General features: G+C 70.7%; 89 protein-coding genes, 1 tRNA gene and 2 pseudogenes (1 of these 92 running past the window's edge). 34 read left to right on the top strand and 58 right to left on the bottom strand.

Going from position 1 to position 115,343, the window contains the following annotated elements; all coding sequences use genetic code 11:
• Together ABH941_RS20760 and ABH941_RS20755 are read right to left on the bottom strand one after the other, a co-directional pair.
• Positions 1 to 9,039 carry the 5' portion of a LamG-like jellyroll fold domain-containing protein gene (locus ABH941_RS20760; RefSeq protein WP_370130910.1) on the bottom strand. It extends 1,872 nt beyond the left edge of the window, so 9,039 of the gene's 10,911 nt are visible here — the first part of the coding sequence; its start codon is at positions 9,037 to 9,039; its stop codon lies off the left edge, out of view.
• 256 nt (positions 9,040 to 9,295) lie between these two features.
• Entirely contained in the window at positions 9,296 to 9,823 is a 528-nt protein-coding gene (locus ABH941_RS20755) for a hypothetical protein (protein ID WP_370130909.1), read from the bottom strand.
• Between the two features lie 216 nt (positions 9,824 to 10,039).
• Here ABH941_RS20755 and ABH941_RS20750 point away from each other — a divergent pair, with 216 nt between their 5' ends.
• Both ABH941_RS20750 and ABH941_RS20745 read left to right on the top strand, forming a co-directional pair.
• On the top strand, positions 10,040 to 11,125 hold the full coding sequence (locus tag ABH941_RS20750) for a DUF1906 domain-containing protein (RefSeq protein ID WP_370130908.1): 1,086 nt from the start codon (positions 10,040 to 10,042) through the stop codon (positions 11,123 to 11,125).
• An 89-nt stretch (positions 11,126 to 11,214) separates the two neighbouring features.
• The gene (locus ABH941_RS20745) at positions 11,215 to 12,459 is read left to right on the top strand and encodes an MFS transporter (protein WP_370130907.1); all 1,245 of its coding nucleotides are present in this window, start codon (positions 11,215 to 11,217) and stop codon (positions 12,457 to 12,459) included.
• Positions 12,460 to 12,482: 23 nt separating this feature from the next.
• Here the strand turns inward: ABH941_RS20745 and ABH941_RS20740 are convergent, their stop codons facing one another.
• From ABH941_RS20740 to ABH941_RS20725, 4 genes are read right to left on the bottom strand one after another with little or no spacing between them, the layout of a single operon-like run.
• A complete protein-coding gene (locus tag ABH941_RS20740) occupies positions 12,483 to 13,271 on the bottom strand; it encodes an ABC transporter ATP-binding protein (RefSeq protein ID WP_370130906.1) in 789 nt (262 codons plus the stop codon).
• A complete protein-coding gene (locus ABH941_RS20735; RefSeq protein WP_370130905.1) occupies positions 13,264 to 14,067 on the bottom strand; it encodes an ABC transporter permease in 804 nt (267 codons plus the stop codon). The genes ABH941_RS20740 and ABH941_RS20735 overlap by 8 nt, the downstream gene beginning before the upstream one ends.
• 11 nt (positions 14,068 to 14,078) lie before the next feature.
• Positions 14,079 to 14,846 (bottom strand): ABC transporter permease, encoded by a 768-nt coding sequence (locus ABH941_RS20730; protein ID WP_370131029.1) that lies wholly within the window; start codon positions 14,844 to 14,846, stop codon positions 14,079 to 14,081.
• 20 nt (positions 14,847 to 14,866) lie between these two features.
• Entirely contained in the window at positions 14,867 to 15,865 is a 999-nt protein-coding gene (locus ABH941_RS20725; protein WP_370130904.1) for an ABC transporter substrate-binding protein, read from the bottom strand.
• A gap of 293 nt (positions 15,866 to 16,158) precedes the next feature.
• On the opposite strand from ABH941_RS20725, the gene ABH941_RS20720 reads away from it, so the two are divergent.
• Together ABH941_RS20720 and ABH941_RS20715 are read left to right on the top strand one after the other, a co-directional pair.
• Positions 16,159 to 18,252, top strand: coding sequence for a phosphocholine-specific phospholipase C (locus tag ABH941_RS20720; RefSeq protein WP_370131028.1), 2,094 nt, complete (start codon positions 16,159 to 16,161; stop codon positions 18,250 to 18,252).
• 104 nt (positions 18,253 to 18,356) lie between these two features.
• Complete coding sequence (locus ABH941_RS20715; protein WP_370130903.1) at positions 18,357 to 18,677, top strand: MazG-like family protein; 321 nt, start codon at positions 18,357 to 18,359, stop codon at positions 18,675 to 18,677.
• A 14-nt stretch (positions 18,678 to 18,691) separates the two neighbouring features.
• Here ABH941_RS20715 and ABH941_RS20710 read toward each other — a convergent pair whose 3' ends face one another.
• The 5 genes from ABH941_RS20710 to ABH941_RS20690 all read right to left on the bottom strand — a co-directional run bounded on the left by ABH941_RS20710 (position 18,692) and on the right by ABH941_RS20690 (position 23,620).
• Complete coding sequence (locus tag ABH941_RS20710; RefSeq protein ID WP_370130902.1) at positions 18,692 to 19,270, bottom strand: GNAT family N-acetyltransferase; 579 nt, start codon at positions 19,268 to 19,270, stop codon at positions 18,692 to 18,694.
• A gap of 56 nt (positions 19,271 to 19,326) precedes the next feature.
• Positions 19,327 to 19,935, bottom strand: a complete 609-nt coding sequence (locus ABH941_RS20705; RefSeq protein WP_370130901.1) for an ATP-binding protein — start codon at positions 19,933 to 19,935, stop codon at positions 19,327 to 19,329.
• A 104-nt stretch (positions 19,936 to 20,039) separates the two neighbouring features.
• A complete protein-coding gene (locus ABH941_RS20700; protein ID WP_370130900.1) occupies positions 20,040 to 20,813 on the bottom strand; it encodes an enoyl-CoA hydratase/isomerase family protein in 774 nt (257 codons plus the stop codon).
• Between the two features lie 50 nt (positions 20,814 to 20,863).
• Positions 20,864 to 22,180: an Ig-like domain-containing protein gene (locus ABH941_RS20695; protein ID WP_370130899.1), complete on the bottom strand. Its 1,317-nt coding sequence runs from the start codon at positions 22,178 to 22,180 to the stop codon at positions 20,864 to 20,866.
• Positions 22,181 to 22,390: 210 nt separating this feature from the next.
• A complete protein-coding gene (locus tag ABH941_RS20690) occupies positions 22,391 to 23,620 on the bottom strand; it encodes an Ig-like domain-containing protein (RefSeq protein ID WP_370130898.1) in 1,230 nt (409 codons plus the stop codon).
• Between the two features lie 168 nt (positions 23,621 to 23,788).
• On the opposite strand from ABH941_RS20690, the gene glgX reads away from it, so the two are divergent.
• The 5 genes from glgX to ABH941_RS20665 all read left to right on the top strand — a co-directional run bounded on the left by glgX (position 23,789) and on the right by ABH941_RS20665 (position 31,418).
• The gene (gene glgX / locus ABH941_RS20685) at positions 23,789 to 26,137 is read left to right on the top strand and encodes a glycogen debranching protein GlgX (protein WP_370130897.1); all 2,349 of its coding nucleotides are present in this window, start codon (positions 23,789 to 23,791) and stop codon (positions 26,135 to 26,137) included.
• A gap of 48 nt (positions 26,138 to 26,185) precedes the next feature.
• Positions 26,186 to 26,719, top strand: a complete 534-nt coding sequence (locus ABH941_RS20680; protein WP_370130896.1) for a sigma-70 family RNA polymerase sigma factor — start codon at positions 26,186 to 26,188, stop codon at positions 26,717 to 26,719.
• Positions 26,716 to 27,411: an anti-sigma factor gene (locus ABH941_RS20675; protein WP_370130895.1), complete on the top strand. Its 696-nt coding sequence runs from the start codon at positions 26,716 to 26,718 to the stop codon at positions 27,409 to 27,411. The genes ABH941_RS20680 and ABH941_RS20675 overlap by 4 nt, the downstream gene beginning before the upstream one ends.
• Before the next feature lie 246 nt (positions 27,412 to 27,657).
• Positions 27,658 to 29,466, top strand: a complete 1,809-nt coding sequence (locus tag ABH941_RS20670) for an ABC transporter ATP-binding protein (RefSeq protein WP_370130894.1) — start codon at positions 27,658 to 27,660, stop codon at positions 29,464 to 29,466.
• Complete coding sequence (locus ABH941_RS20665; protein ID WP_370130893.1) at positions 29,463 to 31,418, top strand: ABC transporter ATP-binding protein; 1,956 nt, start codon at positions 29,463 to 29,465, stop codon at positions 31,416 to 31,418. The genes ABH941_RS20670 and ABH941_RS20665 overlap by 4 nt, the downstream gene beginning before the upstream one ends.
• 83 nt (positions 31,419 to 31,501) lie before the next feature.
• On the opposite strand, the gene glgP is transcribed toward ABH941_RS20665, so the two are convergent.
• Complete coding sequence (gene glgP / locus ABH941_RS20660; RefSeq protein ID WP_370130892.1) at positions 31,502 to 34,204, bottom strand: alpha-glucan family phosphorylase; 2,703 nt, start codon at positions 34,202 to 34,204, stop codon at positions 31,502 to 31,504.
• 949 nt (positions 34,205 to 35,153) lie between these two features.
• Between glgP and ABH941_RS20655 the strand changes: the two genes are divergently transcribed.
• From ABH941_RS20655 to aroA, 5 genes are all read left to right on the top strand, one after another.
• A complete protein-coding gene (locus ABH941_RS20655; protein ID WP_370130891.1) occupies positions 35,154 to 37,133 on the top strand; it encodes an alpha-1,4-glucan--maltose-1-phosphate maltosyltransferase in 1,980 nt (659 codons plus the stop codon).
• The gene (treS, locus tag ABH941_RS20650; RefSeq protein ID WP_370130890.1) at positions 37,130 to 38,842 is read left to right on the top strand and encodes a maltose alpha-D-glucosyltransferase; all 1,713 of its coding nucleotides are present in this window, start codon (positions 37,130 to 37,132) and stop codon (positions 38,840 to 38,842) included. The genes ABH941_RS20655 and treS overlap by 4 nt, the downstream gene beginning before the upstream one ends.
• Before the next feature lie 269 nt (positions 38,843 to 39,111).
• Positions 39,112 to 40,767 carry a maltokinase gene (locus ABH941_RS20645; protein ID WP_370130889.1) on the top strand — a complete coding sequence of 552 codons (1,656 nt, stop codon included), beginning with the start codon at positions 39,112 to 39,114 and terminating at the stop codon, positions 40,765 to 40,767.
• Positions 40,768 to 40,852: 85 nt separating this feature from the next.
• The gene (gene glgB, locus ABH941_RS20640) at positions 40,853 to 43,171 is read left to right on the top strand and encodes a 1,4-alpha-glucan branching protein GlgB (protein ID WP_370130888.1); all 2,319 of its coding nucleotides are present in this window, start codon (positions 40,853 to 40,855) and stop codon (positions 43,169 to 43,171) included.
• Between the two features lie 81 nt (positions 43,172 to 43,252).
• A complete protein-coding gene (gene aroA / locus ABH941_RS20635; RefSeq protein WP_370130887.1) occupies positions 43,253 to 44,506 on the top strand; it encodes a 3-phosphoshikimate 1-carboxyvinyltransferase in 1,254 nt (417 codons plus the stop codon).
• On the opposite strand, the gene ABH941_RS20630 is transcribed toward aroA, so the two are convergent.
• Complete coding sequence (locus ABH941_RS20630) at positions 44,507 to 45,175, bottom strand: pyridoxamine 5'-phosphate oxidase family protein (protein ID WP_370130886.1); 669 nt, start codon at positions 45,173 to 45,175, stop codon at positions 44,507 to 44,509.
• A 366-nt stretch (positions 45,176 to 45,541) separates the two neighbouring features.
• Here ABH941_RS20630 and ABH941_RS20625 point away from each other — a divergent pair, with 366 nt between their 5' ends.
• The 5 genes from ABH941_RS20625 (at position 45,542) to pyk (ending at position 53,177) form a co-directional block, all read left to right on the top strand.
• Complete coding sequence (locus tag ABH941_RS20625) at positions 45,542 to 47,035, top strand: APC family permease (RefSeq protein WP_370131027.1); 1,494 nt, start codon at positions 45,542 to 45,544, stop codon at positions 47,033 to 47,035.
• Between the two features lie 181 nt (positions 47,036 to 47,216).
• Positions 47,217 to 48,191, top strand: coding sequence for a hypothetical protein (locus tag ABH941_RS20620; protein ID WP_370130885.1), 975 nt, complete (start codon positions 47,217 to 47,219; stop codon positions 48,189 to 48,191).
• 127 nt (positions 48,192 to 48,318) lie between these two features.
• Positions 48,319 to 50,511 carry a phosphate acetyltransferase gene (gene pta / locus ABH941_RS20615; protein WP_370130884.1) on the top strand — a complete coding sequence of 731 codons (2,193 nt, stop codon included), beginning with the start codon at positions 48,319 to 48,321 and terminating at the stop codon, positions 50,509 to 50,511.
• Complete coding sequence (locus ABH941_RS20610; RefSeq protein WP_370130883.1) at positions 50,504 to 51,673, top strand: acetate kinase; 1,170 nt, start codon at positions 50,504 to 50,506, stop codon at positions 51,671 to 51,673. Before pta ends, ABH941_RS20610 begins: the two co-directional genes overlap by 8 nt.
• A gap of 64 nt (positions 51,674 to 51,737) precedes the next feature.
• Positions 51,738 to 53,177 (top strand): pyruvate kinase, encoded by a 1,440-nt coding sequence (gene pyk / locus ABH941_RS20605; RefSeq protein ID WP_134000722.1) that lies wholly within the window; start codon positions 51,738 to 51,740, stop codon positions 53,175 to 53,177.
• Positions 53,178 to 53,280: 103 nt separating this feature from the next.
• On the opposite strand, the gene ABH941_RS20600 is transcribed toward pyk, so the two are convergent.
• The 4 genes from ABH941_RS20600 to ABH941_RS20585 all read right to left on the bottom strand — a co-directional run bounded on the left by ABH941_RS20600 (position 53,281) and on the right by ABH941_RS20585 (position 57,610).
• Positions 53,281 to 54,654, bottom strand: a complete 1,374-nt coding sequence (locus ABH941_RS20600) for a hypothetical protein (RefSeq protein ID WP_370130882.1) — start codon at positions 54,652 to 54,654, stop codon at positions 53,281 to 53,283.
• Positions 54,647 to 55,207, bottom strand: coding sequence for a DUF6114 domain-containing protein (locus tag ABH941_RS20595; RefSeq protein ID WP_370130881.1), 561 nt, complete (start codon positions 55,205 to 55,207; stop codon positions 54,647 to 54,649). Before ABH941_RS20595 ends, ABH941_RS20600 begins: the two co-directional genes overlap by 8 nt.
• Before the next feature lie 158 nt (positions 55,208 to 55,365).
• On the bottom strand, positions 55,366 to 56,022 hold the full coding sequence (locus ABH941_RS20590) for a DUF6230 family protein (protein ID WP_370130880.1): 657 nt from the start codon (positions 56,020 to 56,022) through the stop codon (positions 55,366 to 55,368).
• A 613-nt stretch (positions 56,023 to 56,635) separates the two neighbouring features.
• A complete protein-coding gene (locus tag ABH941_RS20585) occupies positions 56,636 to 57,610 on the bottom strand; it encodes a tetratricopeptide repeat protein (RefSeq protein ID WP_370130879.1) in 975 nt (324 codons plus the stop codon).
• A gap of 248 nt (positions 57,611 to 57,858) precedes the next feature.
• Between ABH941_RS20585 and ABH941_RS20580 the strand changes: the two genes are divergently transcribed.
• Positions 57,859 to 58,521: a TetR/AcrR family transcriptional regulator gene (locus ABH941_RS20580; RefSeq protein WP_370130878.1), complete on the top strand. Its 663-nt coding sequence runs from the start codon at positions 57,859 to 57,861 to the stop codon at positions 58,519 to 58,521.
• Here the strand turns inward: ABH941_RS20580 and ABH941_RS20575 are convergent.
• From ABH941_RS20575 to ABH941_RS20560, 4 genes are all read right to left on the bottom strand, one after another.
• A complete protein-coding gene (locus tag ABH941_RS20575) occupies positions 58,497 to 60,155 on the bottom strand; it encodes a methylmalonyl-CoA mutase (protein ID WP_370130877.1) in 1,659 nt (552 codons plus the stop codon). The genes ABH941_RS20580 and ABH941_RS20575 overlap by 25 nt on opposite strands.
• Positions 60,156 to 60,246: 91 nt before the next feature.
• Positions 60,247 to 60,588: a DUF3817 domain-containing protein gene (locus ABH941_RS20570; RefSeq protein ID WP_134000733.1), complete on the bottom strand. Its 342-nt coding sequence runs from the start codon at positions 60,586 to 60,588 to the stop codon at positions 60,247 to 60,249.
• Positions 60,589 to 60,621: 33 nt separating this feature from the next.
• Entirely contained in the window at positions 60,622 to 61,152 is a 531-nt protein-coding gene (locus tag ABH941_RS20565) for a MarR family transcriptional regulator (protein WP_134000735.1), read from the bottom strand.
• Positions 61,153 to 61,173: 21 nt separating this feature from the next.
• On the bottom strand, positions 61,174 to 61,491 hold the full coding sequence (locus tag ABH941_RS20560) for a DUF3817 domain-containing protein (RefSeq protein ID WP_370130876.1): 318 nt from the start codon (positions 61,489 to 61,491) through the stop codon (positions 61,174 to 61,176).
• Positions 61,492 to 61,672: 181 nt separating this feature from the next.
• Between ABH941_RS20560 and ABH941_RS20555 the strand changes: the two genes are divergently transcribed.
• Genes ABH941_RS20555 through ABH941_RS20535 form a run of 5 tightly spaced genes read left to right on the top strand, consistent with a single transcriptional unit; the run spans position 61,673 to position 65,097 of the window.
• A complete protein-coding gene (locus tag ABH941_RS20555; RefSeq protein WP_370130875.1) occupies positions 61,673 to 62,443 on the top strand; it encodes a DUF2127 domain-containing protein in 771 nt (256 codons plus the stop codon).
• Between the two features lie 32 nt (positions 62,444 to 62,475).
• A complete protein-coding gene (locus ABH941_RS20550; protein ID WP_370130874.1) occupies positions 62,476 to 63,114 on the top strand; it encodes an AIM24 family protein in 639 nt (212 codons plus the stop codon).
• Positions 63,115 to 63,762, top strand: a complete 648-nt coding sequence (locus ABH941_RS20545; protein WP_370130873.1) for an AIM24 family protein — start codon at positions 63,115 to 63,117, stop codon at positions 63,760 to 63,762.
• The gene (locus ABH941_RS20540) at positions 63,759 to 64,526 is read left to right on the top strand and encodes an AIM24 family protein (RefSeq protein WP_370130872.1); all 768 of its coding nucleotides are present in this window, start codon (positions 63,759 to 63,761) and stop codon (positions 64,524 to 64,526) included. The genes ABH941_RS20545 and ABH941_RS20540 overlap by 4 nt, the downstream gene beginning before the upstream one ends.
• 52 nt (positions 64,527 to 64,578) lie before the next feature.
• A complete protein-coding gene (locus ABH941_RS20535; RefSeq protein WP_370130871.1) occupies positions 64,579 to 65,097 on the top strand; it encodes a MarR family winged helix-turn-helix transcriptional regulator in 519 nt (172 codons plus the stop codon).
• Positions 65,098 to 65,112: 15 nt separating this feature from the next.
• Here the strand turns inward: ABH941_RS20535 and meaB are convergent, their stop codons facing one another.
• Both meaB and ABH941_RS20525 read right to left on the bottom strand, forming a co-directional pair.
• Complete coding sequence (gene meaB, locus ABH941_RS20530) at positions 65,113 to 66,057, bottom strand: methylmalonyl Co-A mutase-associated GTPase MeaB (protein ID WP_370130870.1); 945 nt, start codon at positions 66,055 to 66,057, stop codon at positions 65,113 to 65,115.
• Positions 66,058 to 66,105: 48 nt separating this feature from the next.
• Positions 66,106 to 67,284, bottom strand: coding sequence for an acetyl-CoA C-acetyltransferase (locus tag ABH941_RS20525; protein WP_370130869.1), 1,179 nt, complete (start codon positions 67,282 to 67,284; stop codon positions 66,106 to 66,108).
• A gap of 195 nt (positions 67,285 to 67,479) precedes the next feature.
• Here ABH941_RS20525 and mce point away from each other — a divergent pair, with 195 nt between their 5' ends.
• The 3 genes from mce to ABH941_RS20510 all read left to right on the top strand — a co-directional run bounded on the left by mce (position 67,480) and on the right by ABH941_RS20510 (position 73,396).
• The gene (gene mce / locus ABH941_RS20520; protein WP_370130868.1) at positions 67,480 to 67,911 is read left to right on the top strand and encodes a methylmalonyl-CoA epimerase; all 432 of its coding nucleotides are present in this window, start codon (positions 67,480 to 67,482) and stop codon (positions 67,909 to 67,911) included.
• 265 nt (positions 67,912 to 68,176) lie between these two features.
• Positions 68,177 to 72,349, top strand: coding sequence for a hypothetical protein (locus ABH941_RS20515; RefSeq protein ID WP_370130867.1), 4,173 nt, complete (start codon positions 68,177 to 68,179; stop codon positions 72,347 to 72,349).
• A gap of 111 nt (positions 72,350 to 72,460) precedes the next feature.
• The gene (locus ABH941_RS20510; RefSeq protein ID WP_030257186.1) at positions 72,461 to 73,396 is read left to right on the top strand and encodes a cellulose-binding protein; all 936 of its coding nucleotides are present in this window, start codon (positions 72,461 to 72,463) and stop codon (positions 73,394 to 73,396) included.
• Between the two features lie 199 nt (positions 73,397 to 73,595).
• Here ABH941_RS20510 and ABH941_RS20505 read toward each other — a convergent pair whose 3' ends face one another.
• The gene (locus ABH941_RS20505) at positions 73,596 to 74,399 is read right to left on the bottom strand and encodes an alpha/beta fold hydrolase (RefSeq protein WP_370130866.1); all 804 of its coding nucleotides are present in this window, start codon (positions 74,397 to 74,399) and stop codon (positions 73,596 to 73,598) included.
• Positions 74,400 to 74,528: 129 nt separating this feature from the next.
• Here ABH941_RS20505 and ABH941_RS20500 point away from each other — a divergent pair, with 129 nt between their 5' ends.
• Positions 74,529 to 75,482: an ABC transporter ATP-binding protein gene (locus ABH941_RS20500; protein WP_370130865.1), complete on the top strand. Its 954-nt coding sequence runs from the start codon at positions 74,529 to 74,531 to the stop codon at positions 75,480 to 75,482.
• A gap of 1 nt (position 75,483) precedes the next feature.
• The gene (locus ABH941_RS20495) at positions 75,484 to 76,251 is read left to right on the top strand and encodes an ABC transporter permease (RefSeq protein WP_370130864.1); all 768 of its coding nucleotides are present in this window, start codon (positions 75,484 to 75,486) and stop codon (positions 76,249 to 76,251) included.
• A 16-nt stretch (positions 76,252 to 76,267) separates the two neighbouring features.
• Here ABH941_RS20495 and ABH941_RS20490 read toward each other — a convergent pair whose 3' ends face one another.
• On the bottom strand, positions 76,268 to 76,606 hold the full coding sequence (locus ABH941_RS20490; RefSeq protein WP_370130863.1) for an ATP/GTP-binding protein: 339 nt from the start codon (positions 76,604 to 76,606) through the stop codon (positions 76,268 to 76,270).
• A 368-nt stretch (positions 76,607 to 76,974) separates the two neighbouring features.
• Between ABH941_RS20490 and ABH941_RS20485 the strand changes: the two genes are divergently transcribed.
• Positions 76,975 to 78,069 carry an LLM class flavin-dependent oxidoreductase gene (locus ABH941_RS20485; protein ID WP_370131026.1) on the top strand — a complete coding sequence of 365 codons (1,095 nt, stop codon included), beginning with the start codon at positions 76,975 to 76,977 and terminating at the stop codon, positions 78,067 to 78,069.
• A 59-nt stretch (positions 78,070 to 78,128) separates the two neighbouring features.
• Here the strand turns inward: ABH941_RS20485 and ABH941_RS20480 are convergent, their stop codons facing one another.
• Entirely contained in the window at positions 78,129 to 78,521 is a 393-nt protein-coding gene (locus tag ABH941_RS20480) for an SCO5389 family protein (RefSeq protein WP_134000761.1), read from the bottom strand.
• A 503-nt stretch (positions 78,522 to 79,024) separates the two neighbouring features.
• Here ABH941_RS20480 and nucS point away from each other — a divergent pair.
• A complete protein-coding gene (gene nucS, locus ABH941_RS20475; protein WP_370130862.1) occupies positions 79,025 to 79,684 on the top strand; it encodes an endonuclease NucS in 660 nt (219 codons plus the stop codon).
• On the opposite strand, the gene ABH941_RS20470 is transcribed toward nucS, so the two are convergent.
• The 3 genes from ABH941_RS20470 to ABH941_RS20460 all read right to left on the bottom strand — a co-directional run bounded on the left by ABH941_RS20470 (position 79,681) and on the right by ABH941_RS20460 (position 83,854).
• Complete coding sequence (locus tag ABH941_RS20470; protein ID WP_370130861.1) at positions 79,681 to 82,227, bottom strand: hypothetical protein; 2,547 nt, start codon at positions 82,225 to 82,227, stop codon at positions 79,681 to 79,683. The two genes, nucS and ABH941_RS20470, sit on opposite strands and share 4 nt — an antisense overlap.
• Before the next feature lie 209 nt (positions 82,228 to 82,436).
• A complete protein-coding gene (locus ABH941_RS20465) occupies positions 82,437 to 82,778 on the bottom strand; it encodes an STAS domain-containing protein (RefSeq protein WP_370130860.1) in 342 nt (113 codons plus the stop codon).
• 221 nt (positions 82,779 to 82,999) lie between these two features.
• Positions 83,000 to 83,854 (bottom strand): 3-hydroxyacyl-CoA dehydrogenase family protein, encoded by an 855-nt coding sequence (locus tag ABH941_RS20460; RefSeq protein ID WP_370130859.1) that lies wholly within the window; start codon positions 83,852 to 83,854, stop codon positions 83,000 to 83,002.
• A gap of 185 nt (positions 83,855 to 84,039) precedes the next feature.
• On the opposite strand from ABH941_RS20460, the gene ABH941_RS20455 reads away from it, so the two are divergent.
• A complete protein-coding gene (locus ABH941_RS20455; RefSeq protein WP_370130858.1) occupies positions 84,040 to 84,393 on the top strand; it encodes a hypothetical protein in 354 nt (117 codons plus the stop codon).
• Positions 84,394 to 84,547: 154 nt separating this feature from the next.
• On the opposite strand, the gene murA is transcribed toward ABH941_RS20455, so the two are convergent.
• The 27 genes from murA to ABH941_RS20320 all read right to left on the bottom strand — a co-directional run bounded on the left by murA (position 84,548) and on the right by ABH941_RS20320 (position 113,458).
• Positions 84,548 to 85,840, bottom strand: a complete 1,293-nt coding sequence (murA, locus tag ABH941_RS20450) for a UDP-N-acetylglucosamine 1-carboxyvinyltransferase (protein ID WP_370130857.1) — start codon at positions 85,838 to 85,840, stop codon at positions 84,548 to 84,550.
• A gap of 26 nt (positions 85,841 to 85,866) precedes the next feature.
• On the bottom strand, positions 85,867 to 86,457 hold the full coding sequence (locus ABH941_RS20445; protein ID WP_370130856.1) for a cob(I)yrinic acid a,c-diamide adenosyltransferase: 591 nt from the start codon (positions 86,455 to 86,457) through the stop codon (positions 85,867 to 85,869).
• 114 nt (positions 86,458 to 86,571) lie between these two features.
• Positions 86,572 to 87,108, bottom strand: a complete 537-nt coding sequence (locus ABH941_RS20440) for a DUF2550 domain-containing protein (protein ID WP_370130855.1) — start codon at positions 87,106 to 87,108, stop codon at positions 86,572 to 86,574.
• 164 nt (positions 87,109 to 87,272) lie between these two features.
• Complete coding sequence (locus ABH941_RS20435) at positions 87,273 to 87,644, bottom strand: F0F1 ATP synthase subunit epsilon (RefSeq protein ID WP_030257222.1); 372 nt, start codon at positions 87,642 to 87,644, stop codon at positions 87,273 to 87,275.
• A gap of 177 nt (positions 87,645 to 87,821) precedes the next feature.
• On the bottom strand, positions 87,822 to 89,267 hold the full coding sequence (gene atpD / locus ABH941_RS20430) for a F0F1 ATP synthase subunit beta (protein ID WP_370130854.1): 1,446 nt from the start codon (positions 89,265 to 89,267) through the stop codon (positions 87,822 to 87,824).
• 2 nt (positions 89,268 to 89,269) lie between these two features.
• Entirely contained in the window at positions 89,270 to 90,181 is a 912-nt protein-coding gene (locus ABH941_RS20425) for a F0F1 ATP synthase subunit gamma (RefSeq protein WP_370130853.1), read from the bottom strand.
• Positions 90,182 to 90,209: 28 nt separating this feature from the next.
• Complete coding sequence (gene atpA / locus ABH941_RS20420) at positions 90,210 to 91,784, bottom strand: F0F1 ATP synthase subunit alpha (RefSeq protein ID WP_134000791.1); 1,575 nt, start codon at positions 91,782 to 91,784, stop codon at positions 90,210 to 90,212.
• A gap of 155 nt (positions 91,785 to 91,939) precedes the next feature.
• The gene (locus tag ABH941_RS20415; RefSeq protein WP_370130852.1) at positions 91,940 to 92,755 is read right to left on the bottom strand and encodes a F0F1 ATP synthase subunit delta; all 816 of its coding nucleotides are present in this window, start codon (positions 92,753 to 92,755) and stop codon (positions 91,940 to 91,942) included.
• Complete coding sequence (locus ABH941_RS20410; protein WP_134000795.1) at positions 92,752 to 93,300, bottom strand: F0F1 ATP synthase subunit B; 549 nt, start codon at positions 93,298 to 93,300, stop codon at positions 92,752 to 92,754. Before ABH941_RS20410 ends, ABH941_RS20415 begins: the two co-directional genes overlap by 4 nt.
• 40 nt (positions 93,301 to 93,340) lie before the next feature.
• Positions 93,341 to 93,580: an ATP synthase F0 subunit C gene (atpE, locus tag ABH941_RS20405; protein ID WP_370130851.1), complete on the bottom strand. Its 240-nt coding sequence runs from the start codon at positions 93,578 to 93,580 to the stop codon at positions 93,341 to 93,343.
• 72 nt (positions 93,581 to 93,652) lie between these two features.
• Positions 93,653 to 94,462 carry a F0F1 ATP synthase subunit A gene (gene atpB / locus ABH941_RS20400; protein WP_370130850.1) on the bottom strand — a complete coding sequence of 270 codons (810 nt, stop codon included), beginning with the start codon at positions 94,460 to 94,462 and terminating at the stop codon, positions 93,653 to 93,655.
• Positions 94,463 to 94,682: 220 nt separating this feature from the next.
• Positions 94,683 to 95,117 carry a hypothetical protein gene (locus ABH941_RS20395; RefSeq protein WP_370130849.1) on the bottom strand — a complete coding sequence of 145 codons (435 nt, stop codon included), beginning with the start codon at positions 95,115 to 95,117 and terminating at the stop codon, positions 94,683 to 94,685.
• A 217-nt stretch (positions 95,118 to 95,334) separates the two neighbouring features.
• Positions 95,335 to 96,678 (bottom strand): MraY family glycosyltransferase, encoded by a 1,344-nt coding sequence (locus ABH941_RS20390; protein WP_370130848.1) that lies wholly within the window; start codon positions 96,676 to 96,678, stop codon positions 95,335 to 95,337.
• A gap of 152 nt (positions 96,679 to 96,830) precedes the next feature.
• A complete protein-coding gene (gene glyA / locus ABH941_RS20385; RefSeq protein ID WP_370130847.1) occupies positions 96,831 to 98,072 on the bottom strand; it encodes a serine hydroxymethyltransferase in 1,242 nt (413 codons plus the stop codon).
• An 86-nt stretch (positions 98,073 to 98,158) separates the two neighbouring features.
• Positions 98,159 to 98,917, bottom strand: a complete 759-nt coding sequence (locus tag ABH941_RS20380) for a protein-tyrosine-phosphatase (protein ID WP_370130846.1) — start codon at positions 98,915 to 98,917, stop codon at positions 98,159 to 98,161.
• Entirely contained in the window at positions 98,914 to 99,561 is a 648-nt protein-coding gene (locus ABH941_RS20375) for an L-threonylcarbamoyladenylate synthase (protein WP_134000805.1), read from the bottom strand. Before ABH941_RS20375 ends, ABH941_RS20380 begins: the two co-directional genes overlap by 4 nt.
• 76 nt (positions 99,562 to 99,637) lie before the next feature.
• Positions 99,638 to 100,504: a peptide chain release factor N(5)-glutamine methyltransferase gene (gene prmC, locus ABH941_RS20370; protein ID WP_370130845.1), complete on the bottom strand. Its 867-nt coding sequence runs from the start codon at positions 100,502 to 100,504 to the stop codon at positions 99,638 to 99,640.
• 41 nt (positions 100,505 to 100,545) lie between these two features.
• The gene (prfA, locus tag ABH941_RS20365; RefSeq protein WP_370130844.1) at positions 100,546 to 101,625 is read right to left on the bottom strand and encodes a peptide chain release factor 1; all 1,080 of its coding nucleotides are present in this window, start codon (positions 101,623 to 101,625) and stop codon (positions 100,546 to 100,548) included.
• Positions 101,626 to 101,754: 129 nt separating this feature from the next.
• A complete protein-coding gene (gene rpmE, locus ABH941_RS20360; protein WP_030257258.1) occupies positions 101,755 to 101,979 on the bottom strand; it encodes a 50S ribosomal protein L31 in 225 nt (74 codons plus the stop codon).
• Between the two features lie 269 nt (positions 101,980 to 102,248).
• Complete coding sequence (locus ABH941_RS20355) at positions 102,249 to 103,322, bottom strand: LCP family protein (protein ID WP_370130843.1); 1,074 nt, start codon at positions 103,320 to 103,322, stop codon at positions 102,249 to 102,251.
• Positions 103,323 to 103,423: 101 nt separating this feature from the next.
• Positions 103,424 to 105,586 carry a transcription termination factor Rho gene (gene rho, locus ABH941_RS20350; RefSeq protein ID WP_370130842.1) on the bottom strand — a complete coding sequence of 721 codons (2,163 nt, stop codon included), beginning with the start codon at positions 105,584 to 105,586 and terminating at the stop codon, positions 103,424 to 103,426.
• Positions 105,587 to 106,132: 546 nt separating this feature from the next.
• Positions 106,133 to 107,053 (bottom strand): homoserine kinase, encoded by a 921-nt coding sequence (thrB, locus tag ABH941_RS20345; RefSeq protein WP_370130841.1) that lies wholly within the window; start codon positions 107,051 to 107,053, stop codon positions 106,133 to 106,135.
• A gap of 274 nt (positions 107,054 to 107,327) precedes the next feature.
• The gene (thrC, locus tag ABH941_RS20340; protein ID WP_370130840.1) at positions 107,328 to 108,413 is read right to left on the bottom strand and encodes a threonine synthase; all 1,086 of its coding nucleotides are present in this window, start codon (positions 108,411 to 108,413) and stop codon (positions 107,328 to 107,330) included.
• A gap of 6 nt (positions 108,414 to 108,419) precedes the next feature.
• Positions 108,420 to 109,712, bottom strand: a complete 1,293-nt coding sequence (locus ABH941_RS20335) for a homoserine dehydrogenase (RefSeq protein ID WP_370130839.1) — start codon at positions 109,710 to 109,712, stop codon at positions 108,420 to 108,422.
• Between the two features lie 132 nt (positions 109,713 to 109,844).
• The gene (gene lysA / locus ABH941_RS20330; protein ID WP_370130838.1) at positions 109,845 to 111,236 is read right to left on the bottom strand and encodes a diaminopimelate decarboxylase; all 1,392 of its coding nucleotides are present in this window, start codon (positions 111,234 to 111,236) and stop codon (positions 109,845 to 109,847) included.
• Positions 111,237 to 111,325: 89 nt separating this feature from the next.
• Positions 111,326 to 112,987, bottom strand: coding sequence for an arginine--tRNA ligase (gene argS / locus ABH941_RS20325; protein ID WP_370130837.1), 1,662 nt, complete (start codon positions 112,985 to 112,987; stop codon positions 111,326 to 111,328).
• Positions 112,988 to 113,053: 66 nt separating this feature from the next.
• Positions 113,054 to 113,458 (bottom strand): response regulator, encoded by a 405-nt coding sequence (locus tag ABH941_RS20320; protein WP_370131025.1) that lies wholly within the window; start codon positions 113,456 to 113,458, stop codon positions 113,054 to 113,056.
• A 160-nt stretch (positions 113,459 to 113,618) separates the two neighbouring features.
• Between ABH941_RS20320 and ABH941_RS20315 the strand changes: the two genes are divergently transcribed.
• A tRNA-Arg gene (locus ABH941_RS20315) sits at positions 113,619 to 113,690 on the top strand.
• Between the two features lie 537 nt (positions 113,691 to 114,227).
• Here ABH941_RS20315 and ABH941_RS20310 read toward each other — a convergent pair.
• Both ABH941_RS20310 and ABH941_RS20305 read right to left on the bottom strand, forming a co-directional pair.
• Positions 114,228 to 115,013, bottom strand: a pseudogene (locus ABH941_RS20310) (hypothetical protein); the annotation flags it as partial.
• A gap of 40 nt (positions 115,014 to 115,053) precedes the next feature.
• Positions 115,054 to 115,239 (bottom strand): annotated as a pseudogene (locus ABH941_RS20305) (transposase); the annotation flags it as partial.
• Positions 115,240 to 115,343: the final 104 nt, after the last annotated feature.

The raw sequence follows: 115,343 nt of genomic DNA, 5'->3' as shown, positions 1-115,343 counted from the left end.
GTACCAGGAACACTGGCCGGACTGGTCGGTGCCGGCCAGGGGGTTGTCGTTGACGTAGGCGAAGGGGTTGGCCGAGACCGAGTTGGGGACGGGGTTGAGGCTGGCGGAGTCCTTGTTGAGGAAGGTGCCGGTCGCCGGGTTGTACCAGCGTGACGCGGTGCCGACCTTGCCGGTGGCCTGCTCGGTCCAGCCGGACTGGAAGCCGAGGTGTCCGGGCAGGGCGCTGCCGCCGGTGACATTGCCGAGCGGGTCGTAGGTGGCCGAGCCGGACAGTGCGGTCCCGCCCGCGGCGAAGGTGCCGACGACGTCCGCGTGCTGGTCGGTGACGGCCAGGACTCCGGTACTCGTGGACGTGGCTCCGGCGGTGTTCATGCCGATGAGCGCGTCACCCGGGCCGTAGGTGTAGGTGTAGTCGCCGTCGCCGGCGATGGTGTTGCCCGCACCGGAGTACTGGAAGGTGCGTGAGGTGCTGTTCGCGCTGTCGGTGTCGGAGATGTTCCGGCCACCGGCGTCGAGTGTGTAGGACTGCGTGCCGGCGGTGATCTGCTGGCCGTAGGCGTCGGCCGCGTACGCGGTGCTGCCGGACGAGGTGATGTCCAGGGTCAGCGTGCCGCGCGCGGAGTAACGGTAGGTGTTGACGCCGTCGCTGGTGAGCTGGTCGCGGGCGTCGTAGGTGTAGACGTTGGAGCCGACCTGGGTGCGGTTGCCGGAGGCGTCGTAGGCGTAGGCGGTGTTGGTGCTGCCGTTGTTCCAGGAGGTGAGGCGGTTGGCCCAGTCGTAGGTGTAGGTGTTGTTGGAGGCTCCGCCGACTCCCGTGGTGTTCTTGGTCAGCAGGTTGCCGTTGTTGTCGTAGCCGTAGTTGATCGAGGCGAGCGTCGTCGCGCCCTTGGCCAGGGTGTCGGTCTTGAGGCGGTGCAGTGTGTCGTAGCCGTAGGTACGGACGTTGCCGCTGCTGCCGTAGGTGACGGTCTGCGGCTGGTTGAGGGTGTTGTATCCGTAGCTGAGCTGGGTTCCGGTCGCGGCGTCGTTGAGGGTGGAGAGGCGTCCGGCGGTGTCGTAGCCGTAGCTGGTGGTGCCGGCGGCGTCGGCGCGCGTGATGAGGTTGCCGTCGTTGTTGTAGCCGAAGCTCGACGAGCCGCCCGAACCACTGGCGGTCAGCAGCTGCCCGCGGTCGTTGTAGCTGAAGCTGTTGCTGGTTGCGGCCTGGTGGTCCGGATTGCCGCTGGTTCCGGCGGTGCTGGTGGCGGCGGTGAGGACCTTGCCGGCGTTGTCGTAGGTGAAGTTGCGGGTCGCCGTGGCGGCGTCGGCCCCGGTCCCGGTCTCGGTGGTGACGTTGCCGACGCTGTCGTAGGCGTAGCTGCTGGTCACGCCGCCGGGTTGGACCATGGTCTGGAGCTGGCCGTCGGGGGTGTAGGCGTAGGTCGTCGTGGAGTCCGCCGCGGTGGTGTAGCTGTAGCCGCTGGTGGTGACCGGGGGCGCGGTGACCGAGGCCTGCTGGCCCCAAGGGGTGAAGCCGTAGGTCCAGTTGTTGTTCCGGCCGTCGGTGAAGCGCACCCGGTTCCCGGCGGCGTCGTAACCGAAGCTGGTGGTGATGGAGGTGTTGGCGTCGACCGGCTGGGTCTCCTGGGTGACCAGGTTGCTGGCGTCGTAGACGAAGTGGCTGGTGTGCTGGTTGGCGTCGGTGACGGCGGTGGCGTTGCCGTTCCCGTCGTACGTGGTGCTGGCGTGCGTCAGCTGGTTGCCGGACGTGTCGTACTGCCACTGGTCGGTGGGCAGGCCGAGGGGGTTGTAAGCGGTCTGGGTGGAGGAGTTGTCGGCCAGGGTGGTCTTGGCCAGGCGGCCGGCGAAGTCGTAGCTGTAGTTGGTGGCGTTGCCGGCGGCGTCGGTGACCCGGGTGGTCTCGCCGAGGCGGTCGTAGCCGTAGCTGGTGGTCTCGTTGCCCGGCGTGGTCGTGGAGGCCAGGAAGGCGCCATAGGGGTTGCCGGTGCTGACGCCGTAGGAGTACTGGCTGGTCAGGGTCTGCGCGGTCGGGTAGCGCTCGAGGACGGTCGAGGTGATCCGGCGGCCCATCCAGTCGTACGTGGCCTGGGTGGTCGCGCCGTTGCCGTCGCTGGAGGAGAGCTCCTCACCGTTGGTGTCGTAGGTGGAGTGCAGCGTGGTGCTGTCCGGCTCGATGGTCTTCGCGACGTCGCCGAGCTGGTCGTACACGTGCTGGGTGGTCTCCCCGCCGGGGGTCTGCGTGGCGACGACGTTGCCGTCGCTGTCGTAGGTCCAGGTGGTGGTGCCGTTCACCGGCGAGGACGCGCCGGTCGGGGTGTAGCTGGGCAGGGTCTGCGAGATCTTCTGCCCGTTGGCGTCGTAGCCGGTCCTGGTGACGTTACCGTCGGCGTCGCTCTGCTCGACCGGCTCGCCGAACGTGTCGTACCCGATCCCGGTGAAGGGCCTCTCCGTGCCGACACCTTCGACGGCCACGGCGGGAGCGGTGGTGAGGGCGAGGTTGCCGCCCTCGTCGTAGCTGAAGGCGGTGGTGTTCTGGTTCGGGTCGGTCTTCGCGGTGGGCAGTCCGCGCTTGTCGTAACTCCAGCTGGTGGTCAGCGAGTTGTTGGAGCCGACGGTGCCGCCGGTGCGGCCGTTGCCGTAGAGGGTGGCGACCTCGGCGGCGGACAGCGCGCGGGGGTAGGCCTGCACGTCGGAGACCTGGCCGTTGACGACATTGGAGATCGTGCCGCCCGTGGTCTTGACTCCTCCCACGGTCAGCGGACCGGAGGCGTTCCAGGTGGTGGCAGCGGTGGCGCTGGCAGCCAGGGCACCGTTGACGTACAGGCTCATCGCCCCGGTGCTGGAGTTGTACACCCCCACCAGGTGGGTCCAGGTGTTGGCGGTCGCACTGGTGGTGTGCGCGCTGGTCTGGGTGCCGGTCGTGGAGTCCGCGCTGGTGGTGACGAAGGTCCAGCCGCCGGCGGCCTTGTTGTACTGCAGGTAGAACGCGCCCGCGTTGGCGCCGGCCTGCCCTACGAAGGTGCGATAGGTGGACAGGTCGGCGGGGTCGACCCAGGCGGAGACGGTGTAGGAGGAGTTGGTGGTCAGCACCGGGGCATTGGCGGAGATCAGGCCGCCGGTGCCGGTGGTGCTACCGGCGAAGGCGGCGGCTCCCCCGCTCCAGGTCACGCCGGAGTCGGCGGTGGCGGTGTAACCGTTGCCGGAGGCATCGGTGACGGCGGTTCCGCTGGTCTGGTTCAGCGGGTACCAGGCGGAAGGGTGGCCGGACGCGTCCCCGTAGACGGTCTGGGACAGGACGTTGCCCATGGGGTCGTAGCTGGCGGACGTGGTGCGGTCGTAGCCGGTGGCGTCGGTCTGGGTGGTGGTCGCCGCCTGGTCGTCCGGGGTGTAGGAGCGCTGGGTGACCCGGTCGGCGCCGGTGGGGTCGAGCGTGGTGGTCGTGACCCGGGAGGCCGCGTCGACCTTGAACTGGCTGACGGTGGCACCGTTGTCGGTGACGCGCTGGGTCAGGTTCCCGGCGTCGTCGAAGGTGTTCGACTGCACCTGGTAGCTGTGGCTGCTCTTGTCGGTGCGGGTGATGGTCGAGACAAAGCCGTTGTCGGTGTAGGTGTAGGTGGTCGTGTTGCCCATCGAGTCCGTAATGGACGCGAGGCGGCCGGCCGGGTCGTAGGCACGCGAGGACTCGACCAGGTTGGTGGCGGTACTGGGGTTGACCGGGTCATCGGTGTAGTTGTCCAGGGTCACGGTGAGCAGGTGACCGTCCGCGTCATAGGCGGACTCGGTGGTGACGCCGCTCTGGGTGGTCTCCTTGACCTGCTCACCCATCGCGTCGTAGCTGTAGCTGGTCGTGGCGCCGTTGGTGGCGCCGGCGTTGCCGTTGCCGTCGGTGCGCGAGGCGACCTGGTCGTAGCTGTTGTACGCGGTGGTCTCCTTGCGGGTGGCGTCACCGCCGGTGGTGTCCGCCACGGTCTGCGCGGTGATGCCGCCGTCGACGTCGAAGACGGTGGAGGTCTGCGCGGTGTGAATCGCGCCGCTGACGCGGTCCGTGACCGCGGGGTCGGTCTCCTGGGTGACCTGACCGTCGGCGTCGTAGCTGTAACTGGTGGTCAGGCCGTTCGGGTAGGTGTCGGAAACCTGGGTCTTGGACTTGACCCGGCCGGTGTTGTCGTAACTGAACGTGGTGACCAGGCCGTCGGCGTCGGTGGTGGAGGTGACGTCGCCCAGGTGGTTGTAGGCGACCTTGTTCACGGCGCCGCCCGGGGTGGTGGTGGACACCGGTAGGCCCTTGGGCACGTTGCCGCTGTCGCTGGCCGGGTAGGTGCTGGTGCCGTCGGAATAGACGGTGGTCGTGGTACGGCCGTTCGGGAAGCCGGGCACGGCCGGGGTGGTGACGGTGGTGCGGTTGCCCGAGCTGTCGTAGCCGAAGCTGGTCAGGTAAGTGGTGTCGGTCGCCGACGCGGAGCGGCCGTCGCGCGAGGTCAGCATGGTGTCGTTGCGCGGGTCGGCGGTGGTCAGCTGCGCGGTGGTGTCGTCCGGGTAGTACGTGAAGTACTGGGTGGAGCAGGCGTTCGCTGCCTCGTTCTGGCAGGTGGTGGTCGACACCACATTGCCGCGCACGTCATGACCGGTCAGCGTGGCGACCCCGTTGGGGTTGACGACGGCGTACTGGAAGCCGCTGGTGTCGTAGCCGAAGCTGGTGGTGTTGCCCAGCCCGTCGGTCTCCGAGAGCTGCCGGTAGCCGTTGGCCACATCGAAGCGGTTGGTCTCCGTGGCACCGGTCGGGTCGGTGACGGTGACGTTCTCGACCGGCAGCAGACCGGTGGAGTTCTTGCCCGCCGCGTAGTGCACCGCGTCGTCCTGGGCGGACAGCTGCGCGCGGTTGAGCGACACCTCGGCGATGGAGCCGGGGAAGTAGCCCAGGGTGTTGGTGGGCGCGGACGGCCAGCCACTGACCTCGCCGGCACCGACGTAGACGTACTGCGAGTTGGACGCGGTGGCCGTGCCGGTCGCGGTCGCGGCCTGCGTGCCGTCCAGGTAGAGGGTCTCGGCGGTGGTGGAGGTCGACAGCATGACGTGGTGCCACTTGCCGTCGTTGACCTTGGCGGTGGTGGTCGCGTAACCGAAGCCCCAGAACCGGCCGCGCAGCAAGCCGTCCGTGCCCACGTACAGCGCGGGTACGTAGGAGTTCGAGGCCGGGCTTCCCCCGGTCAGGGAGGCCCCGGCGTAGTCGAAGAGCACGCCGCCCGCGGTGCTGCCGGAGTTCATGGTGAACCACATCTCGACCGAGTTGGCGCCCCCCGAAACGGTCGCCGAGCTCGGGAGCTGCAGGTACGACGAGGTCCCGTTGAACTTGCCGGCCGTGATGTCGGAGAACGGCCCGCCCTGGCCGAGGGTGACGGCGTTGTAGGTGGCAACGCCTCCTCGGACCTCGTTGACCGCCGAGGTGGAGCCTGCCGCGTCGCCCAGCCGCCAGTAGTCGACCGGCGCGCCGCCGAGGACCGCGCCCCGGTAGGTCTGCGAGGAGCCGGTGATGGTGGGCGCGTTGAGCTTCCACACGCCGCCGTTCTCGTCGGTCACCTGGGTGACCGTGGTGGTCGCCGGGTCGTACTGGACCTGGGAGTAGACCTTGCCCGAGGGACGGGTGACCTGGCTGAGCAGGCTGCCGGCGTGGTGGGCGTACTGGTAGAGCGCGTCGACGTCGGCGGCGACCAGCGGCCGGTCGTACCAGGCGACGTTCGCGATCGAGCCGTTGAAGTACGAGGCGGTTCCGGTGTTGCTGCTGGTGCTGTAGTTGGGCTCGTCCGGCCAGGTGCCGCCGAGGAAGCCGGCGCCGACGACGTTGTAGGGCTGGTTCTGGCCGAACGCCGACGCGCTCTTGATGGTGACGGTGCCGGAGAGGGAGCCGACCTTGGCGTCGTCCAGGAAGAGGGTCTGCGAGTTGCCGGCGGCGGAGAGCACGATGTGGTGCCAGTTGCCGTCGGCCACGGAGGCGCTGGAGACCAGCGGAGCCACGCCGCCGCTGTACCAGAACTCGGCGTTCAGCTTGCCGTCCGTGCTGCCGACGTAGATCGACGGGGTGTAGTAGCCCGTCGTGCTGCCGGCGCTGACCGGCGTGGACGCGTAGGAGTAGAGGACCCCACCCTTGGTGGAGGTCTTGAACCACATCGACAGCGCGCCGGAGTTGGCATTGTTGCCGGTGTTGTCCGGCAGCTGCACCTGGGAGCTGGTGCCGTTGAACGAGGCGACGGTGGCCGAGCTGCCCGTCAGCGGGTTGCCGCTCTGGCCGAGGGTGACGCCGCTGTAGGTCGCGTTCTTGTCGCCCTGGTTGGCCAGGACCTTGTCGGTGGCGGTCGTGCCGGAGGCGTCCGAGAGGGGCCAGTAACTGCTCGCACCCAGGTCCAGCACCGCGTTCTGGTACTGCGACCCTGCGGTGTAGGCGTACTTGGCGCACGCGCCGCTGCTCCCGGCAGCGGTCTGCAGCGGTGTGCACATGCTGGTGAGCTGGTCGCCGGTGTAGATGTAGGTCCAGGTCAGGGCACTGCTGGAGTTGCTGCTGTCGACCGGGTCGGTGGCCACGGTGGCCACGTGGGAGGCGACTGCTCCGGTGGGCGTGGACCAGGTCAGGTGCAGGGCACGGCCGGAGACCCCGGAGGTCATGGTGTCGATCTGGCTGCCGGTCCAGTGGTAAGTGATCGGGTTGCCGGTGGCGTCGGTGATCGAGGAGATGCCGTAGCCGCCGGAGCCCAGCGAGGTGGTGAAGGTGTAGACGGTGTCGTTCTTGTCGGTGAGCGTGTAGCCGCCGGTCACGGACTTGAAGGTGGCCCAGCGCCCGGACGGTGGGGAGAAGGTGCCGTCGCCGTTCCTGCCGAAGCCCACCTGGGAGCCGTCGGGGTAGGTGACCAGGACAGAGGTCACCGCACCGGAGGCGTCGTACTGCTCGGTCGCACGGGAGTCGAAGACGCTCGACCAGCCGGCGCCGAAGGCGCCCTTGTACCGCGGGTCGCGCGAGTTGTAGTCACGCACCACGTCGAGGCTCGGGCCCGCGGTGGAGACCGTGGCGTCGGTGTCGGAGGTGGTGTAGTTGCCGATCGAGGAGTCGAAGCCGTGCTCGCTGCTGTTCTGGGACAGGCCCGAGGTGATCAGCGGCTGAGGGACCTGCACCGACAGGGCGCGCAGACCGGTGGAGGCGGACCAGATCGAGGAGTCGTAGGACAGGACCTGCCAGTAGTAGGTGTGCCCCCAGGTCAGCTTGCCCGCAGGCACGGTCCAGTCACCGGCGGCGATCTGCCCCGAGTCGGCGACCTTGGTGTTGGTGTTGTCGTAGACGCTGAAGTCGTACTTGAGGGTGCTGCTGCTGCCCGTCGAGTTCGCCCCGGAGGACCAGGCCGTCAGCTCGGGGGTGGTGGTGTAGGCGACGGCATTGTTGTTGGGGTACTGCTCGTAGATCTGCGGGCCGGTGTTGCCGGTGTAGGTCACCGACATGTAGGGGCCGAGGTTCGGGTCCATGAAGGACGCGAACTTCTTCCAGTGCAGCGCATCGGTGGTGGCGCCGTAGACCGCCAGACCGTAGTCGGGCGTCGCGCCGCTCATCCAGCCCTGGAACGCGGAGGTGGAGAGCGCGACGCTGACCCAGTTGCCGGTGCTGGGGCTGTTGCCGGTGTTCGCGCACGCGGCGGAGACCGTGGGCGTGGCGTTGCCGATGGAGGCGCCGTAGGTCGGGCCGGGGTAGGCGCTCACTCCGGACGGGGTCCACGCCTGGGTCACCAGGGCGACGTCGAAGCGCTCGGCGGTGCAGGTGGAGGCCCAGGTGTCGAACAGGTTCAGGGTCGCGGCGGTGACCGTGACGCCGGAGCCGTCCCAGCTGGTGTCCCAGTGGTTGATGTAGGCGTTGGCCTTGGTCGTGCCCGAGTCGTAGGAGCCGATCTTGACGAACTGCTCGTAGGAGTGGTCCCCGGTGTTGCCGGTCTCCGAGTAGGCGGTGGTCCAGCCGTCGGTGACGGTCGGGTCGACGGTCACCGGGAACTGCCGCGCGGAGTCGTGCAGCCACCTCGCGTCCAGGGTGACCTTGAGCGCCCACTGGCCACCGGTGTGCACCAGTTGGTAGGAGACCGCACTGGTGGTGGCCGAGTCGCCGGAACGCGGGTCGACCTTGGAGTCGTAGGCGTAGGCGTGCGGTATCTGCTCCACGGTCCTGCCCGCGGCATCCACCAGGTCGATCGATCCGTCAGACAGTTGCCGCGGCGTCAGACCCTTCAGGCCGAGCGGGAACGTCCAGGAATTGCCCGCCTGCGCGGAGCGCAGCACGATCGCTTCCTTCGCTCCGGTCGCGGTCGGGGTCAGCAACAGATCGGTACCCGGCGCGATCGCCGGGTAGTCGATCGTGGAGCCGGCGACCCGCCCCATGGCCGACGACGCGCCTGAGAGTCCGAACGAGACGGAGTGAGCGGCGTCGACACCGACAGTCGCGACCTGCGGGTCGGTGCCGTTCGCGGCGAAGTCGACGGCGACGGAGTTCCCGGATTCGTGCCAGCGGCCGCCCCCGGCCGTCAGCCGGGTGTCGATCGGCTGCCAGTTCCCGTTGGCGTCCTTGTAGTTGATGGGCGCCTGGGCGATGTGGCGGGTGATCGACCCGTCGGCGTTCTGGAAGTAGTTCGACGTCCGGGTGGACTTGACGGCGTTGCGTCGGCTGGTCCGTGCGTCGTAGCCGTGCTGCGAGGCGCTCACGCCGGACGCGGGCTGCGACTGGTACGGGGCGTAGACCGGGAGCTGCCCCTTCCCACTGCCTGGCTTGTGTCCAGCGCCTCGGCCCGACCGGGTCGCTGCCGCCGACGCCCGGTGGCTGTGCCCGGCCGCCGTCCCGGTCTGCTGCTGCGGCAGCCTTCCCCAGTGCGGGTCCGACAGCCAGCCCAACATCTGCGACAGCGAGGGTATGTGCAGCGACGGGAAGCCGGTTTCCGCGGCACCGGCCGTCGTTATGCCCGAGCCCCAGGCCACGACAGCCACCATCACCACGGCGACCAGGCGGATCAGCGCGCGCATGCGCCGACTGCTCAGGGCCCAACCGGACTTCCGGAACGACCGCACACGCGCCACGAATACCCCACCTAGATCACAAGACCCGCGACATCAAGAGAACAGCGAGAAGTTGATCACAGAGGAACGGGGCCATGACAAGATCGGATGAGGAGCTACCACCAGGCTCTTACATTGACGGCAGCCAGAGCATGCAGAGTCAGCTCACAGAAAATCCCTGAAGCAAAAGGGACATAGGGAAACTAACGAGTCGACAAATAGATCAAGATGCGACCAAGTGCCCTACTGCCGCAGCGGTGGCCGAGCGCGCAGCGTCGGCATGAGGGTAAGAGATTCCCAAGAGGTTGTCGCGGGCGACGGACTGTCCCAAGAGCAGGAACTTCGTACCGGGGAACCGTGCGGCCTCAGCCTCGGCGGCCTGGATCTCCGCGTCTCCGGACACCACCACCGCCTGGCAGCCCTGACTCACCAGCGAGGCCAGGAACGGCCCGTCCGCCCCTGGCGAGTCCACGCCCACCACCGCCAGGTAACGAACCTGGACGTGCGACTTCGCGGACACGTCCTCAAGTCCGGCCCATGCCTGGGCGGCAGCCGCGTCGGCCAGCCCGGCCGGCGGGGTCAGCAGGCAGACACTCTGCGCCGTGTACTGCCGGGCGCGAGGCGGTGACACCGCGACCGATGGGCTGCGAGCCCACCACGCCGCAAACCCGAGCACCAGGGCCAGGGCCAGGGCCAACCCTGCCGCGCCTGCCCACCGGTTCCGGCGGTTCTGACTCCATCGCGACACCATGCTGCACTCCTCGCACTCGCTCGTGGGGCATCGTCGACGACGCACCGCTACGACGGGCACGCAGCATAGATGACCGGCCCCCTCGCGTTCCCGTGGCTCAAGCGCCCAGGCGCGGCTACGGGTTGAGATCCGTGTAGGGTCTGCAGTCGCATACCGCGTGACGATCATCCGTCTGATCGTCGAACCTGTGCTCTCCTCTGACCTGCCGAGGCTCCCGTGTCGAACCGCCGCCGCTCCAAGCGCCACCCCTCTCTTCTCCCGCTGGCCGCCGCAGCTGCGGTGCTGGTCATCGGCGGCGGGGCCTTCGCCTTGTCCGGGCACGGCGGCGGAACACAGCCGACCGGCTCGGCGAACGCGGCGGCAGGTGATGCTGCGGCGACGACGAGCGTGACGACGGGCGCGGCGACGGGCGGGCCCGCGCCCAGCGGGACGCACTCCGGTTCGGCGGCCGCCTCCGCCTCCGCTTCGGCGGCCGCCGGCGCGAGCGCGAAGGCCTCGGCGAGCGCCTCCTCGTCCACGTCGTCCGCCGCCGGTGCGACGCACGGCACGACCACCACCGCCTCAGGTGGATCCGCCGGACTGCCCGCCACCCGTGTCTTCACCGGCCTTGCCTTCGACACCTGCACCGCGCCCGGCCTGTCCACGATGAACGCCTGGCACTCCGCCTCCCCCTACGGCGCGGCCGCCGTCTACATCGGCGGCGCGAACCGCGGCTGCGCCCAACCCCAGCTCACCGCCGCCTGGGTGGCCTCGGTGCACGCCTCCGGCTGGCAACTGATCCCGCTGTACGTCGGCGCACAGCCGCCCTGCCAAACCTCCAGTAACCCCGAGCGAATCTCGGCCACCAACGCCGGCTCACTCGGCGCGAGCGACGGGTCGGACGCGGCCCGCCGCGCCGCCGCGCTCGGCATGCACCGCGGCAGCGCGCTCTACCTGGACATGGAGGCCTACGACACCACCAACAGCTCCTGCGTCCAGGCGGTGCAGACCTACGTCCAGGCATGGGACCGCGCCGCGCACGCGGCCGGCTACTGGGCCGGGTTCTACGGCTTCAGCAAGTCCAGCGCCAACGCGATCGCCTCCGCCGCGGCGGCCGGTACGGCGGACCTCCCCGACGCCCTCTGGTACGCCCGCTACGACGGCAACGCCGACACCACGACCGGCTTCCCCTGGTCCGCCTCGCTGTGGAGCGGCCACCGCCGCGGCCATCAGTACGCCGTCAACCTCCACGAGACCTACCGAGGCTCGGCCCTGACCGTCGACCGCGACGCCTGGAACGGCCCCGTCGCCGTCATCGGCTGACCCGCAGGCTGGAGGCACAACCGATGGTTGTGCCTGGCCGGCCGATCGGTTGTTTGATCCGGGCGTCCGCTAGCCGCTTTGCTGTGGGTATGACGGGCAGGCGGGCGCTGGGGCGGCGGTTCGGGTGGTTGTGGGCGGCGTTCGCGGTCAGTTCGTACGGCACCGGGCTCGGGTTCGGCGCGTTCCCCTTCATCGCGATCCTGGTGCTGCACTCCGGGCCGACCCGGGTGGCGGTGCTGGCCGCCTCGGGGCGGGCGGTGGGAGCGCTGGTCGCGGTGGTGCTCGGGCCGTGGGTGGAGTTCCACCGCAAGCGGCCGGTCATGGTGGCGATGGACCTGGTCCGGTTCGCGGCCCTGATGAGCGTCCCCGCCGTGTTCACGCTCGGCCGGCTCGGCTTCGCCCAACTCCTCGTTGTCTCCGTCGTCGTGGCCGCGGCCGACATCGCCTTCAAGGCGGCCGGCGGTGCGTATCTGAAGGCGCTGGTGCCGCCGGAGGACCTGCTCGTCGCGAACGGCCGGTTCGAGTCCACGACCTGGACCGCGACGGTGGTCGGACCACCGCTCGGCGGGGCCGCGATCGGGCTGTTCGGCCCGGTGACGACCGTGGTCGCCGACGCGGTCAGCTACCTGCTCTCGGCGCTGGGCATCCGCGCCATCGGCGGGACGGAACCGCAAACCGAGCGGACCGGCGCACCGCGACTGCGAGCGGGCGATCTGCTCGCAGGATGGCGCCACATCCTCACCCACTCGACCTTGCGCCCGCTGTTCCTCAACACGATCGTGGTCAACGGCCTGATCATGGCCACCGAACCGCTGCTCGCCGTACTCCTGCTGGGCCGCCTCGGGTTCCCGCCCTGGCAGTACGGTCTCGTGTTCGCGTCCCCCTGCGTCGGCGGCCTCGTCGGATCGCGCCTCGCGCGCCGGCTCGTGGCGCGGTTCGGGCAGCACCGGGTGATGCTCACCGCCGGGACGCTGCGCGCCTGCTGGTCTCTCGGGCTGGCGTTCGTCGGGCCCGGTGTCCCCGGGATCGTCCTCATCATCGTCGTCCAGTTCGGCCTGGTGACCTGCATCGGCCTGTTCAACCCGGTGCTGGCCACCTACCGGCTCGACCACACCGCCTCCGACCGCGTCGCCCGCACCCTGACCGCGTGGTCGATCAGCAGCAGCGCCGCGATCGCGGCCCTGACCGCCCTGTGGGGCCTGCTCGCCGCCGCCACCAGCCCCCGCACCGCGATCGCGGCCGCCGGAGTCCTGCTCCTGGCCACTCCGCTGCTGCTCCCCCGCCGCGAGACAGTGCCCCAGGACACCAGGGAAGCTGCCGTGAGCCTCACCTGACACCGAGCGCCCGGCCCACCGCGTCACTGGTCCTGGGCCACCCCCTTGGGCGCGGTGCCGCGGATGCGTTCCAGCACCCTGGTGCGCAGCCGGGTGAACTCCGGGTCCGCACGGGTCGTCAGCTGGTCGCGCGCCGCCGGGAGGTCGACCTCGATCTCCTCCAGGATCACCGTCGGCGACTTGCTCAGGACCAGCACCCGCTCGCCCAGGTAGACCGCCTCGTCGATGTCATGGGTGACGAACAGGACCGTCATCCCCCGCTCCGACCAGAGCCGGCGCACCAGGTCCTCCAGGTCGGCCCGGGTCTGGGCGTCGACCGCCGCGAACGGCTCGTCCATCAGCAGCACCTCGGGGTGGTAGGCCAACGCCCTGGCGATGGCCACCCGTTGCTGCATGCCGCCGGAGAGCTCCCAGGGGTAGGCGCGGCCGGCCTCGGCCAGGCCGACCGCGGCCAGCGCCTCCCCCGCCCGGGTGCGGCGCTCGGCCCGGGACAGGCCCTTCTGATAGCGCAGCGGCAGTTCGACGTTGTCGCCGACCCGCATCCAGGGGTAGAGGCTGCGGCCGTACTCCTGGAAGACCACCGCGAGGCCCGGCCTGGGGCCGGTCACCGGGGAGCCGTCGAGCAGGACCGTCCCGCCGCTCGGCCGGAGCAGCCCGGCGACGCACTTGAGCAGCGTGGTCTTGCCGCAGCCGGACGGACCGACCAGGCAGACCAGTTCGCCATCGGCGAGGGTGAAGTCGATGTCGCGGATCGCCTCGACCGAGCGTCCGGTGCTCTCGTAGACCTTCCGCAGGTGCCTGATCTCAAGCATGCCCGCCTCCGCCCTCCCGCTGCGCACCGCGCAGCCCGTGGTACCAGCCGAGCACGCGCTGCTCGACCAGCCGGAACAGCAACGACAGGACCACGCCCAGCAGACCGAGGACCAGGATTCCGGTCCACATCTCCGGGATGGCGAAGCTGCGTTGGAACTCGACGACGGTGAAGCCGATCCCGCTGCTGGCGGCGAACATCTCGCTGATGACCATCAGGATGATCCCGATGGAGAGCGCCTGCCGCAGTCCGGCCATGATCTGCGGACCGGCCGCCGGCAGGACCAGGTGGACCAGCCGCCCGCCGCCCCTGACGCCGTAGCAACGGGCGGTGTCGTCGGCCACCTGGTCCACGGCCCGCACCCCCTCGACGGTGTTGAGCAGGACCGGCCAGAAGCAGCCGAAGGCGATGACCACGACCTTCATGGTGTCGCCGATACCGGCGAAGAGCATGATCACCGGAACCAGCACCGGCGGCGGGACGGCCCGGAACAGTTCGAGCACCGGCTCGGCCACCGCCCGCGCGGTACGGAAGGAGCCGAGCAGCACGCCGCAGCCGACGCCCGCCAACCCCGCCAGCGCATAGCCGCCGAGCAGTCGCAGCACGCTCGGCAGCACGTCGGTGCGGAGCCGGTCGGGCGTCCACACCTGGCCGAAGGTCGAGACGATCCGGTGCAGCGGCGGCTCGTAGATGCTGGTGCTGCCGGCGGAGGCGAACCACCACACCGTCACCAGCACGGCGGGCAGCCCGGCCACGAGCAGCACCGTGGCTCCGATTCGGAGGAACAGACGGTTCACACCGGATCCGTTCACAGCAGCACCTCCCCGCGCACCGACTGGTGCCAGGCCAGGGCATGGCGCTCCACCGCGCGGGCGCCGACGTTGACGACGACCCCCAGCAGCCCGGTGACCAGGATCAGCGCGTACATGTCCGGCACCGCCTGCGAGTCCTGGGCGACCGCGATGAGATTGCCCAACCCCGGTGCGCCGATCACCAGTTCGGCGGTGATCGCGAGAATCAGCGCCACGGCGGCGGCCAGCCGGACGCCGGTCATGACGTACGGCAGGGCGCTGGGCCACAGCACATGCCGCAGCCGGGCCCAGGGGCCGAGGCCGTAGGCCCTGGCGGTCTCGTCCGCCACCGGGTCGACGTCCTGGGCCCCGTAGAGGACCTGGACCAGCACCTGCCAGAACGACGCGTAGACCACGAGCACCAGCACCGAGGTGATCCTGGCGCCGTACAGCAGCACCACGAGCGGGATCAGTGCCACCGAGGGGATGGGCCGCAGGAACTCGATCGTCGAGGCGGTCGCCCGGCGCAGGTACGGGACGACGGCGATGAGGAACCCCGCCGCGATCCCGGCGGCGGTGGCGATGGCCAGGCCGAGCGCCCATCCGGTCAGCGTGTCGCCGAGCGCCGACCAGAAGGCCCCGTCCCCGAGCTCGTGGCCCAGGGCCGCGGCGGTGCGGCTGAACGGCGGCAGGAACCGGGCGTCGACCAGCCCGGTCCGGGTCACCGTCTCCCACGCCGCCGCGAAGGCCACCAGCCCGGCCGTGCCGAGCGCCGTGCCGCGCAGCCGCGCTGTTGCGGTCCGACTCACGGCAGGAGCGTGGCGAGGTCGGGTGCCTTCGTCAACAGCCCGTAGCCCAGCGCCAGTTGACCCAGCGTCTGGAGCGATGCCTGGTTGACGTCGGCGGGCCAGCTCGGCAGCGTGATCTGCTTGAGCGTGGCGGCCGGGATCTTGGTGTAGCTGCCGAGGACGGTGCGCACGTCATCGGGGTGGCTGTTGGCGTAGGCCAGCGACTCGGCCAGCGCCGTCTGGAACTTCTTCACCACGTCCGAGTGCTGCTGCGCATAGCTGGTCGAGGTGAAGTACATCGCCACGGTGAGCTTGGGTGCGACGTCGACGTACGGCGAGGCGATCACCGTGGCGCCCTGCGCCTTGACGGTGGCGAGCGCGGGTTCCACCACCAGGGCGGCGTCGACCTGCCCCTTGGCGAGCGCGGCCGGCATCGCCGGGAAGCCGAGCTCGACGAAGGTCACCTTGCTGGGATTACCGCCGGCCTTCTGCACCGACTCGCGCACGGCGACCTCGTTGATGTTCTTCAGGGTGTTGATGGCGACCTTCTTCCCCACCAGGTCCTTCGGCGAGGTGATCGCGCTCCCCTTCTTCACGACGATGGCTCCGAAGTCCTGGCCCGCCACACCGGTGGAGGCCACGCCGTTGGAGATCGCCTTGATGGGCACGCTGTTCTGCTCGGCCAGCATCAGCGAGAGCACATTGGAGAAGCCGAACTGGAACTGCCCGCTGACGACGCCGGGCACGATCGCGGCGCCGCCCTGCGCGGTGGTCAGCGAGAGCTTGAGGCCCTGCTGGGCGAAGAAGCCCTGCTTCTGGCCGAGGTAGATCGGTGCGACGTCCACGATGGGGATCACTCCCACGTTGACGTCGACGGTAGCGGCGGCGGAGCCCGCGCCGGCGGAACTCCCGGACCCTGACGAGGTGCTGGTGGTACTGCCGGCCCCGCTGCCGCATCCCGCAAGAGCGACGGCGAGAAGCGCCGCGGCGGTGCAGACGATGGATGGACGACGCATCGGACCCCCTGAGTTGTGCGGTGGTGCACGCCTGGAAAGTGATGCCGTGCCGGGACCGTACGGGCGTCGTACCGGCCGGGTCAATGCCGATGCAATACCAAATTGTTGACAGGATTGCGGACGGCATCATTCACAGGGTCCTCGCGACAGCGCGGCGCAGTTGGCGCAGCCTTCCCCTGGTTGTTTCGCAAACGCCCCCACTTGTTCGAACAAGTGTGGTGAGAATGTCCAACCGCCTCACCCTGAACACCCGCCCCAACACCCGCCTCGGACAGACCGGGAGCCCCTCCTTCATGACTGCCCTCAACCGTCGCCGCTTCATCCAGCTGGCCGGCGGCACCGCCGCCGCCACCGCGATGTCGAGCAGCATCGCCCGTGCCGCCTCGATCCCTGCCGCCCACCGCACCGGGACGCTGAAGGACGTCGACCACATCGTCGTCCTCATGCAGGAGAACCGCTCCTTCGACCACTACTTCGGCACCCTGCGCGGGGTCCGCGGCTTCGGCGACCCCAAGCCGGTGACGCTGCCCAGCGGCAAGTCCGTCTGGTACCAGTCGGACGGCAGCAAGGAGATCCTGCCGTTCCACCCGGACGCGAAGAACCTGGGCCTGACCTTCCTGGAGGACCTCGCCCACGACTGGAACAGCACCCACTGGGCCTGGAACAACGGCGCCTACGACAAGTGGATCCCGGCCAAGGGCGCGACCACGATGGCCCATCTGACCCGGGACGACATCCCGTTCCACTACGCGCTGGCCGACGCCTTCACCATCTGCGACGCCTACCACTGCTCGCTGATGAGCAGCACCGACCCCAACCGCTACTACCTATGGACCGGGTACACCGGCAACGACGGCAAGGGCAAGGGACCGGTCCTGGACAACGCCGAGGCCGGGTACGCCTGGACCACCTACCCGGAGCGGCTGGAAAAGGCCGGGGTCTCCTGGAAGATCTACCAGGACGTCGGCACCGGGCTGGACGCGGCCGGCTACTGGGGCTGGACCAGCGACGCCTACATCGGCAACTACGGCGACAACTCGCTGCTCTACTTCGACCAGTACCGCAACGCCAAGCCCGGCGACCCGCTCTACGACAAGGCCCGCACCGGCACTGACGTCACCAAGGGCGACGGCTTCTTCGACGTCCTGAAGGCCGACGTGAAGGCCGGGAACCTGCCGCAGGTGTCCTGGATCGTCGCCCCCGAGGCGTTCACCGAGCACCCCAACTGGCCCGCCAACTACGGCGCCTGGTACGTCTCCCAGGTGCTGGACGCGCTCACCGCCGACCCTGCGGTCTGGGCCAGGACGGCGCTGTTCGTCACCTTCGACGAGAACGACGGCTTCTTCGACCACGTGGTGCCCCCGGTGCCGCCGTTCTCCGCGGCGCAGGGCGCCTCCACCGTGGACGTCGCCGACGAGCTGTACACAGACGGGGTCTCCGCCGCGAGCCTCTTCGCGGGCGGCAGCGGCTTCCTCTCGGCCCCGTACGGCCTGGGCCCGCGGGTCCCCATGCTGGTGGTGTCGCCCTGGAGCAAGGGCGGTTTCGTCAACTCGCAGGTGTTCGACCACACCTCGATCATCCGTTTCATGGAGGAGCGCTTCGGCGTCGAGGAGCCGAACATCTCGTCCTGGCGGCGCGCCGTCTGCGGCGACCTGACCTCCGCCTTCGACTTCTCCCGGACCGACACCGCGGTGCCCCCGCTGCCGGCCACCGGCGGCTACCAGCCGCCGGACCAGAACCGGCACCCCGACTACGTGCCCACCCCTCCCTCGGCCCCGGCGCTGCCGAAGCAGGAGCGCGGCACCCGTCCGGCCCGTCCGCTGCCGTACGAGCTGTCCGCCGACGGCCGGGTCGACAGCGCCAGGTCCACCCTGACCGTCGAGTTCGCCAACCACGGCCGGGCCGGGGCGAACTGGCAGGTGCGCTCGACCACCGACACGGCCGGTCCGTGGACCTACACCGTCGAGGCGCACAAGTCGCTCACCGGCAGCTGGACCGTGTCCACGGCCGCCGGCGGCGGCTACGACTTCTCGGCCCACGGCCCCAACGGCTTCCTGCGGGAGTTCAAGGGGCGGCTCGCCACCGCCGGGCCCGAGGTGACCACCAGTCATGACGGTCACGGCAGCCGGGTCAAGCTGGTACTGAGCAACCACGGGCACACGACGGTACGGCTGACGGTCACCGACGCGTACGGCTGCGCCGGGCCGGAGAGCTACCAGCTGCGGCCCGGCGCCAGCCGGACGCACACGGCGACTCTGGACGCCACGCACGGCTGGTACGACCTGACGGTGACCTCCGCCGAGGACGCGACCTTCCTGCGGCGCATCGCCGGTCATGTCGAGACCGGTCGGGTGAGCACCAGCGACCCGGCCATCGGCGCGGTCTGACGTCCCGTCCGGTGCGCGTTCCACCGAGGGCCGGGGCCGGCGTTTGACGCCGGGCCCGGCCCTCGGCCAGCCTGGGCCGCCTGCCCCCTACCTACAGGAGCGCTGTGGACGACACCGCCTGGGACACCATCGACAGCCTGGTCCGCTGGCTCGACCGGGGCAGCGACATCCCCGACGACACCCGGGTGCTGCTCCAGCTCCTCAAGATCACCGAGGAGGCCGGCGAGGTCGCCGAGGCGGTGATCGGCGCGACCGGGACCAACCCCCGCAAGGGCTTCTCGCACAGCTGGGACGACGTCAGGAACGAGCTCTGCGACGTCATCGTGACCGCGATGGTCGCCCTGGCCCGGCTGACCCCGGACGCCCGCGAGGTCTTCGCCGCGAACCTCCGCCGCATCGCCGAACGTTCCGAGCAGGAGGCCTGAGGCTTCGTCAGCCGCTACACCCCGGGACGGCGGTGCTCCCAGATCCGCAGCGAGATCCGGGTGCCGTCGGGGTCCTCGACGACGTCGAGGGGCAGGTCGGCGGCGGTGTAGCCGGCCCTGCGGGCGACGGCGGAGCTGGCGTCGTTGTCGGGCTCGATCCGCAGGACCACCCGGCGGGCGCCGATGACGGTCCAGGCGAAATCGGTGAGCAGCCGTACCGCGCGGACCGCGAGGCCCCGGCCACGGTGGGCGGCGCCGATCGCATAGCCGATCTCGACGTCGCGCCCGTCGTCGCCCTTGAGCATCGCCAGGACCTCGCCGCGCGGTGCGCTGCCGTCTTCGGCAGTCTCGCTGATGGCGAACTGGATCCTGGTCCCCGCCTCCCGGGCCGCGCGGGCCCGGCCGAGGTAGCGCGCGGCCGCGTCCAGGTCGAACGGCGAGCTGAGCGGGGTCCAGCGGGCCACCTCGGGCTCGTCGAAGAGCCGGACCATCACCGGGATGTCCTCCTGCGTCCACTCGCGCAGGAACAGTCCGTCACCGGTGAGCGAGAACGGCGGCTCGGGCAGGACCGCGGCAGTGTGAGGAGTGGTCATGATCGCTATCCTCCCCGCTGCCACCGGCGAAGGCCAGCCGATTGATCACCCCCGCCTCAGCCCGCGGCGGCCTCACGGGACCGGAGTTCGAACCACACCGACTTGCCGCGTGAGAGCAGGTCCGCGCCCCAGCGGTCGGACATCACATCGACCAGCTGCAGCCCGCGCCCGGCGTCGTCCTCGGCGTCGCCCATGATCAGGCAGGGCAGCGCCCTGGACGGGTCGCGCACCTCGAAGCGGATGCTGCCCGGCCGCCGGACCAGGCGCAGCCCGAAGGAGCGCCCGCCGGTGTGCCGGACCACATTGGCCACCAGCTCACCCACCAGCTGCTCCGCCACCTCGCCCAGGCCGCCCAGGCCCCAGGTGTCCAGGGCGGACCGGACGAGGCGACGGGCTCTCGCCGAGGAGGCGGGACCGGAAGGCAACCGGACCTCCTCGGTCATCGGGTCGGTGAGCTGACCGAAGAGGGCGAGCTCCAGCTCCGCCGGGGTGACCGCCTCCGGGCAGCCGGCCGAGCCGCCGAGCGTTTCCGGCCACAGCGCGGCCGTCCAGTCCTCGGTCCAGAAGGTGTCCGCGGCGGTCCCCGGGACGCCTTCCAACGACGCGACCGCACCACCGCCGGTCCCGTCCGTCACTCGCTGCTCAGCCTTGCCCCGTGGTGCCATGCCCCTATCATCGCGACTCTGTGCTGACTTGGGGAGCACAATGCGTAAAGAATCATCAGTGCTTCCGGCATATGCCTGGGAACAGCGGAACGATCAGGGACCGATCAGTGGAACACGGCCTTGCCCGGGCCGTCCTCCACGAAGCTGCGCATCCCGGTCTCCCGGTCCTCGGTGGCGAACAGACCTGCGAAGAGACTGCGCTCCAGGGCGAGCCCGGTGTCCAAGTCGGTCTCCAGCCCCCGGTCCACCGCCTCCTTGGCCGCGCGCAGCGCCAGCGCCGGGCCCGCCGCCAGCCTGGACGCCCAGGCCAGCGCGGTCGGGTAGACCTCCTCGGCGGGGACCACCTGGTCCGCGAGGCCGATCCGCAGCGCCTCGTCGGCACGCACCTGACGGCCGGTGAAGATCAGCTCCTTGGCCCGGGACGGGCCGACCAGACGGGACAGCCGCTGGGTGCCGCCGGCCCCGGGGATCAGTCCGAGCAGGATCTCCGGCTGGCCGAACTTGGCGTTCTCGGCCGCGATCCTGATGTCCGCGCAGAGCGCCAGCTCGCAGCCGCCGCCCAGCGCGTAGCCGGTCACCGCGGCGACCACCGGCTTGGGGATGCGGGCGACCGCGTCGAAGGCGCCCTGCAGGGCCGGCCCGCGCTGCAGCATGTCGCTGTACGACATCCGCTGCATCTCCTTGATGTCGGCCCCGGCCGCGAAGACCTTCTCACCGCCCCAGACCACCACGGCCCGCACGTCGGCGCGGGCCGTGGCCTCCTCGGCGACCGCCCTGAGCTGGTCCTGCATCGCCGCGTCCAGGGCGTTCATCGGCGGGCGGGCCAGCCGGATCGTCCCGACGGCGTCCTGCACATCGAGGGTGACGAGGGCGGTCATGTTTCCTCCTGAGCACCTGAGGGTGGGTTAACGCATGCTAACCGTCGGGCTCAGTTGGAGGTCCAGGCGGACCAGCTCATGTTCCAGCCGTTCAGGCCGTTGTCCGGCTGGACGATCTTGTCGGGCGAGTTCACCACCTGGACCACGTCGCCGATGATCGAGTTGTTGTAGAACCAGGCCGCCGGGGTGGTGGGGTCGCCGCCGCCCTTGACGTCGTGCAGACCGACGCAGCCGTGGCTGGTGTTCTCACTGCCGAAGGTCGAGACCGGCCGCCAGTAGTTGCCGTGCACGAAGGTGCCCGAGGTCGTCAGCCGCATCGCGTGCGGCACGTCCTTGATGTTGTACGCGTTGCCCAGGCCGACGGTCTGCGAGTCCATGTCGACCGTCGGATCCTTCTCGGTGATCACCATCTTGCCGTTGTACGTGGTGTGGGTGGCGTCGCCGAGGCTGGCGGGGAGCGTCTTGTAGAGCACGCCGTTGTGGTAGACCTTCAGCGTGTGCGCGGTGTTGTCGGCGACGCTGGTCTGGCTGCGGCCGATGGTGAAGGCGACGTCCTTGTACTGCTTGCCGTAGACCCCGCTGGAGGTCTCCACACCGTCGAGGTTCATGTGCAGGGTGACCTTGGTGCCCGCCTGCCAGTAGCTCTGCGGGCGCAGGTCGAGCCGGGAGCTGCCGAACCAGTGTCCCTCGACGTCCACGGCCGGGGAGGCGGTGACCGAGATCGCCTTCGCCACGGCGGCCCGGTACGTGCTGCTCACCGGGTGGGTGAAGGTGATCGACACCTCCATGCCGACGCCGTAGGTGGCCCCCGGGTCGACGTTGAAGTTGCCGATGTTGATGTTGCTCGGTGTCATCGTGGTGAAGCTGGACTGATCGGTGACGCTCAGTCCGGCGCTGTCCACCGCGGTCGCGGCGACCGTGTACTTGGTACCGGAGCGCAGCGCGCTCGACGGGGTCCAGGTGCTGCCGTCGGTGGCGAGAGTGCCGCTGATGGCGGTGCCGTCGGAGGAGGAGACCTTGACCGTGGTCAGCTTGCCGGTGGCCACGGAGACCTTGAGCGCGCCGTTGGTGTTCACACCGGTCGAGTCGTTCTTGGGCGATATGGTCACCACGGCCGCGGAGTTGGCCGAGGCGGACGCCGAAGCGCCGGACCCGGCGCCGGCCGTCGCACTCGCGGAACTGCCGCCCGCCGCAGCGCCGACCGTGCTGGTGCCGCCGTTGCTGCTGCACGCCGTGGCGATCAGCAGCAGGGAACCCGCCGCCAGGGCCACCAGGGCACGCCGGGTGCCGCTGCGGCGGCCCGCTCCGATCCCCCGTCCGCGCCGTTCCTTCTCAGTGCTGGCGTCAACCGCCCGTGCCGAACTCAACCGACTCTCCCCTCCCGGATGTTCAACCTCTAGGAACGCCCAGGCACCCTGCTCAGTTGCATCCGAGGGCGGAGTTTCCCCGCACATGCCGGGCGGACGCGTCGCACTCTAACCGGCGCAGCTGGGAGAACTCTGCGGGAACGTTCGGTTGACGCCCTTTCGTGGGGATCCGGTACCAATTCGTTGCAGATCTTCAGCACCCTGAGGGGGTCAGCGCAGCGCGCTCCCCGCGGTCCACCGGGCCCAGCTGAGATTCCAGCCGCTCAGGCCGTTGTCCGGGGCGACCGAGTCGCCGGAGGAACCGGTCACCCGCACCACGTCGCCGATCATCGAGTGGTCGAACAGCCAGCCGGCCGGGGTGGAATCACTCGTCCCGCCCTTGACGTCGTGCAGGCCGATGCAGCCGTGCGAGGTGTTCTGGCTGCCGAAGACCGAGGCCGGCCGCCAGTAGACGCCGTGGACGAAGGTGCCGGAGTCGGTGAGCCGCATCGCGTGCGGCACGGCGGGGATGTCGTACTCGCTGCCCAGGCCCACGCTCTGCGAGTTCATCCGGGTGACCTGGTACATCTCGGAGATCACCATGATCCCGTCGTAGCTCGCGTGCCCGGGTCCGCCGGCCGAGATCGGCAGGGTCCGCAGCAGCTGCCCGCCACGGCGGACGGTGAGCGTGTCGGCGACGGTGTCGGCGGTGCTGATCTGGGCCCGGCCGATGGTGAAGGAGACCTTCTTCTGCTGCGTTCCATAGACCCCGGGCGCGCCCTCGACGCCCTTGAGGTTCAGTGCCAGCACCACCCGGGTGCCCGGCTGCCAGTAGTTCTGCGGGCGGAAGTCCAGCCGCCGGTCGCCGAACCAGTGGCCGACCACCGGGACGGACGGGTTCGCGGTCACCGTGACGGCCCGCTGCACCGCGGCCCGGTCGGCGATGGGCCGGTTGAAGCGCAGCGACACCTCCATGCCGACGCCGACGGTGGCGCCGTCCTCGGGCGTGTAGAAGCCGATGAAGGTGTCGGTGGGGACGAAGGTGGTGAAGACGGCGTGCTTGGCGGCCTGCAGGCCGTTTCCGTCGGTGGCGATGGCGTCCAGGGTGTAGCGGGTCTCCGGCAGCAGTCTGGCCGTCGGCTTCCAGGAGGCGGCGTCGGCGCCGAGGGCGCCGGGGACCTCGTCGCCCCGGTCGTCCCGGAGCCTGACCTCGGTGAGCTTTCCGGAGACCACGCCGACCCCGACCCCGCCCTCAGCCGGGACCTGCGCGGCGCCGTCCCCGGGGGTGAGGGTGACCACGGCGGCGGACACCGCCGGGGCGGAGTCCGCGGAGGGGGCCCGTCCGGTCCCGCCCCCGCAGGCCGTGAGCAACGCCAGCGCCCCCGCGGACAGGCCGAGGACCGCACCCCGAAGACCCGACCGCCGAAGACCCGACCGCCGAACCCTGTTGCTCCGACCCACCGTCACCGCTCCTTCGTGTCAGCCACTCCCGGGATCAACGAGGGTTGATCGACGGGGACACGTCCTCTGTGTGGATCCATGGCCGCTTGCACGTGACATCCATGGGCAGGGTGGGAACGTACATTCCAGCCGGGGAACGGGACTCCCCGCAGCGGGGAGGTACGCGTCATGACGGCTTGGCAGGGGGCGGGTGACCGTGACGAGGGCGATGCGGACGGCGGGCGCGGGAGGCTGCGGCTGGTAGCGGCGGAACAGCAGGCACCGTCGGTGGAGCGGCCGACCGAGGCGCCGTTGCAGGTCGCGCCGGTCGCGGCGCAGCAGGTGTGGCCGGGGAGCTGGCAGCCGCTCGGCGCCCGCTTCCACATCGGCCCGGACGGACGCCCCGGCACCAACTTCGCCCTCTGGGCGGCCGGGGCCGAGGCGGTCGAGCTCTGCCTCTTCGACGAGGAGGACCGGGAGACCCGGCACCCGCTGCACGAGCAGACCTTCCAGACCTGGCACGGCCACCTGCCCGGAGTGCTGCCGGGGCAGCGCTACGGCTTCCGGGTGCACGGCCGCTGGGACCCCTGGACCGGCGCCCGCTGGAACCCGGCGAAGCTGCTGCTCGACCCGTACGCCCGGGCGGTCGACGGACCGTTCCGGCTGCACGACGCCATGTACGGGCACGTCCGGGGCTGGCCGGAGCGCGAGGTCGCGGACACCGTCCGGGACAACCGCGACTCGGCCCCGTACATGCCCAAGGCCGTGGTGGTCCATGACGACGACGACTGGTCCGACGACCGGCGGCCGAAGACGCCGTGGGCCGACACCGTCCTGTACGAACTGCACGTCAAGGGCTTCACCCAGCGTCACCCCGGCATCCCGGAGGAGCTCCGCGGCACCTACGCGGGTCTGGCCCACCCGGCCGCGATCGAGCACCTCACCCGGCTCGGGGTGACCGCGGTCGAGCTGCTCCCGGTGCACCAGTTCGCCGACGAGGAGCATCTGCAGCGGCGCGGCTCGGGCAACTACTGGGGCTACAACTCCATCGCCTACTTCGCCCCGCACGCCGGCTACGCCGCGTCCGGCAGCAGGGGCCAGCAGGTCACCGAGTTCAAGCGGATGGTGCGGGCGCTGCACGCCGCCGGGATCGAGGTGATCCTCGACGTCGTCTACAACCACACCGCCGAGGGCGGCGAGGGCGGTCCCACCCTGTCGCTGCGCGGCATCGACAACGCCGGCTACTACCGGCTGCAGCCGCACAACCGCCGCGCCTACGCCGACTTCACCGGCTGCGGCAACACCCTGGACGCCAACCAGCCGCAGGTGCTGCGGCTGATCACCGACTCGCTGCGGTACTGGGTCACCGAGATGGGCGTGGACGGCTTCCGCTTCGACCTGGCGGCGGCGCTGGCCCGCTCGCCGTTCGAGGTGTCGATGCTGGCGCCGTTCCTCTCCGCAGTCTCCCAGGACCCGGTGCTCAGCCGGGTCAAGCTGATCGCCGAACCCTGGGACGTGGGCCTCGGCGGCTACCAGGTCGGCGGCTTCCCGCCGCTGTGGACCGAGTGGAACGACCGCTTCCGGGACACCGTCCGCGACTACTGGCGCGGCGCCCGGCCGGACGTCAGGGAGCTGGGCTACCGGCTGGCCGGCTCGTCCGACCTGTACCAGCAGGGCGGGCGGCGCCCCTACGCCTCGGTCAACTTCGTCACCGCGCACGACGGCTTCACCCTGCGCGACCTGGTGTCCTACAACGACAAGCACAATCAGGCCAATGGCGAGGACAACCGGGACGGCACCGACGACAACCACTCCTGGAACTGCGGAGTGGAGGGCGAGACCGAATCCGCGCAGGTCAACGCGTTGCGCCGGCGGCAGCTGCGGAATCTGCTGGCGACCCTGCTGCTGTCGACCGGGGTGCCGATGCTGGTCGCCGGCGACGAGATGGGGCGCACCCAGGACGGCAACAACAACGCCTACTGCCAGGACAATCCGATCAGCTGGGTGGACTGGTCGCTGCTGCGGGAGTCCCCCGCCGGGGCTGTGTCTTCCAGGGAGGGGGGCTGGCGGGCGCTGACCGAGCTCACGGCGCGGCTGATCCAGCTGCGCCGGGAGCATCCGGTGCTGCGCCAGCGCGCGTTCTTCTCCGGGCGCCCGGCGCATCCGGGCGGGCTGCGCGACCTCACCTGGTTCACCGCGCGCGGGCGCGAGATGACCGAGGCCGACTGGTACACCCCCGGCGCCACCCTGGGGATGTACCTGTCCGGGGACGAGATGTCCGAGCGCGACCCGCTCGGCCGCGAGCTCAGCGACGAGAGCTTTCTGCTGGTCCTGCACGCGGACCACCGGCCGACCAGGTTCCTGCTGCCCGGGGCGCCCTGGGCCGGGGCGTACGAGGTGCTTGTCGACACCTCGCTGGAGGAGCAGGCGGCACCGCCCGGCCACCGGCACGAGGCCGGAACCGGGCTCACCGTCCCCGGGCGGACGCTGCTGCTGCTCAGGATCTGCCGTCCGCCGGTGCCGTCCGGTTCGGATTGATCCCACCGGCACTTGAACCCTTCCCGCAGGTGGTGCGTACTGGAAGGCGTGGACCACTCGCAGGCGCGCGATTCGGAGTTCGTGCGCTCCCTCTACTCCCGGTACGGGCGCTCGGTGCTCGGCCGGGTGCTGGGGCTGGTCCATGGCGACTACCAGCGGGCGGAGGACATCGTGCAGGAGACCTTCCTGCGCGCCTGGCAGCACCAGGACTCGCTCGACCCGGACCGGGCCGGGCCCTGGCTGCAGACCGTCGCCCACAACCTGGTGGTCTCCGCCTACCGCAAGACCAAGGCCAGGCCGGCCGAGGCGCCCTTACCGGACGACGAGGGCGGCGAGTGGGCCAAGGGCGACGGAGACCTCGAGCTCGACCGGATGCTGGAGCGCTGGCAGATGCTGGAGGCCATGCGCGGACTGCGCGCCGAACACCGCGCCGTGCTCATCGAGGTGTACTACCTGCGCCGCACCGTGGCCGAGACGGCGGAGCACCTGGGGGTGCCGGTCGGCACCGTCAAATCCCGCTGTTACTACGGGCTGCGTGCCCTGCGGAACGTACTGGAGGAGAGAGGGGTGACATCCCGATGACGACGCCGTGTCAGGAGAGCGTCTCGCTCGGCGCCTATCTGCTCGGGGCCCTCGAACCCGAGGAGCGGAGGGCGCTGGAGCGGCATATCTCGGGTTGTGCACTGTGTCAGGCCGAACTGGTGGAGCTGGCGCCGCTGCCGGGGCTGATGCGGCACACCGCCTTCGAGGAACTGCCGGAGTCGGCGGAGGTCGCCGAGTCGCTGAGCCCGGCACGGGAGCCGGCCGACGACGCCGGGCTGCGGCCGATGGCGGTTCCGCCGCAGCACCGCCGGCGCGGCCGCAGGCGCGCGGCGCTGGCCGCCGGGCTGGCCCTGGCGGCCAGCGCCGCCGGCGTGGGCGTGTACGCGGTGGTGGAGCACACCACCACGACCGGGAAGCCCACCGTGGTGGCCGCCGCGACCTGGGACGCGACCGACCCGACCACCCATGTCTCGGCGACCGCCGCGCTCTTCCCTGAGGCCTGGGGCACCCAGTTCCAGCTGAAGCTGGGCGGACTGCCCTCCGACATCACCTGCCACCTGGTGGTGCACGGGCAGGGCGGGCGGAGCGAGACCGCGGGCACCTGGGGTTCCGGCTACGCGCTCTCCGCCCAGGTACCCGCCTCGACCTCGATCAGCCCCGCGCAGATCACGGGTCTCGACGTGGTCGACGGAACCGGGAAGACCCTGGTGCACCTGCCCGCGGGGCAGTGACCCGGTAACGGCTGGTCAGTTGCCGCCGACTCCCCTGGCGGCAGGGGAGTCGGCGGCTGTCGACGTGCCCCGGGCCGAGGGCCTGAGCAAAAACCAGATGAGGATTGTCAGTGGTGGGCCGTACGCTCACAGACGATGTCCAGTCCCTCATCCTCCATACCCACACCGCAGGCGCCACCAGCGCCGTCGCTACCGGAATCCACAGCTCCGGCCACCCCGGACGCCGACAGACCGGACCCTGCCGCCATGACCGATTCGCCCGCGCCCGCCCACTCACCCAAGCGTTCGACCGTACGCTCGCTGCTCCGTATCTGGCCGTACGCCCGCCCGATCCGTTGGTATCTGGTCGGCTCGACCTGCGCGGCCATGGTGGCCTCGCTGGCCGGTCTGCTGATCCCGCTCGTGCTGAAGCAGATCGTGGACGGGCCGGTGTCGCACCACGACTCGGCCGGGCTGTGGTGGCCCGCCGCGCAACTGCTGCTCCTCGGGCTGGCCGAGGCGCTCCTCTTCGGCCTTCGCCGCTGGCTGCTCGCCCGGCCGCTCTCCGGCGTGGAACGCATCATGCGCGCCGACCTCTACGCCCGGCTGCAGCGGCTGCCGGTGACCTTCCACGACCGCTGGGCCTCCGGACAGCTGCTGTCCCGGGCCACTTCGGACATGTTCACCATCCGGCTGTTCCTGGCCTTCCCGCTGGTGTTCCTGATCGTCAACTCGATGGTGTTCCTGGTCGGGATCGGCATCATGTTCGCCCTGGACTGGCAGCTCGCGGTGATCGCGGTGCTGCCGGCCGCGCCGCTGATCATGCTGTGCTCCTACTTCGAGCGCCGCTACTCGGCCGCCGCCCGGCTGGCCCAGGACCAGAACGGTGACCTGGCCACCATCGTCGAGGAGTCGGTGCTGGGCATCCGCATCCTCAAGGCCTTCGGCCGGCACCGCACCATGGCGCAGCGCTTTCGGGCGCAGGCCCGCGAGCTGCGGGGCACCGAGCTGAACAAGGCCCGGCTGCTGGCCAACCTCTGGGCCGTCATCGTCGGCCTGCCCGAGCTGGCCCTGGGCACCGCGCTGGCGATAGGCGTGGTCCAGGTCGCGCACGACACCACCACGGCGGGCACCCTGGTGGCGTTCCTCTCCACGGCGCTGGCGCTGCGCTGGCCGGTCGAGTCGCTCGGCTGGCTGCTGGCCTACAGCAACGAGGCGGCGACGGCCACGGACCGCTTCTTCGAGGTGCTGGACACCCCACTGGCCGACACCGACGACGTCGTCACCGACGCCGACACCGACGCCGCCGCTGCTCCCGGCAGCAGCGGCGGCGTCCGCGACGGCATCCGCTTCGAGGGCGTGCGCTTCCGCTACCCGGACGCGCCGGCCGACACCCCGGACCTGCTCCAGGGCGTCGACCTGCACATCCGCCACGGCGAGACGATGGCCCTGGTGGGCAACACCGGCAGCGGCAAGACCACCATGACCGCGCTGCTCCCCCGGCTCTACGACCCCAGCGCCGGGCGGATCACCCTGGACGGCGCCGACATCACCGCGCTGCCCAGGACCAGGCTGCGCCAGCTGGTCTCGGTCGCCTTCGAGGAGCCCACCCTGTTCTCCGCCTCGGTACGGGAGAACGTGCTGATGGGCGCGCCGGACGCGGACGAGGAGGAGTTGCAGCGGGCCCTGGACGTCGCCCAGGCGCACTTCGTCAGGTCCCTCCCGCAGGGCACCGGCACCCAGGTCGGCGAGCAGGGCCTGAGCCTCTCCGGCGGCCAGCGACAACGGCTGGCCCTGGCCCGGGCGGTGGTCGGCACGCCCGACTTCCTGGTGCTGGACGACCCGCTCTCGGCGCTGGACGTCCACACCGAGGCGCAGGTCGAGGGGGCCCTGCGGCGGGTGCTGGCCGACACCACGGCCCTGGTCGTGGCGCACCGGCCGAGCACGGTCCTGCTCGCGGACCGGGTCGCGATGCTGGTCGACGGGCGGATCGCGGCCGTCGGCACGCACCACGAGTTGTTGGAGACCTCGCCCGCCTACCGCGAGCTGATGTCCGGCGAGCGGGTGTCGGCATGAGCGACACCGGCACCGTTCTGACCGACCGCCAGCCCAACGACACGGAGGCCGCAGTGGAAGCGGAGACGCTCGACGAAGGCACTCTCGTCGAGGAGCAGCTGCCGGACGAGGACGGGCCCGCGGCAGAGCCTGTGCCCGGGCCCGCGACGACCGCCGAGAGCGAGGACATCCCCGTCCCGCCGGGCGCGCCCCGCGCACTGCTGCGCTCGCTGCTGGGCCCGCACCGCAAACGGATCGTCCTCGCGGTGCTGATGATCGTGGTGCAGCAGGCCGCCCTGCAGGTGGGCCCGCTGCTGGTGTCCATCGCCATCGACCGGGGCATTCCGGCGCTGCGCGACCACGACGCCGGGCCGCTGATCGCCGTCACCGCGGCGTACCTGGGCTGCGCCGCCGCCGCGACGCTGCTGCAGCGCGGGTTCATCCGGTTGTCCGGGCTGATCAATCAGGACATCCTGCTGGAGATGCGCCGACGGATCTTCCGCCATGCCCAGCTGCTCAGCCTGGACTTCCATGAGCGCTACACCTCGGGCCGGATCATCTCCCGGGCCACCAGCGATGTGGACGCGGTCCGGGAGCTGCTGAGCGAGGGCCTGCAGGAGCTGCTCTCGGTGGCGCTGCAGATCGTCTACATCAGCGGACTGCTGCTGGTCCTGGACTGGCGGCTGGGCCTGGCGTCCGTCGCCTCGGCCGGCCCGGTCTTCCTGCTGCAGCGCTCCTACCGGATCCGCTCCCGGGAGATCTACCGGCGTTCGCGGTCCGCCGTGGCCTCGGTGATCGTGCGGTTCACCGAGACCATGAACGGCATCCGCCCGGTCCAGGCCTTCCGTCGCGAGGAGGCCAACGACGCCCTCTTCGCCGTCCCCAACGCCGAGTACGCCAAGTCCAACGCGGACAGCTCGCTGTCCATGGCGCTGTTCATCGCCTCGGCCAGGCTCACCGCCAATGTATGGATCATCGGGGTGGTGCTCTGGGGCGCCTACCTGGTCGCCGACCGGGATCTCCAGCTCGGGGTGCTGGCCGCCTTCGTGCTGTACCTGCGGCGGCTGTTCGACCCGATCGACCAGCTGGCGATGTTCGTCAACAGCTACCAGTCGGCGGCGGCGGCGCTGGAGAAGATCGCGGGCCTGCTGGCCCATGAGCCCTCCGTCCCGGAACCGGTCGAAGCGGTGCCGCTGCCGGAGCAGTCGGACACGGCGCACCCGGACACCGCACAGAGCGGCCGCGAGATCGTCTTCGACCGGGTCGGCTTCTCCTACCGCACCGGCAAACAGGTGCTGCCGGAGTTCTCGCTGCGGATCCCGGCCGGCCAGAGCGTCGCCGTGGTCGGCGCCACCGGCGCCGGCAAGTCGACCCTGGCCAAGCTGCTGGCGCGGTTCTACGACCCGACCGGCGGCCGGGTGCTGCTGGACGGCGTGGACCTGCGCGAGCTGGCCACGGCGGAGCTGCGCAAGGGCGTGGTGATGGTCACTCAGGAGTCCTTCCTGTTCTCCGGGACGGTCGCCGACAACATCGCCGTCGGGCGCCCCGGCGCGAGCCGCGAGGAGGTCGAGGCCGCAGCCAGGGCCATCGGCGCGCACGGCTTCATCAGCGCGCTGCCGGAGGGCTACGACACCGACGTGCGCAAGCGCGGCGGCCGCATCTCGGCGGGCCAGCGCCAGCTGGTGGCCTTCGCCAGGGCTCTGCTCGCCGACCCGGCGGTGCTGATCCTGGACGAGGCGACCTCCTCCCTGGACGTCCCCGGCGAACGGGCCGTGCAGGAGGCCATGCGCACCGTGCTGGCCGGACGCACCGCCGTGATCATCGCCCACCGGCTCTCCACCGTGGAGATCGCCGACCGGGTCCTGGTCATGGAACAGGGCCGCATCGTCGAGGACGGCACCCCGTCCGACCTGATCGCCGGCACCGGCCGCTTCAGCCGCCTGCACCAGGCCTGGCGCGACAGCCTGGTCTGACGGCTCGGTCTGACGGCTCGGCACAACAGAGCGGGGCCCCGGCGCTCTCATGCGCCGGGGCCCCGTCCTCTCGTGATGTCCGGTCAGCGCAGCAGGCCCGAGTCCATGCCGCCGGTCTCGGCCGGGACGGCGATCAGGCCGAGCTCCGCGCTGGAGGCGAGGAGCCGGTGTGCCGGCAGGATCCGGACGGTGTAGCCGAAGGGTCCGGTGCGGCCGAGTTCCAGCGGCCCCTCGTAGCGCCAGCGGCCGTCCAGGTCGGCACGGTCGGCGGGCTTCAGCGAGACCGCCGTGGCGTCGGTGATCCGGTCGGCGTCGTCGACCCGGCCCGACACGACCTGGACGTCGACGTCGGAGGGGTCCAGGCCGTCGAGGGCGACATGCACCCGCAGGGCCAGGGTCGTGCCCAGCTCCGCGCTGTCCGTACTGTCGGCTGTCTCGCCGTGGTCGACGCCCACCGCCGGCCAGGCCGCCCTGACCCGGGCCTTCCAGGCGGCGAGCTCCCGCGCGCCGTCGTACGAACCGTCCGCGGCCAGGGTGCGCCTGGCCTCGGCCGCCGGGGTGTAGAGCCGCTCGACGTACTCGCGGACCATCCGGCCGGCCAGCACCTTGGGGCCGAGGGTGATCAGGGTGTGCCTGACCATCTCGATCCAGCGGGACGGCAGGCCGTCCCCGCCCCGGTCGTAGTAGCGCTGGGCGACCTGGTGCTCGATCAGGTCGTACAGGCCGGCGGCCTCGATGTCGTCCCGGCGGTCGGCCTCGGGCCCGTCCGGGTCCATGCTGCCGATGCCCTCGGCGGTGGGGATCGCCCAGCCGTTGGAGCCGTCGTACCACTCGTCCCACCAGCCGTCGAGCACCGAGAGGTTCAGTCCGCCGTTGAGCGCGGACTTCATGCCCGAGGTGCCGCAGGCCTCCAGCGGGCGCAGCGGGTTGTTCAGCCAGACGTCGCAGCCCGGGTAGAGAGCGGAGGCCATGTCCATGTCGTAGTCCGGCAGGAACACGATCCGGTGCCGCACCGCCGGGTCGTCGGCGAACTGCACCATCTTCTGGATCAGCCGCTTGCCGCCGTCGTCGGCCGGATGCGCCTTGCCCGCCACCACGATCTGGATGGGGTGGGTCGGGTGCAGCAGCAGCGCCCGCAGCCGCTGCGGGTCGCGCAGCATCAGCGTGAGCCGCTTGTACGAGGGCACCCGGCGGGCGAAGCCGATAGTCAGCACGTCGGGGTCGAGTATCCCGGCGACCCAGCCCAGCTCGGCCTCGGAGGCGCCGCGCTGCCGCCAGGAGGCCCGGACCCGCTCGCGGGCCTCGTCCACCAGCTGCTCGCGCAGCCGGCGGCGCAGTTCCCAGATCTCCTGGTCCGGGATCTGCTCGATGCCGTGCCAGCGGCGGGACTCGCCCACCATCATGGCTTCCTCGGTGCGCTCGGCGCCGATCTCCTTGGAGCCGAGCCGCACCACCTCGGGGTCGATCCAGGTGGGGGCGTGGACCCCGTTGGTGACCGAGGTGATCGGCACCTCCTCGGCGTCGAATCCCGGCCAGAGTCCGTTGAACATCTCCCGGCTGACCTTGCCGTGCAGGGTGCTGACCCCGTTGGCCCGCTGGGCCAGGCGCAGACCCATCGCGGCCATGTTGAAGAGGCCCGGGTCCCCGCCCGGCCAGCCCTCGGCCCCCAGCGCGAGCACCCGCTCCACCGGCACCCCGTCCAGCTGGGCGTCGCCGCTGAAGTGGCGTTGCACCAGCTGCCGGTCGAAGCGGTCGATGCCGGCCGGGACCGGGGTGTGCGTGGTGAACAGGGTGCCCGCGCGGACGGCCTCCAGCGCGGTGTCGAAGTCCAGCGGCTCGGTCTTCTCCGTAGTCCCTGAAGTCCCGGAGGCCCCGGCGACCGCCACCAGCTCCCGGATGCGCTCCACCCCGAGGAAGCCGGCGTGGCCCTCGTTGGTGTGGAACACCTCGGGCTCGGCGTGCCCGGTGAGCCGGCAGAAGGCGCGGACCGCCCGCACCCCGCCGATGCCGAGCAGCATCTCCTGGAGCAGCCGGTGCTCGCTGCCGCCGCCGTAGAGGCGGTCGGTGACGTCGCGTTCGGAGGCGGCGTTCTCCTCGATGTCGGAGTCGAGCATCAGCAGCGGCACCCGCCCGACCTGGGCCTTCCAGATGCGGGCATGCAGCTGCCGGCCTCCGGGGAGGGCCAGCGAGACGGTACTGGGGCTGCCGTCGGCCTCACGCAGCTGGCTGACGGCGAGTTCGTTGGGGTCGAGCAGCGGGTAGCGCTCCTGCTGCCAGCCGTCCTTGGACAGGGACTGGCGGAAGTAGCCGTGACGGTAGAGCAGGCCCACCCCGATGATCGGCACGCCCAGGTCGCTGGCGGCCTTGAGGTGGTCGCCGGCCAGGATGCCGAGGCCGCCGGAGTACTGCGGCAGCGTCGCGGTGATGCCGAACTCGGGTGAGAAGTAGGCGATGGCAGTGGGCAGGCCGGGCGGGTCCGGCAGGGCCAGCTGGTTCTGGTACCAGCGCGGACCGCTCAGATAGTCGTTCAGATCGTCGGCGGCATCGCCGAGACGGCGCAGGAAGCGCCGGTCGGCGGCGAGTGCGGTGAGGCGTTGCGGGGCCACTTGGCCCAGCAACCGCACCGGGTCGCGGCCTGCGGCCTCCCAGGTCTCCGGATCCACCTCGCGGAACAGCTCGCGGGTGTCCGGATGCCAGGACCAGCGCAGATTGAGCGCCAATTCGCCGAGGGCTCGAAGGGGTTCGGGCAGGACGGTGCGGACTGTGAAACGTCGGATTGCCTTCACCCAAGCGAAGATAGCGTGAGCTGAGGGCCTTGCGAAGCGAGTCCTGGAGGCCGCCGCGGCCGCCCGGTGCGCTCCGGTGGAGCAACGGGACGGGATCTCACCCGGACGGCGCAGTGGCGCACAACGGCGCAGGCAGGCGCATGGGGGCGCGTGTTCACACGGCCGAAATCCCTTGGTCGCACGGCCGACGCACACGAGGCCCGTGCACGCCGCCACACCTGACGAACTGTCGTTCCAACTGGCTGAAAGGTGTGGATACCGGTGCGCGGTATGCCATGTCGGTGCGAGGATCGAGGCAGGTCGAGAGAGTTTCACGCAGAGTGCGGCCGGCGCTCTGCGTTTTCCAGCCACAGCTTGTGCTCTGCCCTCCGCGTGTCCCCCTCCCCACGTGCTCGTTGTAGCCAGCGGACCACGAGGCCCGTGACGGAATGGGGCGCGTGCGCGCCGGTTCGCGCCCCGGCGCGTACCGGCCGCGGCTGCGGTGACCACCGCACGCCAGGTTGACGGAGAGGACCGGGGGAAGGCTCTCGGGGTCACTCCTTCGGGTCCGGGTCAGGTCAACAGAACGCATCGGCCCCACAAACGGCCGAAGCCGTCCTCGGTGGCCCTCCCGACCGGCACAGCCCTCCGGCGCCGACCGGACGCGCCCTCCCTCGGAACACGGGTGCGACCCCGGACGGCTGCCGCCGATCGTGGTCAGGAGCGGGAGATGCGGGACGTGCGGGATTCGCACAAGGAGCAGGTGGAGCAGCCGTTGGCCAGCAGTCCTCCGTCAACGCCGGAGCCGCGGAAGCCGCGCGCCTCCAGCGACACCGGTCGTACCGATACGACCAATGGCACCAGTAGGACCAGTGCCAGTAGTAAGACGGGTAAGCCCAGTACCACCCGCGTCACACGTACCACCCGCCCCCCTCGATCAGCCCGGCCCGCAGAGGACGAACAGCAGCACATGATCGGCCGAATCCCCGTCCTGGACGTCAGCCCCCGCGTGGACTGCGGCACCCGCCCGGCCAAGTCCGTCGTCGGCGAGCCCTTCGAGGTCAGCGCCACCGTGTTCCGTGAGGGCCATGACGCGGTGGGGGCCAATGTGGTGCTCCGCGACCCCAGGGGCCGCAGTGGCCCGTGGACCCCGATGCGCGAGCTGGCGCCCGGCACCGACCGCTGGGGCGCCGAGGTGGTCGCCACCGCGCCGGGCCGCTGGACCTTCTCGGTGGAGGCCTGGAGCGATCCGCTCGCCACCTGGCGGCACCACGCCGAGATCAAGATCCCGGCCGGCATCGACACCGCGCTGGTCCTGGAGGAGGGCGCGCTGCTGCTGGAGCGCGCCGCCCCCGGCGTCCCCAAGAAGGAGGGCCGGGCCCTGGTCCTGGCCGCCGCGCTGACCCTGCGCCGGGCCGAGCTCGACCCGGCGGCCCGGCTGGCGGCAGCACTGGACCCGGAGCTGACCCGGATCCTGACGCGTTATCCGCTGCGCGAACTGGTGTCCGCCTCTCGCCCGTCTGCCCTGCAGGTGGACCGGGAGCGGGCACTGTACGGCTCCTGGTACGAGTTCTTCCCCCGCTCCGAGGGCGCCGTGGTGGACCACCGCGGCCACCGCGCGCCCGTCCCGGGCACGCTGCGCACGGCGGCCGAGCGGCTGCCGGCGGTGGCGGCGATGGGCTTCGACGTCGTCTACCTGCCGCCGATCCACCCGATCGGCCGGGCCTACCGCAAGGGCCCCAACAACAGCCTGGAGGCGGGCCCCGAAGACGTCGGCTCACCGTGGGCGATCGGCTCGCAGGAGGGCGGGCACGACGCGGTCCACCCCGACCTGGGCACCATCGAGGACTTCGACGCCTTCGTGGCGAGCGCGGCCGACCTGGGCATGGAGGTGGCGCTGGACTTCGCGCTGCAGTGCTCGCCGGACCACCCCTGGGTGGAGAAGCACCCGGAGTGGTTCACCCGCCGCGCGGACGGCACCATCGCCTACGCCGAGAACCCGCCCAAGAAGTACCAGGACATCTACCCGATCAACTTCGACCAGGACTTCGACGGCCTGGTCGTGGAGACGCTGCGGCTGCTGCGGTACTGGATGGCGCACGGCGTGCGGATCTTCCGGGTCGACAATCCGCACACCAAGCCGGTCGTGTTCTGGGAGAAGGTGCTGGCCGACATCGCCCGCACCGACCCCGACGTGCTGTTCCTGGCCGAGGCCTTCACCCGCCCGGCGATGATGCACACCCTGGGGAAGATCGGCTTCCACCAGTCCTACACCTACTTCACCTGGCGCACCGGCAAGCAGGAGCTCACCGAGTACCTGACCGAGCTCTCCGGGGAGGCCGCCGCCTACATGCGGCCCAACTTCTTCCCCAGCACCCCGGACATCCTGCACGCCTACCTGCAGCACGGCGGCCGCCCCGCCTTCGCGATCCGGGCGATCCTGGCCGCGACGCTGACCCCGAGCCTGGGCATCTACGCCGGCTACGAGCTCTACGAGAACGCCCCGGTGCGCCCCGGCTCCGAGGAGTTCCTGGACTCGGAGAAGTACCAGCTGCGCCCGCGCGACTGGGCCCGGACCGACTCGCTGGCACCCCTGCTGACCACCCTGAACACGCTGCGTCGCGAGCACCGCGCGCTGCAGCTGCTGCGCAACCTTCGGTTCCACCACACCGACAACGACCAGGTCCTGGCCTACTCCAAGCGCCACGGCGAGGACGCCGTGCTGGTGGTGGTCAACCTGGACCCGCACCACACCCACGAGGCCACCGTCTCGCTCGACCTGCCCGCCCTCGGCCTCGACCCGGGCGATCAGTCAGCGGTCTCCGACCGAATCACAGTCCACGACCAGCTCAGCGGCGCGCGCTACCGCTGGGGCGTCCACAACTACGTCCGGCTCGACCCCACCCAGCAGCCGGCTCACATCCTCACGGTCCGGAGGGCCGACTCGTGATCGTCAACGAACCCGTACCCGACACCTTCACCGACACCCCGCAGAAGGACCGCGACCCCGACTGGTTCAAGCGCGCGGTGTTCTACGAGGTGCTGGTCCGCTCCTTCCAGGACAGCAACGGGGACGGCATCGGCGACCTCCGCGGCCTCACCTCGAAGCTGGACTACCTCCAGTGGCTCGGGGTGGACTGCCTGTGGCTGCCGCCCTTCTTCGCCTCGCCGCTGCGCGACGGCGGCTACGACGTGGCCGACTACACCGCCGTGCTGCCCGAGTTCGGCGACCTCGCCGACTTCGTGGAGTTCGTCGACTCCGCCCACCAGCGCGGCATGCGGGTGGTCATCGACTTCGTGATGAACCACACCAGCGACCAGCACCCCTGGTTCCAGGCCTCCCGGAACGACCCTGACGGTCCGTACGGGGACTACTACATGTGGGCGGACGACGACAAGGCCTACGCCGACGCCCGGGTGATCTTCGTCGACACCGAGACCTCCAACTGGACCTTCGACCCGGTCCGCAAGCAGTACTTCTGGCACCGGTTCTTCTCGCACCAGCCCGACCTGAACTTCGAGAACCCGGCCGTCCAGGAGGAGATCCTGGCCGCGCTGCGGTTCTGGCTGGACCTCGGCATCGACGGGTACCGGCTGGACGCCGTGCCCTACCTCTACGCCGAGGAGGGCACCAACAGCGAGAACCTGCCGCGGACCCACGAGTTCCTGAAGCGGGTCCGCGCCGAGATCGACGCCAGCTACCCGGACACGGTGCTGCTGGCCGAGGCCAACCAGTGGCCCGAGGACGTCGTCGACTACTTCGGCGACTACTCCAAGGGCGGCGACGAGTGCCACATGGCCTTCCACTTCCCGGTGATGCCGCGGATCTTCATGGCGGTCCGCCGTGAGTCCCGCTATCCGGTGGCGGAGATCCTGGCGAAGACCCCGAAGATCCCCGACAACTGCCAGTGGGGCATCTTCCTGCGCAACCACGACGAGCTGACCCTGGAGATGGTCACCGACGAGGAGCGCGACTACATGTACGCGGAGTACGCCAAGGACCCGCGGATGCGGGCCAACGTGGGCATCCGCCGCCGGCTGGCGCCGCTGCTGGACAACGACCGCAACCAGATCGAGCTGTTCACCGCACTGCTGATGTCCCTGCCCGGATCCCCGGTCCTCTACTACGGGGACGAGATCGGCATGGGCGACAACATCTGGCTCGGCGACCGGGACGGCGTCCGCACCCCGATGCAGTGGACCCCGGACCGCAACGCCGGTTTCTCCTCCGCAGACCCGGGCAGGCTCAATCTGCCGACCATCATGGATCCGGTCTACGGCTACCAGGTGACCAACGTCGAGGCGCAGATGAGCAGCACCAGCTCGCTGCTCCACTGGACCCGCCGCATGATCGAGATCCGCAAGCTCAACCCGGCTTTCGGCCTGGGCTCGTACGCGGAGCTGCCCTCCAGCAACCCCGCCGTGCTGGCCTTCGTCCGCAAGCTCACGCTGCCGGACGGCGGGGACGACATCGTCATGTGCGTGAACAACTTCTCCCGCTTCGCCCAGCCCACCGAACTGGATCTGCCGGAGTTCGAGGGGCGGCACCCGGTGGAGCTGATCGGCGGGGTCCGCTTCCCCGCCATCGGCACGCTGCCGTACCTGCTCACCCTGGCCGGCCACGGCTTCTACTGGTTCCGGCTCCGCCGGGCGGAGTAGCAGCCCGCCAACCCCACTCCACCCCACTCCACCCCACCCCACTCCACCCGACGCCGTCCGCCCCTAGGAGCAGCGCAGCCCCTAACACACTCGAACGGCGTACCCCGGCCACGCGGGGCGGGCTCCGCAGGCCCGAAAGGCGGTCGGTCCCCGCGTGCCGAAGCCTTCACGCCGTCAGAATCCGGGAGACTGGCAGACCCGGCAGCGGGGCCGTTCCGCCTTCGGCCCCCTCGCTGCCGGGGTTGCCGCACCCCCGGGGAAAGGGAGAAATGTCCGACACCTCCCGACCTCGTACGCTTGCCGCCACGACCACCGCATCCGCCGGCACCGCATCCGCCGCCACAGCGTCCAACACCACGCCGTCCAATACCACGCCGTCCACCACCACGCAGTCCCCGACCCTGCCCTCGACCACCACCGTGCGCGGCACCGACCTCGACGCCCTGGTCCGGAACGTGCTGCCGCTGCTGCGCGACTGGCTGCCGCGGCAGCGCTGGTTCGCCGGCAAGCACCGGCCGATCACCGCCGTCTCCCCGGCGACCGTCACCCTGCTGCCGGGCGGCGCCGACGAGCCGCTGCTGCTGCACCTGCTGCTCAAGGTCGACTACTCCGCGGACCAGCCCGACCTCTACCAACTGCTGCTCGGAGCGGCCCCGAACGCGCCGACCGGCCCCGACGCCACCGCCGAGCGGCTGCGCGCCGCCGTCATCGGCCGGATCGGCGGCGGCCGCCACGACGGCCTGCTGACCTATGACGCGAGCTACCACCCGGCGCTGGCGCTGCGGCTGCTGCGGGCCGTCATCAGCGGCGGCGCGCCGCAGGGCAGCCGGCTCGGCCCGCTGGTCTTCCACGCCCCGCACGGCCCCGAGCTCACCGACCTGGCCGCCCCCGGCAGCCCGGCCCGGGTCGGCACCGCCGAACAGAGCAACACCTCGATCGTCTACGGCGACAGCGCCATCCTCAAGCTGTTCCGCAGGATCACCCCGGGGCTCAACCCGGACCTGGAGCTCTCGCTGGCCCTCAGCCGGGCCGGGTCGGGACGCGTCCCCACCCCGCTGGCCTGGTTCGAGGGCGACCTCCCGGACGCCCCCGGAGAGCCGGCCACCCTCGGGCTGCTGCAGCGCTACCTCCTCGGCGGCAAGGACGGCTGGGAGTTCGCCCTCGCGCACGTCCGCAGGCTGCGCACCGACCCGGAGTGGCAGGGCAGCCGGGACGGGCACCCCTGCGACCACATCACCGGCAACTTCTCCGCCGAGTCGTTCCTGCTCGGCCGGGCCACCGCGGAGGTGCACCTGGCCCTGGCCCGCAGCCTGCCGGTGACCGTGCTGGACCGCCCGCAGATCGAGGCCATGGCGGACGCCATGACGCTGCGTCTGGACGCCGCCGCGCTGGCGGTCCCCGCGCTCGCCCCCTACCGGGATCCGCTCCGGCGGATCTTCCAGGAGCTGGCCAGGTCCGCCCGCGACGGACGGCTGCTGCGGGCCCAGCGGATCCACGGCGACCTGCACCTGGGCCAGTCGATGCGGATCGCCCGCGGCTGGACGCTGCTGGACTTCGAGGGCGAGCCGGCCAAGCCGCTGGAGGAGCGGCGCCGGGTGCAGCCGGCCGTCAGGGACGTCGCGGCGATGCTGCGGTCCTTCGACTACGCGGCGGCCCATCTGCTGACCGAGCTGCCCTCGGGCGACCCGGAACTGCCCCGGCTCAGCGCCCTGGCCTCGACCTGGGCGCTGCGCAACCGCGCCGCCTTCTGCGCGGGATACGCGGCGGCCGGCGCCGAGGACCCCACCGCGGATCCGGTGCTGCTGCACGCGATGGAGACGGACAAGGCCGTCTACGAGGTCGTCTACGAGGCCGGGAACCGTCCGGAGTGGCTGGCCATCCCGATGTCGGCGATCGTCCGTCTCGCGCAGGCAGCCGGAAGGTAACAGTGCGTTGACCCCACTCCTCTAGCGTCCCATCAGAACACCCACCCACCATCCCCCGTCCACCATCCCCAGAGAGGCACCGGCCGTGACCAAGTTCGACCCGACCCGCCCCATCGCCGCAGCAGTCGTCGAGCCAAGGCCAGCGGTTGTCGAACCGCAGATCACAGCCGTCGAGCCGCGGATCGCAGCCGTCCCGGAGGACGGCCCGAGGCGGGTACCGGACGCGTCGCTGCCGCCCGGCGAGGTCGCGCGGCTGGTGGGCGGATGGCACCACGACCCGCACGGGGTGCTGGGCGCGCACCGGGTGCCGGGCGGGACGGCGGTTCGGGTGCTGCGTCCGTTCGCGGAGCGGGTGGTGCTGGAGACCGCCGCGGGGCTGCGGTACGAGCTGACGCACCAGCAGGACGGCCTGTTCACGGTGCTGGTGCCGGGGCCGGAGCTCGGGCCCTACCGGTTGCGGGTGACCTACGACGGGGTGGAGGCACTGCAGGACGACGGCTACCGGCTGCTGCCCACCCTGGGCGACACGGACCTGCATCTGATCAGCGAGGGCCGGCACGAGCAGCTCTGGGACGTGCTCGGCTCGCACCCGCGCACCGTGCAGGGCGTCACCGGCACGGCCTTCGCGGTCTGGGCGCCCAATGCCTCGGGGGTACGCGTCATCGGGGACTTCAACGGCTGGAACGGCGCCGCGCACCCGATGCGCTCGCTGGGCGGCTCCGGGGTCTGGGAGCTGTTCGTGCCCGGCATCGGTGAGGGCGCCCGCTACAAGTACGAGATCGCCACCCGGGACGGGCGGCTGCTGCAGAAGGCCGACCCGCTGGCGCAGGCCACCGAGGTGCCCCCGGCCACCGCCTCGGTGGTGCACGCCTCCGCGTACACCTGGCAGGACCAGAACTGGCTGGACCGGCGCGCCCGCGCCACCGCGCACGACCGGCCGATGTCCGTCTACGAGGTCCACCTGCCCTCCTGGCGGCCCGGCCTGAGCTATCGGCAGCTGGCGGTGGAGCTGCCGGCCTACGTCCGCGACCTGGGCTTCACCCATGTCGAGCTGATGCCGGTGATGGAGCACCCGTTCGGCGGCTCCTGGGGCTACCAGGTCTCCGGCTTCTACGCCCCCACCTCCCGTCTGGGCTCTCCCGACGACTTCAAGACGCTCGTGGACGCGCTGCACCGGGCCGGCATCGGGGTGATCGTGGACTGGGTCCCGGCGCACTTCCCCAAGGACGACTTCGCGCTGCGCGAGTTCGACGGCGCCCCGCTGTACGAGCCGGCCGACCCGCTGCGCGCCGAGCACCCGGACTGGGGCACCCTGGAGTTCGACTACGGACGCACCGAGGTGCGCAACTTCCTGGTCGCCAACGCGGTGTTCTGGTGCCAGGAGTACCACGTGGACGGGCTGCGGGTGGACGCGGTCGCCTCCATGCTCTACCTGGACTACTCCCGCGAGGGTGACGCCTGGTCGCCCAACGCCGACGGCGGGCGGGAGAACTGGGACGCGGTCCGCTTCCTGCAGGAGATGAACGCCACCGTCTACCGGCGCTGCCCCGGGGTGGTGACGGTGGCCGAGGAGTCCACCGCCTGGCCCGGCGTCACCCGCCCCACCGAGCACAGTGGGCTGGGCTTCGGGCTCAAGTGGAACATGGGCTGGATGCACGACTCGCTGCAGTACATGAGCCACGAGCCGGTGCACCGCAAGTACCACCACAACGAGATGACCTTCTCGATGGTGTACGCGTACTCGGAGAACTACCTGCTGCCGATCTCCCACGACGAGGTGGTGCACGGCAAGAAGTCGCTGGTGTCCAAGATGCCCGGGGACTGGTGGCAGCAGCGCGCCAACACCCGCGCCTACCTGGCCTACATGTGGGCCCACCCGGGCAAGAAGCTGGTCTTCATGGGCACCGAGTTCGCCCAGGGCGCCGAGTGGGACCACGACACCGGCCCGCAGTGGTGGGTCCTGGCGGACGACTGGCCGGCCGCGGCCGACCACCGCGGTGTGCAGGACCTGGTCCGCGACCTCAACCGGATCTACCTGGACGCCCCGGCGCTGTGGCAGCTGGACACCGACCCGGCCGGCTTCTCCTGGATCGACGGCGGCGCCGCGGAGGACAACGTCTTCAGCTTCGTCCGCGCCGACCGCAACGGCCGCCCGTTGATCAGCGTCACCAACCTCTCCCCCGTGGTCCGGGAGGACTACCGCATCGGCCTGCCGACCGTGCGGGCCGACGTCCGCGACTCGGTCTGGCTGGAGGTGCTCAACACCGACGCAGAGGTGTACGGCGGCAGCGGAGTCGGCAACCCCGACCCGGTGAAGGCCGAGTCCACCCCCTGGAACGGCCGCGATACCAGCGCCCAGCTCACCTTGCCGCCGCTGGCCACCATCTGGCTCAGTCCCGCCTGACCGGATCCCGGTCCAGCTCCGGTACGTCCGCACATCGGACGTACCGGACCGGATGGCGGCGACGGTTCTAGGCTCTCCCGCATGACCGTCGTCCAGATCCCCGGCTCGAAGTCCATCACCGCCCGCGCGCTGTTCCTGGCCGCGGCCGCCGAGGGCAGCTCCGTGCTGCGCCGACCGTTGCTGTCGGACGACAGCGAGGGCTTCGCCGAGGGCCTGACCACCCTCGGCTACCGGCTGGACCGGCAGCCGGAGACCTGGACGATCGAGGGCCGCCCGGCCGGTCCGGCCGTCGCCGAGGCGGACGTCTACTGCCGCGACGGCGCCACCACCGCGCGCTTCCTGCCGGCCCTGGCCGCCGCGGGCCGCGGCACCTTCCGCTTCGACGCCTCCGAGCAGATGCGCCGCCGCCCGCTCGGGCCGCTCACCGGCGCCCTTCGCGAGCTGGGCGTCGATCTCACGCATGAGCTGGCCGAGGGGCACCACCCGCTGACCGTCCGCGCCGACGGCATCAAGGGCGGCGCGCTCACCCTGGACGCCGGGCTCTCCTCGCAGTTCCTCACCGCGCTGCTGCTGGTCGGCCCGCTGACCGCCGAGGGCCTCGGCATCACCGTCTCCGACCTGGTCTCCGTCCCCTATGTCGAGATGACCCTGGCCATGATGCGGCGCTTCGGCAACGACGCGCGCCGGGTCGGCGACACCTTCCACGTCCCCCCGCAGCCCTACCGGGCCACCGACTACCTGATCGAGCCGGACGCCTCCACCGCCAGCTACTTCCTGGCCGCGGCCGCCCTCACCGGACGCACCGTCACCATCCCCGGCCTGGGCTCGGACTCGCTCCAGGGCGACATCCGCTTCGCCGAGGTGCTCCGGGAGATGGGCGCCGAGGTGGAGCTGAGCACCGACTCGGTCACCGTCACCGGCCCCGAGCGGCTGCGGGGCGTGACCGTGAACATGCGCGACATCTCCGACACCGTCCCCACCCTCGCCGCGATCGCCCCCTTCGCTGAGGGCCCGGTCCGGATCGAGGACGTCTACAACACCCGGGTCAAGGAGTGCGACCGGCTCGCCGCCTGCGAGCAGAACCTGACGGCGATGGGTGTCCCGGTCAGCGCCGGCCGCGACTGGATCGAGATCCAGCCCGCCCGTCCGACCCCGGCGGCCGTCGCCTGCCACGGCGACCACCGCATCGCCATGTCCTTCTCCATCGCGGCGCTGGGCCTGGCCAGGGACGGCATCCCGGGGGGCGTGACGCTGGACGACCCGGGCTGCGTCCGCAAGACCTTCCCCGGCTTCCACGACGCCCTCGCCGCGCTGCGGCGGGAGTGGGCTCTCTAGCTACGGCTGGTGCATGGCGGCGATGTGCGGGGGGACGGCGATGCCCGGCGGCAGCGCCGGGTCGGGCACCGGCGCCTGCCACACCTGCCGTACCGGCAGCTCCCCGGCCCAGAGCCCCAGCTCCGCGTCGGGTCCGTCGCCGTCCTCCGGCGGCCCCGCGCTGATCTTCACCGACGCCTCGTCGAGGCTCAGCGCCAGCAGCGTGGTCGCGGCGAGCTCCTTGCGGTCGGGGCGACGCGCGTAGTCCCACTGCCCCGGGGCCGCCTGCTCGCTCAGCACCCGCAGCCCCTCCAGCTTCTCCTCCGCGTCGGTGACCCACCGGGGCACGCCGTAGACCATGGCACAGCGGTAGTTGACACTGTGTTCGAACACCGAGCGGGCCAGCACCAGCCCGTCGACATGGGTGACGGTCACGCAGACCGTTGCCTCCGGTGCGGCGACCAGGCTGCGGCTGGCCACCGAGCCGTGCAGATAGAGGGTGTCCGCCGTGGCTCCGTAGACGGTGGGGACGACCATCGGCGCCCCGTCCACCAGAACCCCCAGGTGACAGAGGAAGCCCGCGGCCAGTACCAGATCGAGTTCGGAACGGTCTGTGCGTCCGTTCTCCCGCAGCCGACGGAGCCGGGTGCGGTCGGTACCGGACAGGTCCACGCTTGGCGTTTCAGGCATTTGACATCCAGAGGTCAACGAAATCAGTTGCGATCAACGAATTCTTGCACGGAATCAGCAGTTGTGAAGGATCAGTAAACGAAATCCGTCAAACCATTGCCAGCGGGGCGAGGGGGCGGGCACCATATGGCACGCATCGACCCCACAGGTGCCGAAGCGGCAATCCCGCAACATTTCCGGGGCGCGACGCCCCGTACCCCTGCGAAACCCGCGGTACCGCCGCACTGTGCAGCGTCGCACGCCCCTCACCACCCGCACGTACCCCTTGTCGTACGCACCCCTGCCGTGGGAATCCCTGTTGCCGCGCCCTGACGCGTCGCACCCTCCGGCGGCGGCCCCAGGAGAGGCATCACGTTGTCCAACGACATATCCGTCGAGACCAGAGGCGGCCTGCGGGCCAATGTGCTCAGCGGCTTCGACACCGTCATCATGGCCCTGGCCGGCAGCGCCCCCGCCTACTCCCTGGCCTCGACCACCGCGGTCCTGGTCGGCGCCGCCGGACTGGTCAGCCCGGCGGCCCTGCTCTGGTGCGCGATTCCGATGCTGGGCATCGCCTGGGCCTTCAACTACCTCGGCCGGCTGGACGTCAACGCCGGCGCCAGCTACTCCTGGGTGGGCCGGGCCCTTCACCCCGCGCTCGGCTTCCTCAGCGGCTGGTCACTGGTGGTCTCCGCGACCATCTTCATGGTGGCCGGCTCACTGCCCGCCGGGCAGTACACCCTCTCGCTGTTCAGCGACAGCGCCGCGCACAACACCTGGGCGTGCATCGCCGTCGGCTCGGTGGCCTTCCTGGTGATGGCGCTGCTGGTGCTGCTGGGCGCGCGGATCACCGCGCACGCCCAGTGGATCATGACGGGCATCGAGGTCGCCATCCTGGTGGTCTTCGGCATCGCTGCCCTGGTGCACGGCGGCTCCGCCGCCACCTTCTCCTGGTCCTGGCTGTGGGGCTTCGGCCACTTCGGCGGGATCAGCGGCTTCGCCGGCGCGGCACTGATCGCCGCCTTCTACTTCTGGGGCTGGGACGTCACCGCCAACCTCAGCGAGGAGACCAGCAACAGCAAGAAGAACTCCGGTCTCGGCGGCCTGGTCGGCGTCGTCGCGGTGTTCGCACTGTTCGAGATCGTCACCATCGCGGTGAACATGATCATCAGTCAGAAGGACATCAACGACCCGAACTCCGCGCCGCTGCTGACCACGCTCGGCAACACCGTGTGGCCGGGCACCGGCGGCAAGATCCTGGTGATCGCGGTGGTTCTCTCCACCGTCGCCACCCTGGAGACCACCCTGATCCAGGTCACCCGCTCGCTGTTCGCCATGGGCCGCGACAAGACCATCCCGGCCGCCTTCGGCAAGTCGCACTCCCGCTGGCAGACCCCGTGGGTCGCCATCGTCGTGGTCGTCGTGGTCTCCCTGGGCCTGTTCGTCGCGTCCAACTCGCTCGGCAGCGTCACCAAGATCATGGGCTACGCGGTCGCCGCCATCGGCCTCCAGATCTCGATCTACTACGCGCTGGCCGGGCTGGCCGTCGTGGTGGCTTACCGCAAGCTGGTGCTCAAGTCCGTCTCCAACGCCATCTTCGTCGGCCTCTGGCCGCTGGCCGGCGCCGTTTTCATGGCCTTCCTGTTCGTCGAGAACTGCATGACTCTCAACCTCACCACCATCCTGATCGGCCTGGGCGCCCTGGCCATCGGCATCATCCCGATGGCCTACTACTGGGCCAACGGCAGCGACTACTACCGCCCCGGCGCCGTCCGCCTCGACGCGACCGCCTCGGACGAGGTCGACGCCCTGTACGGGGAGAGCACATTGACCGCCGCCGGCACCGGCAGCAGCGGAGGCGGGCTGGCCACAGATATCTGATCAGGCGTCAGATTTGGGCACAGTCACCACGCGTTTACACACAGCCAGTAGCATCTGCGGGTGTCGGATCCGGTTCGTCCGGTTCCGGCACCCGCTGTCGACGTTTCCGCCCCGTGTTCGACAAGCTGCTCGACCCCTCGGACGTAGCTCTACCGACTCCCGACGAGAAGCGGTCCCTCCTATGGCAAGAGCAAAGAGACGCACCACCACCGCCGTACGTTTCGACCCCACCTACGGCGACGCGGCGCTCGCCACCGCCCGGCAGGACCTGGTGGTGGGCCGCTGGCAGGGTGCCCGGGACCTGCTCAGGGACACCGGCCGGGACTGGGACCGGCGCACCCACCGGGTCCGACTGCTCGCCGACGCCGCGGCCGGTATACGCACGGTGGAGACCTGGCAGTCCGCCGAGCCGGACAATCCGGACGCGCTGGTGCTGCGGGCCGAGACCGAGGTGATGCGGATCTTCTCGGCGGTCGCCGAGACCAACCGGACCCAGGGCGCGCCACCCGCCTCCGAGGACAGCCTGGACCGCTCCCATCTCGACCGCGCCGCCCGGATCTGCCTGCAGGCATCCGAACGCAATCCCGCGGACCCGCTGCCCTGGGTGTCCCTGATGACCCTGGCCCGCCTCTACGGCCAGGGCCATCCTCATGTCTGGCACTGGTGGCGCGAGCTGCAGGCCCGCGACCCCTACAGCCGCGAGGGCCACCACCAGGTGCTGCGCCACCTCTCCGCACGCTGGCACGGATCGCACGGCGAGATGTACAACTTCGCCCGCGACAGCGCCGCCTTCGCACCGCACGGATCCCCGCTGGCCGCGCTCACCCAGGCCGCCCGGGCGGAGCACTACCGCCAGCGGGTCGACACCGAGGGCACCGCCGCGGTGGGCCTGACCTACCACTGGAACCACGAGGTCGCGGTGCAGGCGCTGCACAGCACCATGCGGCAGTGGATCGCGCACCGCAGCGGCATGGAGTACGCCCAGGACGTGGCCGACCTCAATATGCTGGCGCACGGGCTGGTCTACGCCGGGCTCTCCGACGAGGCCGCCGAGGTGTTCCGCCACCTGGGGGACCGGCCCACCCGGGTGCCCTGGTCCTACACCGGCAACCCCGAGTCGCTGTTCGACCACTGGCGCGCCCAGCTGGCCCGCTGACCGGAGCCCCCGCCGGGCGTACCCCGGTCACCGGTGCGAAGGTAGGCTCGTTGAGCGGGGCCGGTAGGGCATCGTCCGCGCCGGGCCCGTCCATCAGTGGCCAGGCAGAGCGAACGGAGTGCCCCCTGTGGCGCGCAGTGTCTATGTGACCGGGATCGGCAGGGGGGACGGCCGTCAGGCGGTCGAACTGGGGGTCATGGAACTGCTGACCCGTCAGGTCGACCGGGTCGGGGTCTTCCGCCCGCTGACGCACTCGCGCACCGACCATGTGGTGGAACTGCTGCGCGGCCGCTATCGGATCGACCTCGCGTCCGAGGAGATGTACGGCCTCAGCTACGACGAGGCCGCCGCGCTGCAGGCCGAGCGCGGCCCGGACGAGCTGATCGGGACGCTGGTCGACCGGTTCCGGGAGCTGGAGCGCCAGTGCCAGACGGTGCTGGTGCTCGGCACCGACTTCGCCGACACCAACATCCCGGACGAACTGGCCGTCAACGCCCGGCTGGCCAATGAGTTCGGCGCCTGGGTGCTGCCGGTGGTCGGCGGCCACCGGGAGAGCGCCGACACCGTCGTCGCCGAGGTGCGCAACGCCCACCGCGCCTACTCCGACCTGGGCTGCAGCATTCTGGCCATGGTCGCCAACCGGGTCACCGGACGCGACAAGCAGGAGGTCCAACGCCGCCTGGCCACCCGGCCGGACGTACCCGTCTACGTCATCCCGGACGAGCCGGCGCTCTCCGCGCCGACCGTGGCCCAGGTCGTCGACACCACCGGCGCCGAGGTCCTGCTCGGCGACGCCTCCGGGCTGGCCAGGGACGTCCGCCGGTTCGTGTTCGGCGGGGCGATGCTGCCCAACTTCCTCGGCGCCCTCTCCGAGGGCTGCCTGGTGATCACCCCGGGCGACCGGGCCGACCTGCTGATCGGCTCGCTGGCCGCCCATGCCGCCGGCTCCCCGCCGATCGCCGGGGTGCTGCTGACGATGGGGCAGAGCCCCGGCGCCGATGTGATGCGGCTGGCCGCCCGGCTGGCCCCGGGCACCCCGGTCGCGGTGGTCCCCGAGGGCAGCTTCGCCACCGCGACCGGCCTGTCCGCGCTGGAGGGCAAGCTGACCGCGGCCAGCCCCCGCAAAGCCGAGACCGCGCTGGGCCTGTTCGAGCTGCATGTCGACACCGCCGAGCTGACCCGCCGGATCGAGCTGAGCCGCTCCGAGCGGGTCACTCCGATGATGTTCGAGCACGAGCTGCTGGAACGCGCCCGGGGAGAAGGAGGTGTGACGCGAAGCGTCGCGGAAGGGGGTGGTGGTCGGGCGACGGGTGGGCTCCGGGAGGTCGTGCTGCCCGAGGGCACCGAGGAGCGGGTGCTGCGGGCCGCGGAGGTCCTGCTGCGCCGCAATGTCTGCCACCTCACCCTGCTCGGCGGCGAGGACGCGGTCCGCAAGCGGCTGGCCGAGCTCGGCATCGACCTCGGACTCGACCGCACGGCCGAGAACGCCGGGCAACGGGCCCGGGCCCGGATCATCGACCCGGCCACCTCCCCCCTGCGGGACCGCTTCGCCGAGCGCTACGCCGAGATCCGCAGGCACAAGGGCATGACCGTGGAGGCGGCCCAGGACGTGGTCACCGACGTCAGCTACTTCGGCACCCTGATGGTGCAGGAGGGCCTCGCCGACGGCATGGTCAGCGGCGCCGTCCACTCCACGGCCGCGACCGTCCGCCCGGCCTTCGAGATCATCAAGACCTCGCCGGGCGCCGCGATCGTCTCCTCGGTCTTCTTCATGTGCCTCGCCGACCGGGTGCTGGTCTACGGCGACTGCGCGGTCAATCCCGACCCGGACGCCGAACAGCTCGCCGACATCGCCATCCAGTCGGCGGAGACCGCCGCCCGCTTCGGGGTCGAGCCCCGGATCGCCCTGCTCTCCTACTCCACCGGCACCTCCGGCAGCGGGGTGGACGTGGACAAGGTCCGCAAGGCCACCGAGATCGTCCGCCGGCAGCGCCCGGACCTGCTGGTCGAGGGCCCGATCCAGTACGACGCGGCGGTGGAGCCGCTGGTCGCCGCGACCAAGCTGCCCGGCTCGGAGGTCGCCGGGCGCGCCACCGTGCTGATCTTCCCGGACCTGAACACCGGCAACAACACCTACAAGGCCGTGCAGCGCTCGGCCGGCGCGGTCGCCGTCGGCCCGGTGCTCCAGGGTCTCCGCAAGCCGGTGAACGACCTGTCCCGCGGCGCCTTGGTCCAGGACATCGTCAATACCGTCGCCATCACAGCCATCCAGGCCCAACAGGCCGCCGCTGAGCTCACGAAGGAGCAACGGCATGACTGAGGCTTCCCGCGTTCTGGTCGTCAACTCCGGTTCCTCCTCGGTCAAGTACCAGTTGATCGACATGGCCGACGGCGGCCGGCCGGCCTCCGGTCTGGTCGAGCGCATCGGCGCCGCGTCCGCCGAAGACGGGGGCTGCCCCGACCACGCCACCGCGCTCGCGCGGATCGCCGACGAGCTCGCCGCGCTCGGCCTGGGCCTGGACTCCCCGCAGCTCGCCGCCATCGGCCATCGCGTGGTGCACGGCGGCAGCCGCTTCACCGCCCCCACTCTGATCACCGACGAGGTGCTGGACGCCGTCCGGGAGCTCGTCCCGCTCGCGCCGCTGCACAACCCCGCCAACATCACCGGCATCGAGGTCGCCCGCAAGCTACGTCCCGATCTGCCCCAGGTGGCGGTGTTCGACACCGCGTTCCACACCACCATGCCGGAGAGCGCGGCCCGCTACGCCATCGACACGGAGACCGCGGACCGCTATGCCGTCCGCCGCTACGGCTTCCACGGCACATCCCACCAGTACGTGTCACGCCGTGTCGCCCGACTCCTGGGAAAGTCACCCGAAGCGGTGAATGTGATCGTGCTGCACCTGGGCAACGGCGCCAGCGCCTCCGCGGTGGCCGGCGGGGTCTGCGTGGACACCTCGATGGGGCTCACCCCGCTGGAGGGCCTGGTCATGGGCACCCGCTCGGGCGATCTGGACCCCGCCGTGCTGCTGCACCTGCACCGGGTCGGCGGGTTCTCCGTGGACGAGATCGACACCCTGCTCAACCGCCGCAGCGGGCTGCTCGGCCTGTGCGGGGACAACGACATGCGGGAGATCACCCGCCGGATGGCCGCGGGCGACCGGGCCGCCCGGCTCGCCTTCGACATCTACATCCACCGGCTGCGCAAGTACATCGGCGCCTACTACGCCGTGCTGGGACGGGTGGACGCGATCGCCTTCACCGCCGGCGTCGGCGAGAACGCCGTGGACGTGCGCGAGGCGGCCGTGTCCGGCCTGGAGTCGCTGGGCCTGGAACTCGACACCGCCCTGAACTCGATGCGCTCCGCGGAGCCCCGGGTGGTTTCCCGGGAGGGCTCCAGGGTCGTCGTCGCCGTAGTGCCCACGGACGAGGAGCTGGAGATCGCCCAGCAGACATTCGGCCTGGTCAGCCCGGCCGCATAGGACTGGTCAGCCGTGCGAACCGATCGAAAATACACCCGAAGGGCGACCCGATAGAATGAGCCATATGCGCCGAGCCAAGATCGTCTGCACCCTGGGTCCCGCGACGGACAACTTCGAACAGTTGAAAGCTCTGATCGAAGCTGGAATGAACGTCGCCCGTCTGAACATGAGTCACGGCGTCCACGCCGACCACGAGGAGCGCTACAAGAACGTACGCGCCGCCTCCGAAGCGACCGGACGCGCCGTCGGCGTCCTCGCCGACCTGCAAGGCCCGAAGATCCGTCTGGCCACCTTCGCCAACGGCCCGGTCACGGTGGAGAACGGTGACACCTTCACCATCACCACCGAGGACGTCCCGGGCGACCAGCACATCTGCGGCACCACCTACAAGGGCCTGCCCGGCGACGTGAAGCCCGGCGACCCGGTCCTGATCAACGACGGCGTGGTCGCCCTGGAGGTCGTCAGCGTCGACGGCCCCCGCGTGGTCACCCGCGTCGTCGAGGGCGGCGTCCTCTCCAACAACAAGGGCATCAACCTGCCCGGAGCAGCCGTCAACGTCCCCGCCCTGTCCGAGAAGGACAAGGAGGACCTGCGCTTCGCGCTGGCCCTCGGCGTCGACATGGTGGCCCTCTCGTTCGTGCGCAACGCCGCGGACATCAAGGACGTCCACGAGGTCATGGACGCGGTCGGGATCCGCGTCCCGGTCATCGCCAAGGTCGAGAAGCCGCAGGCGGTGGAGGCCATGGAGGAGATCGTCCTGGCCTTCGACGCGGTGATGGTGGCCCGCGGCGACCTCGCCGTCGAGTATCCGCTGGAGCGGGTGCCGCTGGTGCAGAAGCGCCTGATCACCCTGTGCCGCCGGAACGCCAAGCCGGTCATCGTCGCCACCCAGATGATGGAGTCGATGATCACCGCCTCGCGCCCCACCCGCGCCGAGGCCTCCGACTGCGCCAACGCCATCCTGGACGGCGCGGACGCGGTCATGCTGTCCGCCGAGTCCAGCGTGGGCAAGTTCCCGATCGAGACCGTGCAGACCATGTCGCGGATCATCGAGGCGGCCGAGGAGGAGCTGCTGTCGCAGGGCCTCCAGCCGCTGAACCCGGGCCGCAAGCCGCGCACCCAGGGCGGCTCCGTCGCCCGCGCCGCCTGCGAGCTGGGCGACTTCCTCGGCGCCAAGGCCCTGGTGGCCTTCACCAAGTCCGGTGACACCGCCCGCCGGTTGTCCCGCTACCGTTCGCCGATCCCGGTGCTGGCCTTCACACCGGACGCCGCCACCCGCAACCAGCTCACCCTCAGCTGGGGCGTGGAGACCTTTGTGACCCCGCAGGTCGGCACCACCGACGCGATGGTCGACCAGGTCGACGGGGCCGTCCAGAGTCTGGGCCGCTACAGCGACGGCGACACCCTGATCGTGACCGCGGGTTCGCCCCCCGGCGTGTCCGGCACCACCAACATGCTCCGGGTGCACCACCTGGGCGAGAGCGGCAGCGGCGGGCGGCGCTGACGCCCACGCGGGAGCCGCACGACACCACCGCAGTACGACGAAGGGCCTGTCCGGCCGATCCGGACAGGCCCTTCGTCGTGCGCCGACCAGGGTGGGGGGATGGTCAGCTCAGCGGGGTGTAGTACAGGTGCATCCCAGGGATGGTCAGATTGCCGCCGGTCTGCCCCGCCTGGATCGCGGTGGCGTTGGTCAGCTCCAGCGTCAGCGGGATCGGCACCGCGCCGATCAGGTCGTACAGCCAGGCCGGCAGGGTGTCCGGGGTCAGCGTGAGGCTGACGTTCAGCCAGGCCAGCGGAATGCCCTCGGCCTTGGACAGGGTCCCGGAGAGGCTGGTCACGTACATCGTGACGGTGCCCCCGCGCATCGTGGAGGTCGTCCCCGAACCGCCCTGGACGTGCAGCTTCCGGCCGTCCTGCGGTGCGGACATGTCCAGGTTGTCGATGTTCACCTGCTGGGCGGTGAACTTCAGCACCCGGACGTCGCCGCCGGCCGTGTGGACCGTCTTCACACCCCAGAACTGAGTGTTGATCAGCTCAAGTCGGCTGGTCTTCAGGGTCCACGGGTCCACCGGGAAGGTCCCCGCGGGCAGGGTCTCCAGCGGAGCGGCCAGCTTGCTGGCATTGCAGAGCCGGTTCGCCGCGGCGGCGGCCGAGGAGCTCGGGTTCGCGGAGGCGCTCGCCGTCGGGCTGGCCGCCGCGCTCGACGCTGTGCTGCTGGGCTTGGCCGTGGCGCCGGCCGAGCTGGAGGCGCTGGGCGAGGCGGTGGCCGAAGACGCGGAGGCACTCGCCGACGGGCTTGCCGAAGCAGTCGCGGCGGCGGCGGCCCGCGGTGCGGAGGTGGCCGTCGACGTGGCCGAGGTCGTGGCCGTGGCTGTGGGGCTGGCGGACGCAGTGGTGGTCGCGGCCGCGGCGTGGTTGCCGGTCAGCAGGTTGCCGAGACCGTCGAGCAGACCCAGCAGCCCTCCGGCCGACGCACTGGCCGACGCACTCGGCGACGCGCTGGCCGACGGGGTCGCCGAGGCCGACGCACTGGGCGTGACCGCGGTACCCGACGTCGACGAAGTCGTGGTTGTGGTGCTGGTCTTCTTGCTCGCCGACGACTGCTTCTGCGCGGCCGACGCGGACGCGCTGGACGTCGCCGTCCTGGCAGTCTTGGCGGCACTGCTCGCGGCGCTGCTGGACGTCGTCGTCGGGGAGCTCGTGGTGCAGTTCGCGCCCGTGCCGCTCGCGCTGGTCGCCGACGCGGTGCTGCTCGTGGCGGTGGTCTTGGACACGTCGGCGGCGAAGGCCACCTTGGGGGCGATCGAACCCACCAGCAGCGCGGTCGGCACCGCGGTCATGGCCAGTACCCGCCCGACCGGAAGCTGCATCCGGTCCCGCACGGTCGGCCTCGGGGCCGCATGGCGGGCGCCGGAACGACGCTGGATCTGCTCCGCGTCGGTGGGACGGTCCGACCGGGTGGAGTCGGGGTCACTCACTTGTCGTCTCCTCCTCGGCGGGCTTGGCGGGCTCAGCAGCGGGCCGGACGTCCTCCTCGGCCATCAGCTGGTTGAGCTTCACCTCTTCCTCCTCGTCCTCCTCCGCGTCGCCGTCCTCGGCTGCTGCTGCGGTCTCCTCGGGCTGCTCCTTGTTGGGCGCCCAGGAGCACACCAGCGCTCCGCCGATCAGCCCGGGGAACAGGCCCAGGCCGAAGCCGCCGAAGTTGGAGACCGGCAGGGACACCAGCGCCAGCACGATGGCGGCGATGCCCGCGAAGATCCGGATCAGCGGCTGGAACCAGACCGAGATGCCGAGGGCCAGCAGCAGCAGTCCGATCACGGCAGCGCCGGCACCAGCCGTAGTCGCCATATGGATGCGCAGGGCGCCGACGCTCAGGTCGTTGTACGGGAAGTACATGATCGGCAGGCTGGCCAGGGCAACGAGCAGTCCGCCCCAGAAAGGGCGGCTGCGACGCCAGTTCCGGAAGGCCCGGCGTCCCTTGGCGAAGGCGTTCCCGGGCTCGGGCCGCGCCGGTACGGTCGCGCTCGTCACGTGGCGACTCCCTGCTGGAGTAGTGCATTGGGCTGGAGAGTGGTGCATGGGCCGTGGGAACACGGCGGGGAGGGACCGGAGCCCCTCCCCGCCAGTGTGGTGCGGAGCCGTTCTGCGTCCTGCGGAGGGCCGGGGGTGGACCGGCGCGCCTCAGCGGATCAGAAGCAGCCCGTGGAACCCGAAGCGAGGGACATGTGCAGACCGTTCAGCGAGAACGTGGAGGCGGAAGTCGCCCACGCGGTCTGCTGGACGCCGGTCAGCGTCGCCGAGCCGGCTTCCTGAGCGAAGGCGCCCGGGTTGGTCGCGTCGCCGCTGTGGGTCCCCGCCCCGCCGAGCGCGCCGGTCGCAACACCGATGTTGATGTCGTTGAACGTCGCGGTGTCGGCCTTGAGGTCGGTCATGTCGATGTACAGGTTCGAGGCCTTGACCACGGGCCCAGTGGCGGTGTCGCTCGCCGCGTCGTACGTGCCACCGGCGTTGATGGTGAGCGTGTAGTTGCCGAACGGGGTGGGGAAGGCCACCGACTGGCACAGCTGGTTGATGGTGGCCGTGCTGAAGCCCGAAACAGCAACCGGGACAGCCGTGTTGGCGTTGGTCGCCTGGCTGGTGTCATGCGACAGGACGGTGCCGTACTGGGTGAAGCCCTGACCGACCAGCTTTCCGGCCGACACCTTGAACTGCTGCCCGGAGACGCTGAACGACGCGGCGAGCGCGCCCTGGGCGATGCTGACGCCGACCGCAGCCGTGGCGGCGATGGTCGGAACCATGACAATGGCGAACCGCTTCCAGCGAGTCCTGCCGAAAGTCTGGGACATAACGAGGTCCTCCTTCTCGGACGTACATCTCCGGCCTGCCCCGCTTGGGCCCCGGCCTGGGATGGGGAGAAGAGCTACGTCCTCGGGAAGGGGAGCGCGTCGGCTGCGTGCATGAGCTCGTGAGCACGAATTCTCTGATCGGCAGCATCGGCGATCACCCCCGAGCGACAACCACATGCCGTGCTGGGTGCCCGGCCGTGTGAGGACAGGCTCCACCGGTCGGGGCTGGAGACCCCCCTGTCCTCAAGAGACCGGATCGCCGGCCCCTGCCCGGTGGGGATTCCGTATCCGCTCCCCCGACTGGCGGTCGGGGCGGTGGACAAGGACCGGGCGTGCCCGATGTTGGTCCAAACGGGGCCGCTGCACAAGTAGTTCATTACTGGCGAGTAAGGAGTGGGTGAACTCAAGCGACCGGTCGAACAGCGGGTGCATGACGAGGAGTGACGGTGCGAAGGTTCGACACGCGGGCAAACGTGACAGAACCGAAGAAAAGCGGCGGCGACGGCCACTCCCCGTGACCATGGCCGCCGCATGTCAAGATTTGGTAAACACGACCACCGGTCACGGCTTTGTCGTCAAATCTCCAGGCTCCCCAGGAGTCGGCGCAGGGCCGTCAGAACAGCTTGCGTGCCAGTGCTCCCCGCGCCTTCACCACGCGCTGGTCCTCGGCCCCGATGACCTCGAACAGACCCAGCAGATGCTGCCGAACCTGGTCCCGGTCGTCGCCGAACGTGCGGCCCACCAGGTCGACCAACCGCCCGAAGGCGTCCTCGACATGGCCGCCGACCAGGTCCAGGTCGGCCGCCGCCAGCTGGGCCGCGATGTCGTCCGGCCGCTCGGCCCCGGCCGTGCGTACGGCCTGCGGGTCCATGCCCTGCACCCGCTGCAGCAGCTCCGCCTGCGCCAGGCCCAGCTTGGCCTCGACGCTGGCCGGACGGTCGGACAGCACATTGCGGTACGCCTGGATCGCGCCGCCGAGGTCGCCCCGGTCCAGCGCGTCGTGCGCAGCGGACATCGCCGGATCGGCCGGCTCGGGACGCTCCACGGGCTCCCCGACCGCACCGCCGGACCGGGCGCCGACCTCGCCGACGATGCCGAAGCGCTGCTCGGCGACGGTGATCAGCTGGTCCAGCAGCTGCCGGATCTCGGCCTCCTGGGCCGGCCCCTCGAACAGCGGGACGAGCTGGCCCGCGACGACCGCGAGCACCGTCGGCAGATCCCGGATCTGGAGCTGGCGGGCGAGGTTCTGACTGTTCCTGATATCGACCCTGGCCAGCACGAAGCGGCCGTCGTACTCGGCGGCGAGCTTCTCCAGCACCGGGTTGAGCTCCTCGGCGGGGGCGTACCCCTCGGCCCAGAAGTCCAGTACCACCGGCACCTCGGCGGAGAGCGGGACGACCTCCGCCTCGAACTCGGCCTCACTCACATCGAAGACCAGGGGCCCGGCTGACGGGGCCTCGCCGCCGCCCTCCTGGGCCTGGCGGGCGCGGGCTGCGCGGGCCTGCTCCGCCTTCTCGGCGGCCTCCGCCGCCGCCTTCACCGCGGCGAGGTCGACCGCGCCGCGCATGGACATGTTCCGTGGCTGCATGGCCCTATCCTCCCCCGTCCGCGCGCTCCAGTGTGAATCGCCCGACCCATGACTTTCCCTGCGCGGATCCCCATCCGCGCGGCAGCGTGGTTGTCACATCTTTCGCTACGAGTCGTAGCGTATATCCCGACCGCCCCTGGATGCACGCACTCCGACGTGAACTGCACCACTCCGACACACCCGGGTGTTCCCAGCCGCTCAGCCGACTCGGATAACCTCCGTTGACCCCACCATCGCGAGGAACCCCCATGACCGAAGCCACCGCCCCGCGCAAAGGCCGTCCCCGCAGCGCCGACGCGGACGTGGCGATCCTCGCCGCCACCAGGGTCGCGCTGGCGGAACTCGGCTGGGGCGGGGTGACCATGGGGGATGTCGCGGCCCGCGCCGGAGTGGCGAAGACGACGCTCTACCGGCGCTGGCCTTCCAAGAACGAACTGGTCGTGGACGCCGTCGCGGTGCTGTTCGACGAGCTGGAGATGGTCGACCTGGGTAGCCTGCGGGCCGACATCGAGTCCGTGGTGCGGCAGTTCGCCGACCTGCTGGCGCGCCCGGAGAGCCAGGCCGCGCTGCTGGCGCTGTTCGCCGAGGCCAGCCGGGACCCCGCGTTGCGGCAGCGGGTCCGCGAGGCGATCATCCATCCGCAGAAACGGTTGGTCCACCAGGGCCGCGCGGCCGCACAGGCCCGTGGCGAACTGGCCGCGGACGCCAGCCCCGAGGCGGCCCGCGAGGACGTCGACATCATCTTCGACACCATCGCGGGCACGGTCGAGCACCGCATGCTGGTCAGCGGCGAGTGCGCGGACCCGGAGTGGATCAGCCGCTTCACCACCCTGCTGCTGGCCCCGCTGACGGCGCTTCCGCTGGCCTCGACTCCACTGAAGGGGCCTCAGAACCCGGCCGGCTCGGTGTAGGTCCCCCACTCCTCCCGCAGCACGTCGCAGATCTCGCCGAGGGTGGCCTCGGCCCGTACCGCGTCCAGCATCGGCGGCAGCATGTTGCTGCCGTCCCGCGCCGCCGCCAGCATCGCGTCCAGACCGGCCCGCACTGCCGCCTCGTCCCGCGCGGCGCGGCGCGACGCGAGCTCGCGCACCTGCTCGCGCTCCACCTCATGGCTGACCCTCAGGATCTCCAGCGGCGGGGTGACGCTGCCGGTGTGGCAGTTGACGCCGACCACCCGCTTCTCCCCCTTCTCCACCGCCTGCTGGTAGACGAAGGCCGCCTCGGCGATCTCCCCGGTGAACCAGCCGTTCTCGATGCCGCGCAGGATCCCGGCCGTCATCGGGCCCACCGGATGCCCGGGCTCGCCCATGTCCTGGATCTTCTGGAAGATCGCCTCGGCCTGAGCCTCGATCCGGTCGGTCAGCGCCTCCACGTACCAGGAACCGCCCAGCGGGTCGGCGACATTGGCGACGCCGGTCTCCTCCATCAGTACCTGCTGGGTGCGCAGCGCGATCTCCGCCGCCTGCTCCGAGGGCAGCGCCAGGGTCTCGTCCAGGGCGTTGGTGTGCAGCGAGTTGGTGCCGCCGAGAACCGCCGACAGCGCCTCCACCGCGGTGCGGACCACATTGTTGTAGGGCTGCTGCGCGGTCAGCGAGACCCCGGCCGTCTGGGTGTGGAACCGCAGCCACTGCGCCTTGTCCGTCCTGGCGCCGTAGCGCTGCTTCAGCCACCGCGCCCAGATCCTGCGCGCCGCACGGAACTTGGCGATCTCCTCGAAGAAGTCGAGGTGCGCGTCGAAGAAGAAGGACAGCCCGGGGGCGAAGACGTCCACATCCAGCCCCCGGGAGAGCCCCAGCTCCACATAGGCGAAGCCGTCCGCCAGCGTGAACGCCAGCTCCTGCGCGGCCGTCGAGCCGGCCTCGCGGATGTGGTAGCCGGAGACCGACAGCGGCTTGTACGCCGGGATCCGCTCGGCGCAGTACTCCATCAGGTCGCCGATCAGCCGCAGATGCGGCTCGGGGCCGAACAGCCACTCCTTCTGGGCGATGTACTCCTTGAAGATGTCGGTCTGCAGCGTGCCGTTGAGCACGCCCGGGTCGACCCCCTGCCGCTCCGCCGCGACCAGGTACATGCAGAACACCGGCACGGCCGGCCCGGAGATGGTCATCGAGGTGGTGACCTCGCCCAGCGGCAGCCCGGCGAAGAGCACCTCCATGTCCGCGGCCGAGTCGATGGCCACGCCGCAGTGGCCGACCTCGCCCAGGGCGCGCGGGTCGTCGGAGTCACGCCCCATCAGGGTGGGCATGTCGAAGGCGACGGACAGGCCGCCGCCGCCGGCGTCCAGGATCATCCGGTAGCGCTCATTGGTCTGCCTGGCATTGCCGAACCCGGCGAACTGGCGGATGGTCCAGGCCCGCCCCCGGTACCCGGTGGCGTACAGCCCACGGGTGAACGGGTACTCCCCCGGCCACCCGATCCCCTCCGGCACGACGCCGTCCGCAGGCCCGTACACCGGATCGACCTCATCGCCGCTCAGCGTGGTGAAGTCCGCGTCGCGCTTCCGCGCGCCGTCGTACCGCTGCTGCCACCGTTCACGTGCGTCCATCAGCCCGGCCCCAAACTACTAGGATGTCCTACTAAATTTATACCGGAAAAAGAGCGCGCCCCGAAGGGACGCGCTCCTCAGACTCTCAGGGTCAGGCGTTGACCAGCGGCTTCGACCCGCCGTCGGCGACCTGCGCGCGGATGTCGGCCATCACCCGGCGCTCGGCGATGAACGAGCAGGTCGGGATGGTCCCCGCCAGGATGACCCAGGCCATCCGGCCGAACGGCCAACCGAGCTTGTTGCCCACAGTGAAGGCGACCACCGCGTAGGCCATGAACGCCCAGCCGTGGATGGTCCCGACGACCATCACCGCCGTCTGGCCCACGCCGAAGCCGTACCAGGCGATGCAGGAGGCGCACAGCAGGATCAGTCCGACGCCGGTCACATACGCCAGCACCCGGTACGCCGTCAGCAGGGGGTTCGACTTGTTCATGGGAGAGAGCGTAGCCACCGAAAAGTGGATCTCTCACACCGCCCCGGGTTCCACCACGGGCTCGGCGAAGTCCCCCGCAGCGACCCGCAGCGGACGCAGCATCTCGAACAGTTCCCGGCAGCCGGCCTCGTCGTAGCTCCCCAGCCCGAAGTCCATCGCCACCAGGTCGCGGGTCGCGTCCTCCACGACCTTCCGGCCCCGCTCGGTGATCGCGGCCAGCACGCCGCGCCCGTCCATCGGGTTCGGCCGGCGGGCGACCAGCCCGGACCGCTCCAGCCGGTCCACCGTGTTGGTGACGCTGGTCGGATGCACCATCAGCCGCTCGCCGATCTTCGACAGCGGCAGCTCGCCGGCCTGGCTGAAGGTGAGCAGCACCAGCGCCTCGTACCGGGCGAAGGTCAGCCCGTACGGCTTCACCACCGCGTCCACCTGCGCCAGCAGGATCTGCTGGGCCCGCATGACGGACGTGATCGCCGCCATCGACGGCACGGCGCCCCAGCGCCGCGTCCACAGCTCGTCGGCACGGGCGATGGGATCGAAGGAGAGGCTCAGCGGCTTGGGCACGTTCTTACCGTACCGTCAGGGTCAGACCGCGACGGCAGGGGTTTCCAAGCCCTCCCGCTCCTCCCGGGCCATGAGTCGCTCGGCGTAGAAGCCTCCGCCGGGGATGACCGAGAGCACCAGCACCCAGGCGGCGTGCCGGAAGGTCCACTGCTGCGCATACCAGGCCCACAGCGCGAACACCACGTAGAAGATGAAGAGGATGCCGTGCAGCATCCCCAGCACCGGCACCGCGTTGAACGAGGTCGTGTACTTCAGCACCGTGCAGACCAGCAGCAGCACGAAGGAGAGCCCCTCCGGCATGGACACCAGGCGCAGGCGGTGGACGGCACTGTTCTTCACGGGGAACCCTTCGGGAAGCAAGACGACGCGGTCCAGTATCGCCCAGCCCCGTACACCGCCGACCGCCGCCCCGGACGCCCGCCGTCGCGGGGTCACGTGGGGGTCCGGGGGGTCGCCCCCCTATGGATCGGAGCGCCGACCGATATTCTTGCCTCGCCATCGGCCTTCTACGGGGGACTCAATGAACTGGGACTGGAACCGGCGTACCTGCTCACGGCGCGGACACATCACCTACGCACCCACCGAGCCGCGCTTCCACGAGCGACTGCACGCCGACACCGCCCTCGGTGACGCCTGGCGCTGCCTGCGCTGCGGCGACTTCGTCCTCGGCGAGCCGCACGGCAGCGGCAAGGCAGAGGACGCCCCGCTGGTCCCCCGCGGCAGGGCGCTGCGCGACCTGTTCATCCTCCGGGTCCTCGCCGTGGAGCGGATGGTCCGCGGCGTGTTCATCGTCCTGGTGGCCATAGCGGTCTGGAAGTTCAGCAACAGCCAGACCTCGGTGCAGCAGTTCTTCAACGACAACCTCACCCTGTTCCAGCCGATCGCCCAGCACTTCCACTACGACCTCAACAACTCCCCGATCGTGGGCACCATCCAGAAGACCTTCAGCTACAAGCACTCCACGCTGGAGATCACCGCCGTCGCGCTGTTCGTCTACGCCGTCATCGAGATCGTCGAGGCCTTCGGCCTGTGGGCCGCCAAGCGCTGGGCCGAGTACCTCACCGTCGTCGCCACCGCCGCGTTCCTGCCGCTGGAGATCTACGAGCTGACCGACAAGGTCAGCTGGCTCAAACTGGTGACGCTGCTGATCAACATCCTCGCCGTGGTCTACCTGCTGCTGGCGAAGCGACTGTTCGGGCTCCGCGGCGGCGCCGCGAAGTACGAGGCGGAGCGGCACAGCGCCTCGCTGCTGGAGGTGGAGACCTCCGCCGGCGACCACGCCCGCACCTGACAACGCCGCACCGGCCCCATTACGGTGTGCCCGTGGCTCAGTTTCGAATGCAGGGCTCACGCGTGCTCGCGGTGGATCTCGCCGGCGACAGCGTGAAGGCCCGTAACGGCTCGATGGTCGCCTACGACGGCCAGATGACCTTCAAACGGATGACCGGCGGCGGGGAGGGTCTGCGCGGCCTGGTCACCCGTCGGATCACCGGCGAGAAGATGACCGTGATGGAGGTCCAGGGCCAGGGCACCTGCTGGTTCGCCGAACGCGCCACCGAGATCAACCTGGTCCGGCTCTCCGGCGAGCGGCTGCACGTCGAGGCGAGCAATCTGCTCTGCACCGAGGCGACGCTGCGCACCGGCACCGAGTTCACCGGGCTGCGCGGCGCCTCCGAGGGCCACGGTCTTTTCACCACCAAGGTGGAGGGCCAGGGCTGGGCCGCCGTCACCTCCGACGGCCCCGCCGTCATCCTGCGGGTCGCCCCCGGCCTGCCGCTGCGGGTCGACCCCGGCGCGTACGTCGCGCACACCGGCAACCTCAAGCAGAGCTTCCGCACCGACGTCACCTGGCGCGCCCTGGTCGGCGAGACCGGCGGCGAGAGCTTCCAGATCGAGTTCGAGGGCGACGGACTGGTCTACGTCCAGCCCTCCGAGCGCCGGACCTTCGCAGGTGACGCCTAAATGTTCACCCAGATCAACAGCAAGATGGTGGAGGCCGCGGTCGTCCCCGGCCAGCGCCTCTTCAGCCAGCGCGGCGCGATGCTCGCCTACCGCGGCAACGTCACCTTCACCCCCGACATCATGGGCGGCCAGGGCGGCATCGGCTCCATGCTCGGCCGCCGCCTCGCCAACGAGGACACCCCGCTGATGACGGTCGAGGGCAGCGGCAGCGCGATGTTCGGCCACGGCGGCCACCACATCCATGTGATCCAGCTCTCCGGCGACACCCTCTATGTGGAGGCAGACCGGCTGCTGGTGTTCGAGGGATCGCTGCAGCAGTCCACCATGTTCATGGGCTCCCAGGGCGGGCTGCGCGGCATCATCCGCGGCCAGGCCACCGGTCAGGGCCTGTTCACCACCACCCTCACCGGCCACGGCGCCGCGGCGGTGCTCGCCCACGGCGGGGTCTTCGAGATCCCGATCACCCCCAACCACCCCGTGCACGTCGATCCGCAGGCCTATGTCGCCCACCGCGGCGAGGTGCAGAGCAGGGTCAGCACCTCCATCGGCTGGCGCGAGGCGGTCGGCCGGGGCTCCGGCGAAGCCTTCCAGCTCGAACTGACCGGCAACGGAACGGTCTTCGTCCAGGCCAGCGAGGAGAAGCTGTGAACACCGGCACCGGCCCCGTCGTCTGGGACCCCTCGACGCTCCCCGCCGACGACAACGTCAACCCCTACGCCTTCTCCGTCGCCCTCAACGGCCGCTGGTTCCTGCAGAAGGGGAAGATGGTCGCCTACTACGGCAACATCACCTTCCACCCCATCGGCTACGGCCCGCTCGACTCGCTGATCTCCAGCAGCTTCCACTCCCCCACCCACGCCGCCGACTGGGTGGTCGCCGAGGGCCAGGGCCACATGATCCTGGCGGACCGGGCCTACGACGTGAACTCGTACGACCTGGAGGAGGGCAACCTGACGGTGCGCTCCGGCAATCTGCTCGCCTACGCGCCGACTCTCGCGCTGAAGCAGTCGATCATTCCCGGGTTCCTGACCCTGATCGGCACGGGCAGGTTCGTCGCCGCCTCCAACGGGCCCGTCCACTTCGTGGAGCCACCCGTTCGGGTGGACCCGCAGGCCCTCGTCGGCTGGGCCGACTGCCCTTCCCCCTGCCATCACTACGACCACGCCTATATGCGCGGAGTCCTCGGCGGGGTGCGCCGGCTCACCGGTATCGGCGGCGCCTCCGGCGAGGAGCACCAGTTCGAGTTCGTGGGCGCCGGCCAGGTCCTGCTCCAGTCCACAGAGGTGCTGATGGCCGAACTGGCCACCGGCCTGGTGGCGGACGAACCCGGCATCCCCGGCGGCGCGGTCCCGCAGCAGGCCGGCCAGCTGCCGCCGGGTCTGGGCGCGCTGGGCCGGCAGTTGGGCTTCTGACCCGTACTAAAAATTAGTACAACATTCAACATCCACAGGTATCATTTCTTCCATGGACACCAGCGCGAGAACGGCACTGTCTCCGGCTCCGTCTCCGCCCGACGCGGACGGAACCCTCTGGCTCAACGCCGAGGAGCAGCGGCTGTGGCGCGCCCATCTGGAGGTCGGCCGGCTCCTCGCCTACCAGATGGAGCGCGGGCTCCAGCCGTTCGGCCTGGCCATCAACGACTACACCATCCTGGTCGAGCTCTCCGAGGCCCCCGAGCGCCGCATGCGGATGACGGACCTGGCGGTGGCGACGCTCCAGTCCAAGAGCCGCCTCTCGCACCAGATCACCCGCATGGAGGCGGCCGGCCTGGTCACCCGAGAGGGCTGCCCGGGCGACCGGCGCGGGCTCTACGCGGTGCTGACCGAGCACGGCTGGGAGACGATGCGTCAGGTCGCTCCGCACCATGTCCGGAGCGTGCGCGAGCACTTCATCGACCGGCTCGAACCGGAGCAGATCTCGTCCATGTACGAGTCGCTGGCGCCCATCGCGGACCATCTGCGCGGGCTGCGCGGACGCGGCTGACGTTCCATCAGGCGGTCAGAGCCGGGTGATCCCGGCGATCAGCTCGTCCGCGGCCGTGTAGGGATCCGACTGACCGTCAGCGACCTTCTGGGCCAGGGCCGGTAGCCGCTGGTCGCCGTGCAGGTGGTCGAAGCGGCGGCGCAGCGCGGTCAGCGCGATGGACTCGATCTCCTGGGCGGCGCGGCGCTGCCTGCGGAGGGCGAGTTCGCCGTGCTCGTCCATCCAGGCGCGGTGCTTCTCCAGGGCGTCGACCAGTTCGTCGATGCCCTCGCCCCGGGCGGCGACGGTCTTCACCACCGGCGGCTGCCAGGCGCGGGGCTCGCCGAGGCCGAGCATGTGCCGCAGCTCACGGGCGGTCGCGTCGGCGCCGTCGCGGTCGGCCTTGTTGACCACGTAGACGTCGCCGATCTCCAGGATCCCGGCCTTGGCGGCCTGGATCCCGTCCCCCATTCCGGGGGCCAGCAGCACGACGGTGGTGTCGGCCTGGGCCGCGATCTCCACCTCCGACTGCCCGACGCCCACGGTCTCCACCAGGACCACGTCGCATCCGGCGGCGTCCAGCACCCTGATGGCCTGCGGGGCCGCCCAGGCCAGCCCGCCCAGATGGCCCCGGGTGGCCATCGAGCGGATGTAGACCTCGGGGTCGGTGGCGTGGTCCTGCATCCGCACCCGGTCACCCAGCAGGGCGCCGCCGGAGAACGGCGACGAGGGGTCGACGGCGAGCACGCCGACCCTCCGTCCCAGCTTCCGGTAGGCGCTGACCAGGGCCGACGTGGAGGTCGACTTGCCGACTCCCGGCGATCCCGTCAGTCCGACCACATAGGCGTTCCCGGTCAGCGGCGCCAACGCCGCCATGACCTCGCGCAGCTCCGGGGCCGCGCCCTCGACCAACGAGATCAGCCGGGCGACGGCCCGGGGCCGACCCGCCCGCGCCTGCTCGACCAGTGTGCCGACGTCCATATCAGCCAATCTCCCACGGGCGTTGCCGCCTCCGCCGAAGCCGGAACCTCAGGGCACGCGCACGATCAGGGCGTCGCCCTGCCCGCCGCCACCGCACAGCGCCGCCGCGCCGACGCCGCCGCCGCGCCGCTTCAGCTCCAGGGCCAGCGAGAGCACCAGCCGCGCACCGGACATCCCGATCGGGTGACCCAGCGCGATGGCCCCGCCGTTGACGTTCACCTTGTCGAGGGAAATCCCCAGGTCCTTGACCGACTGCACGGCGACGGCGGCGAACGCCTCGTTGATCTCGACCAGGTCGAGGTCGTCGACGGTCAGCCCCTCCTTGGCCAGCGCGGCCAGGATCGCGTTGGAGGGCTGGGAGTGCAGCGAGTTGTCAGGGCCGGCCACATTGCCGTGGGCGCCGATCTCGGCGATCCAGGACAGCCCCAGCTCCTCGGCCTTGGCCTTGCTCATCACCACGACCGCGGCCGCACCGTCGGAGATCTGCGAGGCGGACCCCGCGGTGATCGTGCCGTCCTTGGTGAAGGAGGGACGCAGCTTGGCCAGCGCCTCCACGGTGGTCTCCGGACGGATGCCCTCGTCGGTGCTGAAGACCACCGGCTCGCCCCGTCGCTGCGGGATCTCCACCGGGACGATCTCCGCGTCGAACACCCCGTTCTTCGCCGCGGCGGCAGCCAGCTGGTGCGAGCGCGCGGCGATGGCGTCCTGGGAGGCCCGGTCGATGCCGAGGCGGCCGTTGTGGTTCTCGGTGGACTCGCCCATGGGGATGGACTCGAAGGCGTCGGTGAGGCCGTCGTAGGCCATCGCGTCGAGCAGCTCGATCGCGCCGTACTTGTAGCCCTCGCGGGACTTGGGCAGCAGATGCGGCGCGTTGGTCATGGACTCCTGGCCGCCGGCCACCACGATGTCGAACTCGCCCGCGCGGATCAGCTGGTCGGCCAGGGCGATGGCGTCCAGCCCGGAGAGGCAGACCTTGTTGACGGTCAGGGCCGGGACGCTCATCGGGATCCCGGCCTTGACCGCGGCCTGACGGGCGGGCATCTGGCCGGCGCCGGCCTGCAGCACCTGGCCCATGATCACGTACTGGACCTGGCCGCCGGTGATCCCGGCCCGGGAGAGCGCCTCCTTGATGGCGAAGCCGCCCAGGTCCGCTCCGGAGAAGCCCTTCAGCGAGCCGAGCAGGCGGCCCATGGGGGTGCGCGCGCCCGCGACGATCACGTTGGTCATTTTCGTAGCCCCTTTGCTGCGATGAGGGTCTGAACGCAACGCTGCCACGTCTCTGCGATCCAGGGTTTGAGCCCAAGATACTGACGCGTAACGCCTTCGTCACGGCTGACGCAGTGTGATCACGCGCACGGTTAACGCGGGTTTACCCGAGGGCGCGAAATACGCTTCATTAGAAGCGACCCCCAGGAGGACATCGTGCTCACTCGGATCGATCACATCGGTATCGCCTGCTTCGACTTGGACAAGACTGTGGAGTTCTATCGGGCCACCTACGGGTTCGAGGTCTTCCACAGCGAGGTCAACGAGGAGCAGGGGGTGCGCGAGGCCATGCTCAAGATCAACGACACCGGCGACGGCGGCGCCTCGTACCTGCAACTGCTGGAGCCCACCCGGGAGGACTCCGCGGTGGGGAAGTGGCTGGCGAAGAACGGCGAGGGCGTGCACCACGTCGCCTTCGGGACGGCGGACGTCGACGCCGACGCCGCGGACATCCGTGGAAAGGGCGTACGGGTGCTCTACGACGAACCGCGGATCGGCTCGATGGGCTCACGTATCACCTTCCTGCACCCCAAGGACTGCGGAGGTGTGCTGACGGAACTGGTCACGTCCAAGCAGACCCACGAGTAACCTGAAAAGCCACCCGTACCCCCCTGCGCATCAGGCCCGTGACATGAGAAAATACGGCGGTGCCCGGGCAGCGGGGGCGTGGGTGGACGAGGGTGAGCGGGGTCCCCGGGATCTGTCACCATGTCTCCCTAAGGCACGATGACATCAAGGAGCTCACCCGGACGGCCGATGGGGTCGCGGGGTGGCGACCCGACCAGGAGACGGATGGGACCGCGGAGTGCGGGGCTACGAGGTTGACGATCAGCTCTCCAAGTTCGAAGCCAAGATGGACCGGCTTCAGACCGAGCGGGAGAAGGCCGTCACGCATGCCGAGGACCTCGCCTACCAGGTGGAGGTCCTTCGGGCGAAGCTGCACGAGTCACGTCGGCAGCTCGCTCAGCCGCGCGCGTTCGACTCCGTGGCCGGGCAGGCCGAACAGATCCTGCGGAACGCCGAGATGCAGGCGGAGCAGCTCCGGGCCGACGCCGAGCGGATGCGTCTGGAGGCGCAGAACGCCACCCAGCGGGTGATGGCGGAGGCCGCCGAGCGCAGCGCCCGGGTGCAGGCCGAGTGGGCCGCCGAGGCCGAGAACCGGCGCCGCCAGCTGGAGCAGGAGCTCGCCGAGCTGCGCCGCAACGCCGAGCGCCATGTGAACGAGAACGTCTCCTGGGCGGAACAGACCCGGGTGGGGACCGAGGAGCAGGCCCGCCGGGTGCTGGAGGAGGCCCGGGTCGAGGCCGAACGGCTGCTGGCGTCGGCGCGGGCCGAGGCGATGGCGGTGTCCGAGCAGGCGACCTCGCAGGTAGCGGCGGACGTGCAGTCCACCAGGGCCGAGGCCGACCAGGTGCTGCTGCGGGCCAGGACCGAGGCCGAGCGGCTGCTCGGCGCTGCGGCCGCGCAGGCCCAGGACGCGACCCAGCGGGCCGAGAGCGTCAAGCAGTCGGCCCAGAGCGAGGCCGGCCACCAGTTGCAGGCCGCGCACAGCGAGATCGAGACGCTGCGCCTGGAGGCGGAGCGGTACCGGCGCGAGGCGGAGGAGCTGCGGTCGGCGGCGGAGGCCGCGGCCGAGCAGCTGCAGGCGGACGCGGAGGCGGCGGCCGAGCGGCGGCTGTCCGAGGTCGAGGCGTCCAGCGAGCAGCGGACGGCCACGGCCAAGACCGAGGTGGCCCGGATGGTGGCGACCGCCACCCGGGAGGCCGAGCAGCTCAGGGCGGACGCCGAGCGGCTGATGGAGGAGGCGCGGGCCGAGGTCGAGCGCTTCACCGCGGAGGCCGAGGAGGCCGCCGAGGCGCTGCGGCGCGAGGCGGAGGAGTCGGGGCGCACCGAGGGCGCCGCGAGCGCGACGGTGCACCTGGCCAAGGCCGCCAGGACCGCCGAGGACGTGCTCAGCCGGGCCACCCGCGAGGCCGAGGAGACCACGTCCAGCGCCGCCGAGGAGGCGGAGCGGATCCGCACCGAGGCGCGGGCCGAGGTGGAGCGGCTGCGGGCGGAGAGCCGGGCCGCGGCCGAGCAGGCGCACGGCAGCGTCATAGAAGAGATCCAGGCGCACCAGGACGCGGCAGCGGAGATGCGCGCGGAGGCCGAGACGCACCGCGCCGAGGCGGCCGCGGAGGCCGAGAAGGTGCGCGGCGAGGCGCGGCGGCAGGCCATCACCCAGATCGAGGAGGCCGCTCGCACCGCCGAGGAGCTGCTGGTCCGGGCCAAGGCGGACGCGGACGAGCTGCGCGGCGGCGCGGCCGTGGAGCTGGCGAAGCTGCGCGAGCGGGCCAATGAGCAGGCCCAGGAGGTGCAGGGCCGAGCCGAGGCGGTGCTGGCCCGGGCCAGGGCCGAGGCCGAGCGGCTGCGGACCACGGCGCAGCAGGAGCTGGACGAGGCCGCGGCGGCGCTGGAGCGGGAACGGGAACGGATCCTGGAGGCGGCCGAGCAGGCCGCCCGGGAGCGTGCCGAGCAGGCCGAGGAGGCGGCGAACCGGGTCGCCATGCAGGTCGAGCGGGAGCGCGGCGAGCTGCTGGCCGCGGCCGCGCAGGAGCGGGACCAGCTGCTGGCCGCCGCCGAACAGCTGGCGCGGGAGCGGGCCGAGGAGGCCGCCGCCGCGGCGGCCGCGCTGCAGGAGCAGTCCCGCGAGGAGCACGCCAGGGCCTCCGAGGAGGCCGAGCGGCTCGCCGAGGAGTCGCGCCAGGCGTACGCGGACGCGGCCGAGGAGCTGGAGCGCCGCAAGGTCCGGGCCGAGGAGGACGAGGCCGCGGCGGCCGAGGCGCTGGCCGAGGCCAGGGCCGAGCGCGAGCGGCTGCTCGCCGCGGTCGAGACCGAGCTGGCCGCGCTGCGGGCGGACTCGGCGGCGCAGGCCGAGGCCGAATACGCCGAGGCGCAGCGGCACCGCGGCGACGCGGAGCAGTTGCAGGCGGAGGCCGCGGCGGCGCTGGCCGCCGCGGGGGTCGACGCCGAGCGGATCCGGGTCGAGGCCGCCGAGACCGCGGCGCAGGGCGAGCGGGAGCGCGGTGAGCTGCTGGGCGCCGCCCAGGCGGACGCCGAACGGATGCTGGCCGAGGCCGTCGCCGAGAGCGAGGGCGTGCGTTCCGCCGCCGAGTCCGAGGCGCGGCGGCAGGGCGAGGAGATCGAACGGCTGCGGGCCGAGGTCGCCCGGGCGGCCGCGGAGGGCGAGGCGGAACGGGCCGAACTGCTGGGCGCCGCACAGGCGGAGGCCGAGCGGCTGCGGACCGAGGCGCTTGAGGCCGCGGTCCTGGGCGAGGCCGAGCGGGCCGAACTGCTGGGCGCCGCACAGGCGGAGGCCGAGCGGCTGCGGACCGAGGCGGCGGCGGCCGCGGCACGGGGCGAGGCGGAGCGGTCCGGACTGCTGGCGGAGATCGCCGAGGCCGGGGCGCAGGCCGAGCGGGAGCGGGAGGCGCTGCGCGCCGATGTCGAGCGCGAGGCGCGCCAGGTACGGGAGTTGGCGACCGGCGAGGCCGCCAGGATGCGCGCCGAGGCCGAGCAGGCGGCCGCCGCCGCGGTCGCGGCGGCCGAGGACGAGGCCGCCCAGGTACGGCAGTCCGTGGCCGGCATGTACGAGGCCGCCGAGAACCAGACCACACAGCTGCGCGCCACCGCCGAGCGGGAGACCGCCGAGCTGCGCGAGCAGGCCGCCGCCGACGCCGCGCGACTGCGCGCCGAGGCAGCGGCCGAGCTGGCGCAGGCGCAGGCGGACGGCGCGGAACTGCGTGCGACCGCGGAAGCGGAGCGGGAGCATCTGGGGCAGGCTGCGCAGGCGGAGCGGGAGCGGCTGGACCAGGCCGCTGAGGCCGAGCGGCAGCAGCTGCTCCAGGACGCCGCGGCGATCAAGGCCGCCGGCCGGGCCGAGATGGCCCGGATCATCGACGAAGCACAGGCCCTGGCCGAGTCGGTGACCGGCGACGCCGAGACCGCCGCGCTGGCGACCACCGCCGCCGCCGAGGAGCAGGCCGACGCCATGGTGTCCGCCGCCCGCAAGGAGGCCGAGCGCCTGGCCGCCGAGGGCGCCGCGGAGGGCGCGGCGCTGGTCGAGCGGGCCCGCGCGGACGCGGACGTGATGCTGGTGGAGGCCCGCAGGGACGCCACCGCCATACGGGAACGCGCCGAGGAGCTGCGGGACCGCACCGACGCCGAGACCACCGCGCTGCACGAACGGGCCCGCAAGGAGTCCGCCGAGGCCATGCGGGCCGCCGGGGAGCGCGTGGACAAGCTGGTCACCGCCGCCACCGAACAGGTCGACGACGCCCAGCAGCGGGCCGCCAAGGCCCTCGCCGAGGCGCAGTCCCGGGCGGCCAAGCTGGTCACGGACGCCGAGGAGCGGGCCGGAGAACTTGTCGCCGCCGCCGAGCGGGAGGCTGCGGAGACGCAGTCCGACGCCTCGACGGAGGCGAGCAAGGTCCGTCTGGCAGCCGTCCGCAAGGCGGAGGCGCTGCTGAAGGAGGCGGAGCAGAAGCTCGCCGGGTCCACCGCCACGGCGGAGGCCCGCGAGGCCGAGGCCGCAGAGCACCTGGCCACGGCCAGGACCGAGGCGGAGCAGCTGCGTGCCGCTGCCGCCGAGGCCGCTGAACGTATCCGCAAGGAGGCCGTCCAGGCCGCGCAGGAGGAGATCGCCCGGGCCCGCGAGGAGTCCGAGCAGCTCACCGACGAGGCACTGGCGGAAGCCCAGCGGATCACCGACGAGGGCCGTCGTGAACTCGACGAACTCGTCAACCGCAGGAAGGACATCAACACCGAGATCGCCCGGGTGCAGGATGTCCTGCAGGCCCTGGAGTCCTTCGAGGCTCCGTCAGGGACCGGGGCGGGCAAGAGCAACGGGGGAAGCACCAACGGGTCCGACGGGGGCAGTCGGGGTGGCGGCCGGGGCGCGTCCCCGGCGGGGGTCGGCGCGGGCGCGACCCGGGCGGGGTCAACCCGTCTGGGGGACAAACACAGAGACGCCGCACCACCCGATTGAGCGGACATTCTCCACTCTTCATGGGCTTTCAGCCGATGACACACCGAATCCGTGCCAGGATTCGCCTATTCACCTCACACCTCACCGGGCATACGACAGGAACTCCACCCCATGAGCGATCCACACTCTCCGCACGGCTTCGACACCGTGCGCCGCGGGTACGAGCGTGCTCAGGTCGACGAGCGCATCAGCAAGCTGGTCGCAGACCGGGACAGCGCCCTCGCCCGCATCACCGCACTCGAGAAGCGCATCGAGGAGCTTCACCTCGAAACGCAGAACGCGCAGGCCCAGGTCACCGACTCGGAGCCGTCGTACGCGGGTCTCGGCGCACGCGTCGAGAAGATCCTGCGCCTGGCCGAGGAGGAGGCGAAGGACCTGCGCGAGGAGGCCCGTCGCGCCGCCGAGCAGCACCGCGAGCTCGCCGAGGCCGCCGCGCAGCAGGTCCGCAGCGAGGCCGAGACCTACGCCAAGGACCGCAAGGCCAAGGCCGAGGACGAGGGCCAGCGCATCGTCGACAAGGCGAAGACCGACTCCACCCAGCTGCGCGCCGAGGCCACCAAGGACGCGCAGAACAAGCGCGAGGAGGCCGACGCCCTCTTCGAGGAGACCCGCGCCAAGGCGGCCCAGGCCGCCGCGGACTTCGAGACCAACCTGGCCAAGCGCCGCGAGCAGTCGGAGCGTGACCTGGCTGCCCGTCAGGCCAAGGCCGAGAAGCGCCTCGCGGAGATCGAGCACCGCGCGGAGCAGCTCCGTCTTGAGGCGGAGAAGCTGCGGACGGACGCCGAGCGTCGTGCGCGTCAGACCGTCGAGACGGCCCAGCGCCAGTCCGAGGACATCGTCGCGGACGCCAACGCCAAGGCCGACCGCATCCGCAGCGAGTCCGAGCGCGAGCTGGCCGCCCTGACGAACCGTCGGGACAGCATCAACGCCCAGCTCACCAACGTCCGCGAGATGCTGGCCACCCTCACGGGTGCGGCCGTCGCCGCAGCCACGCTGCCCGACGACGACTCGCTGACCCGCGGGGTCCCCGCCCAGCAGTCGCGGTAACCCGCGCGAAGGCCCGGTCCACCCTCTTTTTTTGGGGGGTGCGGACCGGGCCTTTGTCTGCGGGCCGTAGGGGGCTGGTCGCGCAGTTCCCGGCGCCCCTGGGTAGGTGCAACTTACCCACTGCGGGTCAGTTGCAGCCCCCTAGGGGCGCGGGGCTCTGCTTGCTGAAAGGCGCGCGCGACAAGCCCCCCACAGACCGTCAGCCGAAGTCCTCCACCCGCGCCAGCAGCCCCCGCACCGCCCAGTTGAAGGCGTCCGGGGCCTCAATGTTCGGGAGGTGTCCGACCGCCGGAAGGACCGTCAGCACAACGTCCGGCAGCACCGCCGCCATCGCCTCGGCGTCGCTCGGCGGAGTGATCGCGTCCTCCTCCCCCACCAGTACCAGGGCCGGCACCCGCACCTCGGCCAGGACGTCCAGCGAACCCGGGCGGGACGCCATCGCGCGCTGGGCCCAGGCCACCGCCCGCGGCGAGGCTTCCTCGACCATGCCGCGCAGCCTCTCGGTCAGCCGCGGCCGCTCCCGCACCGAGGTCGCCCCGAGCAGCGGAGAGGGCACCTGCTCGTCCAGCAGCAGCTGCACGCTGTCCCTGGCGAGCACCGCCGCCGCGACCCGCTCGCGGCTGGCCCGGGCCTGGTCGGTGTCCGGGGTGGCCTTGGTGTCGGCGAGCAGCAGCCCGGACAGCCGGCCGGGGTGACGGCGGGCCAGCGCCATCGCGACATAGCCGCCCATCGACAGGCCGCCGACGACCGCCTTCTCGATCCCGGCCTGATCCAGCAGCAGGGCCACGTCGTCGGCCAGCAGGTCCAGCGAGGGCTCGTCCTCGCCCAGTTCGGTGCCGCCGAACCCGCGCAGGTCCACGGCGAGGACCCGGGCCCCGGAGCCGTCGACCCCGGGCAGCTCGTCCAACTGCTCCCGCCACATCCGGGAGGACAGCGGAAAGGCGTGCAGCAGTACGAGAGGGGTGCCGTGGCCGGCCTCACGTACGGAGATGCGATCGGTCATGCGGGAAGCCTATGCGCGACGGGTGCGGATGGCAGGGAGCGACCGGTCGGCCCTATCGATCGGCATCTTGATCTGAATTGTCCTAGTCTGACGCAGAGTGACCAGGTGTGGGCGGAGTGAGGAGCGCGGATGATCGAGGTCCATGAGCTGACCAAACGCTACGGCGACAAGCTCGCCGTGGACGGGCTCAGCTTCCAGGTCCCCCAGGGCGTGGTCACCGGCTTTCTCGGCCCCAACGGCGCCGGCAAGTCCACCACCATGCGGATGATGCTGGACCTGGACCGCCCCACCAGCGGCAGCGTCACCATCGACGGACGGGCCTACCATCAGCTGCACCGGCCGCTGAACCACATCGGCGCGCTGCTGGAGGCCAAGGCCGTGCACCCGGGCCGCACCGCCTACAACCACCTGCTGTGGATGGCCAGGAGCAACCGCATCCCGGCCGCGCGGGTCGACGAGGTGCTCGGCATGGTGGGGCTGCGCGAGGTCGCCAGGCGCAAGTCCGGCGGCTTCTCGCTGGGCATGGGCCAGCGGCTGGGCATCGCCGCCGCGCTGCTCGGGAACCCCAGGATCCTGCTGTTCGACGAGCCGGTCAACGGCCTCGACCCGGAGGGCATCCTCTGGGTCCGCAATCTGATGAAGTCGCTGGCCGGGGAGGGCCGCACGGTCTTCGTCTCCTCGCACCTGATGAGCGAGATGGCGCTGACGGCGGATCACCTGGTGGTCATCGGCCAGGGCCGACTGCTCGCCAACCTGTCGATGGACGACTTCATCGACCAGAACTCGCACGGTTTCGTCCGGGTCCGCACCCCGCAGCCGGAGACGCTGCTGGACGCGCTGGCGAGCGCGGGCATCACCCCCAGGGCCGTCGCCGACGGCGGTTTCGAGGTCGTCGACGGCGATCCGGCCAGGATCGGCGACCTGGCCCGTGACCACGGCATCGCCCTGCACGAACTGAGCCCCCAGCGGGCGTCGCTGGAGGAGGCCTTCATGCAGATGACCGCGGACTCGGTCGAGTACCGGACCGGCCCCGACGGCTCCGACGCCCTCGACGGCCCCGTCCTGAACTGGAAGGCGAGCTGAGATGGGTGACTTCAGTGCGGTCCTGTTCTCCGAGTGGACCAAGGTCAGGACGGTCAGGTCCACCTGGATCACGCTGCTGGTGGCCTTCGTGGTGACGGTCGGCCTGGGCGCGCTGATCTGCGCGGTCACCAACAGCCAGTGGAGCCACATGTCCCAGGGCGACCGGCTGACCTTCGACGCCACCTCCACAAGCTTCTCCGGCGTCTACCTGGGCCAGCTGGCCGTCATCGTGTTCGCGGTGCTGGTCGTCGGCAACGAGTACAGCAGCGGGATGATCCGGGCCACCCTGGCCGCCGTCCCGCAGCGGGCCACCCTGCTGCTCGCCAAGACCGCGGTGGTGCTGCTGCTGGTGCTGCCGGTCGCCGTGGTGACCAGCTTCGTCACCTTCCTGCTGGGCCAGGCCCTGCTCGGCGACCACGGCGTCTCGATCGGCGCCACCCATGTGCTGCGCGCAGTCATCGGGATGGCGCTCTACATGACCCTGATCGCGCTGCTCTCCCTCGGCGTGGGCTTCATGCTGCGCAAGCCGGTGCTCTCGCTGGGGCTGCTGATGCCGTTCTTCTTCCTGATCTCGCCGATCCTGGCCAACGTGCCCAAGGTCAAGAACGTCGCCCACTACTTCCCCGACACGGCCGGCTCGCAGATGGCCCGCGTGGTGAGCAGCACCTCGGTCTCCTACGGCCCGCTGGCCGGCTTCTTCATCTGCCTGGCCTGGGCCGCGGCCTGCCTGCTCGGCGGCTACGCCCTGCTCAAGCGGCGGGACGCCTGACGGTCCGGGCCCCCGGCTAGTACCGCGGCGCGTTGCGGCCGCGCTGGACGGCCGCCGAGCGGCGTTCGCGGGCGTTCCAGCAGGCGCGGTGCCAGTGCCTGCGGTCGTCCACGCCGGCCGTACCGCTCACCGAGGTCAGCGGCCAGACCACGAGGTGGCCGACGCCGGGCGGGATCTCCTGGTCGCAGCCGGGGCAGCGGTAGGACTTGCCGCTGTCCCCGGCCACCGGGCGCACCTGCCAGTCCTCGCCGCCGTAACTATCGGTCTGGCCCAGGGCCCAGCCCAGCCCACTGAAGCCGCCCGAACGCGGTTCCGGTTGCTCACTCCTCCGGGGGCGACTTCGGCGCGGTGACACGGGACTCCCTGGGTAGACGGTGGAAACTGGACCCCTCAAGGGGACCGGTGAAAACCAACGATAGCGTCCCGAATTCCCCTTTAGCACAAGATCTCTCGCAGATCCAGGGTGCGACCCCATTTCCACCCGTTATCGGGCTCGCAGCCCCGAATCCGCGTGCCAGCGGCACATGACATGAGTTACTCCAGAGGGAGATGCGGGACCGAAGTTCCCCGCGGGACCTAGGAGCTGATTCCCTCATGCCCAGCAGGACCAGAACCCTCCGCGCCGCCGTGGCCAAGACCGACCCCACGCCGGACCTCGAAGCCCGGGTCCGGATGCCGCGCCAGCGCACCGCCCCCGCCGCGGTCCGCGGCGGTCCGGGCCCGATCCGCACCGGCGCCTTCCTGCTCGCCGCGCAGTTCCCCGGCCAGGGCCATGCCGAGGCGCTGGACCGCGCCGTCTCGGCCGCGGTCGCCGCCGAGCACGCCGGGCTGGACAGCGTCTGGCTCGCCGAGCACCACTTCGTGCCCTACGGCGTCTGCCCTTCGGCCACCACACTCGCCGCCCTGCTGCTCGGCCGCACCCGCAGGATCCGGGTCGGCACCGCGGTGAGCGTCCTGCCGACGCAGCACCCGGTGGCGCTCGGCGAGCAGGCCGCGCTGCTGCACCTCACCTCCGGCGGCCGGTTCACGCTCGGCGTGGGCCGCGGCGGACCCTGGGTGGACCTGGACGTCTTCGGCGCCGGCGCGGAGGCCTACGAGAGCGGCTTCACCGAGTCGCTGGACCTGCTGCTGCGCTGGCTGCGCTCGGCCAGGGTGGGCGCCTCGGGCCCCCGCTACAACTTCCCCGAGGTCGCCGTCGTGCCGAGGGCCACCGAGCAGCCGCTGCCGTTCCCCTCCCTCGGCGGGGCCCGCGGCCCGGAGTACGCCGGCCTGCGCCCCCGGTCCGGCGGCGACGGACCGCCGGTCACGGTGGCCTGCACCTCGCTGGGCACGGTCCGGCTGGCCGCCGAGCGCGGCCTGCCGATGCTGCTGGGGATGCACTCCGGCGACGACGACAAGGCCGCCATGGTCGCCGCCTACCGCAGGGCCGCGCGCGAGGCGGGGCGTACGCCGGAGCAGATCGAGCGGATCGAGGCCGAGCACATGGCGGCCGGCGTGGCCCAGATCGAGGACACCGGCGCCGAGGCGCGCCGGGTGCTGCTCAAGTCGATGCCGGGCTGGCTGCACTACGGCCTGTCCGCGCACCGCACGGTGGACGGCCGCGAGCGGCGGATGCGCGATCCGCACGAGTACACCGAGCTGCTGTGCGATCTGCACGCGGTGGGGACGCCCAGGTTCTGCGCCGACCGGCTGGCGGCCACCGCCGAGCGGACCGGGGTACGTCGCTTCGCCCTGCTCGTGGAGGGCTCCGGCGACCGGGAACTGACGCTGCGCAATGTCGAGCGGCTCGGCTCCGAGGTGCTGCCGCTGCTGGCCTGACGCGCCGGTCCGCCGACTTCCGGGGGTGGGTCGGCGGACCGGTTCGCGTTGTCAGTCGCTCAGCAGTCCCTGAGCTCCTCGGACTGGTTGAGCAGTTGGGCGCGTACGGAGGTGAAAAGGGCGTACCGGACCTCCGAGCCCGGGCCCGGCGGGAAGACCGCGACCCGGTGGCAGTTCTGGAACGCCAGGCGGACACCGAAGTGCCGCTCCAGCGATCCCCGGATCGCATCACTCGCCATCGCGCGGAGCAGCTGGCCACGTGCCTGCTCCGAGGGTGGCGGGACCTGGTTGTCGGCGAACTCGCTGCCGTCGACCTTCTGCTGGGCGACCAGCGAACTGATCAGGGCCCAGGCGTAGGGCAGGGAGTTACGGACGCAGTCGACGAATTCCCTCTCATCGACCTCGCCTCGCTCGGCCTTCTCGAGCAGGGCCGGTGAGACGTCGAGCGACATGGGTTCTCCTCTCGCGGACCTCGCGGGCCGGACGGCCCCCGAGGTGGTGCCACAGCGCGGGGGCGCTGCTGTGCGAAGGTGCTGTGCCATGGTGCTGTTCCGTGGTGCTGTGCCCGGTGGCGCGCACGCACCGGACCGGGAGGGCACCCGACTTTGGTGTGTACACGCCCGTACTGTCCAACTCCTGTGCCCACGCTGTCCAGCGGGGCAAAGGGAGACGTACAGAACAGGTTCGCAGGGAAACTGCGCGCAGGGGGCGGAACCACACATTCCGGACCGAGTCCGGCCAGATCCGTCCCATCGAGACAGGTCGGCGCGACAGTCCATTCCATCCCCCCTCTCCGTCACGTCCCGTGACTCACCGTAGGGCACTGTGTGCGCACGCACCATATGGCAGGCCCTCGTATGTCCAGAACGCAGCCCCACACACATAACGTTCTGAATGATCAGCACAGGGTGACCGAATCGCTCCGAATGGCTCCGGTGGGCTAGCGTGGTCGGCCATGCGTCTCGTCATTGCCCGCTGTTCCGTCGACTACGCGGGACGGCTCACCGCCCACCTGCCGTCCGCCCCCCGGCTCATCCTGGTGAAATCCGACGGAAGCGTCGCGATCCACTCCGATGACCGCGCCTACAAGCCGCTCAACTGGATGTCACCACCCTGCACCCTCAAGGAGATCGAGGGCCGGTGGACCGTCGAGAACAAGGCCGGGGAGAAGCTGATCATCACCCTGGAGGAGGTCTTCCTCGACTCCTCGCACGAACTGGGCGTCGACCCCGGACTGATCAAGGACGGCGTCGAGGCGCACCTGCAGGAGCTGCTGGCGGACCGGATGGAGGTGCTCGGCGCCGGCTGGAAGCTGATCCGGCGCGAGTACCCGACCGCGATCGGCCCGGTGGACATCCTCTGCCGCGACGACGAGGGCGTCACCGTCGCCGTGGAGATCAAGCGCCGCGGTGAGATCGACGGCGTGGAGCAGCTCACCCGCTACCTGGAACTGCTCAACCGCGACCCGCTGCTGGCGCCGGTGAAGGGCGTCTTCGCCGCGCAGCAGATCAAGCCGCAGGCCCGGGTGCTGGCCGCGGACCGCGGCATCGACTGCGTGGTGCTGGACTACGACGGGCTGCGCGGGATCGAGGACGACAAGCTCAAGCTCTTCTAGGAGGTCGCCGAGGACGAGGCCGGGCCGGCCGCCACCACCGTGGTGCTGGTCGCCCCGGTCGTCCCGGTGGTGACCGTGGGCGAGGCGCTCGGCGAAGCGGACACGGAGGCACTGCTCGACGCCGACTTGCTCGCGCTGGCCGACGGCGTCGGGCTGACCGGGGTGCTCGGGCTCAGGCTCGGGCTCGCCGAGTGGCTGGTCGGGTCCGACGACTGCGCCGGGCTGCTGGAGCTGCTGCTCTGCCCCGAACTGCCGCCGGTCGATCCGCCGGACGCCCCGGTCCCCGGGGAGCTGCCGGAGTTGACGGTGGCCCCCGAGGTCGCACGGCCGGTGGCCGAAGTGGAGGACGAGGCGGACGACGAGGTGCTCGCGGCGGACGAGGAGCTCGCCGCCGGGACCCCGGCGGGGTCGGTCGGGCCGGAACTCTGAGGCGCCGTTGTGTTCACGTTCTGGTTCAGCGTGCCGGTACTGGCCCCGGCCTGCCGGAAGGCGCCGATGCCGTAGGCCGCGGCCGCGCCCAGGGCGCCCATCAGCACCACCGCCACGGTGGCCAGCACGATCTGACGCCGGGACACCGAGTGGTCGGCGAAGCTCTGCCGCTGCTGCACCTGCCGCAGCAGCCCGGGCCGCGGCAGCGGCCGAAGGAGTGGCAGCACCCGCCGCAGACCGGTCATCCCGGAGCTGCCCCGGCCGCCCACGACCACCGTACGGCTGCCCTGGCGGGCCGCTGCGGCGTCCAACTGGCGCAGTGCGGCCCGTCCCGCCGCCGTGCCCCGTGCGTCGCCCAGAGCGCCGCGCAGCGCCACCGACGCCTCCAGCTCCGCGCGCGAACGGTCGTGGGCGCCCACGCACAGCGCCAGCACCCCGAGTTCGTGGTGGAACCATGCCTCCTCGGCCACTCCGGCGGTGGCCCGCGCCGACTCCAGGCCGAAGCGCAGGGCACGTTCCCACGCCCCCCAGCGCAGTGCCAGCGCGAAGGACGGCGCGCAGGCCCGGGCCAGCAGCACGACCTGGCCGTGCCGGCCCGCCTCGCGGTCCGCGTGCATGGTCGCCAGGAGCACCTCGGCCTCGTCGGCGATCTGCCGCTCCGTCACCGAGGCGTGCCCGGTCCACCAGGCGAAGTGCTGGGCCGCCGTCCGCAGGGCCGTCTCGACCGGCCACTCGGCGGCGACCAGGTCGGCGACACCGTCGACCAGCCGGTGGTGGGCGCCGACGCGGGCCGCGAGTCCGGCCGCGACCAGTTCCTCGATCGCCGTCTCGCCGTGGCCGACGTCGATCAGCGCGGGCAGGTGCGGTGCGCTGGGGCAGACGCCGCCGAGCGCGGCGGCGAGCAGCAGGGTGCGCCGGCCGCCGGTGCTGAGCCCGCGCGCGATCCGCACCGCCGGGGCGGCGCTCTCCGCGACGGAGGGCAGCGGCACCGGGTCCGGCAGCACCGGCTCGTCGGCCGCGTCGGCGGCGGCGCCGACCTCCGCGCCGCCGTGCTGGCGCAGATAGGCCTCGAAGCTGCCGGGCGTCAGCTGCGGGAGGGTGCCCGGGCCGTCCTCGTCGGGGGCGAACGCCGCCATCGCCTCGATGGCCGTCTCGCGGTGCCGGAGCAGCGCGGCGGCCTGGACGAAGCGCAGCGGCAGGCCCTCGGACTCGAACCAGAGGTCCACGGCCCAGGCCCGCTCGGTCTCGTCCAGGGAGCGTCCGGCCAGGCGGGCGAGCAGGGCCAGCGAGGACTGCCGGGACAGCCCGGGCAGCCGGCTGTCCTCCAGCCGCCGGTTCTCGCCGCCGTCGCCGACCGGTGCCGCGGCCGCCGGGGTCGAGCTGAGCAGGAACGAGCTCTCCGGCGCGGCCGCGATCAGCTCCTCCAGCGCCTCTCCGCCGAACTCGACGTCGTCGATGACCACGATGGCGCACAGGTCGTGCATGATCCCGGGCGCCAGGGCCCGGCCGGGACGGTACCCCGGTGCGTCGTAGGCGGCCGCGAACAGGTCCTGGAGCAGGTCGGCCGGGGTGCGGAAGCAGCCGCTGAGCTGGATCACCCCGGCGGGCGCCAGTCCGGAGCAGGCGCCGGCGACGGCCTCCAGGATGGCCGAGCGACCCGACCCGGGCGCACCGATCAGCCGGACCGAACGGCCCTGGAGCAGCTGCCCGCGCAGCCGCTCGCACAGGGCGTCACGTTCCAGCAGGCCGCTCACGGTGCGGGGACGGATGGTGGCGTCGACCGGGGCCGGAACCGGCTCGGGGCGCTGGTCCTGCGGGCACACGGTGGCGCTGCTGCCGTCCGGTGCGTTCACGGCGAGCCGCAGCTCGCCGGCGATGACGGTGCCGGCCCGGCTGCTGCCGTCGGCGCTGCTCTCGGAGCCGCCGGCCGGATGCGCGGCCGGTTCCAGCTCCTTGGTGTGGGAGGAGGCGAACAGGGCGAGCTCGGTGGAGGCACCGCCGGCGCGCCGATCGGCCAGGTCGGGCGGGGGTATGAAGGCCAGTGTCGGCGACTCTGTGTCGTGCGAGGGGCGCCCGTCCTGTCCGGCGCCACCGCCCACCGTGTGTGGGTTCATGATCCTCTTTCGCCCCGAGCCGTCCCGACCCGGGCCCTGTCCGCGCTGTTCCTGCGCATGCGCCCGCGTCCCTCTGAGCTCACCGGTCCCCGGACTTTCGCACACTCTGCCGCAGCCGTACACGCCGTAGCGAGGGTCTGCGGGACACCGTTATGCGAAAGTCATACAGGGTGCGGGTGGGACGGCCTGAACCGCGCCCTTACTGGTCCTTACTGGACCGAGGAGACGGCCGGCTCGGCGGCGAAGGCCTCCGGAACGTACCCCTCGATGGCGAGGATGCGGTGCAACCGGGTCGCCACCAGCAGCCGCTGCAGCTGCGGCGGCACCCCGCGCAGCACCAGGCGGCGACCGCCGCGGCCGGCCCTGCGGTGGGTGCCCATGATCACACCGAGCCCGGTGGCGTCCCAGGACTCCAGCCGGGAGAGGTCCAGCACCAGATCCCCGCACCCGTAGTCGACGGCCTGGTGCAGCACCGAGCGGGCGTCGGCCGCGGAGCGCACATCGAGGCGTCCCTCGATGGCCAGCAGGGCATGGTCACCTCTGATCCGCATACGTGCTCCTCCGTGGCGTTGAACTGATGCTTCTCTCATCTGACGCGGAACCAGGTGTCAGGGTTGCTGGCCACGGCGAAATCTGATGCGAATTCACTCCTTCGGGTGAGGACTTCCCTTCCCGACGCGGAACTGCGCACGATTATCGTCCAGCCCACCCAGTGACACAGCACCAGGTGAGCAAGGTCACCCGGCCCCTGCTGGCTCAGTCCTGATAACCCTCAGTCCTGGTAACCGTAGAAACCGCGTCCGCTCTTACGGCCCAGATCCCCCGCGGTGACCATCCGGGCCATGATCTCCGGCGGTGCGAACTTCTCGTCCTGGGTCTCGGTGTAGATGTTCCGGGTGGCGTGCAGCAGGATGTCGACCCCGGTCAGGTCGGCGGTCTGCAGCGGGCCCATGGCGTGCCCGAAGCCGAGCCGGCAGGCGGTGTCGATGTCCTCGGCCGTGGCGACCCCCGACTCGTAGAGCTTCACGGCCTCCACCACCAGGGCCGAGATCAGCCGGGTGGTGACGAAGCCGGCCACATCGCGGTTGACCACCACACAGGTCTTGCCGACACCCTCGGCGAACTCCCGTGCGGCGGCCAGGGTCTCGTCGCTGGTCTTGTAGCCGCGGACCAGCTCGCACAGCTGCATCATCGGGACCGGGGAGAAGAAGTGCGTTCCCACCACGGACTCCGGACGCTCGGTGGCGGCGGCGATCCGGGTGATCGGGATGGCGGAGGTGTTGGACGCCAGCACCGCGCCCGGGCGGGCGATCCGGTCCAGCGCGCGGAACAACTCCTGCTTGACCTCCAGCTGCTCGAACACCGCCTCGACCACCAGGTCCGCGCTGCCCACCGCGTCCAGGTCGGTGGTCGTGCCGATCCGCGCCAGCGCGGCCTCGGCGTCCTCCGCGGAGAGCTTCCCCTTGGCGGTGAAGCGCTGGTAGGAGGCCCTGATGCCGTCCAGCCCACGGGCCAGTGCGGCGTCGGTGACGTCACGCAGCACCACCTCGTACCCCGCCTGGGCGGCGACCTGGGCGATGCCCGAGCCCATCAGGCCGGCTCCGATGACGGCGATCTGCTTGGCCACTGTGGTGTCCTCCGGTAGATCCCTGCTGAATCTCTGCTCTCGATGCGCTGAATCTAACGGCATCACCGGCACCCGGCGACGGTGAATCGCCCTCCAGTGGTGAAGCTCACCAGTCCGCTGGCACGGCGGGGCGGCGCCGAGCCATACTGGCAGGAGCTGCTGGGGGGAGGACCGGGAGGGCCACCATGGGCAGGATCGATCCCGTCGTCCAACTGGTCGTCCCCATCGTGCTGGTGGTGGTCCTGGTGCTGCTGCTCCGCTGGACCTGGACCCCGCGCAAGGGGCGGTCGCTGGCGGCCCGCACCCCGCGTCGCGGCGCGCCGGGCGAGTACGGCCTGCTGGTCCCCGTCGCCGCCCCCGCGGACGCCGCCGAGAGCGTGCGGCTGACCGCCGTCCTGGACGCGGCGGGCATCCGCTGCACCCTGGTCGACACCACCCAGGGCCCCCGGCTGATGGTCTGGCCGGACTCCGCCGCAAGCGCGCGCCGGCTGCTGCGTGAGCCTCAGAAGGACGGCGGCAACGGGTCGGCGGGGTTCTGACCGTCCTCGACTGCGGCATGTGGTGGGCTGGTCGCGCAGTTCCCCGCGCCCCTGGCATGTGCAACTGGCCCAGTTGCAGCACCTTAGGGGCGCGGGGCTCTGCTTACTGAAAAGCGTGCGCGACCAGCCAGCTACGGTCCGCAGCCGACAACCGTCAGAACGCGGCCGGGTCCGCCTCGCGGGTGACTTCGGCGCCGAGCCCGTTCAACTGCTCCACCAGACCGGCGTAGCCCCGGTCGATGTGGTGTATCTCGGTGACCAGGGTCACCCCCTCCGCGACCAGGCCGGCCAGCACCAGGCCCACGCCCGCCCGTACGTCCGTCGCCTCCACCGGCGCCCCGGACAGCCTGGGGACGCCGCGCAGCACCGCGTGGTGCCCGTCGGTACGGACCTGCGCACCCAGCCGGGCCAGCTCCTGCAGAAAGACGAACCGCGCCTCGAAGATGTTCTCGGTGATCATCGCGACGCCCTCGGCCACCGCGTTCAACGCCGCGAACTGGGGCTGCAGATCCGTGGCGAAGCCCGGGTAGGGCAGTGTGACCACGTCCACCGCGCTCGGCCGACGGTCCATCACCACCCGGAAACCGTCCGGAATCTCGATCACCTCGGCGCCACAGGCGGTGATCTTGTCCAGGGCGATCCGCAGATGCTCGACCCGGGCGTGCTCGACGGTGATGTCGCCCCGGGTCATCGCGGCGGCCACCGCGAAGGTCCCGGCGACGATCCGGTCCGGGACGGTCTCGTAGGTCACCGGGGACAGGCTCGGCACGCCCTGCACCTCGATGGTGGAGCTGCCGGCGCCGCCGATCTTCGCACCCATCGCCTGCAGCATCAGGCACAGGTCGACGATCTCCGGCTCGCGCGCCGCGTTGTCGATGACCGTGGCGCCCTCCGCGAGCACCGCCGCCATCAGGATGTTCTCGGTCGCACCCACACTGGGGAAGTCGAGCTCGACGGTGGCTCCGGTGAGGCCCTTCGGCGCCGAGGCCACCAGGAAGCCGTGCTCATTGGTGATCACCGCGCCCAGCCTGGTCAGCCCGTCGATGTGCATGTCCAGGCCGCGCGAACCGATGGCGTCCCCGCCTGGACGGGCCACCCGCACCTGCCCGCAGCGCGCCAGCAGCGGACCCAGCACCGCGATCGAGGCCCGCATTCGCCGGACCAGGTCGTAGTCGGCCTCATGGCCGGGCTGGTCCGGCACGTCGATCACCGCGGTACCGCTGTGGAAGCCGGGCTCTTGCGACCACTCCAGGGTCACCGTGCAGCCCATCCGCCGCAGCAGCTCCGCCATGATCTCGACGTCGAGGATCCGCGGCAGGTTCTCCAGCCGGGTCTCCCCCCGCGCCAGCAGCGCTGCGGCCATCAGCTTCAGCGCGCTGTTCTTGGCCCCGGGCACCCGTACCCGCCCCACCAGCCTCGCGCCGCCCACCACTCGCAACCGTTCCATCCGGGCATCGTACGGGGAGACCGCTCTCAGCGGTTCTCCCCCGGTACCCAGAGCACGTCGCCGACAGCCTTGTTGGCCGTCCGCGCGAGAATGAACAGCAGATCGGACAGCCGGTTGAGGTAGGTCGCCGCCAGCGGGTTGACGCTCTCCCCGTGCACCTCGATCGCCGCCCAGGTACTGCGCTCCGCGCGGCGCACCACGGTGCAGGCCACATGCAGGTAGGCGGCACCGGGGGTGCCGCCGGGCAGGATGAAGCTGCGGAGCTTCTCCAACTGCTCGTTGAAGCGGTCGCAGTCCTGCTCCAGCCGGTCGATGTAGCTCTGCAGCACCCGCAGCGGCGGGGCCGCAGTTTTTCTAGAAGATGGCGAATCCTCGACCACGGGAGTACTGAGATCCGCCCCGACATCGAACAGATCGTTCTGAACCCGCGTCAGCACCGCGGCGATCTCGTCCGACAACCCCCCGCAGGCCAGGGCCACCCCGATCGCGGCGTTGGCCTCATTGGCGTCCGCGTACGCGCCGATCCGCGGGTCCGTCTTGGCGGTTCGGGACATGTCTCCGAGGGCGGTGGTCCCGTTGTCGCCGGTCCGGGTGTAAATACGGGTGAGGTTGACCATAGGCGCGAGCGTATCGTGCGGGCCGCAAATGGTTCTCGCGCAGTTCCCCGCGCCCCCGGGGGTTTAGGGGCGCGGGGAACTGCGCGAACATCAGCCACGCTCAAACGTGCACCCTCAAGCGACGTTGACCCGCTGCCCAGGAGGGGCCGCCTCCAGCCACGCCAGAAACCCCGTCAGGGCATCCTCACTCATGGCCAGCTCCAACGGCTCCCCCGCGTGCCGACACACCAGCACCACGGCCCCCGAGAGCAGCGCCAGCTCCTCCTGCCCGACCGGAGTCCGCCGGTGCAGGACCTCGATCCGCGACCGCTGCAGCACCCTCCGCGGCCGAGGCGAGTAGCTGAAAACGCGGAACCACTCCACCGAGTCCCGGTTGTACCGCGCGATCCCGAACAGCCAGCCCTTCCCCCCGTTGTCGCCGGTCGAGCCGACCGGCGCCGGCGCCGAGCCGGACGGAAGCGGAGCGTCCGCCGCCCCCGCGTCCGGCACCGGCACCCCCGGCAGCGTCGGCACCGCGGGAACCCGCAACCGCGCCGAGCAGTCGAAGGTCCCGCCGACCCGCTGGATCAGCCGCCGCCGCATGGCGAACACGCCCAGGCCCAGCAGAGCGACCAGCAGCACCGCAACGACGATCACCACCACGAGGACCACGCCCTGCCACCTCCCTCGCCTGCCGGCCCACAATCCATGCCGTGCCTAGTCAACGCCCGCTCCGTCCCGGGAGTAACTCTCGTTCTCCCGTGCGACGGTCGGCCAACAGATACAGCAGTCCCGGGGTCACTCGCGTGCCCCGGGACCGGTCGTGCAACGAACTCCTAGCGGCCTGACGCCGCCCGCAGCCGGACCTCGGCGCGGCGCGCCGCGCCGGCCTCCGTCTCGGCCTTGGCCGCCGCCAGCGCCCGCTCGGCGCGCTCGACGTCGATGTCCTCGGCGAGCTCGGCCACCTCCGCCAGCACCGACAGCTTGTTGTCGGCGAAGGACAGGAAACCGCCGTGCACCGCCGCGACGACGGTGGTGCCGTCGGCCTGGCGGATGGTCACCGGGTCGGACTCCAGGACACCCAGCACGGGCTGGTGCCCGGCCTGGATGCCGATGTCGCCGGACTTGGTACGGGCAAGGACGATCGTGGCCTCGCCCGACCAGACCTTGCGGTCGGCCGCGACCAGCTCGACGTGCAGCTCAGCCACAGTGGGCTCCTCGGTCTTGATGCCCGTGCCGTAAAGCCCGGGTTGCGGAAAGAATAACGGTCCAACCGATCAAGAGTGCAATCGGGGGCTGGACCGGGACGAGAACAGGTAAGAGAACAGAGGGGCGGTCCCGTACGGGGCCGCCCCTCAGCACCTGCCAGGTCGGACCAGGAAGGGTTACTTCTTGGCCAGCTCGGCGGCGTTGCGCTCCAGGTCCTCGATGCCACCGCACATGAAGAACGCCTGCTCCGGGGTGGAGTCGTACTTGCCGTCGGCAATGGCGTTGAACGCGTGGATGGTCTCGTCGAGCGGGACGGTCGAGCCGTCGACGCCGGTGAACTGCTTCGCCACGTAGGTGTTCTGCGAGAGGAAGCGCTCGATGCGGCGGGCGCGGTAGACGGTGGTCTTGTCTTCCTCGCTCAGCTCGTCGATACCGAGGATCGCGATGATGTCCTGCAGGTCCTTGTACTTCTGCAGGATGCCCTTGATGCGCAGGGCGGTGTCGTAGTGCTCCTGGGTGATGTAGCGCGGGTCCAGGATGCGCGACGAGGACTCCAGCGGGTCCACGGCCGGGTAGATGCCCTTCTCCGAGATCGGACGGGAGAGCACCGTCGTCGCGTCGAGGTGGGCGAAGGTGGTGGCCGGGGCCGGGTCGGTCAGGTCGTCCGCGGGGACGTAGATCGCCTGCATCGAGGTGATCGAGTGACCGCGGGTCGAGGTGATGCGCTCCTGCAGGAGGCCCATCTCGTCGGCCAGGTTCGGCTGGTAACCCACCGCGGAGGGCATGCGGCCGAGCAGGGTCGACACCTCGGAACCGGCCTGGGTGAACCGGAAGATGTTGTCGATGAAGAGCAGCACGTCCTGGCCCTGCACATCGCGGAAGTACTCCGCCATGGTCAGTGCGGACAGGGCGACGCGCAGACGGGTGCCCGGGGGCTCGTCCATCTGGCCGAAGACCAGCGCGGTCTTGTCCAGAACGCCGGAGTCCTTCATCTCCTCGATGAGGTCGTTGCCCTCACGGGTACGCTCACCGACACCGGCGAAGACCGACACACCACCGAAGTTCTCGGCGACGCGGTAGATCATCTCCTGGATGAGGACGGTCTTGCCGACACCGGCGCCGCCGAACAGGCCGATCTTGCCACCCTGGACGTACGGGGTGAGCAGGTCGATGACCTTGATACCGGTCTCGAACATCTCGGTCTTGGACTCGAGCTGGTCGAAGCGCGGGGCGGTGCGGTGGATCGGCCAGCGGGTCTCGACCTGCGCGTCGAACTCCGCGCGGTCGACGTTCAGCACCTCGCCGAGGGCGTTGAAGACCTTGCCCTTGGTGATGTCGCCGACCGGGACGGTGATCGCGCCGCCGGTGTCGACGACACCGGCACCGCGCTGCAGGCCGTCGGTGGGCTGCATCGAGATGGCGCGGACCAGGCCGTCGCCGAGGTGCTGGGCGACCTCCAGGGTCAGGATCTTGCGGCCGGTACCGTCCGGCGCGTCGATCTCGACCTTGAGGGCGTTGAACATCGCCGGCATGGCGTCGACGGGGAACTCCACGTCGACGACCGGCCCGATGACCCGCGCGACACGGCCGGTGGCCGTCGCGGTCTCAACAGTGGCAGTCATTGTCAGTCTCTCCCCGCGTTCGCGTCGGCCAGGGCGGTGGCGCCACCGACGATCTCGCTGATTTCCTGGGTGATCTCGGCCTGTCGGGCCGAGTTGGCAAGTCGCGAGAGCGACTTGATGAGCTCTCCCGCGTTGTCGGTCGCACTCTTCATCGCGCGCCGGCGGGCGGCGTGCTCCGAGGCGGCCGACTGCAGCAGCGCGTTGTAGATCCGGCTCTCGACGTACCGGGGAAGCAGTGCGTCGAGCACTCCCTCCGCGGACGGCTCGAAGTCGTAGAGCGGGAAGGGTCCCTGCTCCTTGGCGTTCTCCTGCGTCTCCGCCAGGCTCAGCGGAAGCAGTCGGACGTCCACCGGGTTCTGGGTGAGCATCGAGACGAACTCGGTCGAGACCAGGTGGAGCTCGTCCACCCCGCCCTTCTCCGTCTCCGTCACGAAGGCGTCGATCAGCGTCGCCGAGACCGTCTTGGCGTCCTGGTAGGTCGGCTTGTCGGAGAAGCCGGTCCAGGCGTTCACGACGGTGACGTCGCGGTAGCTGAAGTAGCCCACGGCCTTGCGGCCGACGGCGTACATGTCGACCTGCTTGCCCTCGGACCTGAGCCGCTCCGACAGCTGCAACGCGGCCTTGAGGGCGTTGGAGGAGTAGCCGCCGGCCAGACCGCGGTCAGCCGTGATCACCAGCACCGCCGCCCGGACCGCGTTCTCCGGCTCGGTGGTCAGTGGGTGCTTGGCGTTGGACTTGGTCGCCACCGCGGTGACCGCTCGGGTGAGCTCCTCCGCGTAGGGGGAGGAGGCGGCCACCGCGCGCTGCGCCTTCATGATGCGCGACGCGGAGATCATCTCCATCGCCTTGGTGATCTTCTTCGTCGCGGTGACAGAGCGGATCCGGCGCTTGTAGACCCGAAGCTGTGCTCCCATGGGTCGTTACCGTCCTTTCCGTCCCTCGTCAGGCCGAGTCGCCGAGAAGCGCGCCGGTGGAGGTGGTGAACTCCTGCTTGAACGAGGCGATGGCCTCGGTCAGCGAGGTGATCGTGCCGTCCTCGAGCTTGCTGGTCTCGACGATCGTGGTCAGGACGCCCTTGTGCTCACGGCGCAGGAAGTCCAGGAACTCACGCTCGAACTTGCGGATGTCCGCGACCGGGACGTCGTCCAGCTGGCCGGTGGTGCCGGCCCAGATGGAGACGACCTGCTCCTCGATCGGGAACGGCTGGTACTGGCCCTGCTTCAGCAGCTCGACCAGGCGGGAGCCGCGCTCCAGCTGGGCCTTGGACGCCGAGTCCAGGTCGGAACCGAAGGCGGCGAACGCCTCCAGCTCGCGGTACTGGGCCAGGTCCAGACGGAGCCGGCCGGCGACCGACTTCATGGCCTTGATCTGGGCCGAGCCACCGACGCGGGAGACCGAGATACCGACGTTCACGGCCGGGCGGATGCCGGCGTTGAACAGGTCGGACTCCAGGAAGCACTGGCCGTCGGTGATCGAGATCACGTTGGTGGGGATGTACGCCGAGACGTCGTTGGCCTTGGTCTCGATGATCGGCAGACCGGTCATCGAGCCCGCGCCCAGCTCGTCCGACAGCTTGGCGCAACGCTCCAGCAGACGGGAGTGCAGGTAGAAGACGTCGCCCGGGTAGGCCTCGCGCCCCGGCGGGCGGCGCAGCAGCAGCGAGACCGCGCGGTAGGCCTCGGCCTGCTTCGACAGGTCGTCGAAGATGATGAGGACGTGCTTGCCGTCGTACATCCACTCCTGGCCGATGGCCGAACCGGTGTACGGGGCGAGGTACTTGAAGCCGGCCGGGTCGGACGCCGGGGCGGCCACGATGGTGGTGTACTCCAGCGCGCCCGCCTCCTCCAGTGCACCGCGCACGGAGGCGATGGTGGAGCCCTTCTGGCCGATGGCGACGTAGATGCAGCGGACCTGCTTCTTCGGGTCGCCCGAGCGCCAGTTGTCGCGCTGGTTGATGATCGTGTCGATCGCCACCGCGGTCTTGCCGGTCTGGCGGTCGCCGATGATCAGCTGGCGCTGGCCGCGGCCGATCGGGGTCATCGCGTCGATGGCCTTGATGCCGGTCTGCATCGGCTCGTGCACCGACTTGCGGACCATGACGCCGGGGGCCTGCAGCTCCAGGGCGCGGCGGCCGCTGGAGGCGATCTCGCCGAGGCCGTCGATCGGCTGGCCCAGCGGGTCCACGACGCGGCCGAGGTAACCCTCGCCCACGGGGACCGAGAGGACCTCGCCGGTACGGCGGACCGTCTGGCCTTCCTCGATTGCGCTGAACTCGCCGAGGACGACGACACCGATCTCGCGGGTGTCGAGGTTCAGTGCGAGGCCGAGGGTACCGTCCTCGAACTTCAGCAGTTCGTTCGCCATGACCGAGGGCAGGCCCTCGACTCGGGCGATACCGTCAGCCGTGTAGACGACCGTGCCGACCTCTTCACGCGAGGCGGCGTCCGGCTGGTACGACTGGACGAAGTTGTCCAGTGCGTCCCGGATCTCCTCCGGCCGGATCGTGAGCTCCGCCATCTGGGTTCCCTGCTCTCCTAGTTGCGATCCTCGGCCCGCCCGTGGAGGGCCGCAAGTATTCGACTCTCGGCCAGTCTGATTGAACTGACCGCTTAACCGACCGAGGGTCGGACAATGCTTGGGCTTGAGCCCGCCGTGCTTTGATCCGCGGGGCTTTAACCCGCGAGGCCCTGCCGCGCGCCGTCCATCCGGCTCGCGATGGTGCCTTCGATGATCTCGTCGCCGATCTGGATCCGAACGCCGCCGAGGACCGCGGGGTCCACGTCGATGTTCAGGTGCACCTGGCGCCCGACCATCCGCGCCAGCGAGGCGCCGAGGCGCTCCTTCTGGACGTCGGACAGCGGCACCGCCGCGGTCACCAGGGCGACCACGCGCTCCCGCCGACTGGCGGCGAGCCGGGAGTACTCCTCCAGGCCGCCTTCCAGGCTACGTCCACGCGGCTGGGTGACCAGAGCGCCGACCAGCTGCACGGTCTCGGCCTTGGCCTTGCCGTCCAGCAGCCGCTTGACCAGGTCCGCCTTGGCGGCGGTGGCCGCGGTGCTGTCGGTGAGCGCGGCGCGCAGCTCGGTGCTGCCCGCGACGACCCGTCCGAAGCGGAACAGCTCGTCCTCGACCTCGTCCAGCGCGCCTGCCTTGTCGGCGGCGATGATCTCGGTGAAGGCGGCGAGCTGCTCGATGCCGTCGACCAGGTCCCGCGAGGAGGCCCAGCGCGAGCGCACCATGCCGGAGACCAGGTCGAGCGTCTCCGCACCGACCTTGCCGCCGATCAGCGCGGTGACCAGGTCGGCCTTGCGCTGACCCGACGTCGCCGGGTCGGTGAGGGTCCGGCGCAGTCCGACCTCGCGGTCGAGCACACCGGTCACGGCCAGCAGGTCCGCACCGAGAGCCTTGAGGTCGACCGAGGCAGAGTCGGTCAGGGCCTCCAGGCGCTCACGCGCTGCGGCGTTCGACTGACGCGTGGCGTTGCTCACTTGGCACCCGCCGACTCAGCGGCCTTGGCGTCGAGCTCGTCGAGGAAGCGGTCGATGATCCGGCTCTGCCGGGCGGAGTCCTCCAGGGACTCGCCGACGACCCGGCCGGCCAGGTCGGTCGCGATGCGGCCGACGTCCTGGCGCAGCGCCGTCGTCACCTGGCGACGGTCGGCCTCGATCTGGGCGTGACCGGCGGTGATGATGGCCTCGCGCTGACGCTGGCCTTCTTCCTTCATCTCCGCGATGATCACGGCACCCTGCTCACGGGCGTGCTCGGTGATCCGAGCGGCCTCGTGACGGGCCTCCGCGAGCTGGGCCTTGTACTCCTCCAGCGTGCGGTTGGCCTCGGCCTGCGCCTTCTCCGCTCGCTCCAGGCCACCCTCGATCGCGTCGTGCCGCTCGTCCAGAGTCTTCTGGATGTTGGGCAGAAGCTTCTTGCCGAGGACGCCGAAGACGATGAAGAAGCAGAGCAGGCCGATGATCAGTTCCGCGGTGTCGGGGATCAGCGGGTTCTGCGCCGCCCCTTCCGCCATGAACTTCAGCATGTCTGAACCTTTCGTCGAGTGTGGCTACTGGCTGGTCGGCTTACTTGAAGATGAAGGGGACGACCAGGCCGAGGAGGGCCAGAACCTCACAGAGCGCGAAGCCCAGGAACATGTTCTGACGGATGATCGGCATGGCCTCGGGCTGGCGGGCCATAGCCTCGATGGAGTGGCCGAAGACCACGCCGATGCCCACGCCGGGGCCGATCGCGGCGAGACCGTAGGCAACGGCACCGAGGTTGCCGGAGACGCCGGCGGCAAGCTGAACAGCAGCAGCAGACATGGTTTCCCTGTCTTTCCTATGTGATGCGATCCGATGGGGGGCTTCCCAGCGGAAGTCTGTGTGGGGCGGGTCTCAGTGACCCTCTTCAAGCGCTCCGCTGATGTAGAGCGAGGTGAGCAGCGTGAAGATGTATGCCTGCAGGAACTGGATCAGCACCTCGAAGGCGGTCATACCGGCGGCCAGGATGAAGGACCCGCCTGCGAAAAGCGCGTAGATCTTGGGCGTCAGCAGGTACCAGCTGGCGGCGCTGAACATCACGATCAGCATGTGGCCTGCGAACATGTTGGCCCAGAGCCGCACCGCGAGGGTGAACGGGCGCAGGAAGATGTTCGTCACGAACTCGATGACCACGACCAGCGGGACGATCCAACCCGGCAGTCCCTCCAGCACGGTCAGGTGCTTCCACCCGCCCACAAAGCCATGGGTTTTGAACGTCAGGTACATGTACGTGATCCACACCAGCAGCGTGAGCGCCACCGGGTACGCGAAGCGCGACGCCACCGGGAACTGGGCCAGCGGGATGATGGACATGATGTTCATGATCCACACGAAGAAGAAGATCGAAGTCAGGAAGGGGACGTACTTGTCGCCCTTCTTGCCGATCACTTCGCGGGCGATGCCGCGGGAGATGAAGGTGTAGCCGATCTCACCGATGAGCTGCAGCTTGCCGGGCACGAGCTTGGGCTTGGCGAAGGCCGCCCAGAAGAACCCGACCACGATCACCATGCAGATGATCGCAAGGAGCATCGGCTTGGTGAAGTCGAAGCTGCCGATGCTGAAGATCGGCTTGAAGTTGAACGAGTTGAGACCCGGTGCGGGGAAACCACAGCCCGAGGGCGTGATGTGGCACCCGCTCTCAGCGAGCAGCGTTGGGGTACTCACCCGTGACTCCTTCGTCGTGACGCATAAGAACTGCAACCTTGTGTGTCGGCGCGGCCTTCATGGCCACGGGTCGGCACGGGGACGTGGGGTTGGTGGTGCGGTCGACTCGGTTCGGGGACCGAGGACCGGGCACCTCCGGGATCTGCACCGTTGCTACAGCTGCCGACCGGATGCGATTCCGGACGATAGCAGATCGGGATGAAGCGTCTTTAGCCCGCCCTTATGCCCCATCTCGGGACTTCGCCTTCACCGGGACGGAGGGCTCCGGGTCGACGTAGAGCGTTTTGGACTTCAGCGTGTGCAGAACCTGCCCGCCGACCCAGGCCAGCGCGGTGACCAGCAGGGTGAGGGCGAATGCCTTGCCGTTGAACAGGGTGGTGTGCTTGAAGACCACGATGAAGACCCCCACGAGCAGGATCTGCACCGCGTAGACCAACATGCCGGCTGACATCACCAGCTGTGGCTTGTCCTGAGTGATCCGCATCAGGGCCCAGAAGCCCGCTCCGAAGAACACCAGGACCACGGCCAGGCCGACCAGAGCACCGATCAGACCCTTCTCACCGGCGAGGACCGTGCTGAGCACAGCGGCGACGATCCCGACGGGAGCGGCCAGTACGGCCGATCCCCGCAGGATCTTGGCGTCGTTGGACAGCATCGTCTTCAACTCCGGCGCAATGAAAGGAAAGTCGATCAAAGGAAGGCGGAGAACGAGCACTGGATCACAGACCCGCGAGGCGGGTCGCGACCGAACGACCTTCTCCCATAAGGTCCTTCGGCTCTTCTCCTGATGTCGTGAACGGTATCACAAGCTATTTGGTGAGGTCTTTACCCTAGAGCTGTGCTCCTTGCCACATCCGCCTCACCCGTAGGAGCTAACGCCCGTTTCGTCCGGATGCGCCCGAATGACGTCCGGCGGCGTGCGCACCTGTCCCGATCTTGCGAAGCAACTCTTCGTCCTCGTGGGACAGGGAATCGGCAGTCGCGACCGTCGGCTCCGCCACCGCTTCGGTAAGAACTTCCCTTACCTTCTCGTCGGCCCCCACCGCATGGCGGTAGCGCGGCGGGAGGAAGCGCTCCGCCATCCGGGGAGCGTGCGGCTTGAAGCGCGGCATCAGCAGGACGACGATCCCGATCAGGCAGGCCGCCATCCCGATCTTCACCAGCAGCAGCGGGGTGCGGTTCACCGAGAAGGCGACGGTGCCGAAGGCGAAGAGACCGGCCCAGAAGTACATGACCAGCACGGCGCGGGTCTGCGAGTGCCCGATGTCCAGCAGCCGGTGGTGCAGATGCTGCCGGTCGGCCGCGAACGGCGACTTGCCGGCCCAGGTGCGGCGCACCACAGCGAGGATCAGGTCGGTCAGCGGGATCGCGATCACGGTCAGCGGCAGCAGCAGCGGGATGTAGATCGGGACCATGCTGTGCACGGCCTGTGTCTGCGATCCGTAGGTCTTGTCGGTGATCAGCGCCGCCGGGTCGACACGGCCGGTCAGCGAGATCATCGACACCGACAGCACCAGGCCCAGCAGCAGCGCGCCGGAGTCCCCCATGAAGATCCGCGCCGGGTGCAGGTTGTGCGGCAGGAAGCCCAGGCACATCCCCACCAGGACCGCGCTGAACAGCGTCGCCGGCAGCGCGTCCGCGATGCCGTAGCCGTACGACAGCCGGTACGAGTAGACGAAGAAGGCCAGCGCCGCGATGCAGACCATGCCGGCCGCGAGGCCGTCCAGGCCGTCGATGAAGTTGACCGCGTTGACGCTGATCACCACCAGCGCCACCGCCACGACCGTGCCCAGGGTCTGCGGCACCACCCAGGTGCCCACGCCGGGGATCGGCAGCCACAGCACGGTCACGCCCTGGTAGACCATGACGCCCGCCGCGACCATCTGGCCGCCGAGCTTCACCAGGGCGTCCACGCCCCACTTGTCGTCGAGCACCCCGATGATCCACATGATCGCCGCACCCGACAGCAGCGCGCGGACGTCGCTGCTGCCGTTGAAGATGCTGGACAGGGTGGTGAGATGGGAGGCGACCAGCAGCCCCGCGCACAGGCCGCCGAACATGGCGATGCCGCCCAGCCGGGGCGTCGGTTCCTTGTGCACGTCCCGGTCGCGGATCTGCGGCATCGCCCCGGCGATGATCGCGAACTTCCGCACCGGGCCCGTGAGCAGATAGGTGACCGCAGTGGCTACGCACAGCGTCAGCAGGAACTCACGCACCAGCGCCCTCCAGAATTGCGGTCGGCACCCCCGTGACAACGGCTGAGCATAGCGGCCGAGTCTGATGGTTTGGGTGTGCATGATGGAGCGTCACAGCGCACCACCTTATTGATGAGGACGCGCGCATCCATCATTGCGGTTTTGTCTACAGATCAATTCACTGATGATTCCTTGGCCGGATCGTCCAGCGGATAGCGCCGGGCAAGTGCGCCCACCCGCTCTGCGACGTCCCCTTCCTCAGCCCCGCCCTCGCTCCGCAGGGCCCGGCCCAGCAGCGCGGCCAGCTCGGCCATCTGCTCCGGTCCCATCCCCCTGGTCGTGACACAGGCGGTCCCCAGCCTGACTCCGCAGGCCTCGGCGGGCGGCACCTCGTCGAAGGGCACCGCGCACCGCCCGACCAGCAGTCCCGCCGCCTCGCAGCGGCGCTCGGCCTCCCGTCCGGTCAGCCCGAGGCCCCTGGCGTCGGCGGTGACCAGATGGGTGTCGGTGCCCCCGGTCAGCAGCCGCAGCCCCTCGGCGGCCAGGCCCTCCGCCAGCGCCCGCGCATTGGCCACCGCCCGGGCCGTGTAGTCGGCGTAGGACTGCTCGGCCGCGCGCCCGAGCACCAGCGCCTTCGCCGCCATCTGGTTCACCGCCGGACCGCCCTGGGTGAAGGGGAACACCGCCCGGTCCACCCGCTCGGCCAGCTCCTCCCGGCACAGCAGCAGACCGCCCCTCGGTCCGCCCAGCACCTTGTGGGTCACCCCGCACACCACGTCCGCGTACGGCACCGGCGAGGCGATGACGCCGCCCGCCACCAGGCCGATGGTCTGCGCGGCGTCCGCCACCAGCGAGGCCCCCACCTCGTCGGCGATCGACCGGAAGGCCGCCCAGTCGATGTCCCGCGGATAGGAGATCGCCCCGGCCACGATCGCCTTGGGCCGCACCGCCCGGGCCAGGTCGCGGACCTGGTCGAGATCGATCAGGCCGTCTTCGGCCCGCACTCCGTACCCGGTGAAGGCGAACCACCGCCCGGAGAAGTTGGCCGCGGACCCGTTCGACAGATGCCCCCCGTGCGCCAGCGACATCGCCAGCACCGCGTCCCCGGGCCGCAGCAGCGCCGCGTAGGCGGCCAGCACGGCGGCCGTGCCCGAATGCGGCTGGACATTGGCGTGCTCCGCGCCGAACAGCGCCTTGGCGCGGTCGACGGCCAGGGTCTCGACCGCGTCCGCCTGCTCGCAGCCGGTGTGGTGGCGCCGCCCCGGGTAGCCCTCGGCGTACTTGTCCGCGAAGACCGAGCCCAGCAGCGCGCGCACCTCAGGAGCGGAGTGGTTCTCCCCCGCCAGCAGCCCGATCTGGTCCGCACGCCTCACCCGCTCGGCCGCGAGGATGGCCGTAAGAGCAGGATCGGACATAGCTGCACACTCCCTGGGCAGTGCGGACGCTCTCACTGTAGGGCGGGGTGCGGCGATGCGCTCTGCGGAATCGTTCCGCCGGACGGCTAGACGGTCACCCGGGCCACGCCCGTCAGCGCCGTCACGATGGGGTCCAGGGCGTCGAAGATCTCCTCGCCGCAGTTGCGGAACATCCCCAGCGGCGCGCCGTAGGGGTCGTCCACCTCGTCCGCCTCCGGGGTCGCCGCCAGCAGCCAGCCGCGCAGCGCAGCGGCGGCCCGGACCAGCACCCGGGCGCGTTCCGCCACCTCGGCCGGGGACTCGGCGGCCTCCGGCAGCGTGGCCGGGTCTATCGCCTTCACCAGGCGGGTGAACTCCTTCAGGGTGAAGGTGCGCAGTCCGGCCGCGTGGCCCATCGAGATGACCTGGGCCCGGTGGTCCCGGGTCGCGGTCAGCACCAGGTCCGCCCCGATCACATGCTCGTCCAGCAGCTCCCGGCCCACGAACCCGCCCGAGTCGGCGCCGTACTCGACCAGCACCTCGGCCGCGTTGGACTCCATCGGCGCGCCCTCGTGCCCCCAGGTGCCCGCGCTCTCGACCAGGATGTCGCCGGCCCGGGAGCCGAGCCGGTCGGTCAGCTCGTGCCGGGTCAGCCGCTCGGCGATCGGCGAGCGGCAGACATTGCCGGTGCAGACATAGAGGATCTTGAAAGCCCCGTGCCGGGGTTCCGCGCCGCCGTAGTAGGGCCGGGGCACCGGCCGCCCCGACCGGGTGGCCAGGGGCATGACGGCGCCCGCCGCGGCCCCGCGCAGGGACCCGGCTCCGGCATGGTCGGCCCAGGGGCCGACCGCTCGGACATCGGTCAACTGCCGGCCTCCAGGTCCGGTACCACCTCGCGGAGCTGGGCAGCGGTGATCGCGCCCTCCCGCAGCAGCACCGGGGTCTTCCCGGTGACGTCGACGATCGACGAGGCGACCGCGTGGTCCGCCGTCCCGCCGTCCAGGTAGATCGACACGCTGTCGCCCAGCTGGCGCTGCGCCTCGTCGCAGTCGGCCGGCGGCGTGCCGCCGGTGAGGTTGGCGCTGGAGACGGCCAGCGGTCCGGTGGTGTTGAGCAGCTCGATGGCCACCGGGTGCAGCGGCATCCGCACCGCCACGCTGCCCCGGGTGTCGCCCAGGTCCCAGCGCAGCGAGGGCTGGTGCCGGGTGACCAGGGTCAGGCCGCCGGGCCAGAAGGCGTCGACCAGCTCCCAGGCCGACTCGGAGAAGTCGCTGACCAGGCCGTGCAGCGTGGTCGGCGAGCCGACCAGCACCGGGGTGGGCATATTGCGGCCGCGGCCCTTGGCGGCCAGCAGGTCGGCGACGGCCTCCGGCTTGAAGGCGTCCGCGCCGATCCCGTACAGGGTGTCCGTGGGCAGCACGACGAGCTCGCCGCGCCTGATCGCGGACGCGGCCTCACGCAGACCGGCGGCGCGGTCGCTCGGATCGGCACAGTCGTAGCGGCGGCTCATCGGTGCAGGCCCCTTCCCTGGGACGGCGAAGACGTGATGCGGGTACTGGTGATGACGGTCGTGACGGCGGCAGGGTTCACGGCGCGGCCCTGCGGGCGGTGGCGAAACGGGGTCGGTTGTTGAGGTCGCGGTGGTCCGCGGCGTCCGTCCAGCCGGACTCCTCGCGGAAGATCCACGGCACCAGCCCGCCCTGGGTGTCGGCGTGCTCGATCACCACGACACCGCCGGGCCGCAGCAGCCGGGCCGCGACCTTCTCGATGCCACGGATGGTGTCGAGACCGTCCTCGCCGGAGAACAGCGCCAGCTGCGGGTCGTGGTCCCGGGCCTCGGGTGCGACGTACTCCCACTCCGTCAGCGGGATGTACGGCGGGTTGCTGATCACCAGGTCGAAGCGGCCGTGCAGCTCGGGCTGGTCCTCGAACGCCCTGGTGGCGTCCGCCTGGACCAGGCTGATCCGGGGCGCGTCCGGGCTGGCGTCGACGTTGCGGCGGGCCCAGGCGTAGGCCTCCTCCGACAGCTCGACGGCGTGCACCCGGCTCCGCGGCACCTCCTGGGCCAGCGCCAGGGCGATCGCGCCCGAGCCCGTGCACAGGTCGACCACCAGCGGCTCGGCGACGTCCATGGAGCGCAGCGCGTCTATCGCCCAGCCGACCACCGACTCGGTCTCCGGCCTGGGCACGAAGACGCCGGGGCCGACCTGCAGCTCCAGATAGCGGAAGAAGGCCCGCCCGGTGATGTGCTGGAGCGGTTCACGGGCCTCGCGCCGGGAGATGACCTCCCAGTATCGGGCGTCGAAGTCGCTGTCGGCGACGTTGTGCAGTTCCCCCCGCTTGACCTCGTGGACGTACGCGGCCAGCTCCTCGGCGTCGAACCGGGGCGAGGGCACGCCCGCGGCGGCCAATCGCTGGGTGGCCTGGGCCACCTCGGCGAGCAGCAGGTTCACGTCAGTCCTCCTGTCAGGGGGTCCGGAGGGATGGGCAGGAGTCAGCCGTTCTGAGCCGCGGCCTCGAGCCGCGCCGCCGCGTCGGCGTCCACCGCCGACTGGATCAGCGCGTCGAGCTCGCCGCCCAGCACCTGGTCCAAGTTGTACGCCTTGAAGCCGGTGCGGTGGTCCGAGATGCGGTTCTCGGGGAAGTTGTAGGTGCGGATGCGCTCCGAACGGTCCACCGTGCGGACCTGGCTGCGGCGCGCGTCGCTGGCCTCCTGGTCGGCCTCCTCCTGGGCTGCGGCCAGGACGCGGGAGCGCAGGATGCGCATGGCCGCCTCCTTGTTCTGCAGCTGGCTCTTCTGGTTCTGGCAGGAGGCGACGATACCGGTGGGCAGGTGGGTGATCCGCACCGCCGAGTCGGTGGTGTTGACCGACTGGCCGCCGGGGCCCGAGGAGCGGTACACGTCGATGCGCAGGTCGTTGGCGTTGATCTCGACCTCGACGTCCTCCGCCTCGGGGGTGACCAGCACGCCGGCCGCCGAGGTGTGGATCCGGCCCTGCGACTCGGTGGCGGGCACCCGCTGCACCCGGTGCACCCCGCCCTCGTACTTCAGCCGGGCCCAGACGCCCTGGCCGGGCTCGGCGCCGGCCCGCGCCTTCACCGCGACCTGGACGTCCTTGTAGCCGCCGAGGTCGGACTCGTTGGAGTCGATGATCTCGGTCTTCCAGCCGACCTTCTCGGCGTAGCGCAGGTACATCCGCAGCAGGTCGCCGGCGAACAGCGCGGACTCCTCGCCGCCCTCGCCGGCCTTGACCTCCAGCAGGACGTCCTTGTCGTCGTTGGGGTCGCGCGGGACCAGCAGCAGCCGGAGCGCCTCGGTCAGCTCCTCGCGGCGGTGCTCCAGCTGCTTGATCTCGGCGTAGAAGTCCGGGTCGTCGTCGGCGAGCTCGCGCGCGGTCTCGATGTCCTCGCCGGTCTGCCGCCACTGGCGGTAGGTGGCGGTGATCGGGGTGAGCTCGGCGTAGCGCTTGGAGAGGCGGCGCGCCTCGGCCTGGTCCGCGTGGACCGCCGGATCAGCCAGCCGTTCCTCGAGAACCGCGTGCTCGCTCAGGAGCTCCTCGACTGCCTCGAACATGGGGCTGCGCCTTCTTCCGACGTGCGTGACGACAAGTGGGTGGGGTGGGTCAGGGCTGGGCCCAACGCGAACGGCGCCGACCGGGTGCCCCCCGTTTCGGGAGGGCATCCGGTCGGCGCCGACAGGTCGCTAGCCCTGCTTGGCGGCGTGCTTCTTGCCGAAGCGGGCCTCGAAGCGGGCCACGCGGCCACCCGTGTCCATGAGCTTCTGCTTGCCGGTGTAGAAGGGGTGGCAGTTGGAGCAGATCTCAGCGCGCATGACGCCGGAGGGCTCGGTGCTGCGGGTGGTGAACTCGTTGCCACAGGTGCAGGTGACCTGGGTGACCACGTAGGTCGGGTGGATCTCGGGCTTCAAGGGGTGCTCCTAGCTTCGGGAGGGCTCCGGGTCGAACGGCGGGCTGCCGTCCGTGAACCGGGACCGACGTACCAGTCTGCCAGCACTGGCCGCATCTCCCAAAACCGAGGACGGTCAGCAGGTATTCCTGCTAGGTCCAGACCGTAGGGGGCTGGTCGCGCAGTTCCCCGCGCCCCTGACAGTGCAACTCGCTCACAGCGGTTCAGTTGCAGCCCCCCAGGGGCGCGGGGAACTGCGCGACAAGCCAGGCACACGCCGCAGCCGAAAAGCTACCCCGCCGACGCGCTGGTCGACGTTGCTGGGTCCGCGCTCTGCAACGCAGTTACCGACTTCGGCACCGCCGCGTCGTCCTTCAGCGCCGCCCAAAGCTCCGTGGCCTGCGGTTCCAGCGCCACCACCCGGTTGGGATCGCTGGGCGCGGTGGTGTTGGGCATCGTCACCGCGGTGATCTCGGAGGACTTGACGGACTTCATGCTCTCGGCGAAGGAGACCAGCGAGGCGACCGAGCCGAGGTCACTGTCGGTCGTGATCGCACTTGTCGCGGTGGAGGCGAGTTCGTAGAGCTTCACTGGGTCGGTGAGCAGTCCGAGGTTCTGTACCTGGGCCATGAGCGACTTGACGAACTGCTGCTGCAGCTCGATCCGCCCCAGGTCGCTGCCGTCGCCGACGCCGTGCCGGGTCCGCACGAACTCCAGGGCCTGGGTGCCGGTCAGCTTGTGAGTGCCGGCCTTGAGGTGCAGCCCGCTGTCCGTGTCGTTGATGTCCACGGTGGTGGTGACGGTGACCCCGCCCAGCGCGTCGACCAGCTTGGCGAAGCCCTGGAAGTCGACCTCGACGTAGTGGTCCATCCGCAGGCCGGTCATCGACTCCACGGTCTTCACCGCGCAGGTCGCGCCGCCGACCTCGTAGGCGGTGTTGAACATCACGCCGGTGGCCCCGGCCTTGGTACCGCAGGCGGGACGGGTGACCAGGGTGTCCCGGGGGATGCTGACCACGTCGGCGTGGGTGTGCGCCTCATTGACGTGGATGACCATCGCGGTGTCGGAGCGCGCCGTCCCGTCGTCCGCGCCGCCGGCCAGCTTGCCGTTTCCGCCGGAGCGCGAGTCGGATCCCAGGATCAGGATGTTCGTGGCACCGGTGCTGCTCGCGGCCGGGCGGTCGGTGCCCAGCGCGGCGTTGATGTCCACCGTCTTGATGTTGCTGTTGAGCTTCCAGTACAGATAGCCGCCCGTGCCGCCGCAGATCACCAGGACAGCCGCGGTCGCCCAGGCCAGCAGAGTCAGCACGCGCCTCCGTGAGCGCGGGAGCTTGTGCTGCGGCATTTCGTTCGACTTGTCCTCCATGTCCCAAACAGTAAACGCCCAGTCTGAGAACCACTCTCACAAAGCCGCCGCCCCGGGTACCTGACCCGGGGCGGCGGTGTCGCCTGCACGAGCGGACGCGATCAGTCCTGACCCGGCGTCGTCTTGGCGATCTGCATCAGGAACTCGGCGTTGCTCTTGGTCTGCTTCATCTTGTCCAGGAGCAGCTCGATGGCCTGCTGCGAGTCCAGCGCGTGCAGCACCCGGCGGAGCTTCCAGGTGATCGCCAGCTCCTCGGAGCCGAGCAGGATCTCCTCCTTGCGGGTGCTGGACGCGTCCACGTCCACCGCCGGGAAGATCCGCTTGTCGGCGAGCTTGCGGTCGAGCTTGAGCTCCATGTTGCCGGTGCCTTTGAACTCCTCGAAGATCACGTCGTCCATCCGCGAGCCGGTGTCGACCAGCGCGGTGGCGATGATGGTCAGCGAGCCGCCGTTCTCGATGTTGCGCGCGGCGCCGAAGAACTTCTTCGGCGGGTAGAGCGCGGTCGAGTCGACACCACCGGACAGGATGCGTCCGGAGGTCGGCGCCGCCAGGTTGTAGGCGCGGCCCAGGCGGGTGATGGAGTCCAGCAGCACCACCACGTCGTGGCCCAGCTCCACCAGGCGCTTGGCGCGCTCGATGGCCAGCTCGGCGACGGTGGTGTGGTCCTCGGCAGGACGGTCGAAGGTCGAGGAGATGACCTCGCCCTTGACCGAGCGCTGCATGTCGGTGACCTCTTCCGGACGCTCGTCGACCAGGACGACCATCAGGTGGCACTCGGGGTTGTTGTGGGTGATCGCGTTGGCGATCGCCTGCATGATCATCGTCTTGCCGGTCTTCGGCTGGGCGACGATCAGACCGCGCTGGCCCTTGCCGATCGGCGCGACCAGGTCGATGATCCGGGTGGTCAGCACGCCGGGGTCGGTCTCCAGGCGGAGCCGTTCCTGCGGGTACAGCGGGGTGAGCTTGTTGAACTCCGGACGGTTGCGGCCGTTGTCGGGCTCGCTGCCGTTCACCGAGTCCAGCCGGACCAGCGCGTTGAACTTCTCGCGGCGCTCGCCGTCCTTGGGCTGGCGCACCGCGCCGGTGATCGCGTCACCCTTGCGCAGGCCGTTCTTGCGGACCTGGGCCAGGGACACGTACACGTCATTGGGACCGGACAGGTAGCCCGAGGTCCGGACGAAGGCGTAGTTGTCCAGGATGTCCAGGATGCCCGCGACCGGGATCAGCACATCGTCGTCGTTGACCTGCGGCTCGGCCGGGCCCTCGAAGCCGTCGCGGCGGTTGCGGCGGTTGCGGTCGCGGTAGCGCCCTCGGCGGCGGCCGCCACCGAACTCGTCGTCCTCGGGGAAGCTGTTCTGGTTGTTCTGGCCCTGACCCTGGTTCTGCCCCTGACCCTGGCCCTGCTGGCGGCCCTGGCCCTGGCCGTCCTGGCCCTGGTTGCCGCCGCGGTCGCGGTCCCGGCGGTTGCGGCGCTCGCTGCGGTCGTTGTTGCCACCGCGGTCGTTGCTGTTGCCGCGGTCGCGGCGGCCCTCGCCGCCCTCGGCGTCGGCGGCGATCGGAGCGGCGTCCTGCTGGCCCTGCTGGCCCTGCTGACCGCGCTCGCGGCGCTCCCTGCGGTCCCGGCGGCCCTCGCGGCCGTCCCGGCCGTCGGTGCCGTCGCCACGGCCCTGCTCGGGCTGCTCCTGGACCTGGCGCTCGCGCACCTCGGTCGCGACCGACACCGGGGCGGCGACCGGCTCGGCAGCGGCCGGCATCTCCTCCGGGGCACCCGTGAGCGAGGTGACCGGAGCGGTGGCACGGCGGCTGCGGCGCGGGGCGCGCTCCGCGGGGGCGCTGTCGCCCGCGGTCTGGACCGGGATGTCGATCTGCTGCTGCTCGGCCACGGCGCTGTCGACGGCGCGATCGGCCGCGCGGGAGCGGGCGGTGCGGCGCGCGGGGGCGGCCGGGGTCTCCTCGGCGGCGGGCGCGGCGGCAGCGGTGGTCTTCGCGACGCGGGTGGTGCGCTTCGCGGGGGCCGCGTCCGAGGAGGCGGCGAGCAGCGGGTCCCCGCCGCTCTTCGCCTTGATGGCGTCGATCAGGTCGCTCTTGCGCATCCGGCCGGTGCCGCTGATGCCAAGGCCGGTGGCGAGCTGCTGGAGCTCGGCGAGCACCATGGCGTTGAGCCCGGTGCCCGTGGTCCGACGGCGCTTCGGCGCGGGGGCCGCAGTGGCGTCCGACGCCTCGGCGTCCGGGCGCACGCCCATCAGATCGGTGGTGTCGCTCACGAAGGGTCCTTCCCTGGAGCGGACGTCGGCCTGTCTGGCTCGGCGACCGGTTGTGCTGTCCGTCGCTGCGCTCGTTTTCGCAGTGGCGGGGCGGTGGTCCGCCGGATGGCGGGTCATACGAACGTGCGGTGTCCCACATGGCGAAGCACACCGCTTCCCGGGCCCCCGTCGCGTGTCACGACTTTCCCTGCCCTGGTCCGCAGGATTGGCACGGCTGCGCGAAATCTGCAGGCCATGTGCGTCACATGCGGGACTGGGGCACCGACACGGCTTCGGGATGCGGTCACACTTGCGCAGGCAGGCTGCGTACGCGCTGTGGCGGGCTCCCGGAGAATTGCTGCCCCGGAACGGTCACTCCGCGGAACGGAGAGGACCGGGATCGGGACGCGGCGCACCGGGCCCCGTAGGGCGCCTGGTGCAGACATGAGATTAACACTACTGGACCCAACAAACATTCCCCCACTGTGTGTCTGTCAATCGTGTCCCCTGTCTCACCCTTCGGTACACCCCCGCCCGGCCCGCAATCACTGGGCACGCGGGTGCATCTCAGCCGGACAGGGGCAGTACACAGGCCCCTTCGAGGTCCAGGGCCAGTCGGTGGGCGGCCCAGTCCGGGCCGGCCTCCCCGAGCGCCTTCTCGGCCGTCGCCTCGTCGGTCAGGGCCAGCACGGTGGGCCCGGCGCCGGAGATGACGGCGGCGACGCCCTGCGAGCGCAGCACCGCGACCAGAATGGCGCTCTCCGGCATGGCCGGGGTGCGGTAGTCCTGGTGCAGCCGGTCCTCGGTGGCGGGCAGCAGCAGGTCGGGGCGGTGCGTGACCGCTTCGACCAGCAGCGCCGCGCGGCCGACGTTGGCGGCGGCGTCGGCATGCGGGACGGTCGCCGGCAGCAGCCCTCGGGCGACCTCGGTCAGCACCGGGTTCGACGGGACGAACACCAGCGGCACGACGTCGGGCGAGGGCGCGAGGGTGATCGCGCGGGCCTCGTCCCCGGACTCGGTCCAGGCGATGGTGAAGCCGCCGAGGATGCAGGCCGCGACGTTGTCGGGGTGACCCTCGATCTCCGAGGCGAGCGCGAGAACCGCTGCGTCGTCCAGGAGTTCAGGTCCGCCGACGGTGACGGCGCGGGCGGCGGTGATGCCCGCGACGATGGCCGCGGACGAGGAGCCCAGGCCGCGGCCGTGCGGTATCCGGTTGGCACAGACGACCTCCAGGCCGCGGGGCTGGCCGCCGAGACGGTCGAAGGCGGCGCGCATCGAACGCACCACGAGGTGGCGCTCGTCGCGGGCCAGGGTGTCGGCGCCCTCACCGGCGATGTCCACGTGCAGGCCGCTGTCGGAGACGCGGACCACGACGTCGTCGTAGAGGCCCAGCGCGAGGCCGAACGCGTCGAATCCGGGCCCCAGGTTGGCACTGGTGGCGGGGACGCGGACGCGGGTCGCCGCTGCGCGGAAGGCGGGGGCTGGCATCGCTGTCGCTCCTGGAATGTTCTCGCCTGGGGCGGGGAGCCTTCAGCGTATCGAAGATGCGTTCACCGTTGGTACTGGGCGGGGGCGCGTTGCGGGTGAACCCCGGCGCGGGGTTGCTGTTCGCGCCTGCAGTTAATCAAGCAGAGCCCCGCGCCCCTAAGGCTGACAGGCGGCGCCGCCGCCTCCACCTTCAGGGGCGCGGGGAACTGCGCGAGCAACCGCCGCAGACGTGCACCCTCCGCAGAGGGCAATCCCGCGCCCCGGGTGGGGAACGTTAAAGCAACCCCAGCCGCTCCGCGGCAGCAGCGGCGTCGATGGGGATCGTCACAGGCTGCGGGGCCCCCGCGACTGCCCAGTCGGGGTCCTTGAGCCCGTTCCCGGTGACCGTGCAGACGATCTTCTGTCCGGGATCGACCAGCCCCTGGTCCGCCGCATGGAGCAGCCCCGCGACACTCGCGGCCGAGGCCGGCTCCACGAACACTCCCTCACGCGCCGCCAGAAGCCGGTAAGCCGCCAGGATCTGACGGTCCGTGACCTTGTCGATGAGCCCGCCGGACTCGTCCCGCGCGGCCAGCGCGAAGTCCCAGGAGGCCGGATTGCCGATCCGGATCGCGGTGGCGATCGTCTGCGGCTTGAGGACCGGGGCGCCGTCCACGATCGGGGCGGAGCCGGAGGCCTGGAAGCCCCACATGCGCGGGTTGTGGGTGGAGAGGCCGTCCTTGGAGTACTCCTGGTAGCCCTTCCAGTAGGCGGTGATGTTGCCCGCGTTGCCTACCGGGAGGACATGGATGTCCGGCGCGTCGCCCAGCATGTCGACGATCTCGAAGGCCGCGGTCTTCTGGCCCTCGATGCGGACCGGGTTCACCGAGTTGACCAGGGCCACCGGGTACTTGTCGGAGAGGTCCCGGGCCAGCGTCAGGCAGTCGTCGAAGTTGCCGTCCACCTGGAGGATCTTCGCGCCGTGGATCAGCGCCTGGCCCATCTTGCCGAGGGCGATCTTGCCCTGCGGCACCAGCACCGCGCACACCATCCCGGCGCGGACCGCGTACGCCGCCGCGGAGGCGGAGGTGTTGCCGGTGGAGGCGCAGATGACCGCCTGGGCGCCCTCCTCGGCGGCCCGGGAGATGGCCATGGTCATGCCGCGGTCCTTGAAGGAGCCGGTCGGGTTGGCGCCTTCGACCTTCAGATAGACCTCGCAGCCGGTGCGCTCGGACAGCAGCTGGGCCGGGACCAGGGGCGTACCGCCCTCGAGCAGGGTGACGACGGGCGTGGCGTCCGTGACCGGGAGGCGGTCCCGGTACTCGTGGATGAGGCCACGCCACTGGTGGGTACGGCTACTGGTGGCTGCGCTGTTTCGCATAGTGGGTTACTCCCCTTCGACACGCATGATGCTGGCCACGCCGCGGACGTTGTCCAGTGTGCGCAGTTCGGAGACCGTAGCGGACAGCGCGGCGTCGGTGGCGCGGTGGGTGACTACGACCAGTGAGGCGTCGCCCTCCCGGCCCTGCTGGCGGACGGTGTCGATGGACACGCCGTGCTCGGCGAAGACGGTGGCGACCTGGGCGAGGACGCCTGCCTTGTCGGCGACGTCGAGGCTGACGTGGTAGCGGGTGACCACGTCGTCCATGGGGTTCACGGTGAGCTGAGCGTACGCCGACTCGCCCGGGCCGGTGGCATCGCCCAGCTTGTTGCGACACACGGCGACCAGGTCGCCGAGGACCGCGCTGGCGGTCGGGGCGCCGCCGGCGCCGGGGCCGTAGAACATCAACTGTCCTGCGGCGTCCGCCTCCACGAAGACGGCGTTGTAGGCGCCGCGGACGTTGGCGAGGGGGTGCGTGAGCGGGATCATCGCCGGGTGGACCCGGGCCGTGACCGACTCGGTGCCGTCGGCCGAGGCGCTGCGTTCGCAGATGGCGAGGAGCTTGACCACGCTGTTCATCGCCTTGGCGCTGGCGATGTCGGCGGCGGTGACCTCGGTGATGCCCTCGCGGAAGACGTCCTCGGCGGTGACCCGGGTGTGGAAGGCGATCCCGGCCAGGATGGCGGCCTTGGCGGCGGCGTCGAAGCCCTCGACGTCCGCGGTGGGGTCGGCCTCGGCGTAGCCGAGGGCGGTGGCCTCCTCCAGCGCCTCGGAGTAGCCGGCGCCGGTGGAGTCCATCTTGTCGAGGATGAAGTTGGTGGTGCCGTTGACGATCCCGAGCACCCGGTTGACCTTGTCCCCGGCCAGGGACTCGCGCAGCGGGCGGATCAGCGGGATGGCGCCGGCCACGGCGGCCTCGTAGTAGAGGTCCACGCCGGCCTTGGCGGCCGCGCCGTGCAGGGCGGCGCCGTCCTCCGCGAGCAGGGCCTTGTTGGCGCTGACGACCGAGGCGCCGTGGTCGAAGGCGCTGAGGATCAGGCTGCGGGCGGGTTCGATGCCGCCGATCACCTCGACCACGACGTCGATGTCGCCGCGTTTCACCAGTTCGGCGGCGTCCGTGGTGACCAGGTGGTCGGGGATGCCGGGCCGGGGCCGGTTGGCCCGGCGCACGGCGACCCCGGCGAGCTCCACCGGGGCGCCGATGCGCGCGGCGAGGTCGGCGGCGTGCGTCGTCATGATGCGGGCCACTTCGGTGCCTACTACTCCGCAACCGAGGAGCGCTACCTTCAGTGTGCGCATCGTCCGACTCCGCTCTGCTGATCTCTGGTGAGTGTGAGTGTGATCTCTTGGGTGGTGCTGTCCTGTCCGGACAGTCTCAGGGACGGGACGGATAAATCTTCGTTCGTTCCATAGTCTGAGACTGGTATTTCATCAGCCGATATCGAGGCGCAGCAGATCTTCCTCCGTCTCACGGCGGACGATCACCCGGGCCCGACCGTCGGCCACGGCCACCACCGGCGGCTTGAGGGCGTGGTTGTAGTTGCTGGCCATGGAGCGGCAGTAGGCGCCGGTGGCCGGGACCGCGATCAGGTCGCCGGGGGCCAGGTCGGCGGGCAGGAAGGCGTCGCGGACGATGATGTCGCCCGACTCGCAGTGCTTGCCGACCACCCGGCTGAGCATCGGCTCGGCGCTGGAGGCGCGGGAGACCAGGGCGACGCTGTACTCGGCGTCGTAGAGGGCGGTGCGGATATTGTCCGACATGCCGCCGTCGACGCTGACATAGGTGCGCAGACCTTCGAGCGGCTTGACCGTGCCGACCTCGTACAGGGTGAACGCGGTGGGGCCGACGATGGCGCGGCCCGGCTCGACCGAGATCCGCGGCGGCGTGAGATCCGCCGCGGCGCACTCGCGCCGGACGATCTCGGTGAGCGCCGCGGCGATCTCGGCGGGCTCGCTGGGGTCGTCCTCGCTGGTGTAGGCGATGCCGAGGCCGCCGCCGAGGTCGATCTCGGGGAGCTCGACGCCGTGCTCGGCCTTGATCTCGGCCAGCAGGCCGACCACCCGGCGGGCGGCGACCTCGAAGCCGGCGGTGTCGAAGATCTGCGAACCGATGTGCGAGTGGATGCCGCGGAGCTCCAGGCCGTCCAGGGTCAGCGCGCGGCGGACCGCCTCGGCGGCGTGGCCGCCGGAGAGGGAGAGGCCGAACTTCTGGTCCTCGTGGGCGGTGGCGATGAACTCGTGGGTGTGCGCCTCGACGCCGACGGTGACCCGGATCAGGATCTGCTGGCGCACTCCCTGCTGCTGCGCGATCCAGGAGAGCCGGACCAGCTCGTCGTAGGAGTCCACCACGATGTGGCCGACCCCGGACTTCACCGCGTACTCCAGCTCGGCCTTGGACTTGTTGTTGCCGTGGAAGGCGATGCGCTCGGCCGGCATCCCGGCGGAGAGGGCGACGGTGAGCTCACCGCCGCTGCACACGTCCACGTTCAGGCCCTCCTCGTGCAGCCAGCGGACGACGGCCCGGGAGAGGAAGGCCTTGCCGGCGTAGTAGACGTCGGCGCCCGCGCCGAAGGCCTCGCGCCAGGCCCGGCAGCGGGCCCGGAAGTCCTGCTCGTCCATGAGGTAGGCGGGGGTGCCGAACTCCTCGGCGAGGTCCTGGACGTCGATCCCGCCGACGGTGACCGAGCCGCTGTCGGTGCGGCGCACCGTGGCGGACCAGACCTTGGGGTCGAGCAGGTTCAGGTCGGCCGGGGGCGCGGTGAAGTGACCCTCCGGCATGACGTCCCCGTGGCGCGGGCCGGCGGGGTGGGCGGAGCGGCTCATGTCTTCGTGTCTCCGAGTTCCGGGTTACCGGGATTCCGGGTGAGATGTGGCGAGGGGCGCGGGGTTCTCCCCCGCGCCCCTCGCCCGCCTCACATGCGTTCGGGGGCTGAGACGCCCAGCAGGGTCAGGCCGTTGGCGATCACCGTTCGGGTGGCCTCGACCAGCCAGAGGCGGGCGCGGTTCAGGTCGGTGACCTCGTCGTCACCGAAGGGCAGGACCCGGCACTGGTCGTTGAACCGGTGGTAGGAACCGGCCAACCCCTCCAGGTAGCGGGCGACGTGGTGCGGCTGGCGGAACTCGCCCGCCTTGGTCACGATCCGCGGGAACTCGGCCAGCTGACCGAGGAGTTCCTTCTCGGCCTCGTGGACCAGCAGTTCCGGTGTGAAGCCCTCGGCCGGTCCCTTGTCGAAGCCGAGCCCGGCGGCGTTGCGCTCGATCGAGCACATCCGGGAGTGCGCGTACTGCACGTAGTACACGTGGTTCTCGTTCGAGGTGCTGGTGAGCACGTCGATGTCGAGGGTGATGGTGGAGTCGGAGGGCGAGCGCGACAGCGTGTAGCGCGCGGCGTCCACGCCGATCCACTCGACGACGTCGTCGATGGTGATGATGTTGCCCGCACGCTTGGACATGCGGACCTCCTGGCCGTCCTTCAACATCTTCACGAACTGTCCGATGAGGACCTCGATGTTGACGCTCGGGTCGTCACCCGCGCAGGCGGCGATGGCCTTGAGCCGGTTGACGTAGCCGTGGTGGTCGGCGCCCAGCATGTAGACGTTGACGTCGAAGCCGCGGTCGCGCTTGCTGAGGTAGTACGCCGAGTCGGAGGCGAAGTAGGTGGTCTCGCCGTCCGCCTTGATCAGGACGCGGTCCTTGTCGTCGCCGAAGTCGGTGGTGCGCAGCCAGGTCGCACCGTCCTGCTCGAAGACATGGCCCTGCTCGCGCAGCCGCTCCACCGCCTTCTCGACGGCGCCGGAGTCGTGCAGCGACTTCTCGGAGAACCAGACGTCGAAGTGGACGCCGAACTCCACCATCGAGCGCTGGATCTCGGCGACCATCAGCCGCAGTCCCTCGGAGCGGAACCGCTCCAGTTGCTCGTCCTCGGGGAGGTAGAGGATGCCGGGGTTGACGGCGACGATGCTGGCGGCGATGTCGTTGATGTACTCGCCGACGTAACCGTCCTCGGGGACCGGCCGGTTGTTGGCGGCAGCGAGCAGCGAGCCGCCGAACTTGGAGATCTGCACGCCGGCGTCGTTGATGTAGTACTCGGTGCTGACCTCGGCTCCGGAGGCGCGGAGCACCCGGCCCAGCGAGTCGCCGAGGGCGGCCCAGCGGACGCCGCCGATATGGATCGGCCCGGTGGGGTTCGCGGACACGAACTCCAGGTTGATCCGGCGGCCCGCGAAGGAGTCGTTGTGGCCGTAGTCGGCGCCGGCCGCGACGATGGCACGGGCCAGCTCGCCCTGGGTGGCGGCGTCCAGGGTGATGTTCATGAAGCCGGGCCCGGCGATGTCGACCTTGGCGACCCCGGGCAGCGTTCGCAGGCGTGCGGCGACCAGCTCGGCCACTTGGCGCGGCGGCTGTCCGGCCGCCTTCGCCAGTTGGAGGGCCACATTGGTGGCGTAGTCGCCGTGGTCCCTGTTCTTGGGCCGCTCGACGGTCACCGTTTCGGGCACGGCGACGGCCAGCTCGCCCGCCTCAACGGCGGCACGAACCGCGGACTGGACTGCCTGGGAAAGCTCTGCGGGTGTCACAGGGGCAAGCCTAGGCGAGAAGGGCCCGTCGTCCTTCATCGCGCCTGGGGAGTGAGACGAAAATGTTCACTCTGAGCGAAATGCGGTCCGCGCCTCGGAGAGCCGCCGCACCAGGGCGATCAGCTCCATCGGCTCGAAGGGCTTCCCCAGGTACGCGTCCACCCCGACGGACTCCCCCCGCTCAAGATCCAGCTGGGTGCAGGCACTGACGATCGCGATCGGCAGCCCGCTCGTCAGCGGATCGGCCCGCAGCCGAGCCGCCGTCCGCAGCCCGTCCAGCCGGGGCATGACGACATCGAGGGTGATGACATCGGGCTGGACCGCGTGGACGATGTCCAGACACTCGGCACCGTCGGCCGCGGTCACGACCTCGAACCCCTCGAGTTCGAGATTGACCCTGATCAGATGACGGATCACCTCGCTGTCATCCACCACGAGGACCCGTCCCGACGAACCGGACACATCACTCAGGGTAGGCGGAGGCGTGACTCCCCGTCCCCGCTTTCCCCCATCCCGCCGCCACGGGCCGCCCTCGGCACCACCCCAGCCCCGACGCCGACACCACGACGGAAAACCTGTGCACGAGCACCTGGGCCGGGCTGGTAGTGTTCTGCACGTCGCAAGACAGTGCGCCCCCGTAGCTCAGGGGATAGAGCACCGCCCTCCGGAGGCGGGTGCGTAGGTTCGAATCCTACCGGGGGCACTCACTGCACTAAGAACGTGCAGGTCAGGCCGCACCAGGTCGCTGACTGGCAGTTCAGATGTTCTTGACAGCCGCAGCGGCCTTACGTGTTTTCGCAGGTCAGCGCACTGGTGTCAATGTGCGTAGGTTCATGCCCGGTAGGGCACTCAGAACCCGGGACCAGTTCGCCGCTTGGAGGCGTCTGCTCCTTCGTCGGTTCGAGGTCCGGCTGGTGCGCCGCCAACCACAGGACGGCCTCACGGATCGCGGCGTTCTGACGCCGCCGTAACGCCTCTCCGTCCGGGCCTGTGACCACGACATAGGACACGATCACCTTCAAGGGCCGATCCACCGGGCGATTCCTCTGCGGCTCCTTCGCCCCGCTCGCCTCTCCGCCCATGCCACCCCCACCCTGCGAGCCCACCAGACGAACTGTCTCCGTTCATCGTCTTCCAGCGACAAGGCCGACGACAGGGCGCGCGGAAGCGCATGGAGCGCCAGCTTGGGGCCCGTGCCCGCTCCCGCCATGCATCAATGCTAGTACTACAGCCGGTGGTTTCATGGTGAGTGAGCGCGGGCGGTTCGGGCGCGGTAGTGGCTGGTGCGGGCCCGGTCCTGGTGGCGGGTGCGCCAGCGGTGCCAGTGCATGGCCAGCCAGGTCCGGGCGGTGCGTACGGGGGCCAGGACGATGCGGTCGTACAGGCGGCGGATCTCGTTCACGGTCGGGGGCCGGGTGTCGGCGGTTGACGGGGTATTAGCCGGCTCCGGGCGGCGACCAGGAAGGCTATAGCGAGCATGCTCACGGTGGTGTGCCGGTACCACGAGCACCACTTGCGGACCTCGTGCTCGTCCAGTCCCACCTGGCCCTTGGCCACCGGGAAGGACTCCTCGACCATCCAGCGCTGTCCGGCGGCGGTCACCAGGGCGGCCAGGGTGGCGTCGGGGTCGGTGTGGCACAGGAAGTAGGCGACCTCGCGGACGAGTTCCCCGGTCCTCTTGTTCCTTGTTGGGCACGGTGGAGCGGCGGATCAGCAGGTGGCGCTGCAACTGCTGGCCTGTGGTTGCGAGTTGGACGATGGCCCAGTCGTATTCGCGTGGGCCCTTGGCGCCGTCGGCGCACGAGCGGCGCTCGAACACCTCCTCGGGCACGGCCGCGTACAGCTCGTGGGCCTGGCGGGTGCGCCCGTCCGGCAGGGGCAGGGCCTCGTGCTTGGGGATGGCCAGCACGCAGCGGATGCGGTGCTCCTCCAGCCAGGCGCGCAGGGCGCGGGACTGGCCGTAGACCTCGTCGGCCAGGAAGTAGTAGAACGGCACTCCGGCCTGCACAGCGCGTTGCAGCATGCGCCGGGCGTTCCGGCTTGCTGGCTACCTGCGTGGCGCGGGCGGGCGGGATACCCTGCTCGGCGCAGCGCTGTTCGTGGTCGGCGGTGGTGCCGGCCCAGTCCTTGCCGAGGTAGAGCTCGCGGTCGATCAGGGTGCGGCCCCGGCGCGACCCGTACGACAGGTGCATGCTGACCTGGGCATTCTCGATTCTGCCCGCAGTACCGGTGTACTGCCGCTGCACGCCGACACTCTTACGGCCTTATGTCGTCTGGTCAGTAATGCCGCGGGATACCTGCTGAGCCCGGATCCACCGGCTTGATTTCCGGGTGATCGTTTCGGGGGTCTTGCGGT

Source organism: Streptacidiphilus sp. EB103A, assembly GCF_041261405.1.
Classification (GTDB): domain Bacteria; phylum Actinomycetota; class Actinomycetes; order Streptomycetales; family Streptomycetaceae; genus Streptacidiphilus.
This window is presented reverse-complemented; position numbering and strand designations above follow the sequence as displayed.

Excerpts from the sequence above, each read along its gene's own strand:
- ABH941_RS20755 (WP_370130909.1), bottom strand. The coding sequence starts at position 9,823 with ATGGTGTCGCGATGGAGTCAGAACCGCCGGAACCGGTGGGCAGGCGCG.
- ABH941_RS20745 (WP_370130907.1), top strand. The coding sequence starts at position 11,215 with ATGACGGGCAGGCGGGCGCTGGGGCGGCGGTTCGGGTGGTTGTGGGCG.
- ABH941_RS20740 (WP_370130906.1), bottom strand. The coding sequence starts at position 13,271 with ATGCTTGAGATCAGGCACCTGCGGAAGGTCTACGAGAGCACCGGACGC.
- ABH941_RS20725 (WP_370130904.1), bottom strand. The coding sequence starts at position 15,865 with ATGCGTCGTCCATCCATCGTCTGCACCGCCGCGGCGCTTCTCGCCGTC.
- ABH941_RS20720 (WP_370131028.1), top strand. The coding sequence starts at position 16,159 with ATGACTGCCCTCAACCGTCGCCGCTTCATCCAGCTGGCCGGCGGCACC.
- ABH941_RS20710 (WP_370130902.1), bottom strand. The coding sequence starts at position 19,270 with ATGACCACTCCTCACACTGCCGCGGTCCTGCCCGAGCCGCCGTTCTCG.
- ABH941_RS20705 (WP_370130901.1), bottom strand. The coding sequence starts at position 19,935 with ATGGCACCACGGGGCAAGGCTGAGCAGCGAGTGACGGACGGGACCGGC.
- ABH941_RS20700 (WP_370130900.1), bottom strand. The coding sequence starts at position 20,813 with ATGACCGCCCTCGTCACCCTCGATGTGCAGGACGCCGTCGGGACGATC.
- glgX (WP_370130897.1), top strand. The coding sequence starts at position 23,789 with ATGACGGCTTGGCAGGGGGCGGGTGACCGTGACGAGGGCGATGCGGAC.
- ABH941_RS20675 (WP_370130895.1), top strand. The coding sequence starts at position 26,716 with ATGACGACGCCGTGTCAGGAGAGCGTCTCGCTCGGCGCCTATCTGCTC.
- ABH941_RS20670 (WP_370130894.1), top strand. The coding sequence starts at position 27,658 with ATGACCGATTCGCCCGCGCCCGCCCACTCACCCAAGCGTTCGACCGTA.
- ABH941_RS20665 (WP_370130893.1), top strand. The coding sequence starts at position 29,463 with ATGAGCGACACCGGCACCGTTCTGACCGACCGCCAGCCCAACGACACG.
- ABH941_RS20655 (WP_370130891.1), top strand. The coding sequence starts at position 35,154 with ATGATCGGCCGAATCCCCGTCCTGGACGTCAGCCCCCGCGTGGACTGC.
- ABH941_RS20645 (WP_370130889.1), top strand. The coding sequence starts at position 39,112 with ATGTCCGACACCTCCCGACCTCGTACGCTTGCCGCCACGACCACCGCA.
- aroA (WP_370130887.1), top strand. The coding sequence starts at position 43,253 with ATGACCGTCGTCCAGATCCCCGGCTCGAAGTCCATCACCGCCCGCGCG.
- ABH941_RS20630 (WP_370130886.1), bottom strand. The coding sequence starts at position 45,175 with ATGCCTGAAACGCCAAGCGTGGACCTGTCCGGTACCGACCGCACCCGG.
- ABH941_RS20620 (WP_370130885.1), top strand. The coding sequence starts at position 47,217 with ATGGCAAGAGCAAAGAGACGCACCACCACCGCCGTACGTTTCGACCCC.
- ABH941_RS20610 (WP_370130883.1), top strand. The coding sequence starts at position 50,504 with ATGACTGAGGCTTCCCGCGTTCTGGTCGTCAACTCCGGTTCCTCCTCG.
- pyk (WP_134000722.1), top strand. The coding sequence starts at position 51,738 with ATGCGCCGAGCCAAGATCGTCTGCACCCTGGGTCCCGCGACGGACAAC.
- ABH941_RS20590 (WP_370130880.1), bottom strand. The coding sequence starts at position 56,022 with ATGTCCCAGACTTTCGGCAGGACTCGCTGGAAGCGGTTCGCCATTGTC.
- ABH941_RS20585 (WP_370130879.1), bottom strand. The coding sequence starts at position 57,610 with ATGCAGCCACGGAACATGTCCATGCGCGGCGCGGTCGACCTCGCCGCG.
- ABH941_RS20580 (WP_370130878.1), top strand. The coding sequence starts at position 57,859 with ATGACCGAAGCCACCGCCCCGCGCAAAGGCCGTCCCCGCAGCGCCGAC.
- ABH941_RS20575 (WP_370130877.1), bottom strand. The coding sequence starts at position 60,155 with ATGGACGCACGTGAACGGTGGCAGCAGCGGTACGACGGCGCGCGGAAG.
- ABH941_RS20570 (WP_134000733.1), bottom strand. The coding sequence starts at position 60,588 with ATGAACAAGTCGAACCCCCTGCTGACGGCGTACCGGGTGCTGGCGTAT.
- ABH941_RS20555 (WP_370130875.1), top strand. The coding sequence starts at position 61,673 with ATGAACTGGGACTGGAACCGGCGTACCTGCTCACGGCGCGGACACATC.
- ABH941_RS20545 (WP_370130873.1), top strand. The coding sequence starts at position 63,115 with ATGTTCACCCAGATCAACAGCAAGATGGTGGAGGCCGCGGTCGTCCCC.
- ABH941_RS20535 (WP_370130871.1), top strand. The coding sequence starts at position 64,579 with ATGGACACCAGCGCGAGAACGGCACTGTCTCCGGCTCCGTCTCCGCCC.
- meaB (WP_370130870.1), bottom strand. The coding sequence starts at position 66,057 with ATGGACGTCGGCACACTGGTCGAGCAGGCGCGGGCGGGTCGGCCCCGG.
- ABH941_RS20525 (WP_370130869.1), bottom strand. The coding sequence starts at position 67,284 with ATGACCAACGTGATCGTCGCGGGCGCGCGCACCCCCATGGGCCGCCTG.
- ABH941_RS20515 (WP_370130867.1), top strand. The coding sequence starts at position 68,177 with ATGGACCGGCTTCAGACCGAGCGGGAGAAGGCCGTCACGCATGCCGAG.
- ABH941_RS20510 (WP_030257186.1), top strand. The coding sequence starts at position 72,461 with ATGAGCGATCCACACTCTCCGCACGGCTTCGACACCGTGCGCCGCGGG.
- ABH941_RS20505 (WP_370130866.1), bottom strand. The coding sequence starts at position 74,399 with ATGACCGATCGCATCTCCGTACGTGAGGCCGGCCACGGCACCCCTCTC.
- ABH941_RS20500 (WP_370130865.1), top strand. The coding sequence starts at position 74,529 with ATGATCGAGGTCCATGAGCTGACCAAACGCTACGGCGACAAGCTCGCC.
- ABH941_RS20495 (WP_370130864.1), top strand. The coding sequence starts at position 75,484 with ATGGGTGACTTCAGTGCGGTCCTGTTCTCCGAGTGGACCAAGGTCAGG.
- ABH941_RS20480 (WP_134000761.1), bottom strand. The coding sequence starts at position 78,521 with ATGTCGCTCGACGTCTCACCGGCCCTGCTCGAGAAGGCCGAGCGAGGC.
- nucS (WP_370130862.1), top strand. The coding sequence starts at position 79,025 with ATGCGTCTCGTCATTGCCCGCTGTTCCGTCGACTACGCGGGACGGCTC.
- ABH941_RS20470 (WP_370130861.1), bottom strand. The coding sequence starts at position 82,227 with ATGAACCCACACACGGTGGGCGGTGGCGCCGGACAGGACGGGCGCCCC.
- ABH941_RS20465 (WP_370130860.1), bottom strand. The coding sequence starts at position 82,778 with ATGCGGATCAGAGGTGACCATGCCCTGCTGGCCATCGAGGGACGCCTC.
- ABH941_RS20455 (WP_370130858.1), top strand. The coding sequence starts at position 84,040 with ATGGGCAGGATCGATCCCGTCGTCCAACTGGTCGTCCCCATCGTGCTG.
- murA (WP_370130857.1), bottom strand. The coding sequence starts at position 85,840 with ATGGAACGGTTGCGAGTGGTGGGCGGCGCGAGGCTGGTGGGGCGGGTA.
- ABH941_RS20445 (WP_370130856.1), bottom strand. The coding sequence starts at position 86,457 with ATGGTCAACCTCACCCGTATTTACACCCGGACCGGCGACAACGGGACC.
- atpD (WP_370130854.1), bottom strand. The coding sequence starts at position 89,267 with ATGACTGCCACTGTTGAGACCGCGACGGCCACCGGCCGTGTCGCGCGG.
- ABH941_RS20425 (WP_370130853.1), bottom strand. The coding sequence starts at position 90,181 with ATGGGAGCACAGCTTCGGGTCTACAAGCGCCGGATCCGCTCTGTCACC.
- atpA (WP_134000791.1), bottom strand. The coding sequence starts at position 91,784 with ATGGCGGAGCTCACGATCCGGCCGGAGGAGATCCGGGACGCACTGGAC.
- ABH941_RS20410 (WP_134000795.1), bottom strand. The coding sequence starts at position 93,300 with ATGCTGAAGTTCATGGCGGAAGGGGCGGCGCAGAACCCGCTGATCCCC.
- atpE (WP_370130851.1), bottom strand. The coding sequence starts at position 93,580 with ATGTCTGCTGCTGCTGTTCAGCTTGCCGCCGGCGTCTCCGGCAACCTC.
- ABH941_RS20395 (WP_370130849.1), bottom strand. The coding sequence starts at position 95,117 with ATGCTGTCCAACGACGCCAAGATCCTGCGGGGATCGGCCGTACTGGCC.
- glyA (WP_370130847.1), bottom strand. The coding sequence starts at position 98,072 with ATGTCCGATCCTGCTCTTACGGCCATCCTCGCGGCCGAGCGGGTGAGG.
- ABH941_RS20375 (WP_134000805.1), bottom strand. The coding sequence starts at position 99,561 with ATGAGCCGCCGCTACGACTGTGCCGATCCGAGCGACCGCGCCGCCGGT.
- prfA (WP_370130844.1), bottom strand. The coding sequence starts at position 101,625 with ATGTTCGAGGCAGTCGAGGAGCTCCTGAGCGAGCACGCGGTTCTCGAG.
- ABH941_RS20355 (WP_370130843.1), bottom strand. The coding sequence starts at position 103,322 with ATGGAGGACAAGTCGAACGAAATGCCGCAGCACAAGCTCCCGCGCTCA.
- thrB (WP_370130841.1), bottom strand. The coding sequence starts at position 107,053 with ATGCCAGCCCCCGCCTTCCGCGCAGCGGCGACCCGCGTCCGCGTCCCC.
- thrC (WP_370130840.1), bottom strand. The coding sequence starts at position 108,413 with ATGCGAAACAGCGCAGCCACCAGTAGCCGTACCCACCAGTGGCGTGGC.
- ABH941_RS20335 (WP_370130839.1), bottom strand. The coding sequence starts at position 109,712 with ATGCGCACACTGAAGGTAGCGCTCCTCGGTTGCGGAGTAGTAGGCACC.
- lysA (WP_370130838.1), bottom strand. The coding sequence starts at position 111,236 with ATGAGCCGCTCCGCCCACCCCGCCGGCCCGCGCCACGGGGACGTCATG.